106 protein-coding genes and 2 riboswitches (2 of these 108 running past the window's edge) are annotated in these 114345 nt (G+C 72.2%); of the genes, 34 read left to right on the top strand and 72 right to left on the bottom strand.

Features of this window, described 5'->3' with window-relative positions; genetic code table 11:
* Window positions 1-744: the beginning of an anthranilate synthase component I gene (locus IE134_RS26715; protein WP_030719080.1), read on the bottom strand. It extends 750 nt beyond the left edge of the window; 744 of the gene's 1494 nt are visible here — the first part of the coding sequence; it begins with the start codon at window positions 742-744; the stop codon falls past the left edge of the window.
* 9 nt (window positions 745-753) lie between these two features.
* The gene (hisI, locus tag IE134_RS26710) at window positions 754-1128 is read right to left on the bottom strand and encodes a phosphoribosyl-AMP cyclohydrolase (RefSeq protein ID WP_030719077.1); all 375 of its coding nucleotides are present in this window, start codon (window positions 1126-1128) and stop codon (window positions 754-756) included.
* Window positions 1129-1212: 84 nt separating this feature from the next.
* On the opposite strand from hisI, the gene IE134_RS26705 reads away from it, so the two are divergent.
* The gene (locus IE134_RS26705; RefSeq protein WP_030719074.1) at window positions 1213-1845 is read left to right on the top strand and encodes a TIGR03085 family metal-binding protein; all 633 of its coding nucleotides are present in this window, start codon (window positions 1213-1215) and stop codon (window positions 1843-1845) included.
* 77 nt (window positions 1846-1922) lie between these two features.
* Here the strand turns inward: IE134_RS26705 and IE134_RS26700 are convergent, their stop codons facing one another.
* The 13 genes from IE134_RS26700 to hisD all read right to left on the bottom strand — a co-directional run bounded on the left by IE134_RS26700 (window position 1923) and on the right by hisD (window position 15366).
* A complete protein-coding gene (locus IE134_RS26700) occupies window positions 1923-3179 on the bottom strand; it encodes an MFS transporter (protein ID WP_189431961.1) in 1257 nt (418 codons plus the stop codon).
* 32 nt (window positions 3180-3211) lie between these two features.
* Window positions 3212-3799: an ArsR/SmtB family transcription factor gene (locus tag IE134_RS26695; RefSeq protein ID WP_030719068.1), complete on the bottom strand. Its 588-nt coding sequence runs from the start codon at window positions 3797-3799 to the stop codon at window positions 3212-3214.
* A 100-nt stretch (window positions 3800-3899) separates the two neighbouring features.
* Window positions 3900-5252, bottom strand: a complete 1353-nt coding sequence (locus tag IE134_RS26690; protein ID WP_030719067.1) for a PucR family transcriptional regulator — start codon at window positions 5250-5252, stop codon at window positions 3900-3902.
* 192 nt (window positions 5253-5444) lie between these two features.
* On the bottom strand, window positions 5445-8339 hold the full coding sequence (locus IE134_RS26685; RefSeq protein ID WP_229823747.1) for an AAA family ATPase: 2895 nt from the start codon (window positions 8337-8339) through the stop codon (window positions 5445-5447).
* Between the two features lie 134 nt (window positions 8340-8473).
* Complete coding sequence (bdeA, locus tag IE134_RS26680) at window positions 8474-9424, bottom strand: bis(hydroxyethyl) terephthalate hydrolase (protein WP_030719063.1); 951 nt, start codon at window positions 9422-9424, stop codon at window positions 8474-8476.
* Between the two features lie 202 nt (window positions 9425-9626).
* On the bottom strand, window positions 9627-10382 hold the full coding sequence (hisF, locus tag IE134_RS26675; RefSeq protein WP_030719060.1) for an imidazole glycerol phosphate synthase subunit HisF: 756 nt from the start codon (window positions 10380-10382) through the stop codon (window positions 9627-9629).
* Window positions 10379-10786, bottom strand: coding sequence for a RidA family protein (locus IE134_RS26670; RefSeq protein WP_030719057.1), 408 nt, complete (start codon window positions 10784-10786; stop codon window positions 10379-10381). The genes hisF and IE134_RS26670 overlap by 4 nt, the downstream gene beginning before the upstream one ends.
* Window positions 10783-11508 (bottom strand): bifunctional 1-(5-phosphoribosyl)-5-((5-phosphoribosylamino)methylideneamino)imidazole-4-carboxamide isomerase/phosphoribosylanthranilate isomerase PriA, encoded by a 726-nt coding sequence (gene priA, locus IE134_RS26665; RefSeq protein ID WP_010064537.1) that lies wholly within the window; start codon window positions 11506-11508, stop codon window positions 10783-10785. The genes IE134_RS26670 and priA overlap by 4 nt, the downstream gene beginning before the upstream one ends.
* Window positions 11508-12149: an imidazole glycerol phosphate synthase subunit HisH gene (gene hisH / locus IE134_RS26660; protein ID WP_030719053.1), complete on the bottom strand. Its 642-nt coding sequence runs from the start codon at window positions 12147-12149 to the stop codon at window positions 11508-11510. Before hisH ends, priA begins: the two co-directional genes overlap by 1 nt.
* Window positions 12150-12159: 10 nt before the next feature.
* Entirely contained in the window at window positions 12160-12327 is a 168-nt protein-coding gene (locus tag IE134_RS26655) for a CG2302 family histidine operon protein (RefSeq protein ID WP_003969742.1), read from the bottom strand.
* Window positions 12324-12920 carry an imidazoleglycerol-phosphate dehydratase HisB gene (gene hisB, locus IE134_RS26650; protein ID WP_098895635.1) on the bottom strand — a complete coding sequence of 199 codons (597 nt, stop codon included), beginning with the start codon at window positions 12918-12920 and terminating at the stop codon, window positions 12324-12326. The genes IE134_RS26655 and hisB overlap by 4 nt, the downstream gene beginning before the upstream one ends.
* Window positions 12917-14047, bottom strand: coding sequence for a histidinol-phosphate transaminase (locus tag IE134_RS26645; RefSeq protein WP_030719048.1), 1131 nt, complete (start codon window positions 14045-14047; stop codon window positions 12917-12919). Before IE134_RS26645 ends, hisB begins: the two co-directional genes overlap by 4 nt.
* On the bottom strand, window positions 14044-15366 hold the full coding sequence (gene hisD, locus IE134_RS26640) for a histidinol dehydrogenase (RefSeq protein WP_189431944.1): 1323 nt from the start codon (window positions 15364-15366) through the stop codon (window positions 14044-14046). The genes IE134_RS26645 and hisD overlap by 4 nt, the downstream gene beginning before the upstream one ends.
* Before the next feature lie 219 nt (window positions 15367-15585).
* On the opposite strand from hisD, the gene IE134_RS26635 reads away from it, so the two are divergent.
* The 4 genes from IE134_RS26635 (at window position 15586) to ybaK (ending at window position 19783) form a co-directional block, all read left to right on the top strand.
* Window positions 15586-17187, top strand: a complete 1602-nt coding sequence (locus IE134_RS26635; protein WP_030719038.1) for a hypothetical protein — start codon at window positions 15586-15588, stop codon at window positions 17185-17187.
* Between the two features lie 266 nt (window positions 17188-17453).
* On the top strand, window positions 17454-18494 hold the full coding sequence (locus IE134_RS26630; protein ID WP_030719035.1) for a hypothetical protein: 1041 nt from the start codon (window positions 17454-17456) through the stop codon (window positions 18492-18494).
* 5 nt (window positions 18495-18499) lie between these two features.
* Window positions 18500-19264, top strand: a complete 765-nt coding sequence (locus IE134_RS26625) for an LON peptidase substrate-binding domain-containing protein (RefSeq protein ID WP_030719032.1) — start codon at window positions 18500-18502, stop codon at window positions 19262-19264.
* A gap of 15 nt (window positions 19265-19279) precedes the next feature.
* On the top strand, window positions 19280-19783 hold the full coding sequence (gene ybaK / locus IE134_RS26620) for a Cys-tRNA(Pro) deacylase (RefSeq protein WP_030719030.1): 504 nt from the start codon (window positions 19280-19282) through the stop codon (window positions 19781-19783).
* A gap of 129 nt (window positions 19784-19912) precedes the next feature.
* Here ybaK and IE134_RS26615 read toward each other — a convergent pair whose 3' ends face one another.
* The 4 genes from IE134_RS26615 to IE134_RS26600 all read right to left on the bottom strand — a co-directional run bounded on the left by IE134_RS26615 (window position 19913) and on the right by IE134_RS26600 (window position 24050).
* Window positions 19913-20641, bottom strand: coding sequence for a hypothetical protein (locus IE134_RS26615; protein ID WP_030719027.1), 729 nt, complete (start codon window positions 20639-20641; stop codon window positions 19913-19915).
* Between the two features lie 52 nt (window positions 20642-20693).
* A complete protein-coding gene (locus tag IE134_RS26610; RefSeq protein WP_030719024.1) occupies window positions 20694-21536 on the bottom strand; it encodes an ABC transporter permease in 843 nt (280 codons plus the stop codon).
* Between the two features lie 142 nt (window positions 21537-21678).
* Window positions 21679-22662, bottom strand: a complete 984-nt coding sequence (locus tag IE134_RS26605) for an ABC transporter ATP-binding protein (RefSeq protein ID WP_189431957.1) — start codon at window positions 22660-22662, stop codon at window positions 21679-21681.
* Window positions 22663-22790: 128 nt separating this feature from the next.
* Complete coding sequence (locus IE134_RS26600) at window positions 22791-24050, bottom strand: NYN domain-containing protein (RefSeq protein WP_030719018.1); 1260 nt, start codon at window positions 24048-24050, stop codon at window positions 22791-22793.
* Window positions 24051-24341: 291 nt separating this feature from the next.
* Here IE134_RS26600 and IE134_RS26595 point away from each other — a divergent pair, with 291 nt between their 5' ends.
* Window positions 24342-24521 carry a hypothetical protein gene (locus IE134_RS26595; protein ID WP_010057923.1) on the top strand — a complete coding sequence of 60 codons (180 nt, stop codon included), beginning with the start codon at window positions 24342-24344 and terminating at the stop codon, window positions 24519-24521.
* A 95-nt stretch (window positions 24522-24616) separates the two neighbouring features.
* On the opposite strand, the gene dnaE is transcribed toward IE134_RS26595, so the two are convergent.
* Complete coding sequence (gene dnaE / locus IE134_RS26590; RefSeq protein WP_189431943.1) at window positions 24617-28153, bottom strand: DNA polymerase III subunit alpha; 3537 nt, start codon at window positions 28151-28153, stop codon at window positions 24617-24619.
* A gap of 203 nt (window positions 28154-28356) precedes the next feature.
* Between dnaE and IE134_RS26585 the strand changes: the two genes are divergently transcribed.
* The 3 genes from IE134_RS26585 to IE134_RS26575 all read left to right on the top strand — a co-directional run bounded on the left by IE134_RS26585 (window position 28357) and on the right by IE134_RS26575 (window position 31392).
* Window positions 28357-29682: a DUF2252 domain-containing protein gene (locus IE134_RS26585; protein WP_030719012.1), complete on the top strand. Its 1326-nt coding sequence runs from the start codon at window positions 28357-28359 to the stop codon at window positions 29680-29682.
* A 99-nt stretch (window positions 29683-29781) separates the two neighbouring features.
* On the top strand, window positions 29782-30510 hold the full coding sequence (locus IE134_RS26580; RefSeq protein ID WP_030719009.1) for a hypothetical protein: 729 nt from the start codon (window positions 29782-29784) through the stop codon (window positions 30508-30510).
* Between the two features lie 66 nt (window positions 30511-30576).
* Window positions 30577-31392, top strand: a complete 816-nt coding sequence (locus tag IE134_RS26575) for a DsbA family protein (protein ID WP_030719006.1) — start codon at window positions 30577-30579, stop codon at window positions 31390-31392.
* 95 nt (window positions 31393-31487) lie between these two features.
* Here IE134_RS26575 and IE134_RS26570 read toward each other — a convergent pair whose 3' ends face one another.
* On the bottom strand, window positions 31488-32066 hold the full coding sequence (locus tag IE134_RS26570; protein WP_030719002.1) for a dienelactone hydrolase family protein: 579 nt from the start codon (window positions 32064-32066) through the stop codon (window positions 31488-31490).
* Window positions 32067-32118: 52 nt separating this feature from the next.
* Here IE134_RS26570 and IE134_RS26565 point away from each other — a divergent pair, with 52 nt between their 5' ends.
* Window positions 32119-33273: a mechanosensitive ion channel family protein gene (locus IE134_RS26565; RefSeq protein ID WP_030719000.1), complete on the top strand. Its 1155-nt coding sequence runs from the start codon at window positions 32119-32121 to the stop codon at window positions 33271-33273.
* Window positions 33274-33299: 26 nt separating this feature from the next.
* On the opposite strand, the gene IE134_RS26560 is transcribed toward IE134_RS26565, so the two are convergent.
* The 5 genes from IE134_RS26560 to IE134_RS26540 all read right to left on the bottom strand — a co-directional run bounded on the left by IE134_RS26560 (window position 33300) and on the right by IE134_RS26540 (window position 37818).
* Window positions 33300-34886, bottom strand: a complete 1587-nt coding sequence (locus IE134_RS26560) for a Na+/H+ antiporter (protein ID WP_030718998.1) — start codon at window positions 34884-34886, stop codon at window positions 33300-33302.
* A gap of 131 nt (window positions 34887-35017) precedes the next feature.
* The gene (locus IE134_RS26555; RefSeq protein WP_030718996.1) at window positions 35018-35503 is read right to left on the bottom strand and encodes a GNAT family N-acetyltransferase; all 486 of its coding nucleotides are present in this window, start codon (window positions 35501-35503) and stop codon (window positions 35018-35020) included.
* Window positions 35500-36441 (bottom strand): RluA family pseudouridine synthase, encoded by a 942-nt coding sequence (locus tag IE134_RS26550; protein WP_010057911.1) that lies wholly within the window; start codon window positions 36439-36441, stop codon window positions 35500-35502. Before IE134_RS26550 ends, IE134_RS26555 begins: the two co-directional genes overlap by 4 nt.
* A gap of 61 nt (window positions 36442-36502) precedes the next feature.
* A complete protein-coding gene (gene lspA, locus IE134_RS26545) occupies window positions 36503-37093 on the bottom strand; it encodes a signal peptidase II (protein ID WP_098895794.1) in 591 nt (196 codons plus the stop codon).
* Between the two features lie 59 nt (window positions 37094-37152).
* Window positions 37153-37818, bottom strand: a complete 666-nt coding sequence (locus tag IE134_RS26540; protein WP_030718989.1) for a TraR/DksA family transcriptional regulator — start codon at window positions 37816-37818, stop codon at window positions 37153-37155.
* A gap of 564 nt (window positions 37819-38382) precedes the next feature.
* Here IE134_RS26540 and ileS point away from each other — a divergent pair.
* Entirely contained in the window at window positions 38383-41526 is a 3144-nt protein-coding gene (gene ileS / locus IE134_RS26535) for an isoleucine--tRNA ligase (protein WP_098019082.1), read from the top strand.
* A 337-nt stretch (window positions 41527-41863) separates the two neighbouring features.
* On the opposite strand, the gene IE134_RS26530 is transcribed toward ileS, so the two are convergent.
* From IE134_RS26530 to rsmH, 16 genes are all read right to left on the bottom strand, one after another.
* Window positions 41864-43009 carry a DivIVA domain-containing protein gene (locus IE134_RS26530; protein ID WP_098019079.1) on the bottom strand — a complete coding sequence of 382 codons (1146 nt, stop codon included), beginning with the start codon at window positions 43007-43009 and terminating at the stop codon, window positions 41864-41866.
* A 49-nt stretch (window positions 43010-43058) separates the two neighbouring features.
* Window positions 43059-43343 carry a YggT family protein gene (locus IE134_RS26525; protein ID WP_018486626.1) on the bottom strand — a complete coding sequence of 95 codons (285 nt, stop codon included), beginning with the start codon at window positions 43341-43343 and terminating at the stop codon, window positions 43059-43061.
* 91 nt (window positions 43344-43434) lie between these two features.
* Entirely contained in the window at window positions 43435-44076 is a 642-nt protein-coding gene (locus IE134_RS26520) for a cell division protein SepF (RefSeq protein WP_189431940.1), read from the bottom strand.
* 125 nt (window positions 44077-44201) lie between these two features.
* Window positions 44202-44921 (bottom strand): YggS family pyridoxal phosphate-dependent enzyme, encoded by a 720-nt coding sequence (locus tag IE134_RS26515; protein ID WP_030718981.1) that lies wholly within the window; start codon window positions 44919-44921, stop codon window positions 44202-44204.
* A gap of 3 nt (window positions 44922-44924) precedes the next feature.
* A complete protein-coding gene (pgeF, locus tag IE134_RS26510; protein ID WP_030718978.1) occupies window positions 44925-45668 on the bottom strand; it encodes a peptidoglycan editing factor PgeF in 744 nt (247 codons plus the stop codon).
* On the bottom strand, window positions 45665-46888 hold the full coding sequence (gene ftsZ / locus IE134_RS26505; RefSeq protein WP_030718975.1) for a cell division protein FtsZ: 1224 nt from the start codon (window positions 46886-46888) through the stop codon (window positions 45665-45667). The genes pgeF and ftsZ overlap by 4 nt, the downstream gene beginning before the upstream one ends.
* A gap of 276 nt (window positions 46889-47164) precedes the next feature.
* On the bottom strand, window positions 47165-47959 hold the full coding sequence (locus tag IE134_RS26500; RefSeq protein ID WP_030718972.1) for a cell division protein FtsQ/DivIB: 795 nt from the start codon (window positions 47957-47959) through the stop codon (window positions 47165-47167).
* Between the two features lie 62 nt (window positions 47960-48021).
* Window positions 48022-49110: an undecaprenyldiphospho-muramoylpentapeptide beta-N-acetylglucosaminyltransferase gene (gene murG, locus IE134_RS26495; RefSeq protein ID WP_030718970.1), complete on the bottom strand. Its 1089-nt coding sequence runs from the start codon at window positions 49108-49110 to the stop codon at window positions 48022-48024.
* A gap of 6 nt (window positions 49111-49116) precedes the next feature.
* The gene (ftsW, locus tag IE134_RS26490; protein ID WP_179892639.1) at window positions 49117-50562 is read right to left on the bottom strand and encodes a putative lipid II flippase FtsW; all 1446 of its coding nucleotides are present in this window, start codon (window positions 50560-50562) and stop codon (window positions 49117-49119) included.
* Between the two features lie 64 nt (window positions 50563-50626).
* Window positions 50627-52069: a UDP-N-acetylmuramoyl-L-alanine--D-glutamate ligase gene (gene murD / locus IE134_RS26485; RefSeq protein ID WP_189431938.1), complete on the bottom strand. Its 1443-nt coding sequence runs from the start codon at window positions 52067-52069 to the stop codon at window positions 50627-50629.
* Window positions 52051-53121, bottom strand: a complete 1071-nt coding sequence (mraY, locus tag IE134_RS26480; RefSeq protein WP_030718955.1) for a phospho-N-acetylmuramoyl-pentapeptide-transferase — start codon at window positions 53119-53121, stop codon at window positions 52051-52053. The genes murD and mraY overlap by 19 nt, the downstream gene beginning before the upstream one ends.
* Window positions 53118-54539 carry a UDP-N-acetylmuramoyl-tripeptide--D-alanyl-D-alanine ligase gene (locus tag IE134_RS26475; RefSeq protein ID WP_030718952.1) on the bottom strand — a complete coding sequence of 474 codons (1422 nt, stop codon included), beginning with the start codon at window positions 54537-54539 and terminating at the stop codon, window positions 53118-53120. Before IE134_RS26475 ends, mraY begins: the two co-directional genes overlap by 4 nt.
* A gap of 4 nt (window positions 54540-54543) precedes the next feature.
* A complete protein-coding gene (locus IE134_RS26470; RefSeq protein ID WP_030718949.1) occupies window positions 54544-56259 on the bottom strand; it encodes a UDP-N-acetylmuramoyl-L-alanyl-D-glutamate--2,6-diaminopimelate ligase in 1716 nt (571 codons plus the stop codon).
* Between the two features lie 40 nt (window positions 56260-56299).
* On the bottom strand, window positions 56300-58285 hold the full coding sequence (locus tag IE134_RS26465) for a peptidoglycan D,D-transpeptidase FtsI family protein (protein WP_030718946.1): 1986 nt from the start codon (window positions 58283-58285) through the stop codon (window positions 56300-56302).
* 4 nt (window positions 58286-58289) lie between these two features.
* Window positions 58290-58865, bottom strand: a complete 576-nt coding sequence (gene ftsL / locus IE134_RS26460) for a cell division protein FtsL (RefSeq protein ID WP_030718944.1) — start codon at window positions 58863-58865, stop codon at window positions 58290-58292.
* 37 nt (window positions 58866-58902) lie between these two features.
* Window positions 58903-59868, bottom strand: coding sequence for a 16S rRNA (cytosine(1402)-N(4))-methyltransferase RsmH (gene rsmH / locus IE134_RS26455; RefSeq protein ID WP_098019068.1), 966 nt, complete (start codon window positions 59866-59868; stop codon window positions 58903-58905).
* 427 nt (window positions 59869-60295) lie between these two features.
* Between rsmH and IE134_RS26450 the strand changes: the two genes are divergently transcribed.
* The 4 genes from IE134_RS26450 to IE134_RS26435 all read left to right on the top strand — a co-directional run bounded on the left by IE134_RS26450 (window position 60296) and on the right by IE134_RS26435 (window position 65936).
* Window positions 60296-60859 (top strand): beta-class carbonic anhydrase, encoded by a 564-nt coding sequence (locus IE134_RS26450; RefSeq protein ID WP_030583443.1) that lies wholly within the window; start codon window positions 60296-60298, stop codon window positions 60857-60859.
* Window positions 60860-61111: 252 nt separating this feature from the next.
* Window positions 61112-62155: an AAA family ATPase gene (locus IE134_RS26445; protein ID WP_010057880.1), complete on the top strand. Its 1044-nt coding sequence runs from the start codon at window positions 61112-61114 to the stop codon at window positions 62153-62155.
* A complete protein-coding gene (locus IE134_RS26440) occupies window positions 62155-63522 on the top strand; it encodes a DUF58 domain-containing protein (RefSeq protein ID WP_030718936.1) in 1368 nt (455 codons plus the stop codon). The genes IE134_RS26445 and IE134_RS26440 overlap by 1 nt, the downstream gene beginning before the upstream one ends.
* On the top strand, window positions 63519-65936 hold the full coding sequence (locus tag IE134_RS26435; RefSeq protein WP_098895585.1) for a transglutaminase TgpA family protein: 2418 nt from the start codon (window positions 63519-63521) through the stop codon (window positions 65934-65936). Before IE134_RS26440 ends, IE134_RS26435 begins: the two co-directional genes overlap by 4 nt.
* Window positions 65937-66194: 258 nt before the next feature.
* Here IE134_RS26435 and IE134_RS26430 read toward each other — a convergent pair whose 3' ends face one another.
* From IE134_RS26430 to IE134_RS26420, 3 genes are all read right to left on the bottom strand, one after another.
* Window positions 66195-66599 (bottom strand): SCO2097 family morphological protein, encoded by a 405-nt coding sequence (locus IE134_RS26430; RefSeq protein ID WP_006123866.1) that lies wholly within the window; start codon window positions 66597-66599, stop codon window positions 66195-66197.
* Window positions 66600-66846: 247 nt separating this feature from the next.
* The gene (locus tag IE134_RS26425; RefSeq protein ID WP_010057876.1) at window positions 66847-67605 is read right to left on the bottom strand and encodes a methyltransferase; all 759 of its coding nucleotides are present in this window, start codon (window positions 67603-67605) and stop codon (window positions 66847-66849) included.
* 105 nt (window positions 67606-67710) lie between these two features.
* A complete protein-coding gene (locus IE134_RS26420) occupies window positions 67711-68238 on the bottom strand; it encodes an SAV_6107 family HEPN domain-containing protein (RefSeq protein ID WP_089114882.1) in 528 nt (175 codons plus the stop codon).
* A 165-nt stretch (window positions 68239-68403) separates the two neighbouring features.
* On the opposite strand from IE134_RS26420, the gene IE134_RS26415 reads away from it, so the two are divergent.
* The 5 genes from IE134_RS26415 to IE134_RS26395 all read left to right on the top strand — a co-directional run bounded on the left by IE134_RS26415 (window position 68404) and on the right by IE134_RS26395 (window position 74501).
* Window positions 68404-69249 carry an ATP-binding cassette domain-containing protein gene (locus IE134_RS26415; RefSeq protein WP_098895581.1) on the top strand — a complete coding sequence of 282 codons (846 nt, stop codon included), beginning with the start codon at window positions 68404-68406 and terminating at the stop codon, window positions 69247-69249.
* Window positions 69221-71308 (top strand): YhgE/Pip family protein, encoded by a 2088-nt coding sequence (locus IE134_RS26410; protein ID WP_189431936.1) that lies wholly within the window; start codon window positions 69221-69223, stop codon window positions 71306-71308. Before IE134_RS26415 ends, IE134_RS26410 begins: the two co-directional genes overlap by 29 nt.
* Before the next feature lie 53 nt (window positions 71309-71361).
* Entirely contained in the window at window positions 71362-71973 is a 612-nt protein-coding gene (locus IE134_RS26405; RefSeq protein WP_006123872.1) for a TetR/AcrR family transcriptional regulator, read from the top strand.
* Window positions 71974-72337: 364 nt separating this feature from the next.
* A complete protein-coding gene (locus tag IE134_RS26400; RefSeq protein ID WP_189431934.1) occupies window positions 72338-72955 on the top strand; it encodes a DUF4126 domain-containing protein in 618 nt (205 codons plus the stop codon).
* Window positions 72956-72986: 31 nt separating this feature from the next.
* Entirely contained in the window at window positions 72987-74501 is a 1515-nt protein-coding gene (locus IE134_RS26395; protein ID WP_189431932.1) for a phytoene desaturase family protein, read from the top strand.
* 40 nt (window positions 74502-74541) lie between these two features.
* Here IE134_RS26395 and IE134_RS26390 read toward each other — a convergent pair whose 3' ends face one another.
* The 6 genes from IE134_RS26390 to IE134_RS26365 all read right to left on the bottom strand — a co-directional run bounded on the left by IE134_RS26390 (window position 74542) and on the right by IE134_RS26365 (window position 79410).
* The gene (locus IE134_RS26390; protein WP_189431930.1) at window positions 74542-75459 is read right to left on the bottom strand and encodes a chromosomal replication initiator protein DnaA; all 918 of its coding nucleotides are present in this window, start codon (window positions 75457-75459) and stop codon (window positions 74542-74544) included.
* 49 nt (window positions 75460-75508) lie between these two features.
* Entirely contained in the window at window positions 75509-76426 is a 918-nt protein-coding gene (metF, locus tag IE134_RS26385) for a methylenetetrahydrofolate reductase [NAD(P)H] (protein ID WP_030718919.1), read from the bottom strand.
* A 136-nt stretch (window positions 76427-76562) separates the two neighbouring features.
* Window positions 76563-77213: a thiamine phosphate synthase gene (gene thiE, locus IE134_RS26380; RefSeq protein WP_098895583.1), complete on the bottom strand. Its 651-nt coding sequence runs from the start codon at window positions 77211-77213 to the stop codon at window positions 76563-76565.
* 103 nt (window positions 77214-77316) lie between these two features.
* Window positions 77317-77682: an Rv2175c family DNA-binding protein gene (locus tag IE134_RS26375; RefSeq protein WP_006123878.1), complete on the bottom strand. Its 366-nt coding sequence runs from the start codon at window positions 77680-77682 to the stop codon at window positions 77317-77319.
* An 81-nt stretch (window positions 77683-77763) separates the two neighbouring features.
* Complete coding sequence (locus IE134_RS26370; protein WP_229823748.1) at window positions 77764-78939, bottom strand: NAD(P)/FAD-dependent oxidoreductase; 1176 nt, start codon at window positions 78937-78939, stop codon at window positions 77764-77766.
* A 129-nt stretch (window positions 78940-79068) separates the two neighbouring features.
* Complete coding sequence (locus IE134_RS26365) at window positions 79069-79410, bottom strand: avidin-fold protein (protein ID WP_030718910.1); 342 nt, start codon at window positions 79408-79410, stop codon at window positions 79069-79071.
* A 52-nt stretch (window positions 79411-79462) separates the two neighbouring features.
* A riboswitch (TPP riboswitch) is annotated at window positions 79463-79575 on the top strand.
* On the opposite strand from IE134_RS26365, the gene thiO reads away from it, so the two are divergent.
* The 5 genes from thiO (at window position 79573) to IE134_RS26340 (ending at window position 84811) form a co-directional block, all read left to right on the top strand.
* Window positions 79573-80781 (top strand): glycine oxidase ThiO, encoded by a 1209-nt coding sequence (gene thiO, locus IE134_RS26360; RefSeq protein ID WP_098019089.1) that lies wholly within the window; start codon window positions 79573-79575, stop codon window positions 80779-80781. It overlaps the preceding riboswitch by 3 nt.
* Window positions 80778-81056, top strand: coding sequence for a sulfur carrier protein ThiS (gene thiS, locus IE134_RS26355; protein WP_229823746.1), 279 nt, complete (start codon window positions 80778-80780; stop codon window positions 81054-81056). The genes thiO and thiS overlap by 4 nt, the downstream gene beginning before the upstream one ends.
* 2 nt (window positions 81057-81058) lie before the next feature.
* Complete coding sequence (locus IE134_RS26350; protein WP_030718901.1) at window positions 81059-81853, top strand: thiazole synthase; 795 nt, start codon at window positions 81059-81061, stop codon at window positions 81851-81853.
* Window positions 81854-82003: 150 nt separating this feature from the next.
* On the top strand, window positions 82004-83938 hold the full coding sequence (gene pknB / locus IE134_RS26345) for a Stk1 family PASTA domain-containing Ser/Thr kinase (RefSeq protein WP_126931272.1): 1935 nt from the start codon (window positions 82004-82006) through the stop codon (window positions 83936-83938).
* A gap of 6 nt (window positions 83939-83944) precedes the next feature.
* Entirely contained in the window at window positions 83945-84811 is an 867-nt protein-coding gene (locus IE134_RS26340; protein ID WP_030718895.1) for a deoxyribonuclease IV, read from the top strand.
* Between the two features lie 70 nt (window positions 84812-84881).
* On the opposite strand, the gene IE134_RS26335 is transcribed toward IE134_RS26340, so the two are convergent.
* Complete coding sequence (locus IE134_RS26335; protein ID WP_030718893.1) at window positions 84882-85514, bottom strand: sulfite oxidase-like oxidoreductase; 633 nt, start codon at window positions 85512-85514, stop codon at window positions 84882-84884.
* Window positions 85515-85672: 158 nt separating this feature from the next.
* On the opposite strand from IE134_RS26335, the gene bfr reads away from it, so the two are divergent.
* On the top strand, window positions 85673-86152 hold the full coding sequence (bfr, locus tag IE134_RS26330) for a bacterioferritin (RefSeq protein ID WP_007451289.1): 480 nt from the start codon (window positions 85673-85675) through the stop codon (window positions 86150-86152).
* 15 nt (window positions 86153-86167) lie between these two features.
* On the opposite strand, the gene IE134_RS26325 is transcribed toward bfr, so the two are convergent.
* Both IE134_RS26325 and IE134_RS26320 read right to left on the bottom strand, forming a co-directional pair.
* Window positions 86168-86410: a (2Fe-2S)-binding protein gene (locus tag IE134_RS26325; protein ID WP_030718889.1), complete on the bottom strand. Its 243-nt coding sequence runs from the start codon at window positions 86408-86410 to the stop codon at window positions 86168-86170.
* A 163-nt stretch (window positions 86411-86573) separates the two neighbouring features.
* Window positions 86574-87920: a class II 3-deoxy-7-phosphoheptulonate synthase gene (locus IE134_RS26320; RefSeq protein ID WP_029182028.1), complete on the bottom strand. Its 1347-nt coding sequence runs from the start codon at window positions 87918-87920 to the stop codon at window positions 86574-86576.
* A 102-nt stretch (window positions 87921-88022) separates the two neighbouring features.
* Here IE134_RS26320 and IE134_RS34700 point away from each other — a divergent pair, with 102 nt between their 5' ends.
* Entirely contained in the window at window positions 88023-88091 is a 69-nt protein-coding gene (locus tag IE134_RS34700) for a trp operon leader peptide (RefSeq protein ID WP_106969533.1), read from the top strand.
* 136 nt (window positions 88092-88227) lie between these two features.
* Window positions 88228-90126 (top strand): anthranilate synthase family protein, encoded by a 1899-nt coding sequence (locus IE134_RS26310; RefSeq protein WP_030718873.1) that lies wholly within the window; start codon window positions 88228-88230, stop codon window positions 90124-90126.
* 10 nt (window positions 90127-90136) lie between these two features.
* Here IE134_RS26310 and IE134_RS26305 read toward each other — a convergent pair whose 3' ends face one another.
* From IE134_RS26305 to IE134_RS26290, 4 genes are all read right to left on the bottom strand, one after another.
* Window positions 90137-91132, bottom strand: a complete 996-nt coding sequence (locus tag IE134_RS26305; protein ID WP_030718869.1) for a 2-hydroxyacid dehydrogenase — start codon at window positions 91130-91132, stop codon at window positions 90137-90139.
* A gap of 84 nt (window positions 91133-91216) precedes the next feature.
* Window positions 91217-91918 (bottom strand): response regulator, encoded by a 702-nt coding sequence (locus IE134_RS26300; protein WP_032784613.1) that lies wholly within the window; start codon window positions 91916-91918, stop codon window positions 91217-91219.
* A complete protein-coding gene (macS, locus tag IE134_RS26295) occupies window positions 91915-93168 on the bottom strand; it encodes a MacS family sensor histidine kinase (RefSeq protein WP_030718863.1) in 1254 nt (417 codons plus the stop codon). Before macS ends, IE134_RS26300 begins: the two co-directional genes overlap by 4 nt.
* Before the next feature lie 31 nt (window positions 93169-93199).
* Window positions 93200-93970, bottom strand: coding sequence for a lysophospholipid acyltransferase family protein (locus IE134_RS26290; protein ID WP_030718861.1), 771 nt, complete (start codon window positions 93968-93970; stop codon window positions 93200-93202).
* Between the two features lie 222 nt (window positions 93971-94192).
* On the opposite strand from IE134_RS26290, the gene IE134_RS26285 reads away from it, so the two are divergent.
* Window positions 94193-94972, top strand: a complete 780-nt coding sequence (locus IE134_RS26285) for an alpha/beta hydrolase (RefSeq protein WP_030718858.1) — start codon at window positions 94193-94195, stop codon at window positions 94970-94972.
* Window positions 94965-95660: a hypothetical protein gene (locus tag IE134_RS26280; protein ID WP_030718855.1), complete on the top strand. Its 696-nt coding sequence runs from the start codon at window positions 94965-94967 to the stop codon at window positions 95658-95660. Before IE134_RS26285 ends, IE134_RS26280 begins: the two co-directional genes overlap by 8 nt.
* A gap of 1 nt (window position 95661) precedes the next feature.
* On the opposite strand, the gene IE134_RS26275 is transcribed toward IE134_RS26280, so the two are convergent.
* From IE134_RS26275 to IE134_RS26250, 6 genes are all read right to left on the bottom strand, one after another.
* Window positions 95662-96417, bottom strand: coding sequence for an endonuclease/exonuclease/phosphatase family protein (locus tag IE134_RS26275; RefSeq protein ID WP_030718853.1), 756 nt, complete (start codon window positions 96415-96417; stop codon window positions 95662-95664).
* A gap of 79 nt (window positions 96418-96496) precedes the next feature.
* Window positions 96497-97438, bottom strand: coding sequence for an ROK family glucokinase (locus IE134_RS26270; protein WP_006123899.1), 942 nt, complete (start codon window positions 97436-97438; stop codon window positions 96497-96499).
* Between the two features lie 75 nt (window positions 97439-97513).
* Window positions 97514-97981: a DUF5304 domain-containing protein gene (locus IE134_RS26265; RefSeq protein ID WP_010057832.1), complete on the bottom strand. Its 468-nt coding sequence runs from the start codon at window positions 97979-97981 to the stop codon at window positions 97514-97516.
* 82 nt (window positions 97982-98063) lie between these two features.
* The gene (locus IE134_RS26260; RefSeq protein WP_030718849.1) at window positions 98064-99251 is read right to left on the bottom strand and encodes an ArsA family ATPase; all 1188 of its coding nucleotides are present in this window, start codon (window positions 99249-99251) and stop codon (window positions 98064-98066) included.
* A gap of 5 nt (window positions 99252-99256) precedes the next feature.
* Window positions 99257-99706, bottom strand: coding sequence for an SRPBCC family protein (locus IE134_RS26255; RefSeq protein WP_006123902.1), 450 nt, complete (start codon window positions 99704-99706; stop codon window positions 99257-99259).
* Between the two features lie 109 nt (window positions 99707-99815).
* Window positions 99816-100622, bottom strand: coding sequence for a metallophosphoesterase family protein (locus IE134_RS26250; protein ID WP_030718845.1), 807 nt, complete (start codon window positions 100620-100622; stop codon window positions 99816-99818).
* Between the two features lie 278 nt (window positions 100623-100900).
* On the opposite strand from IE134_RS26250, the gene IE134_RS26245 reads away from it, so the two are divergent.
* Window positions 100901-102697: an AMP-dependent synthetase/ligase gene (locus IE134_RS26245; RefSeq protein ID WP_189431928.1), complete on the top strand. Its 1797-nt coding sequence runs from the start codon at window positions 100901-100903 to the stop codon at window positions 102695-102697.
* An 88-nt stretch (window positions 102698-102785) separates the two neighbouring features.
* Here IE134_RS26245 and IE134_RS26240 read toward each other — a convergent pair whose 3' ends face one another.
* Window positions 102786-103928, bottom strand: a complete 1143-nt coding sequence (locus tag IE134_RS26240; protein ID WP_030718837.1) for a glycosyltransferase family 4 protein — start codon at window positions 103926-103928, stop codon at window positions 102786-102788.
* Window positions 103929-104035: 107 nt separating this feature from the next.
* On the opposite strand from IE134_RS26240, the gene IE134_RS26235 reads away from it, so the two are divergent.
* Entirely contained in the window at window positions 104036-105286 is a 1251-nt protein-coding gene (locus IE134_RS26235; protein WP_098019915.1) for a glycosyltransferase 87 family protein, read from the top strand.
* On the opposite strand, the gene IE134_RS26230 is transcribed toward IE134_RS26235, so the two are convergent.
* The 5 genes from IE134_RS26230 to IE134_RS26210 all read right to left on the bottom strand — a co-directional run bounded on the left by IE134_RS26230 (window position 105262) and on the right by IE134_RS26210 (window position 110792).
* Window positions 105262-106518, bottom strand: a complete 1257-nt coding sequence (locus IE134_RS26230; RefSeq protein WP_126931275.1) for a hypothetical protein — start codon at window positions 106516-106518, stop codon at window positions 105262-105264. The genes IE134_RS26235 and IE134_RS26230 overlap by 25 nt on opposite strands.
* Window positions 106519-106534: 16 nt before the next feature.
* Window positions 106535-107563 (bottom strand): C40 family peptidase, encoded by a 1029-nt coding sequence (locus IE134_RS26225; RefSeq protein ID WP_189431926.1) that lies wholly within the window; start codon window positions 107561-107563, stop codon window positions 106535-106537.
* A gap of 265 nt (window positions 107564-107828) precedes the next feature.
* Window positions 107829-108854 (bottom strand): C40 family peptidase, encoded by a 1026-nt coding sequence (locus IE134_RS26220; protein WP_010057822.1) that lies wholly within the window; start codon window positions 108852-108854, stop codon window positions 107829-107831.
* Between the two features lie 294 nt (window positions 108855-109148).
* Window positions 109149-110510, bottom strand: coding sequence for an NYN domain-containing protein (locus IE134_RS26215; protein ID WP_030718819.1), 1362 nt, complete (start codon window positions 110508-110510; stop codon window positions 109149-109151).
* Window positions 110511-110549: 39 nt separating this feature from the next.
* Entirely contained in the window at window positions 110550-110792 is a 243-nt protein-coding gene (locus IE134_RS26210; protein WP_003969643.1) for a hypothetical protein, read from the bottom strand.
* A 194-nt stretch (window positions 110793-110986) separates the two neighbouring features.
* Between IE134_RS26210 and IE134_RS26205 the strand changes: the two genes are divergently transcribed.
* Together IE134_RS26205 and IE134_RS26200 are read left to right on the top strand one after the other, a co-directional pair.
* Window positions 110987-111742, top strand: coding sequence for a rhomboid family intramembrane serine protease (locus IE134_RS26205; protein WP_189431924.1), 756 nt, complete (start codon window positions 110987-110989; stop codon window positions 111740-111742).
* Entirely contained in the window at window positions 111739-112020 is a 282-nt protein-coding gene (locus tag IE134_RS26200) for an Lrp/AsnC family transcriptional regulator (RefSeq protein ID WP_003969641.1), read from the top strand. The genes IE134_RS26205 and IE134_RS26200 overlap by 4 nt, the downstream gene beginning before the upstream one ends.
* Window positions 112021-112084: 64 nt before the next feature.
* Here the strand turns inward: IE134_RS26200 and IE134_RS26195 are convergent, their stop codons facing one another.
* Together IE134_RS26195 and trpD are read right to left on the bottom strand one after the other, a co-directional pair.
* Window positions 112085-113464, bottom strand: a complete 1380-nt coding sequence (locus IE134_RS26195) for an aminotransferase class V-fold PLP-dependent enzyme (RefSeq protein ID WP_030718816.1) — start codon at window positions 113462-113464, stop codon at window positions 112085-112087.
* Window positions 113465-113669: 205 nt separating this feature from the next.
* A riboswitch (SAM riboswitch) is annotated at window positions 113670-113787 on the bottom strand.
* A 96-nt stretch (window positions 113788-113883) separates the two neighbouring features.
* Window positions 113884-114345 carry the final stretch of an anthranilate phosphoribosyltransferase gene (gene trpD, locus IE134_RS26190; RefSeq protein WP_030718814.1) on the bottom strand. It continues 603 nt past the right edge of the window, so the window shows 462 of its 1065 coding nt (coding positions 604-1065); its start codon lies off the right edge, out of view; it ends in the stop codon at window positions 113884-113886.

Here is a 114345-nt window from a genome sequence, read left to right as displayed (position 1 = left end):
CTGGAAGGCCTCGCCTGCCCGGATGCGCTCCTTGATGTCGTCCACGGCGTCCTGGTAGGCCTCGCCGCCCCACAGCGCGGTGTACGGGGGCAGCTCGGAGGGGGGCAGGACGGCGGGGGCGTTCTCGACCGGGCGGCGCAGGTCGCGCTCCATCGCGTCGAGGCGGGCGACGGCGTCCGCGTGGGCCTCGTCGACGCCGGTGGCGAGGTCGTTGTGGTTGATCGCGTTGGCGATCAGCAGGACGGTGCCGTTCTGGTGGTCGAGGACGGCGAGGTCCGAGGTGAGGAGCATGGTCAGCTCGGGCAGCTTCAGGTCGTCGCCGCCGTGCTCGCCGATCTTCTCCAGGCGGCGCACGATGTCGTAGCCGAGGTAGCCGACCATGCCGCCGGTGAACGGCGGGAGGCCCTCGTCCACGACCAGGTCGCGCGGGGTGTGCAGGGTCTCGACGGTGGCCCGGAGCGCGTCCAGCGGGTCGCCGGCCAGGGGCACGCCGACGGGCGGGGTGCCCAGCCAGTGGGCCTCGCCGTCGCGGGCGGTGAGGGTGGCGTCGCTGCGGACGCCGATGAAGGAGTAGCGCGACCAGGTGCGGCCGTTCTCTGCGGACTCCAGCAGGAAGGTGCCGGGGCGTTCGGCGGCGAGCTTGCGGTACAGGCCGACCGGAGTGTCGCCGTCCGCGAGGAGGCGGCGGCTGACGGGGACGACGCGCCGGTCGACGGCCAGTTTGCGGAAGGTGTCGAGATCCATGGCCGGACCTTAGCTGTCGAGGAGGACGTCGGCGTCGAAGCAGGTGCGGTCACCCGTGTGGCAGGCGGCGCCGGTCTGGTCGACCTTGACGAGGACGGTGTCGGCGTCGCAGTCCAGGGCGACGGACTTCACGTGCTGGACGTGGCCCGAGGTGTCGCCCTTGACCCAGTACTCCTGGCGGCTGCGCGACCAGTAGGTGCAGCGGCCCGTGGTGAGGGTGCGGTGCAGCGCCTCGTCGTCCATCCAGCCGAGCATCAGCACCTCACCGGTGTCGTACTGCTGGGCGATGGCCGGGACCAGGCCGTCGGCGCCGCGCTTGAGGCGGGCGGCGATGGCGGGGTCGAGGCTGCCGGTGGGCGGGGTGGGGTCGGGCGTGCTGGTCATGGGGCCATTGTGCCGTGGTGCCGGACGTTTCCCGGCCGGACGTCCACTGGGCGGACCCGGGGTGACGGTCGTACGCTGGCGGGCATGTCGACCCATGCGAAGCGTGAACGTCTTCTGCTCGCCGATCTGTTGGAAGCGGCCGGCCCCGAGGCCCTGACCCTGTGCGACGGCTGGAAGACCCGCGACCTGGCCGCCCATGTGGTGGTCCGCGAACGCCGCGCGGACGCGGCGGGCGGGCTGCTGGTGGGTGTGCTGAAGGCCCGGCTGGAGCGGGTGCAGGCGGAGTTCGCGGCGAAGCCGTACGAGGAACTGATCCAGCTGATCCGTACCGGACCGCCCCGGTTCTCCCCGATGGCCCTGAAGCAGATCGACGAGGCGGCCAACACGGTGGAGTTCTTCGTCCACGCGGAGGATGTGCGGCGGGCCCAGCCCGACTGGTCGCGCCGCGAGCTGAACCCGGTCTTCGCCGATGTGCTCTGGTCGAACGTGGAGAAGACCGCCCGGCTGGTGGGCCGCCGCTCCCCCGTCGGCCTGGTGCTGCGCCGCCCGGACGGCCGCACGGCGGTGGCCCACAAGGGCACCCCGGTGGTGACGGTGACCGGCGAGCCGGCCGAGCTGCTGCTGTTCGCGTACGGACGGCAGAGCGCGGCGGACGTGCAGGTGGAGGGCGACCAGGCAGCGGTGGAGCGGGTACGGAAGGCCGAGCTGGGGATGTGACGCGGGGCGCGTGACGGGGCCGGTGGTCCGGCGGGCGTCCGGCCGGGGGTGGCGGCCCCGGTCGGGCGGTTGACGGGTCAGCGGGGCAGTTCGGCGCGGCGGAGTGCGGTGAGGGCGAGGCCCGCCGCGCCGCCCGTCCCGCACACGGCCGCGCTGACCGCGTACACCGATCCGGTCCCCCAGAGTGCGATGGCCGCCCCGGTGACCGGATAGCTCAGCGGGATCAGCGCGTAGGTGAAGAACGTCGACACGGACGTGACCCGGCCCAGGTACGCCGGGGCGGCGGCGGTCTGGACGAGGGCACCGCACAGCGCGCCGGCCAGACCGGCCGTCAGGCCGACGAACGCGGCGACCGCGGCGGCGAGGGCGACCGTGGGGACCTGGGCCAGGGCGGCGATGCCGACGGCGCCGACGAGCGCCATCAGGCTCATCACGAGTCCGGCGCGGGGCACCCGGCCCCGGACGGCGAGGAGGAGGGCGGACCCGGCCGCCCCGGCGGCGAATCCGGCGACGATCCAGCCCATGCCGGAGGCGCCCCAGCCGCGCTGCTCGGAGAGCAGGATCAGGCCGAGGTTGAGCGGTCCGACGAAGCCCAGCTCGCTGAGGGCGATGACGAGCATGAGCGGGCCGAGCAGGCGGTCGTGGCGGATGTAGCGGAGCCCGCCGACGAGGTCGTGCCAGGCATTGGGGGCCTTCGCGGCGGCCGCTGCCTCACCGGAGGTCTCCGGCTCGGCCAGGGGTCTGATCCGCAGGCTCAGGAGCAGCGGCAGGGACAGGGCGAAGAGCACTCCGGCGGCGGCGAAGGCGAGCGAGGGGCCGCCGGTCGCCACGGCGACCCCGCCCATCGGCGCGCCGATGATCGAGGAGCCGCGCGCGGCCAGTGCGCGCAGGCCCTGGATCCGGGCGAGCTGGCCCGGGGTGCTGATCCGGGGCGGCAGCGCTCCGACGGCGGGCAGGAACAGGGCGTCGACCGCGCCGAAGAGCAGGGCGACGACCAGCAGGACGCCCACGGTGGGCGCGGTGAGGACCAGGACCGCGGCGAGGACGAGGACCAGGACGGCGCGGGCGGTGTCGCTGCCGATGACGACGCGGCGGGGCCCGAGCCGGTCGGCGAGCACTCCCCCGCCGAGCATGAGGAGCGCCCGGGGTATCGATCCCGCGGCGAGGACGAGGCCGGTGCCGGAGGCGCTGCCGGTACGGGCGGCGGCCCAGGCGAGGGCCATGAAGTAGACGCTGTCGCCGATCATCGACGCGGTGTACGCGCCGAGCCAGCGCAGGACGTTCGGGTCACGGTGCGCGGGGCGTTCGGGGGCTTCCACGGCGGTGACGGTCACGGGTGCGGCCTTTCCGGGAGAGTCGGGCGGGCTCATGGGCGGAAGGGGAAGCCGTAGGTGTGCAGGGCGACGCTCTCCCGGCCCGCCGTGTCGCCCGCGTCGTCGCGGGCGCGGCCCGCTTCCTCGTAACGGTCGATCAGCGCGCCCATCTCCTGGCTGAGGGCGGCCAGTTCGGCGGCGGTGAGCCTGAGGAGGTTCTCCGAGCTCCAGGAGGCACTGCGCCACTCCGCGTCCCAGGTGTGCCGTGCGCTCTGGTGGGCGCGGTAGAGCTCGACGTGCTGGTCGAAGGACATGCGGCTGGCGGCGGCGTAGACGGCGGCCCTGTCCGGTGCGTCGTCGAAGTCCGCGTCGTTGTAGGTCAGCCCTCGGGAGGACGGCTGCCACCAGCGTTCCCGGCCGTCGGTGCCCTGCCCCTCGGCCGGTTCGATCAGTCCGTGGTCGGCGAGCTTGCGCAGGTGGTAGCTGACGAGGGAGACCGCCTCGTCGACCTGGTCGGCGAGCTGGGAGGCGGTGGCGGTGCGCTTGATGTGCAGGGCGCGGTAGAGCTTCAGGCGCAGGGGGTGGCCGATCGCCTTGAGGGTGTCGAGGTCGGAGATGCGGCGTCGTTCGTCACTGGGCATGACACGACCGTAGATGCGCAGGAAAAGTTGCGCAAGAATAATTGCGCAATATTTGTTGCGGAGTTTTCGGGCGTCAGGAGGTGCCGGACAAGCAGGGGCTTCAGGTGCCCAGCAGCCGTCGCGCCGCCAGGGCGAGCGAGACCTCGACCGCGTCCCGGGGGCGGGTGAGGCAGCGGCCGGTGAGCTGTTCGAAGCGGCGGAGTCGGTTGAGGACGGTGTTGCGGTGACAGTAGAGCCGGGCGCCCGCCCGCTGCGCCGAGCCGTCCGCGTCCAGCCAGGCCGTGAGGGTCTCCACGATGACGTCGCGGTCGGCGGGGTCCAGCCGGTCCAGCGGGCCCAGCACCCGGTCGGCGAGGGCTCCGGCGAGCGCCGGGGACGACACGACCAGCGCGTCCGGGAGGTGCTCGTCGAGCAGGACGGTCCCGCCGGAGGCCGGGCAGGCGCGCAGCGCGGTCTCCGCCAGCCGCCGGGCGTCGCCGAGGGCGGCCAGTCCCTCGACGGCGGAGCCGATCCCGGCCCGGGTCCCGGCCGGTACGTCCAGTGCGGCGGCCAGTTCGCTCAGCTCGCCGGGCGGGCCCGTCAGCGGCAGGATCGCGAACTCGGCGTCCGGGCCCGGGTGCCAGAGCGCCGCGGCTCCCGGGTGGGCGGCGGGCAGCACCACCGGCGGACGGGCCGCGAGCCCCGGCCCGTGCCGGGCGACCCCCGCGTCGCTCGCGGAGACGAGTCCCCCGCCTGCGGCAACGGCCCCCGGCCCGCGCGGACCGGGGGCCGTTGCCGCGAGCACCGCGTACCGCCCCTGCTCCGGCAGTCCCAGCATCTCCGCCGCCTCGGCCAGGTCCGCGATCCGGGCGGTCCCGTCGAGCAGCGCGGCGACCATCAGCCGCTGGCGGTTCTCGCGCCGCCAGGACAGCCTCCGCTCGGCCTGCCGGTAGGCGTCCGCGACGACCCCGCAGTGTTCGTCGACGAAGTTCCACACGTCGGCGGCGACATGGACGAGCAGCCGGATGTCGTCGGGGTCGCGCCGGGCGGTCTCGTCCACGAGGTCCTGCCAGACCATCGCGCCGCCCATCCGGAAGGCGTGCAGGACGGCGTCGAGCGGGACGCCCTGCTCGGCGCGGATCTCGCCGATCCAGCGGGAGGTGCGGTGGGCCGACTCCCGGAACTCGCGGGGCTGGATCAGGGAACCGACGTTGTGCCGCAGCGAGTGGTGGACCTCCTGCCAGACCTCGGCCCGGTCGGAGTCGATCGCCGCCCGGTAGGCGGGCTCCTGCGCGTACAGGGCCTCGACGAGCCGGTCGGTGAGGGCGGGCAGCGAGGCGACTAGGACCCGGGCGGCCCGGTGCAGCACCTCGACGGCCTCACGGTCGGCCAGGGACCGGAAGCGGTGCGGCAACGGCGGTACCGGGGAGGGGCCGTGCAGCGCCCCGTTCCGCGAACGTACGACCTGTGGCATGGCGGCCTCCACCGGGAATCGGCCGGCCGCGCGAGCGGCGGCCCGGCGCACCGCCCGGGCAGGGCGCGAGCGCGGCGAGACGATCCTGACGCCCGCAGAATGACATACCGCCCAGTCGGTACCTAGGGGTCTGCGCGGAACTCGTCATCACGGTCTCGCAACCTCCCGGCCGTGCAACGGCCATGACGGAGGTCAGGGGCTCAGCAACCGGGCCAGCTCGGTGCGGGAGCGGATGGCGAGGGCGGCGAACACGTTACGGAGGTGATGGTCGACCGTGCGCGGACTGAGCGAGAGCCGCAGCGCCACTTCGCGATTGGTCGCCCCTTCGGCGACGCAGCGGGCGATGCGCTGCTGCTGGGGGGTGAGCATCGCCAACGGGTCGCCCGCCGGGCCGGTCCCGGCTCCGGCCGGCTCCCCCGCCGCCCGCAGCTCCCCGGCCGCCCGGTCCGCCCAGACGCGTGCCGAGCAGCGCTGGAAGCCGACCAGGGCGTCGCGCAGCGGACCGCGGGCCTCGCGGGTACGCCGACGGCGGCGCAGCCACTGCCCGTACAGCAGCCGGGTGCGCGCCTGTTCGAAGTCGCCGCCCGCCCGTTCGTGGTGGGCCAGGGCCTCGGCATACTGGGCGTCGGCCTCGGAGGCGGAGGCCAGGAGGGCGCGGCAGCGGGCCAGTTGGGCGGGGGCTCCCGGATCGGCGGCCCGGGCGGCCCAGGAAGCGAACTCGTCGACCGCGGCGTGGAGTTCACGAGACTCAGCGGGCTCCCGTCCGCTCAGCACGGCGGCCTCGACCCAGCAGGGCACGGCGAGCATCCGGGTGGCGAAGTGGCCCCGGCCCGGCCCGGCCTTGACGAGCGGGGCCAGCCGGGCGGCCGCCTGACCCGGCCGCCCGGCGGCCAGGTCGGCGCGGGCCCGGGCCCAGGTGGCCAGCGTGGCGGCCTGGACCAGTCCGTGCGGGCCCGCCCCGGACAGCGCGGCCTCCTCGTGCGCGGCGCACACCTCGGCAGGCCCTTCAACGGAGGCGGCGAGGGCGAGCACGGCGTGCAGACGGGCGGAACTGTTCGGCTGACCCGTACGCCGGGCCGCATGCAGGCCCTCCAGGGCGTGAGCCCGCGCACCGGCGTGCCGCCCGGCCCGCAGTTCGGCGTAGGCGAGGTGTTCGAGCGCCTGCGGCAGGAGCGCCTCGGGCCCTGCGGTCCGTACGGCGGCGAGCGCGCGGGTGCCCGCGCGGCAGGCTGCGGCGATGTCACCGAGGGCCAGAGCCGCGACTCCGGCCCGGAGCAGCGCGGCCGGGTCGCCGGGGTCCCCCGCGAGCGCGAGGCAACGACGGAGGCGGATGTGTCCTTCGGCGGTCCGGCCTTCGAGCACGGCGCTCATCCCGGCCCGGTAGTGCTCCAGGCCCTCGCCCGCCGGGGTGCGGGCGAGACGCTTCAGGGCGTCGAGGTAGCCGAGAGCGTCCCCAGCCGCCCAGGCCGCCTCGGCCGCGCCGAGAAGAGCGTCGAGCGCCCGGCGGTGATCGTGCGGAGCCAGAAGCGCGGCCGCGGCCAGCAGGATCTCGTGGGCGTCGGCGACGGGCCCGGAACGGAGGGCCAGCATGCCGTGGACGTACGGGGCGAGACCCGGCGCCGGGTCGGTGGCGGGGACGTCCGGGGTGGTCGCAGAATCCACGGGAGCGGGGGCGGTGTCGGCCGTGCGGGGCCCGGTTCTGGCCAGCAGGGACCGGGCCAGGGGCGGGTCGCCCGCCAGCCGTGCCTGCTCGGCCGCCGCGGCGAACCTGGCTGCCCGCAGGGCCGGCCCGCTGGAGAGCAGGGCGGCACGGGCCAGGGCCGCGGAGCGCGCGGCGTGCGCGAAGGGGGCGACGGCCGCCGCTTCGAGCCCGGCGGCCAGCGCCGCGTCCGGCCCGGAAGCGGCGCAGGCCCGCTGGACGAGGGCGGCGAGCGGGAGGGCAGGGGTTGCGGCGGTGATGCGCGCGGTGCGGGCATCCGGGGCGTCCGGGAGGCCCGGCACGTCCCGGGCCGGCACGTCGTCCGGGCCGCTCCGGTCGCCGGACTCCGTCAAGAGGGTGGCCAGCAGTTCGTGGGCGGCGCTGCGGCGCGCCCACGGGGCGTGATGGAGCACCGCACGAGCGGCGAGGCGGTGGCCGAAGTGGACGCGGCTGCCCGCCCGTTGGAGCATGCCACCCGTTCCGGTGCCGTCGGACAGGGCCCGGTCGAGGAAGGCTCGGGGCAGCCCGCCCCGGGTGCCCGCGCGCAGCAGGAGCAGCGCGTCGGCCCCGGCGCCCTCAGGCTCGTGCTCCTGGGCCGCCGCGGCGAGCAGGAGCAGGGTGCGGGTCCGGTCCGGGAGGTCGTCGATGCCTTCGGCGTGGGCGGCCAGCACCGCTTCACCGCCGGTCAGGGGCCAGGGCAGGGGGGTGCGTCCGGCGAGCTGGTCCGGGGTGAGGCGGCCACTGATCCCGGCCAGCAGACCGGGGTTTCCGCCCGCCTCGCGGAGGATTTCGGCGCGCACGACCGGGTCGAGCCCTTCGGTGCCGGCGGTCAGCCGGTCCAGGAGCACCGAGGCCGCGCCTTCGTCCAGGGGCGCGAGATGCAGCGTGGGCAGTCCGGCGAAGGCGGTGCCGTCCGCGACCGAGAGGAGGAAGGCGATCCGGCTGCCCGTGCCCGGCCCGCGGGCGGCAAAGGCGAGGGCGGCCCGCGACGCCGCGTCCCAGGCGTGCGCGTCGTCGACGCAGACCAGCAGCGGCCCGCCATCGGCGAACTCCCGCAGCCGGCGGGCCAGGGCGGCGGGCGTGATGCCGGTGTGCGGAGCGGCCGGCGATGCCCCGGCCGGGCCCACACCGAGCAGGGCGCCCAAGCCGCTGCAGGGCACGGCACGTTCGGCGGGGGCCGCCGTGGCGTACAGCACGGGGCCCCGATCGCGGTGGGCCTCGGCTGCCGCGCGCAGCAGCGCCGTACGGCCGAGACCAGGCGGCGCCGCCAGCACCAGCGCGCCCCCGTCACCTCGCCGTAACAGTGCCAACAGCTTTTCGAGGGTCGCGAGTTCATCGTCCCGGCCGTACAGCCGGAGCGGACTGCGCACGGTCGTGGATGGGGTCACACCGGCACGGTACGTAGCGGCCGGCGACGGCGGAAGCGCCGCGCCCTGAGACCGCCCGGTGCGGGGCGGGCTCCCATCCGAAGCCCTGCCGCGCTGTGCCGGAGCACAGCGCGGCAGAGTCCGGAGCCTCGGCTCTACGCCGTGTGCGGGCAGGTGCCCCGGTACTCCGCGATGGTCAGGCTCGGCCGCGGGAGCGGGCAGAGGAACTGCTCGTAGCGGGTGTCATTGTCGATGAATCGCTTCAGCCAGGAGATGCTGTACTTGGCGATCGTCGTGTCGGAGGTGTTCGGCGTGAAGTGCGAGGCGCCGCGCAGCTCCAGGTACGCCTTGTCGAGGGAGCCGGGCAGCGACTCGTAGAACGGTTCGGAGTGCGTGGCGACCGGGGCGACGGTGTCACCGTCCGCCCCCACCACAAGGGTGGGCGTGCGCAGTTCGGGCCAGGTCTTGTCGGTGTTCCAGCCGGTCAGCGGGATCGCCGCCTTCAGCGATGTGCGGCTCTTGGCGGCCTCCAGGGAGCCACCGCCGCCCATCGAGTGGCCCATCACACCGAGGCGTCCGGCGTCGACCCGGGTCCGTACCGAACTGCGCTGGGTCAGGTAGTCCAGGGCGGCGAGGAGTTGGCGGCCCCGGCTGTCGGGCTGGTCGAGCGTGGTGTTGGTGTCGATGGTGAACACGACGAAGCCCTGGGAGGCCAGGCGTGGTCCCAGCCACGCGATCGAGGACTCGTAAGCGGTGAAGCCTGGCGAGATGACGACCGCGCCGAAGGTGCCGTCCGCGGTGGACGTCGGGTAGTAGATGGTGCCGCCGCCGAATCCGGTCACGGCGAGCGAGGACACCGAGGTCTGGGAAGTGGAGTACGAGCCGCGGCTCGCCTCGATGGAGGCGTTGGTGGGAGCCGGGCCGCGCTCATAGGGATTGTCGGCGGCCTGGGCGCCGGGCGCCAGGCCCGTCAGCAGGAGGCCGGCGGTGGCCGCACCGGCGGTCACCAGACCCGTCAGCGTACGGGAGCGACCCGTGAACGTACCGGAGCGGCTCGGGCGGGAAGGGTGCGGGGGGATGGTGCCGGAGGGGAGGTGCTGCTGCACGGGGGGATCCTCTCGGAGGTGGCGGGGAACCACACCACGCGAGGCTCCTGAGCCCGTCGTCCAGAGGCTCTCGGGGGACACCGCGTGGCCGCCGGCGTCGTTCACCGGCGGTCGCCACTCTCACCCTGCGTCCCGGGGGTACGCATCGGCGGTATCACCGGTCTCGGCAGACCGGTGATACCGCCTCGCACCGCGTACGGGCTCAGCGGACCGGGTGCCCCGCGTCCCGCAGCGCGCCCTTGACCTCGGAGATCCGCAGGTCGCCGAAGTGGAAGACGGACGCGGCGAGCACCGCGTCGGCCCCCGCCCCGATCGCCGGGGCGAAGTCGGCGAGCCGGCCCGCGCCGCCGGAGGCGATGACGGGCACGGTGACGTGCTTGCGCACCGCCTCGATCATCTCCGTGTCGTAGCCGTCCTTGGTGCCGTCGGCGTCCATCGAGTTCAGCAGGATCTCGCCCGCACCCAGGTCGGCGGCCCGGTGGGCCCACTCGACGGCGTCGATGCCGGTGCCCTTGCGGCCGCCGTGCGTGGTGACCTCGAACGTGCCCTCCGGGGTGCGGCGGGCGTCGACCGAGAGCACCAGGACCTGGCGTCCGAAGCGTTCGGCGATCTCGCGGATGAGGTCGGGGCGGGCGATGGCGGCGGTGTTGACGCCGACCTTGTCCGCCCCGGCGCGCAGCAGCTTGTCGACGTCGTCCGGGGTGCGGACGCCGCCGCCGACGGTGAGCGGGATGAAGACCTGCTCGGCGGTGCGGCGGACCACGTCGTACGTCGTCTCGCGGTCGCCGCTGGAGGCGGTGATGTCGAGGAAGGTCAGCTCGTCGGCGCCCTCGGCGTCGTACAGCTTGGCCATCTCGACGGGGTCACCCGCGTCGCGCAGGTTCTGGAAGTTGACGCCCTTGACGACCCGGCCGTTGTCGACGTCGAGGCAGGGGATGACCCGTACGGCGAGCGTCACTTCGCGCCTCCTCGGTAGGCCTCGACCTCGACCTCGACGACCAGGCTCGGGTCCACGAGACCGGACACGATGATCATCGAGGCGGCGGGGCGTACGGCGTCGAACAGCTCCTTGTGGGCGCGGCCGACCTCGTCGACGTCCCGGGCGTGCGTGAGGTACATCCGGGTGCGGACGACGTCCTCGCGTCCCAGGCCCACCTGCTCCAGCGCCGCGAACGCGACGTCGAAGGAGGTGACGGCCTGCTCGTACGGCGAGCCCGCGGAGATCTGACCGTTGACGACCGAGGTGCAGCCGGCGACCAGGACGAGCCCGTTGGGGAGTTCGACCGCGCGGGAGTAGCCGAACTTCTCCTCCCAGGGGGCGCCGGTGGAGATCCGGCGTACAGCGGAAGCGGAATCGGTCACGCGGCGACCGCCTTGAGCGCCTCTTCCAGCGTGAACGCCTTCGCGTACAGCGCCTTGCCGACGATCGCGCCCTCGACGCCTTCGGGGACGAGGAGGGAGATGGCGCGGAGGTCGTCCAGGGACGAGACGCCGCCGGAGGCGACGACGGGGCGGTCGGTGACCGCGCAGACGTCGCGCAGGAGGCCCAGGTTGGGGCCTTCCAGGGTGCCGTCCTTGGCGATGTCGGTGACGACGTAGCGGGCGCAGCCCTCGGCGTCGAGGCGGGCGAGGGTCTCGTAGAGGTCGCCGCCGTCGCGGGTCCAGCCGCGGCCGCGCAGGGTGGTGCCGCGGACGTCGAGGCCGACGGCGATCTTGTCGCCGTGCTCGGCGATGACCTTGGCGACCCACTCGGGGGTCTCCAGGGCGGCGGTGCCGAGGTTGACGCGGCGGCAGCCGGTGGCGAGCGCGGCCTCCAGCGAGGCGTCGTCGCGGATGCCGCCGGACAGCTCGACCTTGATGTCCATGGCCCCGGCGACCTCGGCGATCAGGGCGCGGTTGTCGCCCGTGCCGAAGGCGGCGTCCAGGTCGACGAGGTGCAGCCACTCGGCGCCGGCGGACTGCCAGGCGAGGGCGGCCTCCAGCGGGGAGCCGTAGGAGGTCTCGGAGCCGGACTCGCCGTGGACGAGGCGGACGGCCTGGCCGTCGCGGACGTCGACGGCGGGGAGCAGTTCAAGCTTCGGCATTACAGCGTCTCGATCCAGTTGGTCAGCAGCTGGGCGCCGGCATCGCCGGACTTCTCGGGGTGGAACTGGGTGGCCCACAGCGCGCCGTTCTCCACGGCGGCCACGAACCGTTCGCCGTGCGTGGACCAAGTGACCTTGGGCGCACGGATCTTGGCGTTGGTGACTTCGAGGGTCCAGTCGTGCGCCGCGTAGGAGTGCACGAAGTAGTACCGGGCTTCGGGGTCAAGGCCGGCGAAGAGCCGGGAGTCCTCGGGGGCTTCCACGGTGTTCCAGCCCATGTGCGGGACGACGTCGGCCTTCAGGGGGCCGACCGTGCCGGGCCATTCGTCCAGGCCCTCGGTCTCCACGCCGTGCTCGATGCCGCGCTCGAAGAGGATCTGCATCCCGACGCAGATGCCCATGACGGGGCGGCCGCCGGCCAGCCGGCGGCCGACGATCCAGTCGCCGCGGGCCCGCTTCAGACCGTCCATGCAGGCGGAGAACGCGCCGACGCCGGGGACGAGGAGCCCATCGGCGTTCATCGCGCGGTCGAAGTCGCGGGTGATCTCGACGTCCGCGCCGACGCGGGCGAGGGCCCGCTCGGCGGAGCGGACGTTGCCGAAGCCGTAGTCGAAGACGACGACCTTTTTCGTGTCAGTCACAGGGTGCTCCTCAGTCCCACAGGCCCTGGATCCGCAGGATGCCCGCCACCAGGCACATCACGGAGCCGATCGACAGCAGCACGATGACGCCCTTGGGCATCCCCTGCTTGGCGAAGGAGTAGACGCCGCCGGCCAGGAAGAGGCCCACGACGATCAGGATGGTGTTGAGGCCGGTCACAGGGCGCCCTTCGTGGAGGGCAGGATGCCGGCGGCGCGCGGGTCGTGCTCGGCGGCGTACCGCAGGGCGCGGGCGAGCGCCTTGAACTGGCACTCCACGATGTGGTGGGCGTTGCGGCCGTACGGGACGTGGATGTGCAGGGCGATCTGCGCCTGGGCGACGAAGGACTCGAAGATGTGGCGGGTCATCGTCGTGTCGTAGGTCCCGATCATCGGGGCCATGGTCTCCGGCTCGGTGTGCACCAGGTAGGGACGGCCGGAGAGGTCGACGGTGACCTGGGCGAGCGACTCGTCCAGCGGGACGGTGCAGTTGCCGAAGCGGTAGATGCCGACCTTGTCGCCGAGGGCCTGCTTGAAGGCGGCGCCGAGCGCGAGCGCGGTGTCCTCGATGGTGTGGTGGGTGTCGATGTGCAGGTCGCCCTCGGTCTTGACCGTGAGGTCGAAGAGGCCGTGGCGGCCGAGCTGGTCGAGCATGTGGTCGTAGAAGCCGACCCCGGTGGCGACATCGACCTTTCCGGTGCCGTCGAGGTTGATCTCGACGAGCACGGACGTTTCCTTGGTGGTCCGTTCCACGCGGCCTACGCGGGGGCTCATGCGTCGTGCTCCTTCTTGAGTTCGCGTACCGCATCGAGGAACGCGTCGTTCTCTGCCGGGGTGCCCGCGGTGACCCGCAGCCAGCCCGGTACGCCGTTGTCCCGGACCAGGACGCCCTTGTCGAGGATCCGCTGCCAGACGGCGTGGCTGTCGTCGAAGCGGCCGAACTGGACGAAGTTGGCGTCCGAGTCGGTGACCTCGTAGCCGGTGGCGCGCAGCTCGGCCACCAGCCGGTCGCGCTCGCTCTTGAGCTGCGCGACGTACCCCAGCAGCGTATCGGTGTGCTCCAGGGCGGCGAGCGCGGTGGCCTGGGTGACGGAGGAGAGGTGGTACGGCAGCCGGACCAGCTGGACCGCGTCGACCACGGCCGGGTCGGCGGCGAGGTAGCCGAGGCGGAGCCCGGCCGCGCCGAACGCCTTGGACATGGTCCGGGAGACGATCAGGTTGCGGCGGCCCTCGATCAGCGGGAGCAGCGAGGGCCGGTGGCTGAACTCGCCGTACGCCTCGTCGACGACAACGATCGAGGGTCCGGCGGCCTGGGCGGCGTCGTACAGGGCGAGGACGGTGTCGGCGTCGACGGCGGTGCCGGTGGGGTTGTTGGGCGAGGTGATGAAGACGACCTCGGGCCGGTGCTCGGCGATGGCGGCGCGGGCGGCGTCCACGTCGATGGTGAAGTCGTCGTTGCGCGGCCCGGAGAGCCAGCCGGTGCCGGTGCCCCGGGAGATCAGGGCGTGCATGGAGTACGAGGGCTCGAAGCCGATCGCGGTGCGGCCGGGCCCGCCGAAGGTCTGCAGCAGCTGCTGGAGGACCTCGTTGGAGCCGTTGGCTGCCCAGACGTGGGCCGCGGTCACCTCGTGCCCGGCGGTGCGGGACAGGTAGCGGGCCAGCTCGGTGCGGAGCTCGACGGCGTCCCGGTCGGGGTAGCGGTTGAGGCCGCGGGCGGCCTCGCGGACCCGCTCGGCGATCCGCTCGACCAGGGCCTCGGGGAGCGGGTAGGGGTTCTCGTTGGTGTTGAGGCGTACGGGGACGTCGAGCTGGGGCGCTCCGTACGGGGACTGGCCGCGCAGTTCGTCGCGGATGGGGAGCTCGTCCCAGGGGTTACGGGGGGTGGTGCTGCCGTTCGTCACTGCTGCGGGACCTTCCAGCCGAACCTTGCCTTGAGGGCTGCGCCGTGGGCGGGGAGGTCCTCCGCCTCGGCGAGGGTCACGACATGGTGGGTGACCTCGGCGAGCGCGTCGCGGGTGTAGTCGACGATGTGGATGCCGCGCAGGAAGGACTGCACGGAGAGGCCCGAGGAGTGGCAGGCGCAGCCGCCGGTGGGCAGGACGTGGTTGGAACCGGCGCAGTAGTCGCCGAGCGAGACGGGGGCCCAGGGGCCGACGAAGATCGCTCCGGCGTTGCGGACCCGGTCGGCGTCGGCGGCGGCGTCGGCGGTCTGGATCTCCAGGTGCTCGGCGCCGTACGCGTCGACGACCTTGAGGCCGTCCTCGATCGAGGAGACCAGGACGATCGCGGACTGGCGGCCGGCGAGCGCGGGCTCGATGCGGTCGGTGATGTGCTTGGTGGCGGCGACCTGCGGGACCAGCTCCGCCTCGGTGGCGGCGGCCAGCTCCTCGGAGTCGGTGACCAGGACGGCGGCGGCCATCGGGTCGTGCTCGGCCTGGCTGATCAGGTCGGCGGCCACGTGCACCGGGTCGGCGGTGGCGTCGGCGAGGATCGCGATCTCGGTGGGCCCGGCCTCGGCGTCGATGCCGATACGGCCCTTGAGGAGGCGCTTGGCGGCGGCGACGTAGATGTTGCCGGGGCCGGTGACCAGGTTGACCGGGGAGCACTCCTCGGTGCCGTACGCGAACATCGCGACGGCCTGGGCGCCACCGGCCGCGTACACCTCGTCGACGCCGAGCAGGGCGCAGGCGGCGAGGATCGTCGGGTGCGGGAGGCCGCCGAAGTCCTTCTGCGGCGGGGAGGCGACGGCGACGCCCTCGACGCCCGCCTCCTGGGCCGGGACGACGTTCATCACGACGGAGGAGGGGTAGACCGAGCGGCCGCCGGGGACGTAGAGCCCGACGCGCTCGACGGGGACCCACTTCTCGGTGACGGTGCCGCCGGGGACGACCTGGGTGGTGTGCGTGGTGCGGCGCTGCTCGCGGTGGACGAGGCGGGCGCGGCGGATCGACTCCTCCAGCGCGGCGCGGACGGCCGGGTCCAGCTCCTGGAGAGCCTTCGACAGGGCCTCGGCGGGCACCCGTACCGACTCGATCCGGACACCGTCGAGCTTCTCTCCCCAGTCGATCACTGCCGCGGAGCCACGATGGCGTACGTCCTCGCAGATGGGCCGCACCGTCTCCAGGGCGGCTTCCACGTCGAACTCGGCACGGGGCAGCAGGTCGCGCAGGGCTCCACCCTCGGGGAGGGCGTCGCCGCGCAGGTCGATTCGAGAGATCACACGGCAATTCTCTCAGACCGCTCGGAACGGCCGGTCGCCCGTATCACTGGCTGATACCGGTCGTCCGCACCACTGGCTGATACGTGTCTCGGCCATGTCCGGCTGTCACTGCTGACCGCTGGCTTTCACGGCGTCACACAGGGGCATAACGGCTCTACGGCATGTGCCCACGAGGGCATGGCGGCAGCGCAACAGCAGGTGTGCACGGAGGGAGCGGCCGTGACCGAGCCGCACGAAGGCGATATCCCGGACGGCCTCAGCGCAGCGGAGCTGGGCATGTGGCAGTCCTTCCGCAACGGGACCACCTACGACTTACGTACCTACGACACGACCCGCAACGACCCGTTCGCCCCGCAGACCTGGGGGCCCGAGCGGAGCGTCGGCGCGCGCACGGTGGCGCGGCTGCTGCTGGACGGCCCGCCGGCCCGGCCCGGCCGGGTGGCGGCGCTGAAGCTCCGGGGGGTGCGGATCACGGGGAAGCTGGATCTGGCGGGCGGCCGGGTCTCTCCGTACGTGGAGCTGACCGGCTGCCGTTTCGAGCAGGAGGTGGTGCTCCCCGAGTGCCACTTCACGACGCTGCGGCTCGTGGGCTGCGCGCTGCCCCGGCTGGAGGCGGCGCGGCTGCACACGGAGGGCGATCTGCATCTGCCGCGCTGCCGGATCGACCGGGGGATCCGGCTGACCGACGCCCAGATCGGCACGGATCTGCTGCTCAACCAGCTCAGTGTGGGCCCGGACCGGCACGGGCGGGCCATCGTCGGGGACGGCATGGCGGTCGCGCAGGACCTCCAGGCCGAGATGATCGAGACGCTGGGCGAGCTGAGCCTGCGCGGGACGAAGGTGGGCGGTTCGCTGAGCCTGCGCGGCAGCCGGCTGCGCGCCGCGGAGGACCGGCGCGCGCTGAACGCCCCGCAGCTGACGGTGGAGCGCACGCTCTACATGACCGAGGCGTGGGTCAGCGTCGACACGGGCAACCAGGGCACCACTCCCCCGTACGGCGTGGTCTACGCCCCGACACCGGCGCGCGGCACCCGCTCGCAGATCTTCGAGAGCAAGGGCGGGGTGCGGCTGGACGACGGGCGGTTCGGGGACGCGGTGGACCTGCACAAGGCCCGGTTCACGATGACCCGGCAGGAGGAGCTGTCGCTGCGCCGGATCGTCACGCCGGAGCTGCGGTTCAACGCGGAGCGCCCGGAGGAGGGGCGGGTCGTGCTGAACGGCGCGAAGGTGGTGACCCTGATCGACCTGTCGACGAGCTGGCCGGGCCCCGGGGGTCTGGCGATGGGCGGTTTCGTCTACGAGAACCTCGTCCCCTACGGCCACTTCCCGCTCTCCCGGCGGCTGGAGTGGGTGCAGGCCGCGACCCCGGAGTACGTCCCCGAGCCGTACGAGCGCCTGGCCACGGTGATGCGCAGCTGCGGGGAGGACGCGGACGCGCGCGAGGTGCTGCTCGCCAAGCAGCGCCGCCGCCGCGAGACGCTGCCGCCCGCGGCGAAGGCCTGGGGATACCTCCAGGACTGGACGGTGGCGTACGGCTACCGGCCGGGCCGGGCGGCGGTGTGGATGGCGGTGCTGTGGGCGGCGGGGACGGTGGCGTTCGCGCAGCATGCCCCGCCCTCGATGAAGGGCGAGGAGCATCCGCAGTGGAACCCCGCCCTGTACGCGCTGGATCTGCTGGTCCCGGTGATCAACCTCGGGCAGGACGGCTACTGGCGGATGGAGGGCGCCTGGCAGTGGGCCGCGGCCGGTCTGGTGCTGGTGGGATGGGTTCTGGCCACCACGGTGGCGGCGGGGGCCTCCCGGATGCTGCGCAGGGGCTGACCCCGGCGGGCGGGGCAGAGGGGGCGGATGCCGTACGGGGACTGCTCCGGGAGCCGTAACCGTACGATCGCGGGCGACTGTTCCCCCGCCCCCGGCCGCTCTCGCGCGCGGTGACCACCGGGACGGAAGAGGCCCCCGGGTAGTCGCAATCAAGCCAATGGCGGGCATTTCCTTTGCCCTTTCTTGACCCGGCCAGATACAACCCATTCACTCGGCACAGAAGCTTCACAGCACGCCTCTGGCGCGGCCCTCACCAGCGCTTTTCAATGGTCTGCACCATGGCTTTCCTTCGCGCTCTGCTCAGTACCGCGCGCATGATCCGGCACAGCCCTCCGCTGTCCGCCGGACTGTCCGCGGATGACGCGGTGCTGCTCGACGCCCCCGACGAGCGGCTCTCTCCCGCGCTGGTCGCCGCTGCCCTGGGCGACTACGAACCGGCCGCCAAGCTGCTCGCCACCACCCGGGACGCCGCCGACTGGGAGAACCGGGACCGCCACCTCGGCCGGCTCGTCACGTTCGCCCGCAACCGGGACGGCTGGCTCGTCGACTGGCTGGCCGCCGCCCCCCGCGATCCGGACGCCCTGCTGGTCAAGGCGGAGCTGTCGGTCCGCCGGGCATGGGAGTCGCCCGCCCGCGCGGAACGGCTCCGCGAGGTCGGCCCGCTGATCACCGCGGCCGCCGACGCGGACCCACGCGACCCCGTGCCGTGGCGCCTGGCCCTGGACCACGCACGCGGCACCCACGCCACGCACACCGCCTTCGAGTCGCTGTGGGAGCAGGCCGTACGGCGCTCCGCGCACCACTACGGCTGCCATGTGGCGGCGCTGCGCTATCTCTCGGCCGCCTGGTACGGCTCGCACCGCGAGTGCTTCGACTTCGCCGAGCAGGCCGCGGCGGACGCGCTGCCCGACTCCCTGGTGCAGGCCCTGCCGGTCCGGGCGGCCTTCGCGCTGCTCCTGGACACCCAGGCGGCGGGCCGGACCACCTCCGTACTGGAGGAGCGGATCGACGCGGCGGCCGACCTGGCGATCAAGCTCTCCGCCGCCTACCGGCCCGGCGATCCCTGGCCGGCCGAGGTCCGCAACCTCCTCGCGTACGTCCTGCTCGCCCGGGGCCGCTGGGCGGAAGCGCTGCACCAGTTCAACCTGATCGGGCTGCACGCGACGTCGTTCCCGTGGTCGTCGGTGTCCGAGGACGCGCTCGGCCGGTTCCTGGACGCGCGGGACGGCGCACGCCTCCAGGTGGCCTCCCTGACCCCGCTGCGCGACCGGGCCGGGCACGGCCGCCCCAGGGGCCATTACGCTTGAGCGTTGTGACCACCGCCCGCCTTCCCCTTTTCCCGCTCAACGCGGTGCTGTTCCCCGGCCTGGTGCTGCCGCTCAACGTCTTCGAAGAGCGATATCGCGCCATGATGCGGGAGCTGCTGAAGAGCGACGAGGACGAACCTCGCCGCTTCGTCGTGGTGGCGATCCGCGACGGCCGCGAGATCGCCCCGACGGCCACCGGCATGCCGGACACGGTCGCGGCGGCCCCGCCCGCCGAGCGCGCCCCGGCGGACGGCTTCGGCCCCGATCCGATCCAGACCTTCCACCGGGTCGGCTGTGTCGCCGACGCGGCCACGATCCGCGAGCGCGCCGACGGCAGCTTCGAGGTCCTGGCCACCGGCACCACCCGGGTCAGGCTGCTGTCCGTCGAAGTGGACGGCCCGTATCTGACCGCCGAGGTCGAGGACCTGGCCGAGGAGCCGCCCGCCGGGGACGAGGCCGACGAGGCCGGAGCCCTGGCCGAGGGCGTTCTGCGGGCCTTCCGCTCGTACCAGAAGCGACTGGCCGGGGCGAGCGAACGCTCGCTGGCGACCGGCGCGGACCTCCCGGACGACCCGTCCGTGATCTCCTACCTGGTCGCGGCGGCCACGGTCCTGGACGTCCCCACCAAGCAGCGCCTGCTCCAGGCCCCGGACACCGCGACCCGGCTGCGCGAGGAGCTGACGCTGCTGCGCAAGGAGACGGCGGTCATCCGGCACCTGCCGTCGCTGCCGGCGACGGACCTGACGCGGGCCCCCACCCACCCCAACTGACGAGGACCGGCCCCGGTGGCGAAGAAGTCCAAGAAGCACCAGCCGGGCGGCACCCCCGCCACGGTCGCCCTGACCGCGGCGGGCACCGCGTTCACGGTCCACGCCTACGACCACGACCCGGCGTCCCCGTCCTACGGCGAGGAGGCCGCCGAGGCCCTGGGCGTCTCCCCCGACCGGGTCTTCAAGACCCTGGTCGCGGACGTGGACGGCGCTCTGACGGTCGCGGTGGTCCCGGTGGCCGGCTCCCTGGACCTCAAGGCATTGGCAGCCGCGGTGGGCGGCAAACGCGCCACGATGGCGGACCCGGCGGCGGCGGAACGCACGACGGGCTATGTCCGGGGCGGAATCTCCCCGCTGGGCCAGCGCAAGCGCCTGCGCACGGTGCTGGACGCGTCGGCACGGACGCACGCCACGATCTGCGTCTCGGCGGGGCGCCGGGGCCTGGAGGTCGAGCTGGCGGCCACGGACTTGGCGGAGCTGACGGGGGCGACGTTCGCGGAGATCGCGCGAAGCACCTGAGCGCCCTCCTGGGGTGCTGTCCCCCGGACGGGCTATCTATAGCCCCTCCGGCGATTGAGGAGCGGGGTCCGGGGCGGAGCCCCGGTTTCGGGAAGGGGCGGGGAGGGGAACAAGCCCGCCGCAGGCGACCTAGCCCGGCCCACCCCCACCCGCAGGCGACGACGGCGACGCCCCCGAACCGGACCCCGGCCCCGCCAGGGGCCCCTGCACCGGCCCCTGGTAATACGACCAGTCCGGCTCCACATCCCGCGGCCCGAACGCCGCCGTCAGCAGCAGATGGATCCCCATCGCCGCGAACGGCCACGCCAGCACCGCCACCCACACCGTGTGCAGCTCCAGCGGGGCGTCGAACGTCACGCCCTGCCCCGCCTCCCGGGCCCGCCCCACCACGTCGGACGACGGCCCCAGCCAGATACCGACCCGCCACGCGATCAGCGAGGCCAGCAGCGCGCCCAGCGCCAGACCGACGACCACGAGGACGCCCCCGCGCCGCAGCCGCCAGAAGACGAGGGCCGCCGAGAGCACGCCGAAGCCGATGGCCAGCAGGACGAACGTGCCGTCCGCCCCGATCGCCTCCTCGCCCTCGCTGTTCTTGAGGAAGACCGCCGTGTCGTCGGAGACCAGCGGAACGCGCGGCGCGAGCCACAGCCACAGCAGCCCGAGGGCGATGCCCGAGACCGCGACGAGGGCGGCGACGACAGCGGCCTGACGGAGCTCCGTGGCCGTGTCCGGGTCGTCCGGCGCACCCGGGGAGGGCACGAGGTGGGAGCCCGAGGGCGGGGCCTGCCAGGGATCGTGGGGGCCGGGCTGGTGAGGCGGCGTCAGAGGTGCGGTCACCGTGCCATCGTGCCAGGCCACCCTGTGAGGCGCCTCACCGGATACCGCACCCGTGCCCGCAGGCCCCGCGACGCTACCGTACGGCGGCCCGCCGGTACGCCCACGTCGCCACGGCCAGCGAGAGCACCCCCACCGCCGCGCAGATCGCGAGGAAGAAGGCGATGATCCCCCAGTCCGGGCGGGCGTCGAAGGACCGGGCCAGCGCCTCGACCCCGTACGTCGAGGGCAGCAGGTCGCGTGCCCACCCCACCGGCTGCGGCAGCCGCTCGGCCGGCAGCACTCCGAGGAGCAGGGCGGCGGACATCCCCAGCTGGCCCAGCAGGGTCGCCAGCTCCGGGCGCGGGGCGAGCAGCCCGAGGGCCGCGCCGAGCCCGGCCAGGGCGGCGCCGGAGAGCGGGATGACGGCGACCAGGACCCACAGGTGCGTCATCGGCAGCTGGAACAGCACGCTCCCGGTGATCGCGGTGAAGACCGTGCCGGGCACGGTGAACGAGGCGTACGCGGCGGCCGCCCCGAGCACCACCGCGGCGGGCGGCACGGGCAGCGTGGCGTAGTGGTCGAGCCCGCCGCTCGCCCGCAGCTGCCCGAAGTACTGGGCGAGCAGGTTGAGCGCGACGAACGCGACGACCAGGACGCTGGATCCCGCGACCACGGCACGGGCCTCCGCGCCCCCGTCCACGACGCCCCGCATCAGGATCATGATCCCGACGGACTGGAAGGTCGCCACGAAGAGCAGCGGAATCCGGGCGACGCGCGCCCGGGAGAGCTGGGCGCGGTAGACGGCTGCCAGCGAGGGCAGCAGCCGGGCGCGCGGGGCGAGGGGCGCCGCGACGGTACAGGCGGGGCCGGTGTCGGAGGAGCCGGGCGCGGGCCGGGTACGCGTCGCCGCGGTCCTGGCCGGAATGATGCTCGTCACCTGAGGCCGCTCCCCTTAGACACATCCACCACGTCAAACACATCCAGCACGTTCAGTACGTCCGGTCCGGGGAACTCGCCCCGCCCGTCGAGTACGTCCCCCGCGCCCGGCGCGTTCACGTTCCCGACCACACGTACGCCTCTCACGCCTTCACCAGCCCCTCGGTCGCATCGCCGGCGTCTCCCCCGAGCGCGAGGTAGACATCTTCCAGGCTGGGGGTGGCCAGGGTGAAATCGTCGAGCGCGGCGAAGGCCGCGCCGCCCGTCACCGCGGCGACCGCGGCCCGCGCCTCGTCCGGCCCGAGCCGCAGCACCCAGCGCCGTCCGGACTCCTGGGCGGACGGCCGCAGCGCCGCCACCTCGGGGACGTCCAGCGGGGCGCGTTCGCGCCAGACCAGCTCGACGCGGACCTCCCCGGCGACCCGTTCCTTGAGTCCGGCGGGGGTGTCGCACGCGATGACCCGGCCGCGTTCGAGGACGGCGACCCGGTCGAGGACGGTCTCGGCCTCGATGACGTTGTGGGTGACCAGCAGGACCGTGGCCCCGCGCTCCGCCCGGCGGCGGTCGACGGCGGCCCAGACGGCGCGGCGGGCGACCGGGTCCATGCCGGTGGTCGGTTCGTCGAGGACCAGGACGGGCCGGTCGCCGACCAGGGTGGCGGCGAAGCAGGCGAGCCGGCGCTGACCGCCGGAGAGCTTCTTCAGGGGCCGCCCGGCGATCGCGGTGAGGCCCAGCTCCTCCAGGACGGCGTCGCGCTCGGCTCGGGCCTCCTGGAGGGGGAGGCCGCGCAGCCGGCCGGTGGTCTCGGCGGCGAGGGAGACGGTCAGTTCGTCGAGGGCGGTGGACTCCTGCCCGAGATAGCCGATCAGCCGTGAGGCCCGCTCGGGGTGACGTACGAGGTCGTGGCCCAGCACCTCGACGCTGCCGGAGTCGGGCCGCATCAGCCCGGTGAGCTGGCGGACCAGGGTCGACTTGCCGGCGCCGTTGGGGCCGAGCAGTCCGAAGATCTCGCCGCGCTCGACGTCCAGGCGGATGCCGTCCGTGGCGCGGACCTCGGGGGTCGCGGGTGCGCCCCGGCGAGCCCGGGTCGCAGGGTAGGTCTTGACCAGATCGCGCACCGCGCACACGGTGCCGGTGTCCCGCTGCGCCTGTGCTGTGCCCGTACTCACGAGGTATGAGGGTACGGGGTCACATGCCCCGGTTCGCGCCCGGGGCCACCCCGCGTCGCCGCCCGGGAGGACGGCGGCTCCACCCCCTACTCCCCCGCCGGTACGTGCTCGGCGGCGGCCCGTACGTCGATCTCCCGCCAGAAGCCGGCCCGGATCGCGTAGCGGTCGTGCTCGTCGATCTGGTCGTCCTTGTGGGCGAGGAGTCCGAAGCGGGCCGCGTACCGCAGGAGTTCACCGTCGATCCGGTGCGGGATGCGCGGGTACATGGTGGAGAGCTTCTGCAGGTGGACGCTTTCCGGGAGGCGCTCCATCCAGCGGCGGGCGAAGACCTGGCCCACTTCGAAGGGGTCGCCGCCGACGGTGGTGATGTCCTCCTCGCGGTCGGCCCAGCGCTGTTCGGCGCTGGTGACCTGGGCGAGGGTCGGCAGGGACGCGGTCTCGGCGGGCTCGCCGAGAGGGCCACCGCGCTCCACCCACCCTTTGTCGGAGGACCAGCGCAGTGTGGCGCTCGCGGGCTGGGCCGGCTGCTGGCGGTCCGGGTGGGTGGCGTGGGCGCGCAGTGCGGCCAGGTCCTTGGGGGTCGGCACGCCCTTGTGGCCGGTCGTGGGCGTGCCGGTGGCGGCGGGTGCGTTCTCGGCCGGATCCGGTGTGCCCGAACGGGCGGCGGCGGCCTGGGCCTCGGAGGCGCGTTCGGCGGAGGCGGCGAGGGCGGCCTCGGGCAGCGGTGCGGAGAGGATCGCGGCGATCTCGGGGCGGGTGGCGGGCTGCGGGGCGCAGGCGCCGCCGAGGTCCTTGGCGCGTACGGCCTTGGTGATCCAGGCCCGGTCGAGGACGCGCCGTTCGTCGGCCTCGGCGACCAGGTCCTCGGACTGGTTGTAGTCGCCGTCGGCGGCCTGGACGGCCCAGAGGTGGACGGCGACCCCGTGTTCCTTGGCGGACATCAGGCCGGGCAGCAGATCGCCGTCGCCGGTCACCAGGACCACATCCGAGCAGGCCCGGTTCCTGGCCAGTTCGGTGAGCTCGGCGTGCATGGCGGCGTCGACGCCCTTCTGGGCCCAGCGTCCGTCGCTGCGGGTCAGGGCGCCGAGCCGTACGGTCACCCGGGGCATCACGCGGAGCCTGCGGTGCTCGGGCTGGGGCACCCGGTCGGGGGCGCCGTCGAACCAGTAGATGCGCAGCAGGGGCTGCTGGGTGTCGGCCTCGGCCCGCTCGCGCAGTCCCTGGATGAGGGCGGCGTGGTCGACGGTGATGCGGGAACGGGCGGGCTCTCCGGCCAGCAGACTCGCGGCTGCGCCCAGCAAGTAGCCGGCGTCCACCAGGACGACGCAACGGTCCACGGGTTCCACCCTCTTCCAGAACTCGGGAACGGTTCAGCGGCCCGTTCCTCGATGACCGGGTCCGCTTACCCAGGGTTTCCTTCGAGTCTGCCCGACCGCGCAGGGGTTAACGGCCGGAACTGGATCATCGGCGTGGCGGATCCGGAGAGGAAGCGGAAAAGGAAGGAAGAAGGTGCGCGGAAACGGGGCCACTGCGGAAACCGCTACGCACGGTAATGATCCAACATGCGGTGTTTGCGGCGCTATGTGAGTCTGACAGCGGTCCTGGCCCCCCAGGATTCCCCACAGGAGGCATTCACCATGGCCAAGAACAAGAACCGCAAGCAGGGCAGCCAGCACGACCGCGCGTCCGCGTCGGAGCGTAGCGCGGAGCAGGCCAAGTCGACGGCGTTCGAGTCCCAGAACCAGCCGCAGGCGCAGGCCCAGGGCAGCCCGTCCGACGTGGCGCGCAAGCATCAGCGACGCTTCGGCCACAACTGACCCGTCGGCCGCTTGCGGTAGTGACAGGCGTTGAAGACAGCGAGAGGGGCGTCCCGCGCAGGCGGGGCGCCCCTCTCGTCATGTCGTGCTCGGGCTCAACCGGCCAGGCAGGCCGGGCCGAGCAGCACCTTCAGGTCGCCGAAGAGGGCCGAGTCGGCCTTGACCCGGTGCCGGTCGAGGCGCAGGACGGTGGTCTTGCGGGGGCCCTGGAGCTTGATGCGTACCTCGGTGTCGCCCCGGTGGTGGCTGAGCACCTCGCCGAGGCGGGTGACCATGGGCGGGGTGATCTTCACGGTGGGGATGGTGAGGACGACCGGTGCGTTGGTCCCGGCGTTGGAGATGTCGGGGACCTGCATCTCCATGGCTACCAGCCGGGGCACGTCCTCGCGCTTGTCGAGGCGTCCCTTCACGAAGACGACGGTGTCCTCGACGAGCTGGGTGGAGACCAGCTGGTAGGTGGCGGGGAAGAACATGCACTCGATGGAGCCCGCCAGGTCCTCCACGGTGGCGATGGCCCAGGCGTTGCCCTGCTTGGTCATCTTGCGCTGGAGGCCGGAGATGATGCCGCCGACGGTGACGATGGCGCCGTCCCCGTAGTCCCCGCCGGTGAGCTGGGAGATGGAGGCGTCGGCCTTGTCGGACAGCACGTGCTCCAGTCCGAACAGCGGGTGGTCGGAGACGTACAGGCCGAGCATCTCCCGCTCCTGGGCGAGGAGGTAGGCCTTCTCCCACTCGACGTCGGAGAACTCCACGTCGAGCCCGAAGCCCGGCTCGCCGCTCTCCTCCTCGCCGCCGCCGAAGAGGTCGAACTGCCCCTCGGCCTCCTTGCGCTTGACCTGGACCACGTTGTCGATCATCGGCTCGTGATGGGCGACGAGGCCCTTGCGGGTGTGGCCCATCTCGTCGAAGGCGCCGGCCTTGATGAGCGATTCCACGGTGCGCTTGTTGCAGACGACCGCCTCGACCTTGTCGAGGAAGTCGGGGAAGGAGCTGTACTTGCCCTTCGCCTTGCGGGACCGGATGATCGAGTCGACGACGTTCTGGCCGACGTTGCGGATGGCGGTCAGGCCGAAGAGGATCACGTCGTCGCCCTGGGCGGCGAAGTTGGACAGCGACTCGTTGACGTTCGGCGGCAGCACCTTGATGCGCATGCGGCGGCACTCGTTGAGGTAGACCGCGGACTTGTCCTTGTCGTCCTTGACCGAGGTCAGCAGGGCGGCCATGTACTCGGCGGGGTAGTTCGCCTTGAGGTAGGCGGTCCAGTAGGTGACCAGGCCGTACGCCGAGGAGTGCGCCTTGTTGAACGCGTACCCGGCGAACGGCACCAGGACGTCCCAGAGCGCCTTGATCGCCGCGTCGGAGAAACCCTTCTCCTTGGCGCCCTTCTCGAAGAGGACGAAGTTCTTCGCCAGCTCCTCGGGCTTCTTCTTGCCCATCACGCGGCGCAGGATGTCGGCCTCACCGAGCGAGTACCCGGCGACGATCTGGGCGGCCTTCTGGACCTGCTCCTGGTAGACGATCAGGCCGTAGGTGAGGCCGAGGACCTCCTTGAGGGGCTCCTCCAGCTCCGGGTGGATCGGGGTGATCTCCTGGCGGCCGTTCTTGCGCTCCGCGTAGTTCGTGTGCGAGTTCATGCCCATCGGGCCCGGCCGGTAGAGGGCCGAGACGGCGGAGATGTCCTCGAAGTTGTCGGGCTGCATCTGGCGGAGCAGGGAGCGCATGGGCCCGCCGTCGAACTGGAAGACGCCGAGCGTGTCCCCGCGGCAGAGCAGTTCGTACGTCTTGGGGTCGTCCAGCGGCAGGGAGAGCATCTCCAGATCGATGCCCTTGTTGGACTTCACCATCTTGATGGCGTCGTCCATGATCGTCAGGTTGCGCAGGCCGAGGAAGTCCATCTTCAGCAGGCCGAGCGACTCGCACTGCGGGTAGTCCCACTGCGTGATGGTGACGCCGTCGGTGTGCCGGACCCAGACGGGTGCGTGGTCGACGATCGGCTCGCTGGACATGATGACGCCGGCGGCGTGCACGCCCATCTGCCGCACCAGGCCCTCGACGCCCTTGGCGGTGTCGATGACCTTCTTGACGTCCGGCTCGTTCTCGTACATCCCCCGGATCTCGCCCGCCTCGCTGTAGCGCGGGTGCTTGGGGTCGGTGATGCCGTTGAGGTCGATGCCCTTGCCGAGGACGTCGGCGGGCATGGCCTTGGTGAGCCGGTCGCCCATCGCGTACGGGTAGCCCAACACGCGGGCGGAGTCCTTGATGGCGTTCTTCGCCTTGATCTTGCCGTACGTGCCGATCATGGCGACCTTGTCGGCGCCGTACTTCTCGGTGACGTACCGGATCACCTCGACGCGCCGACGCTCGTCGAAGTCGATGTCGACATCGGGCATGGAGACGCGCTCGGGGTTGAGGAACCGCTCGAAGATCAGCCCGTGCTCGATCGGGTCGAGGTCGGTGATGCCCATGGCGTACGCCACGATCGAACCGGCCGCGGAGCCACGGCCGGGGCCGACCGCGATGCCGTTGTTCTTGGCCCACATGATGAAGTCGGCGACGACCAGGAAGTACCCCGGGAACCCCATCTGGATGATGATGTCCATCTCGTACTCGACCTGCTTCTGCCGGTCGTCGGGGACGCCGTTGGGGAAACGGCGGCCCATGCCGACCCGGACCTCCTCCTGGAACCAGGTGACCTCGGTGAAGCCGTCCGGGATCTCGAACTTCGGCATGAGGTTCTTCGCCTCGAACATGCCGGTGGTGTCGATCTGCTGGGCGACCAGGAGGGTGTTGGCGCACCCCTCCTGCCAGGCGTCGGAGGAGTCGACGGCGTACATCTCGTCCGTCGTCTTCAGGTAGTAGCCGGTGCCGTCGAAGCGGAAGCGGTCGGGGTCCGAGAGGTTCTTGCCGGTCTGGATGCAGAGCAGGGCGTCGTGGGCGGTCGCCTCGTGCGCGTACGTGTAGTGGGAGTCGTTGGTGACGAGCGGCGGGATGTTCAGCTTCTTGCCGATCTCCAGCAGCCCGTCGCGGACCCGGCGCTCGATCTCGATGCCGTGGTCCATCAGCTCCAGGAAGTACTTGCCCTCGCCGAAGATGTCCTTGTAGTCGGAGGCCGCCTGCACCGCCTCGTCGAACTGGCCGAGCCGCAGCCGGGTCTGCACCTCGCCCGAGGGGCAGCCGGTGGAGGCGAGGAGCCCCTCGGACCACTGGGAGATGGTCTCCTTGTCCATCCGGGGCCACTTCTGGAGCCAGCCCTCGGCGTACGCGTCGGAGGAGAGCCGGAAGAGGTTGTGCAGCCCCGTCTTGTTGGACGCCCAGATCGTCTTGTGGGTGTAGCCACCGGATCCGGACACGTCGTCGCGCTTCTGGTGCGGCTGTCCCCACTGCACCTTGCGCTTGTGCTTGCGCGACTCGGGGGCGACGTACGCCTCGATGCCGATGATCGGGGTGACGTCCGCCTTCTTCGCCGAGTGGAAGAAGTCGTAGGCCCCGTGGAGGTTGCCGTGGTCGGTCATCGCGATGTGCGTCATGCCCATCTCGTTGGCCGCCTCGAACATGTCCTTGAGCCGCGCCGCACCGTCCAGCAGCGAGTACTGGGTATGAACGTGCAGGTGCGTGAAGGGCGGCTTGGTCACGGCGTCGGGCCTCCGGGAAGTCGGGCGATGACGGACGGGGGGACAGCGTGGAAGTCTACGACGTGACGGAGTCGAACGACGGGCACTCCCGGCTTCCGCCGAGCGTTGGAGAGGGCGGGACGGGTGTCCGTTTTGTCATGCACTCGGTCACGTCGATCCAGGGTTCGACCCCATACGTCAGCTACCGCAGGAGGCAGTAAGAAATGTCGGAAACGCAGACCGGCGCAGCGCAGCGCGGGGAGCAGATTCTCGCCGTTTTCGACACCGCCTTCGGGGAGCTGCTGGCCGCCGATCCGGCGGCCTTCCGGGTCAAGTTCCGCAAGATGGCGAGCTCGGCCTTCGCCTTCTACCGCGGCACGGCCTGCCTGTTCTACAGCGACCTGGAGCGGGAGCGGCACGGCGGCCCGTTCCTGGACGAGCGCACGGGCCGGGTGTGGATCCACGGCGATCTGCACGCGGAGAACTTCGGCACCTACATGGACGCCAACGGCCGCCTCGTCTTCAACGTCAACGACTTCGACGAGGCGTACGTGGGCCCCTTCACCTGGGACCTGAAGCGGTTCGCCGCCTCCGTGGCGCTGATCGGTTACACGAAGGCGCTCGCCGACGAGCAGATCACCGAGCTGGTCGGGATCTTCGCCACGTCCTACCGCGAGCGGATCCGCGCGCTGGCGACGGGCGCGAAGAACGACGAGGTGCCGCCGTTCACGCTGGACACCGCGGACGGCCCGCTGCTGGGCGCGCTGCGCGCCGCCCGCTCGCGCACCCGGTTCTCGCTGCTGGACTCGATGACGGTGATCCGGGACTTCGAGCGCCGGTTCGCGGACGGCGGCGGGTCGATCGACCTGGACGCCGCGACGCGCTACAAGGTGCTCGCCGCGTTCGACGGCTATCTGGAGACGCTGCCGGAGTCGAGCCTCACCCGCCCCGACTCCTACCGGGTCAAGGACGTGGTGGGCCGCCGGGGCATCGGCATCGGATCGGCCGGGCTGCCCTCGTACAACATCCTTCTGGAGGGCAACAGCGACGCCCTGGAGAACGATGTGGTGATCTACCTCAAGCAGGCGCAGACCCCGGCGGTCTCCCGGCACATCACGGACGCGGCCGTGCGGGAGTACTTCCAGCACGAGGGGCACCGCACGGTGATCTCGCAGCGGGCGCTCCAGGCGCACGCGGACCCGTGGCTGGGCTGGACCGAGCTGGACGGGGCGGGCCAGCTGGTCGCCGAGGTCTCGCCGTACGCGGTCGACCTGGACTGGTCCGACATCGACGAGGTGGACGAGATCGCGGCGGTCGTCGCGGATCTGGGCCGGGCGACGGCCACGATGCACGCGGCGGCGGACGACGAGAGCGGCCACTCGCTGGTGCCGTTCTCCACGGAGCGGGCGATCGACGCGGCCATCGCGGCCGACGAGGAGGGCTTCGCGCCGCTGCTGGTCGACTTCGCCCACAGCTACGGGGCGCGGGCCCGTGCGGACCACCAGATCTTCGTGGACCTCTTCCGCAACGGGAAGATCCCGGGCCTGTAGGGCGAGAGCCCCGGGGCGCCCCCGGAATCTTCGGCGTCCCGGGGACTCTCAGCCTCTTTTAAGGTCCGCTTACCTCCACGCATGACACACTTTCCGGCGATGGACATCTCAGGGACGCAGCTCAGGGTCGCGCGCGCGGCGGTCTTCACCGCGCTCGTCGTCACCCTGTCCACGGCGTCCCACGTGCTGCTCTCCGGAGTGCCGCTGCCGCTGACCGCGGTCGGCCTGCTGGCCGCCGCGGTCTTCGCCGTGGCCTATGCGCTGGCCGGCCGGGAGCGCGGCTTCGGGGCGATCGCGGGGCTGCTGGTCCCGCTGGAGCTGGCCGCCGACACGCTCTTCACCACGGGCCAGAACCTCTGTTACGGGGCGGCCGGCGGCCCGGTCGCCGGCCCGCTGCGCGCGGTGGGCTTCGACGTCCTGTGCGGCGGCGGCGAGGTCGGCACGGGCGGGGCCCGGATCGCGGGCGTCGGCGCGGTGGGCACCCCGCTGGCCGATGTGGCCGGTGCGGGCGACCGCGCCGCGGCCCTCCTCGCCCAGCCCGGCCCCGCGGTGCCGTGGCTGCTGCTCGCCGCGCATGTGGCGGTCGGGCTACTCGCCGCGGCCTGGCTGCGGCGCGGCGAGGCGGCCCTGGCCGGGCTGGTGCGCGCGGCGGCCCTGCTGGCGTTCCGGCCGCTGCTGACCGCGGTCGCCGTGGTCCGCGCGGGGGTCCGGGCCGCGGCCCGCCGCTCCCGGCCCGCCGGGCGTCCGCACCCGCCGCTGACCGCCCGTTTCCTCGTGCACTGTGTGGGACGCAGGGGCCCGCCGCTCGCGCTGTACGCCGCTGCCTGAGGGCACGGCGACGCGACGACGGCACCACCGCCCACTCCCCACACACGTACGGCACGGAGAACTGACATGAGCAACCGCAACAGCCAGGCGAACAAGGCAGCGGCCCGCGAGCGGCTGCGCGCCGAGCGCGAGCGCCAGGCGAAGAAGGACAAGTCCCGCAAGCAGCTCGTCGTCGCGGGCTCGGTCGTCGCGGCCCTCGCCGTGATCGGCGGCATCAGCTACGGCGTGATGCAGCTGAACAAGCCGGACGCCTGGGAGGCGGCCGCCGACGCGAAGAACGTCACCGCGCCGAAGAACACCTCGGGCAAGGACGGCACCACCGTGGTCGTCGGCAAGCCGAGCGCGAAGAAGACCCTGGAGCTGTACGAGGACTCGCGCTGCCCGGTCTGCGCCACGTTCGAGCAGGGCGTCGGCGAGACCGTCTCGAAGGACGTCGAGGCCGGCAAGTACAAGGTCCAGTACGTCGGCGCGACCTTCATCGACAACACCGACAACGGCCAGGGCTCCAAGAACGCCCTGAGCGCGCTCGGTGCGGCGCTGGACGTCAGCCCCGAGGCCTTCCTGGAGTACAAGGCCGCGCTGTACTCGGCGAAGTTCCACCCCGAGGAGAGCGACGACAAGTTCGCCAAGGACAGCTACCTCATCGAGGTCGCCGACTCCGTGGACGCGCTGAAGGGGAACAAGGACTTCCAGAAGAACGTCGAGGACGGCACGTACGACGCCTGGGCGATGAAGATGTCCAAGACCTTCGACAGCAGCGGGGTTCAGGGCACGCCGACGCTGAAGATGGACGACAAGAAGATCACGGCCGAGGGCAGCGAGAACGCCCCGATGACGGCCGCCGAGTTCACGAAGGCCATCGACAAGGCGCTCAAGGCGTAACGCCCCACAGCTCCGTGGAACCCGGCGTTTCCGGGCGGTCGGACCGCCCGGGAACGCCGGGTTCCACGCGTTTCACCGGTGGCCGGGAAGACGGACTACAGCGTGGCCAGGAAGCCGAGCGCGACCTTCCAGGTCTGCTCGGCGGCCGCCTGGTCGTAGTCGTGCAGATCGGGGTCGGTGAACAGGTGCCCGGCCCCGGGGTAGCGGTAGATCTCCACGTCCGCGCCGGTGCGCTGCATCTGGAGATACCAGCTGTTCAGCCAGTCGTGGGACTCGAAGGGGTCCGGGTCCGCGACGTGCAGCTGGACGGGAAGCTCGTCCACCGTGGCGTTCTCGGCGATGTCCGAGGTGCCGTGGAACAGCAGCAGCCCCCGGGCCTTCGCGTCCCCGAGCGCCAGGGTCTGCGCGGTCGCCGCGCCGAGGGAGAAGCCGGCGTAGACGAGCCCCTGGTCGGAGTAGGGCGCGGCGGCCAGCACGGCCCGCTTGAGCAGTTCGTCCTTGCCGACCTCCTCCTTGTACGCCATGCCCTCTTCCACCGAGTCGAAGGTGTGCCCCTCGAAGAGATCGGGCACGCGCACCTCATGGCCGGCGTCCTTGAGGCGCGCGGCCGCGGCGTGCACGGCGGGCGTGAGCCCGTACGTCGAGTGGAAGAGCATGATGTTCATGGGCCCCATGGTGCCAGTTCGCACCCTCTGAGGGCCGCTCAACGGCTGGGAGGACGAGGGAATGGAGAGCGTGCTGCGCCCGCTGATCGTCATCGGCGGATCCGTGGTGATCACCCTGCTGATCGGCTGGCTGGTCGACGTGCTGCTGCGGCGGGCCGACAGCCGGCACCACGAGACCCCGTTGTGGGGGCTGCTGCGGCGCTGCCGGCCTCCCTTGCAGGTGGTGGTCATCACGGCGCTGCTGCGCGGCAGCTACCGCGCGACGAAGATCGACTGGGTGCGGGACCACCGGGCCGGAATCGGCCAGGTCCTCACCCTGGTGCTGATCGGCGCCTCGGCATGGCTCGTGGTGCGGATAGCGGCGACGGTCGTGGAGGCGAGCTACTCGCGCTACGCCACGGGCACCCGCGATCCCGCCCGGGTCCGCCGGGTCCGGACGCAGGTGACGCTGATCCAGCGGGTCGTCATAGCGGTCGTGACGGTGGTGGCGATCGCGGCGATGCTGCTGACGTTCCCCCCGATGCGAGGGGTCGGTACGTCGATGCTGGCCTCGGCCGGTCTGCTCGGCATCGTCGCGGGCGTCGCCGCCCAGTCGACGCTGGGCAATCTCTTCGCCGGGCTCCAGATCGCGTTCGGCGACATGGTGCGGATCGGCGACACCGTGGTGGTGGACGGCGAGTGGGGCACGATCGACGAGATCACCCTGACGTTCCTGGCGGTACGGACCTGGGACGAGCGGCGGATCACGATGCCGGTCTCGTACTTCACCAGCCAGCCGTTCGAGAACTGGTCGCGCGGCGGGGTGCAGATGACCGGCACGGTCTTCTTCCACCTCGACCACTCCGCGCCGGTGGCCGCGATGCGGGAGAAGCTGCGGGAGATCCTCGGTGACATCGCGGCCTGGGACGGCCGCGACTGGTCGCTGGCGGTCACGGACACGACGCCGTCCACGATCCAGGTACGGGCCGTGGTCACGGCGAAGGACGCGGACGACATCTGGACGGTGCGCTGCGCGGTGCGCGAGCAGCTGATCGGCTGGCTGCGCGACCACCATCCGTACGCGCTGCCGCGGATCGCCACCGCGCCCGCCGCGCTGCCGCCGGGCGAGCAGTGGGCGGAGCTGACGGGAGCGAGGGCGGGCCGGGCGGGCCGCAACGGATCGGCGCCGCCCGCCGACCGGGACGACGCCAAGGCCCCGCGCACGGGCCGCGGCTGAGAACGGCGACCCGGCGGCTCACCTGCTCACCGCAGGGAGCGGAAGTCCAGATACCGCAGCACCCGGTCCACTACCTCCGGGTCGGAGCCGGGTTCGCTGCGCGCGGAGAGCACCTCGTGGCGGGCGGCCGACATCATCTCGCGCTGGACCCGGCTGATCGCCTTGAAGCGTTTCGCCCGCTGGGCGTAGGCCTCGCGCCGCTCCTCGTCGATCATGTCGGGGCTGATCCGGGCGCCGATGTCGTACGCGGCGCGCTGGAGCCGCTCCACGACCTCCTCGGGGAACTCCTCGACCTCCTGGATCTCCTTGAGCCGGTACTTGGCGGCCTTGGCGGCCCGGATCGCGAGGTCCCGCTCCAGGGCCTCCTCGGCGGCTGTGTCGGCCCGGACCTTCAGCTTCCGCACCAGCCAGGGGAGGGTGAGTCCCTGGAAGACCAGGGTGGCCATGATCACGGCGAACGCGATGAAGATGATCTCCTCGCGGCCGGGGAAGGGCTGCCCGCCGTCGGTCTCCAGCGGGATCGCCAGCGCCAGGGCGACGGAGGCCACCCCGCGCATCCCGGCCCACCACATCACGACGGTCTCCCGCCAGCTGGTCGGGATCTCCTCGCTGACGTCCCGCCGGGTGTGGAGCCGCTTGGCCAGCCAGGTCGCGGGCAGCAGCCACAGCAGCCGTACGCCGACGACGACGGCGACGATCGCGAGCCCCCAGCCGACCATCTCCAGGGCGTGGCCGTCGGCGGTGCCGAACACGGTGTGAAGTTCCAGCCCGATCAGCCCGAAGGCGACGCCGGTGACGAGGGTGTCGACGATGTCCCAGAAGGTACGTCCGGTGAGGCGGCCCAGCACGTCGTCGGCGTCGGCGGTGTGCTCGGCGAGGAAGAGCGCGACGGTCAGGACGGCCAGCACGCCGGAGCCCTCCAGCTCCTCCGCGAGGACGTAGGCGACGAAGGGCACCAGCAGGGTCAGTCCGACCTGGAGCGTGGCGTCGCCTAGCAGGTTCATCAGCTTGATGGTGAGCCAGCCGAGCGCGAGGCCGACGGCGACCGCGACGACGGCGGAGAGGATCAGCAGCCCGAAGGCCTCGGGGAGCGAGAAGGTGCCGCTGACGGCGGCGGCGATGGCCACGTGGTAGAGCACGATGGCGGTCACGTCGTTGAAGAGCCCCTCGCCCTCCAGGATCGACACCAGCCGGCGCGGCAGCCCCACCGAGCCCGCGACGGCCGTCGCCGCGACCGGGTCGGGCGGGGCGACGAGCGCGCCGAGCGCGACGGCGGCGGCGATCGGCAGCCCCGGCACGATCGAGTTGGCGACCGCGGCGACGGCGGCCGTGGTGACGAAGACGAGGGCCACGGCCAGCAGGAAGATCGGGCGTTTGTTGGCGGCGAACTGCCGCCAGGAGGTGCGCTGGACGGTGGCGTAGAGCAGCGGCGGAAGCAGCGCGGGGAGGATGATCTCCGGCGGGATGTCGACGTTCGGGACGAACGGCGTGAACGCCATCGCGATGCCCGCGAGCGTCATCAGCACCGGCGCGGGCAGCCCCAGCCGGTCGCCGAGCGGCACCGTGACCACGGCTCCGAGCAGCAGCAGGAGCAGCAGGGCCATCTGTTCCACGGAGGGGCCTTCCGGAGCGTGCGGGTCCGGCAGGTCACGAGCGGCCGAACAGGGCTTCCACCCTGCCACGCGGGGTGCGCGTTTCCGCAGATACCCCCCGGGACCCGGCCGATCCCCCCGGTTTCCGGCGCTCAGGCCGGGCGGATCTCCCGCCGCATGGCCCGGTGCGGCATGCCCGCGTCGGGGAACTCGGGGCCGTACGCGACATAGCCGAGCCGCTCGTAGAAGCCGAGGGCGTGGGTCTGGGCGTGCAGGTCGACGGCGGCGAGGCCGAGCGTGCGCGCCTCGTCCTCGATGGCCCGGACGAGGGCGGCGCCGACGCCGAGGCCGCGGGCCTCGCGGCTCACGGCGAGCCGGCCGAGCGAGCCGGCGGTGAGGTCGCCGCCGGTCTTCCCGGCCGCGTCCGCGCCGTACAGCAGCCGTCCGGTGCCGAGCGCGGTGCCGTCCGCCGCGACGGCCAGGACATGCACGGCGGTCGCGTCGTAGGCGTCGTACTCCAGCTCCTCGGGCACGTTCTGCTCGCCGACGAAGACGTCCTTGCGGACCTGGAAGCAGGCCTGGAGGTCGCTCTCCTCAATGGCCCGGCGCGTGCTGTACGGGGTGGGCCCGGCGGTCACTGGCTCTCCGCGGAGATGGTGTCGAGGGCGTGCTGGAGGTCGGCCGGGTAGCCGCTGGAGAACTCCACCCAGCTCCCGTCGGCCGGGTGCTCGAAGCCCAGGCGGACGGCGTGCAGCCACTGCCGGGTCAGCCCCAGGCGCTTGGCCAGCGTCGGGTCGGCGCCGTAGGTGAGGTCGCCGACACAGGGGTGGCGGTGGGCGGACATGTGGACCCGGATCTGGTGGGTGCGGCCGGTCTCCAGCTTGATGTCGAGGAGACTGGCGGCGCGGTAGGCCTCGATCAGGTCGTAGTGGGTCACCGACGGCTTGCCCTCGGCGGTGACCGCCCACTTGTAGTCGTGGTTGGGGTGGCGGCCGATGGGGGCGTCGATGGTGCCGCTCATCGGGTCCGGGTGGCCCTGGACGAGGGCGTGGTACTTCTTGTCGACGACCCGGTCGCGGAACTGGGCCTTGAGCAGGGTGTAGGCCCGCTCGGACTTGGCGACGACCATCAGGCCGGAGGTGCCGACGTCGAGGCGGTGCACGATGCCCTGGCGCTCGGCTGCGCCGGACGTCGAGATCCGGTAGCCGGCGGCGGCGAGGCCGCCGATGACGGTGGTGCCGGTCCAGCCGGGGCTGGGGTGGGCGGCGACGCCGACCGGCTTCATGATGACGACGATGTCGTCGTCATCATGGACGATCTCCATGCCCTCGACGGGCTCGGCGACGATCTGGACGGGAGCGGGCGCCCCCGGCATCTCGACCTCCAGCCAGGCACCGCCGTGGACCCGCTCGGACTTCCCGGCCACCGAACCGTCCACCTGGACCTTCCCGGCGGCGGCCAGCTCGGCGGCCTTGGTGCGGGAGAAACCGAACATCCGGGAGATGGCGGCGTCGACGCGCTCGCCCTCCAGGCCGTCCGGTACGGGCAGGGTGCGGATCTCGGGGTGCGTACTCACCAGTCGAGTATGCCTTGCGCGGCCCGCTCCCCGCGCAGCCCGGTCAGTCCTTGCAGCCCGGTCAGTCCTTGTGGACGGTCCCGTCGGGGTCCAGGCCCTTGAAGGACAGGATCACGATGAGGATGCCGCCGCAGACGATGGCGGAGTCGGCGAGGTTGAAGACGGCGAAGTGCTTGGGGGCGATGAAGTCGACCACCGCGCCCTCGAACACGCCGGGCGCCCGGAAGAGCCGGTCGGTGAGGTTGCCGAGCGCACCGCCCAGGAGAAGACCCAGGGCGATGGCCCACGGCAGGCTGTAGAGCTTGCGGGCCAGCCGGATGATCACCACGATGACGCCGGCGGCGATGATGGTGAAGATCACGGTGAACGCCTCGCCGAACCCGAACGCGGCGCCCGCGTTCCGGATCGCCCGGAACTGCAGCCAGTCGCCGATGATGTCGATCGGCGGCTGGTGCTCCAGCTTGGCGACCACGATCATCTTCGTGACCAGGTCGAGCAGATAGGCCACGACGGCCACGCTCAGGAGAACGAGGACTTTCCGCTTGCCCCGGCCCGCGTTGACGGCGGCGTCGGCGGACGTGCTGCCGCCTTCGTCCGTGCCCTCGGCCTCGGGATTGTCCGGCGTACCGATGATGCGCTCCGCCTCTGCCACGTAAGTCCCTCAACCCTAGGTGCCTGCCTTCGGATGAGGGTACGACACACCTGTGCGGATCAGCCGCGCCGCTCCTGCTTCTGCTTGTCCTCGACGCACAGGGTGGCCCGGGGGAATGCCTGCATGCGCGCCTTGCCGATCGGCTTGCCGCAGATCTCGCAGAGCCCGTACGTCCCCGCCTCCAGCCGGGCGAGGGCCCGCTCGGTCTGCTCCAGCATCTCCTGGGCGTTGGCGGCGAGCGACAGCTCGTGCTCGCGGGTGATGTTCTTGGTGCCGGTGTCGGCCTCGTCGTCGCCCGCGCCGTCGCCGGAGTCCCGCATCAGCCCGGCGAGGGCCGCGCCGGAGGCCTCCAGCTCACTGCGGAGCCGCAGGATCTCGCTGGTCAGCACGGTGCGGGCCTCGGTGACCTCCTCGGGCGTCCAGGGGTCCTCCCCGGGCCGGACGGCCAGCTCGTCCGGGGCGGCGGCACGGGCGGGCGGCACGGGGGCCGTGGCCTGTGCGCCTGCTGCGGGACGACTCGCGCTCTTCTTGGCTACCACCGTGGGGGCTCCCGTCTGCTCGGCGGCCCGGGCCGCCTCCGTGGCCGCCGGTGCGGCCGTTTTCGCGGTCTTCTTGGCGGTGCTCTTCTTGGCGGCGGGCTTGTCGCCGGCCGCCGCCTTCTTGGCCGCGGTCTTCTTGGCGGCGGCCTTCTTCACCGTCTTCTTCGCTGCCTTCTTCGCCACCATGGCCGCGGCCCCTTCACATATTGTGATCTTGCTCGCGAGTCGTGCTGGGACGATAAATCGACTCCAGCCCCGCGGCAACGGGGCACGCCGCCCTCTCCCCTCCCCCGTGTCCGGTCGTGGCGCGCCTGCCTCCGTTGTTCCCAGCTCCCCGCCCGGTAATCCGGCCCCCGCGCCCCGCCGGGAAGTGCTTCTACCCCGTCCCGCCACTCGGGTCACGCCCCCGCGCCCCCGATAAACCGGTCGGCCGTCGCCCGTACGGGCCCGTACACTGGCCCCAGCGAGAGGCATCGACGGGACGAGTAGCGCCGTACGCAGCCAGCAGCGACCCGGGGACGGTGGGAGCCCGGGGGCGAGCGCGATGTGAAGATCACCCCTGAGCCGCCGGAAGAACGCCTTGGACACGTGGGCCACTCCCACGGGCACCCAGGCCACTAGACCCGGCATCGCGACCCCAATGAGGGGGCCACGGGCTGCGCCCGGGGCCAAGGAGGGTGGTACCGCGGGAGCCGAGACGCTCTCGTCCCTCCGACGGAAGTGGAAGACATCCGCCGGAGGAAGCCGCACATGACATCGCCGCAGTACCGCCAGGTACCCGCCCAGGTCGACCTGCCCGCGCTGGAGCACGCCGTGCTCGACTTCTGGCGGGAGAACAAGGTCTTCGCCAAGAGCCTCGACCAGTCCGAGGGCCGCCCCGAGTGGGTCTTCTACGAGGGCCCGCCCACCGCCAACGGCATGCCGGGCGCCCACCACATCGAGGCCCGCGTCTTCAAGGACGTCTTCCCCCGCTTCCGCACCATGCAGGGCTACCACGTCGGCCGGAAGGCCGGCTGGGACTGTCACGGCCTGCCCGTCGAGCTCGCGGTGGAGAAGGAGCTGGGCTTCAACGGCAAGAAGGACATCGAGGCGTTCGGCATCGCCGAGTTCAACGCCAAGTGCCGTGACTCGGTGACCCGGCACACCGACGCGTTCGCCGAGCTGACGACCCGCATGGGCTACTGGGTCGACCTGGACGACGCCTACCGCACGATGGACCCGGAGTACGTGGACTCCGTGTGGTGGTCGCTCAAGGAGATCTTCAACAAGGACCTGCTGGTCCAGGACCACCGGGTCGCCCCCTGGTGCCCCCGCTGCGGCACGGGCCTGTCCGACCACGAGCTGGCCCAGGGCTACGAGACGGTCGTCGACCCGTCGGTCTTCGTCCGCTTCCCCCTGACCTCCGGCCCGCTGGCCGGCGAGGCGGCGCTCCTGGTCTGGACGACCACGCCGTGGACCCTGGTCTCCAACACGGCGGTCGCCGCGCACCCCGAGGTCCGCTACGTCGTCGCGACGGACGGCGAGGAGAAGCTCGTCGTCGCCGAGCCGCTGGTGGAGAAGGCGCTGGGCGAGGGCTGGGAGGTGACGGGCCAGTCGTTCACCGGCGCGGAGATGGAGCGCTGGGCCTACGAGCGCCCCTTCACCCTCGTCGACTTCCCGGCCGAGGCGCACTACGTGGTCAACGCCGAGTACGTCACGACCGAGGACGGTACGGGTCTGGTCCACCAGTCCCCCGCGTTCGGCGCCGACGACCTTCAGGTCTGCCGTGCGTACGGCCTCCCGGTGGTCAACCCGGTCCGCCCGGACGGGACCTTCGAAGAGGATCTCCCCCTCGTCGGCGGCGTCTTCTTCAAGAAGGCCGACGAAGCGCTCACCGCGGACCTGGACGCGCGGGGCAAGCTCTTCCGCCATGTCCCGTACGAGCACAGCTACCCGCACTGCTGGCGCTGCCACACGGCGCTGCTCTACTACGCGCAGCCGTCGTGGTACATCAGGACGACGGCCATCAAGGACCGTCTTCTCGAAGAGAACGAGAAGACCAACTGGTTCCCGGACTCGGTCAAGAACGGCCGCTTCGGCGACTGGCTGAACAACAACGTCGACTGGGCGCTGTCCCGTAACCGCTACTGGGGCACGCCGCTGCCGATCTGGCGCTGCGAGGACGACCACCTGACGTGCGTCGGCTCGCGAGCCGAACTGACGGAGCTGACGGGCCGGGACCAGTCGTCCCTGGACCCCCACCGCCCGTTCATCGACGAGATCACCTTCACCTGCACGCACGAGAACTGCCAGCTGGAGGCGTACCGCGTCCCGGAGGTCATCGACGCCTGGTACGACTCGGGTTCGATGCCGTTCGCGCAGTGGGGCTACCCGTACAAGAACAAGGAGATCTTCGAGAGCCGCTACCCGGCGCAGTTCATCTCGGAGGCCATCGACCAGACCCGCGGCTGGTTCTACACGATGATGGCGGTCGGCACGCTGGTCTTCGACAAGTCGTCGTACGAGAACGTGGTCTGCCTCGGCCACATCCTCGCCGAGGACGGCCGCAAGATGTCCAAGCACCTGGGCAACATCCTCCAGCCGATCCCGCTGATGGACCAGCACGGGGCGGACGCGGTGCGGTGGTTCATGGCCGCGGGCGGCTCCCCCTGGGCGGCACGCCGGGTGGGCCACGGCACGATCCAGGAGGTCGTCCGCAAGACGCTCCTGACGTACTGGAACACGGTGGCTTTCCAGGCCCTGTACGCACGTACCTCGTCCTGGGCCCCGTCGGCGGCCGACCCGGCCCCGGCGGACCGCACGGTCCTGGACCGCTGGCTGCTGAGCGAACTCAACGCGCTGGTCGACCAGATGACCGTCGCGATGGAGAGCTACGACACCCAGCGCGCCGGCAAGCTGCTCTCGGCGTTCGTGGACGACCTCTCCAACTGGTACGTACGCCGCTCGCGCCGCCGCTTCTGGCAGGGCGACAAGGCGGCGCTGCGCACGCTGCACGAGGTCGTCGAGACGGTGACCCGGCTGATGGCCCCGCTGGTCCCGTTCATCACTGAGCGGGTGTGGCAGGACCTGATCACGCCGGTCACGCCGGACGCCCCGGAGTCGGTGCACCTGGCGTCGTGGCCCAAGGCGGAGGTTTCGGCGATCGACCCGACCCTCTCCTCCCAGATGGCGCTGGTGCGCCGCCTGGTGGAGCTGGGCCGCGCGACGCGCGCCGAGTCGGGCGTGAAGACGCGCCAGCCGCTGTCGCGCGCGCTGGTGGCGGCGGCGGGCTTCGACGCCCTCTCCCCCGAGTTGCGCGCCCAGATCACGGAAGAGCTGAACGTCACATCGCTGGCCTCGCTCTCCGAGGTGGGCGGCTCGCTGGTCGACACGACGGCGAAGGCGAACTTCCGGGCGCTGGGCAAGCGGTTCGGCAAGGGCGTGCAGGCGGTGGCCAAGGCGGTCGCGAACGCGGACGCGGCCGCGCTCTCCCTCGCCCTGCGCGAAGGCACGGCGTCGGTGGAGGTGGAGGGCGAGCGGATCACGCTCTCCCCCGACGAGGTGATCATCACGGAGACCCCGCGCGAAGGCTGGTCGGTCGCGTCGGACTCGGGCGCGACGGTGGCCCTGGACCTGGAGATCACTCCCGAGCTGCGCCGGGCGGGCCTGGCCCGTGACGCGATCCGCCTGATCCAGGAGGCCCGCAAGAACAGCGGCCTGGACGTGGCGGACCGCATCGCCGTCCGCTGGACGACGACGTCCCCCGCAACGGCGGAGGCCCTCACGGAGCACGCCCCCCTGATCTCCGAGGAGGTCCTGGCCGTGGACTACGCGGAGGGCGAGGCGGACGAGACGTACGGCACCCCGTTCGAGGACGAGGGCCTGGGGCTGACGTTCCGCCTGCGCAAGCGGTAGGGGTAGCCCGCACCAAGGGGAAGGGCCCGCCGGGAAGAATTCCGGCGGGCCCTTCCGCATCCCCGCGCCTCAATCGCCGGCGGGGCTCAAAGATGTCCTCAATCGCCGGACGGGCTGGATGTACCCTCCCGCACCCGAGAAGCCGAGGCCGGGCATTTTCAGCCCCTCCGGCGTTTGAGGAGCGGGGTCCGGGGCGGAGCCCCGAAACCCAGCCCGCCCGGCGCTTGAGGGCAAAGGGGCCCGGGCCCCCGCCCACGGCAAAGGGCCGGGCCCCGGGAAATCCCGGGGCCCGGCCCTCAGCCTGCCGACGGCTACGCGCTCAACGAGCGCGCACCGATCAGTTGTCGTCCTCGTCGATCAGGAACCCACGCATCGGCGAAGGAGCCTGCTGCATCGGCTGCGGCGCCTGCGGCCGCACCGGCGCCATCGGCTGCGTCATGGCCGGCGACATCTGCTGCTGGCCACCGTAGGACGGTCCGCTGCCCATCGACTGACCGCCACCCATCTGCTGGCCGCCATGGCCACCGTGGGTGGAGCCGCCCATGGAGTGACCCATCGCACCCGCACCGGCCGGAGCCAGCGAGGGGGACGGCGGCAGCGAAGCGGCGGCCGGCGTCCGCGGCGGGGCGAGCGAGTCGTCCGCCTGGGTCTCCAGCTGGCGCAGCTGGCTCTCCAGGTAGGACTTCAGCCGCGTACGGTACTCGCGCTCGAAGCCACGCAGGTCCTCGACCTTGCGCTCCAGCGTCGCGCGGGCCGACTCCAGCGAGCCCATCGCCACGCGGTGCTTCTCCTGCGCGTCCCGCTCCAGGGCGTCGGCCTTGGCGCGCGCGTCGCGCTCCAGGCCCTCGGCACGGCTGCGCGCCTCGCCGACGATCTTGTTGGCCTCGGAACGGGCCTCCGCGATCGCCTGGTCGGCGGTCTGCTGCGCGAGCGAGAGGACACGGGCGGCGCTGTCGCCACCGGGGCCCTGCCCCTGCTGCTGCATCTGCGGCGGCTGCATCTGCTGCATCTGCTGCTGGGGGTGCTGACCCATGGGGCCGCCCATCGGGCCACCCATGGGACCGCCCTGCATCGGGCCGGGGCCGTGCGGGCCCTGCGGACCGGGACCGTGGCCACCCTGGGGGCCGTGGCCACTGGGACCTGCGGGCAGCTGCGGCGCACCACCGGGCAGCTGGGGCGGACCCATCTGCGGGGGCTGCTGCTGCGGCGGTCCAGATATGGCGGCGGGAACGGGCGCACCGGGGCGGTCCTGCTGCTCCGGGGGCTTGCGCATACCCTGCTGCTGTTGCTGCTGCTGGTTCTGCGCGGCGGCGCGCGTCGCAGCGGCCAGTTTGGCGCGCAGGTCCTCGTTCTCACGGAGCAGACGGGTCAGCTCCGATTCGACCTCGTCGAGAAAGGCATCGACCTCGTCCTCGTCATAGCCTTCTCGGAGGCGGACGGTCGTGAACTGCTTGTTCCGCACGTCCTCGGGGGTCAACGGCATCTCTTCTTCACCTCTACGTAGTCGTCGGCAGTCGGCAAGACCGTATCGCTCACAACCTGATCACAACGCTGATCAGGATGTAGACGATGATCATCAGAACGAAGAAGGACAGGTCGAGTGCCACGCCCCCGAGACGCAGCGGCGGAATGAACCGCCGCAGAAGCTTGAGCGGTGGATCGGTGACAGTGTAGGTGGCCTCAAGTACGACCACCATCGCCTTGCCGGGTTGCCATGAACGTGCGAACTGGAAGACATAGTCCATGACCAGCCGGAAGATCAGCACGATGAGGAAACACATCAGCGCGATATAGACCACATCCAGTGCGACGCCCATGTCTCGCGCTTCCCTCTCCCCTGGCTCTCGTCAGCTCCGGCCTCGCGGCCGGCACCGGCCTCTCGGCCGGGTCGTTCCCGGTGTCGTGTTCTCAGCTCTGGTTGAAGAATCCGCCCTCTGCGATGCGGGCCTTGTCCTCCGCCGTGACATCGACGTTAGCAGGCGACAACAGGAACACCTTCTGCGTCACGCGTTCAATGCTGCCATGGAGACCGAAGACGAGTCCCGCGGCAAAGTCGACAAGTCGCTTCGCGTCCGTATCGTCCATCTCCGTGAGATTCATGATCACCGGAGTGCCCTCACGGAAGTGTTCCCCGATGGTACGGGCCTCGTTGTAGGTCCTGGGGTGCAGCGTGGTGATGCGGTACGGCTCCCGCTCGGACACGACCTTGGGCATGATCACCGGTGCGTTCTTCTCCATGTTCGGACGTTCAGGTGTGATGGATGCCACGGGTGCGATCCGGGCGGGTCGCACGCTTTCCGGTGGGAGCTGAACCGGCTCTCGCTGGGCGGGTGGTTGTACCACTCGTACCGGTTCGTCCCTTTCGCGCTCACGCTCTCGGTCGCGCTCCCGTTCCCGCTCCACCTGGTGCGGGGGCTGGTGCCGCCGCCGGTCGCGCTCGGGCTCCGGCTCAGGTTCGAATTCGTCATCGGGGTCGAACCCCGGGCCGTCGTACCCATCGTCCTCCACGAGGCCGAGGTAGACCGCCATCTTGCGCATCGCGCCGGCCATGCTCCGAGTCCTCCGCTCTGTGGTGGATCGGCATTCGTCACCAAGTGCCAGCGATCCACTGTGGCCTGCCCGCTAGAAGTGGGAATGACCATATTTTCTGCTGTGGTCCGACTTGCTTCGCGACGTTACCCGAGCCGGGGTCGGACTCCGAGTACCGCCGTACCGACGCGTACATGTGTCGCTCCGGCCGCCACCGCGTCCTCCAGGTCCCCGCTCATACCTGCGGAGACCATGTTCGCAGCCGGATGACCGGCGCGCAGGCGGGATGAGATTTCCATCAACCGGTCGAACGCGGCCCGTTGCCGGCCGGCGTACTCCCCGGCCAGCGGCGCGACGGTCATCAGCCCGTCGAGCCGGAGTCCGGGAGCCGCGTCGACCGCGGCCGCCAACTCCTCGACCCCGTCAGGCGCGACGCCGCCGCGCTCACCGCGCTCGCCGCTCTCCGCGTCCAGGGCGACCTGGATCAGACAGCCGAGTTCACGATCCCCGCGCACCGCGGCGGCGGAGAGGGCGGTGACCAGCTTGGCGCGGTCCACCGACTGCACCACATCGGCATAACTGGTCACGGAGCGAACCTTGTTCGTCTGCAATTGTCCGACAAAGTGCCATGTCAGCGAAAGATCCGCACAAGCGGTGGCCTTGGGGGCGGCGTCCTGGTCACGATTCTCCGCGACATGGCGCACGCCGAGCTGATGCAGGATCCGCACATCGCTCGCGGGGTAGGTCTTGGTGACCACGACCAGGGTCACTTCCTCCCGCTTGCGCCCCGCGGCGGCACAGGCGGAGACGATCCTTTCCTCCACCTGTGCGAGATTCGCCGCGAGTTCTGCCTTACGGTCCGTCATGCCCTATCCGTCCAACCAGACATATCCGGCGAGCCGCCCGGTGGTGCGGTCGCGGCGGTACGAGAAGTGGTCGCCCGATTCCCGGGTGCAGTACGGCGAGGAGTGCCGGTCCGTCACGCCGAGGGCGGCGAGCTGGGCGTGGACTCCGCCGGTGACGTCCACCGCCGGGGTTCCCCAGCTGGTTTCGGACCAGGTGCCGGGGACGGTCTCGGCGACCTCGGCCCGCATCACCTCCGGCACTTCGTAGCACCGTCCGCAGACGGCCGGTCCGGTGTGCGCGATGATCCGGGAGGGGTGTGCGCCGAGTGCGGCCATGGCCTCGACCGCCGCCGGAACGACTCCGGCGACCAGTCCCGGCCGCCCGGCGTGCGCCGCCCCGACGACTCCGGCGACCGGGTCGGCGAGCAGGACGGGGGTGCAGTCGGCGGTGAGGACCGCGAGCGGCAGCCCGCGCCGGGCGGTCACCACCGCGTCCACGGCCGGAATCTCCACGCCCGCACCCCAGGGTCCGTCCACCACCGCGACGTCCCGGCCGTGCACCTGGTTCATCCAGACGACGAGCGCCGGGTCGATACCGAGATCGCGCGCGGCACGCTCCCGGTTCGCGCCGACGGCGGCGGGGTCGTCTCCGACCGCGCCGCCGAGGTTGAGTTCGCCGTACGGAGCGGCGCTCACTCCGCCCCACCGGTCGGTGAAGGCGAAGTGAGCGCTGCCCGTGACGGTTGCCGCCAGGTGCTGATCTATCACTTCAAGAAGTCCGGTACGTCCAGCTCTTCGGCCTGGGTGTCCTGGTAGGGACGGGCCGGCGGGACGTGCGGCGGAGAGACGGGCGGCAGCGCGCTCTCGCTCGAAGCCGACGCGGGGGCGGGCTCGGCCGGGGCCGGGCTCTCCTCGCGCGGGGGTACGGAACCGAGTCCGCCGGACGGGCGCGCGGCCTCGGGGGCGGACCTGGCCGGGGCGGCCGGCTCCTCGCGCTTGGTGCTGTTCGCACCGAGGACGTTCTCCCGGCGGGCCGGCGGCTGTCCGCCGTCGAAGCCCGCGGCGATCACGGTGACCCGGACCTCGTCGCCCAGGGCGTCGTCGATGACGGCGCCGAAGATGATGTTGGCCTCGGGGTGGGCCGCCTCGCTCACCAGCTGCGCGGCCTCGTTGATCTCGAAGAGACCGAGGTCGCTGCCGCCGGAGATGGAGAGCAGGACCCCGCGGGCGCCGTCGATGGAGGCTTCCAGGAGGGGCGAGGAGATCGCCATCTCCGCCGCCGCCACCGCGCGGTCGTCGCCGCGCGCCGAGCCGATGCCCATGAGCGCCGATCCGGCCTCGGACATGACCGACTTGACGTCGGCGAAGTCGAGGTTGATCAGGCCCGGGGTGGTGATGAGGTCGGTGATGCCCTGGACACCCGAGAGCAGCACCTGGTCGGCCGACTTGAACGCGTCGAGCACGCTGACCTGACGGTCCGAGATGGACAGCAGGCGGTCGTTGGGGATGACGATGAGGGTGTCGACCTCTTCGCGGAGCTCGGCGATGCCGTCCTCCGCCTGGTTCGCGCGCCGCCGGCCCTCGAAGGTGAACGGGCGGGTGACCACGCCGATCGTCAGGGCGCCCAGCGAGCGCGCGATGTTGGCGACGACGGGTGCGCCGCCGGTGCCGGTGCCGCCGCCTTCGCCGGCGGTGACGAAGACCATGTCGGCCCCCTTGAGGACCTCCTCGATCTCCTCACGGTGGTCCTCTGCCGCCTTACGACCGACGGCCGGGTTCGCCCCGGCGCCGAGGCCCCGGGTGAGTTCGCGGCCGACGTCGAGCTTGACGTCGGCGTCGCTCATCAACAGGGCCTGTGCGTCCGTGTTGATCGCGATGAACTCGACGCCCTTGAGGCCGACCTCGATCATTCGGTTGATGGCATTGACACCACCGCCGCCGACACCGATGACCTTGATGACTGCGAGGTAGTTCTGCGGTGCTGCCACGTCGAAGGCCTCTCGCCTCGAGTTACGTGTCGTCGCTCTGCGGTGGCCCCGCGGCGACGACTGATGTCGATGGGGACGGTCCGAACGCCGACCCAAACCCTAACGTTCAAGTTTAGGGTTACCAGTGTGTCTGCTTCCTGGACTCTTCCGAACAGGACACTAAGTCGACAAGTGGCGCACGTTCAACGAACACGCCGAACCTCCCGTTTTTCTTTTCACCCTATGTGATCACCCGTAGCGCTGACCAACCAGGGGGCTGGCCAGCACAAATGCCCGTCAACTGCCCGATACCGCCGGGGCGGTGGGAGCGGTAACGTCGAACTGTCCCGCTTTGGGCTCAGCCTTCATGAGCGCGGAGAGGATGAGTGCCTTCGCCGCGCCGTCCTCGCCGCTGCCCCAGATCACCTCGCGGTCCCGGGTGAGCCGCAGGGAGATCGCGTCGAACGAGGTGACCCGGACGACCTCGGTATCCTTGGCGACCGCCGCCGGAAGGTCGCCGGTGACCCGCACCGCCTCCCGCAACAGACGGTCACCGCCGAAGCGGCGGAGGCTCGCGGACGGTTCGGGCTTCAGCTCCAGCAGGGGCACGCCCTTCGGCGCCCGGTCCACGGTGGCGAAGCGCACGCCCTTGGCGTCCACTTCCACGAACTTCCCGCCCTTTTCGACCAGAAGGACCGGCTTTCGCTCCGTCACCTTAAGGCCGATTCCGTTCGGCCAGGACCGAACGACATCAACTCTGTCGATACGAGGCAACTTCTGGCGCAACCGGCGTTCCATCGCGTCGGTGTCCACGGAGACCAGCGGGGCGCCGACCGGCGTCGCGGCAACCGCTTCCACCTCTTCGCGGGTCAGGACCTCGACGCCGCTCGTGGTGACCTTCTCGACGCGGAACCAGGAGGAGCCGTAGAGCGCCCAGATCGCGAACGCGGTGAGCAGGGCGGCCGCGGCGCCGATCAGGATCAGCAGGGCACGGCGGCTGATCCGGGGCCCCTCGGGGCCGATGTGCGGCGGGCGGGCGGAGGTGTCCGCCCGCCCGAGTGCGCCGCGCTGGGCGGTCGTCGGTCCGGCCACGCTCGCTCCTTCGCCGGACCCGGGACAGCCGCCCCGGGTCCGCACCGCATCGCGCCGTACGCCTAGCGGCGCGCGGCAATCGCTTCGTACACCATGCCGACGAGCAGGTCGTCGGCGTCGCGCCGGCCGAACTCGGCGGCGGCGCGGGACATTTCGTACAGCCGGTGGGGGTCCGACAGCACCGGCAGGACGTTGGACTGCACCCACTCCGGGGTGAGCGCCGCGTCGTCGACCAGCAGGCCGCCGCCGGCGTTGACCACCGGCTGGGCGTTGAGCCGCTGTTCGCCGTTGCCGATGGGCAGCGGGACGTAGGCGGCGGGGAGCCCGACGGCGGAGAGTTCGGCGACGGTCATCGCGCCCGCGCGGCAGAGCATCATGTCGGCCGCGGCGTACGCGAGATCCATCCGGTCCACGTACGGTACCGGGATGTAGGGCGGCATCCCGGGCATGTTGTCGATGCGCGGCAATTCGTTCTTCGGGCCCACCACATGGAGGATCTGGATCCCCGAGCGCTGGAGCAGCGGCGCGACCCGCTGGACCACCTCGTTGAGGTGGCGCGCGCCCTGCGAGCCGCCGGAGACCAGCAGCGTGGGCAGGTTGGGGTCGAGGCCGAAGGCGGCGCGGGCCTCGGGGCGGACCCGGGCGCGGTCCAGGGTGGCGATGGTGCGGCGCAGCGGGATGCCGATGTAGCGGGCGCCGCGCAGCTTGCTGTCCGGGGTGGAGACGGCGACCCCGTGGGCGTACCGCGAGCCGATCTTGTTGGCCAGGCCCGGGCGGGCGTTGGCCTCGTGGACGACGATCGGTACGCCGACGCGCTTGGCGGCCAGGTAGCCGGGCAGGGCCACATAGCCGCCGAAGCCGACCACGCAGTCCGCCTTGGTGCGCTCCAGGATCTGCTCGGCGGCCTTGATGGTGCCGCGCAGCCGGCCCGGGACGGTGATCAGTTCGGGCGTGGGCTTACGCGGCAGCGGGACCGCGGGGATGAGCGCCAGCTCGTACCCCCGCTCGGGCACGAGCCTGGTCTCCAGTCCGCGTTCCGTGCCGAGGGCAGTGATTCCCACGGTCGGGTCCTGCCTGCGCAGGGCGTCTGCGAGGGCAAGCGCGGGCTCGATGTGTCCGGCGGTCCCCCCGCCGGCGAGTACGACATGCACCGAAATTCACCGCTCTCCGGACGAACGCTTCTTGACGCGCCGTCTCATCGTCTTCCATCTCACCCCGGGCTTCCGCATGGCCAGGGCCGCCTTCGCCGCGGGGTCCTCCCGTGCGAAGGCGATCATCAGCCCGACCGCGAACATCGTCGGCAGCAGGGCCGATCCCCCGTAGGAGAACAGCGGGAGCGGAACCCCGGCGATCGGCAACAGGCCGAGCACCGCACCGATGTTGATCACGGCCTGGGCCGTGATCCACGTGGTCACGCCTCCCGCGGCATACCGTACGAAGGGGTCCTCCGTGCGTCCGGCCACGCGGATACCCGCATAGCCTAGAGCCGCGAAGAGGGCGAGCACGGACAGCGTCCCCGCCAGACCCAGTTCCTCACCGGTGATCGCGAAGATGAAGTCGGTGTGGGGTTCCGGGAGTTGGCCCCATTTTTCCACACTCGCACCCAGCCCGGAACCGAACCATCCGCCGGACGCCAGAGCATAGATTCCGTGGGCGGCCTGCCAGCAGCCGCCCTCCGGATCGGGTTCACTGACGCCCATGCAGGCGAGCCGGGACATCCGGTTGGGGCTGGTCCTGATCAGCAGGAACGCGAGGACGGCGGCGAAGCCGAGGACCCCGGCGAAGAGGCGGGTGGGGGCGCCGGCCAACCAGAGCAGACCGAACAGGATCGCCGTGAGAATGATCGCGGTTCCCATGTCGCCGCCGAGCATGATCAGTCCGAGCAGCATGAAGGCGACCGGGACGAGCGGCACGAGCATGTGCTTCCACTGCGTCAGCAACCGCTTGTCCTGTTTGCGGGCCAGCAGGTCCGCCCCCCACAGGATGAGGGCCAGCTTGCCGAACTCACTGGGCTGGAGCTGGAACGGGCCGCCCAGGTAGAGCCAGTTCTGGTTGCCGTTGACCGACATCCCTATCCCCGGCACCTGGACCAGGACCATCAGGAAGACGGTGACCATCAGTATCGGGTAGGCGAGCCCCCGGTGGAGCTTCACCGGCATCCGGGCGGCGATCAGCATCAGCCCGCCCCCGATGACGGCGGCGAGGAACTGCTTGCCGAAGAAGTACGTCGCGGGCTTGCTGATGTCCAGCGCCTTGATCATCGAGGCGGAGTAGACCATCACCAGGCCCAGCACGGTGATCAGGAGGCTGGAGCCGAGAATCACGTAGTAGGCGGTCAGGGGCCGGTCCCAGGCCCGCCGCGCCCGCTCGTAGGCCCGGCGCGGTCCGCCGCCGCGTCCGGTGCGCGGGGTACGGGAGCCGGACCCGCCGCGTCCGGAGCCGCGGGGTGTCTCGGGGCGCCGGGCGCCGGTGGCGAGCCGCCCGCGCAGGGCGAGCCCGGGGGGCAGGGGTACGCCGGCGGGGGCGGGCGCCGCGGTGAGAGGGCGGGGTACCGAGGCCCGTGCGCTCTCCCGCCGTACGGCGAATCTCTCGTCGGCCGGCATTGTCGCTGTCCCCTCCACTGCTCGTGCCCGGGGCCCGTGACCCCGGGCGCGGAGGCCCGGTCGGTCAGGCGCTCTCGTCGGCGCGTGCGCGGACCGCGTCCGCGAACGCCTCGCCCCGCTTGTTGTAGTTGGTGAACATGTCCATCGAGGCACAGGCCGGGGCCAGCAGTACCGTATCGCCCGGCCGGGCGAGCTCGGCGGCCCGCGCGACCGCTTCGGACATCGCCCCAGTGTCGGTCCGTTCGAGGTCGACCACCGGGACCTCCGGGGCGTGTCGCGTCAGGGCTTCGTGGATCAGGGCGCGGTCGGCGCCCATCAGCACGACGCCGCGCAGCCGCTTCGCCGCGCCGGTGACCAGCTCGTCGAAGGTGGCGCCCTTGGCGAGGCCGCCCGCGATCCAGACGATGGAGTCGTAGGCGGCCAGCGAGGCCTCGGTGGCGTGGGTGTTGGTGGCCTTGGAGTCGTCCACGTAGGCGACTTCGCCGATGTCCGCGACGTGTTCGATGCGGTGGGCGTCGGGCCGGAAGGCGCGCAGCCCGTCCCGTACGGCGGCCGGCTCCACACCGAAGGCGCGGGCGAGGGCGGCGGCCGCGAGGGCGTTGGCGATGTTGTGCGGGGCGGGCGGGTTGACGTCGGAGACCTCGGCCAGTTCCTGGGCCTGCTTCTGGCGGTTGGCGACGAACGCCCGGTCGACGAGGATGCCGTCGACCACGCCGAGCTGGGAGGGGCCGGGGGCGCCGAGGGTGAAGCCGATGGCGCGGCAGCCCTCCTCGACGTCGGCCTCGCGGACCAGGTCCTCGGTGGCCGGGTCGGCGACGTTGTAGACGCAGGCCACGGTGTTGCCCTCGTAGACCCGGCCCTTGTCGGCGGCGTACGCCTCCATCGAGCCGTGCCAGTCGAGGTGGTCGGGGGCCAGGTTGAGGACGGCGGCGGAGTGGGCGCGCAGGGAGGGCGCCCAGTGCAGCTGGTAGCTGGAGAGCTCGACGGCGAGGACGTCGTACTCCGTATCGCCGAGCACCGCGTCCAGCAGCGATACGCCGATGTTGCCGACGGCCGCGGTGCGCAGGCCCGCCGCCTCCAGGATGGAGGCCAGCATGCGTACGGTCGTGGTCTTGCCGTTGGTGCCGGTGACCGCGAGCCAGGGGGCGGCCTTCCTGCCGTTGTCGCCGCGCAGGCGCCAGGCCAGTTCGACGTCGCCCCAGACCGGGACGCCCGCCTCGGCGGCAGCCAGGAAGAGCGGCTTGTCCGGCTGCCAGCCGGGGGCGGTGACGATGAGTTCCGTGGACGGCGGCAGGGTGGCGCCGTCGCCGAGGCGCACGGTGATGCCGAGCGCCTCCAGTTCGGCCGCCTGCGCGCGGGCGCGTTCGTCGTCGCCGTCGTTGACGACGGTGACGTGTGCGCCGCGCTCGTGCAGGGCGCGGGCCGCGGGGATTCCGCTGACGCCGAGCCCGGCGACGGTGACGTGCTTGCCCTGCCAGTCCACGGTGCTCACTTCTTGGCTGCCCATCCCGCGTAGAAGAGGCCGAGTCCGACGATCACGCACATGCCCTGGATGATCCAGAAGCGGACCACGACAAGGACTTCGGACCACCCCTTGAGTTCGAAGTGGTGCTGGAGCGGCGCCATGCGGAACACGCGCTTGCCGGTCATCTTGAACGAACCGACCTGGATGACCACGGACATGGTGATCATCACGAAGAGGCCGCCGAGGATGGCGAGCAGGAACTCGGTGCGGGACAGGATCGCGAGGCCCGCGAGCGCGCCGCCGAGGGCGAGCGAGCCGGTGTCACCCATGAAGATCTTGGCGGGCGAGGTGTTCCACCACAGGAAGCCGAAGCAGGCGCCCATCAGGGCCGCTGCGACGACGGCGAGGTCCAGCGGGTCACGTACCTCGAAACAGGCGCTGGGGTTGGTCAGGTTGTCCGCGTTGGCGCAGGACTCCTGGAACTGCCAGAGGCCGATGAAGGTGTAGGCGCCGAAGACCATCACGGAGGCGCCGGTGGCCAGACCGTCGAGGCCGTCGGTGAGGTTCACGCCGTTGGACATGGCGAGGATCATGAACAGCGCCCAGACGCAGAACAGCACCGGGCCGATCGACCAGCCGAAGTCCTCGACGAACGAGAGCCGGGTGGAGGCCGGGGTGTAGTTCATGGAGTTGGGGAACTGGAGCGAGAGCACCGCGAACGCGATGCCGACGATCAGCTGTCCGGCCATCTTCGCCTTGGCCCGCAGACCGAGCGAACGCTGCTTGACGATCTTGATGTAGTCGTCGAGGAAGCCGACGAGGCCCATGCCCGCCATGAGGAAGAGCACGAGGAGGCCGGAGTAGCGGATGTCCTCACCCGTGATGATCTTCGCGAGGAGGTACGCGATGATCGTCGCCAGGATGAAGGCGATGCCGCCCATCGTGGGCGTGCCCTTCTTGCTGCCGTGGGTGCGCGGGCCGTCGTCCCGGATGAACTGCCCGTAGCCCTTGCGGGCCAGCAGCTTGATCAGCAGCGGGGTACCGACCAGGGTCAGGAAGAGCCCGATGGCCCCCGCGAAGAGGATCTGCCTCATCGGCCGGCGACCTCGCCCTCGGTCGAGTTCTCCAGCAGTGCCTGGGCGACCTTCTCCAGGCCGACCGACCGGGACGCCTTCACCAGCACGACGTCTCCCGGGCGCAGTTCACTGCGCAACAGGTCGACGGCCGCCTGCGCGTCGGACACGTGCACCGACTCCTCACCCCACGAACCCTCGTTATATGCGCCCAGTTGCAGCCAGGAGGCTTCTGTCCCCCCGACAGCGACGAGCTTGCTGACGTTGAGCCGGACGGCGAGCCGTCCGACCGCGTCGTGCTCGGCGAGCGACGCGTCACCGAGCTCGGCCATCTGACCGAGCACCGCCCAGGTGCGTCCCCCGTCGGCCCCTCGGGCCTGGCCCATGGCGGCCAGCGCACGCAGTGCGGCTCTCATGGATTCGGGGTTCGCGTTGTAGGCGTCGTTGACAACCGTCACACCGTCCCCGCGCTCGGTGACCTCCATGCGCCAGCGGGAGAGGGTGCCCGCCTCCGAGAGCGCATCGGCGATCTCGGTCACGGACATGCCCAACTCATGGGCGACGGCGGCCGCGGCGAGCGCGTTCGACACGTGGTGCTCACCGTACAGGCGCATGGTCACGTCGCTGCACCCGGTGGGTGTGTGGAGCTCGAACGCGGGCCGCCCGTCGGGGGTCATCCGGACCTTCTCGCCCCGTACGTCCGCTTCGGGGGCTTCTCCGAAGAGCAGGACGCGGGCCTTGGTGCGCGAGGCCATGGCGCGGACGAGCGGGTCGTCGGCGTTGAGCACGGCGCAGCCGTCCTCGGGCAGGCCCTCGACCATCTCGCCCTTGGCCTGGGCGATGGCCTCCCGGCTGCCGAACTCGCCGAGGTGCGCGGAGCCGACGTTGAGGACCAGGCCGACCCGGGGCGGGGTCAGCTCGGTGAGGTAGCGGATGTGGCCGATGCCGCGGGCGCCCATCTCCAGGACCAGGTGCTCGGTCTCGGCGGTGGCGCTCAGGGCGGTGAGCGGCAGCCCGATCTCGTTGTTGAGGGAGCCGGGCGTCCAGACGGTCGGGCCGTGGCGCTGGAGGAGCTGCGCGATCAGATCCTTGGTGGACGTCTTGCCGGCCGAGCCGGTGAGGGCGACGACGCTGGTGCCGAGGCGTTCGACGGCGGCCCGGGCGAGGGCCCCGAGCGCGCCGACGACATCGTCCACGACGATCGCCGGAACGCCGACGGGGCGGGCCGCCAGCACGGCTGCCGCGCCCGCCTCGACGGCGCGCTGGGCGTAGTCGTGGCCGTCGACCCGTTCGCCGGCGAACGCGGCGAACAGGCTGCCGGGCGCGACCTCGCGGGAGTCGATGACGACGGGTCCGGTCACGGTGACTGCCGGGTCCGGTATGTCGTGCGGCTGCCCGCCGACGATTTCGGCGATCTCGGCGAGGGAAAGGGTGATCACTTGGTCATCCCTGACTGTTGTTCTCGTGGTGAGGGGCACGGTCGGCGCCGGGGTGCGCCAGGGACCGCTCGATGGCTGTGTGCAGGACCTTGCGGTCGTCGAAGGCGCGGACCACTCCGTGGACGTCCTGGCCCTGCTCGTGGCCCTTGCCCGCCACCAGGACGGTGTCGCCCGGTTCGGCGCGGGCGACGGCGGCGGCGATGGCGGCGGCCCGGTCGGCGTCGACCAGGACGTCGCCGCGTTCGTGGACGGGTACCTCGGCGGCGCCGGAGAGCATCGCGGCGAGGATCGCGAGGGGGTCCTCGGAGCGGGGGTTGTCGGAGGTCAGGACGGCGGTGTCGGCGAGCCGGGCCGCAGCGGCGCCCATCGGGCCGCGTTTGGTGGTGTCGCGGTCGCCGCCGCAGCCGAGGACGATGTGCACCTTGCCCTCGGTGACCTTGCGCAGGGAGCGCAGGACGGACTCGACGGCGTCGGTCTTGTGCGCGTAGTCGACGACGGCGAGGTAGGGCTGTCCGGCGTCCACCCGCTCCAGCCGGCCCGGGACCCCGGGGACGGCGGCGACCCCGTCGGCGGCGATCTGCGGGTCGACGCCCGCGACGGCCAGCGTGACGATCGCGGCGAGGGTGTTGGCGACGTTGAACGGGCCGGGCAGCGGGGCACGGGCGGTGATCCGCTCGCCCTTGGGGCCGACGGCGGTGAAGGTGCTGTCCTGCGGTCCGACCTCGACGTCCTCGGCGTGCCAGTCGGCGTCCGGGTGGCCCTCGGCGGAGAAGGTGGTGACGGGGACGCCGGACTCGGTGATGAGCCTGCGGCCGTACTCGTCGTCGAAGTTGACCACGCCGCGGTGGCTGCGCTCGGGGGTGAAGAGCTGGGCCTTGGCCTGGAAGTAGTCCTCCATGCCGGAGTGGAACTCCATGTGCTCCGGGCTGAGGTTGTTGAAGACGGCGACGTCGAAGACGCAGCCGTCGACCCGGCCGAGCACGAGGGCGTGGCTGGAGACCTCCATCGCGACGGCCTCGACGCCGCGTTCGCGCATGACGGCGAACAGGGCCTGGAGGTCGGTGGCTTCGGGGGTGGTGCGCTCGGACTTGATGCGCTCGTCGCCGATCCGCATCTCGACCGTGCCGATCAGCCCGGTGGGGCGTCCGGCGGCGCGCAGCCCGCCCTCGACGAGGTACGCGGTGGTGGTCTTGCCGGAGGTTCCGGTGATGCCGATCTGGAGCAGGCCGATGCCGGGCCGCCCGTAGATGTCGGCGGCCAGCTCGCCCATCACGGCCCGCGGGTTCTCGGTGACCAGGACCGGGAGGCCGGTGGCGGCGGCGCGTTCGGCGCCGCTGGGGTCGGTGAGGACGGCGACGGCACCCAGGCCCGCGGCCTGGGCCGCGAAGTCGGCGCCGTGCATACGGGCGCCGGGCAGGGCCGCGTACACGTCGCCGGGCCGCACGGCACGCGAGTCGTGCGTGATGCCGGTGACGTCACCGCTCCCGGCGGTCTCGACGCCGAGCCGGTCGGCCAGCTCGCCGAGAGGGGTGGGCCGGAGCCGGTCCGGTCGGGGCGCTCCCGGGTAGGTCACAGGCGCGTCCTTCTGAGAGGTTTGGGACTGATCAGCGTGGGGCACGGCGGTGAGCGTACCGGGCCGGTGCGGGCTCTCGCGAAGCGAGGGACCCTGGTTCCGGCGGTTCTCGTTCCGGTTCCCGGGGTCGGGGGTGATCGTTGTCACTGAGGGTTCCCTTGGAGGAGATGCTCGCGCATCCCCGTGTTCACTCGCCGGGTTTGAAGGACACCGGCAGCCGGGGCGGCTTGCTGCCGGACGGTGGGGTCTGGAGCGTCTTGAGCGCGAACTCCATGACCTGCTTGTAGATCGGGCCGCAGATCTGGCCTCCGAAGTAGCTGCCCTTGGTGGGGTTCTGGATCGCGCAGTAGACGGTGACCTGCGGGTTGTCGGCGGGGGCGAAGCCGGCGAAGGAGGCGGTGTAGCCCTTGTAGACGCCGCGGACGGGGTCGACCCGGTTGGCGGTTCCGGTCTTGCCCGCGACCCGGTAGCCGGGGATGGCGGCCTTGGTTCCGGTCCCCTCGGTGTCGTCGACGACGGACTCCAGCATGGTCGCCAGGGTCTTGGCGGTCTTCTCGCTGACCACCCGGTTCTCCTCGGGGGCTTCGGCCGGGGTGAAGCGGTCGTCGGACCCCTTGGTTCCGCGTACGAGGGTGGGGGCGACCCGTACGCCTCCGTTGGCGACCGTGGAGTAGACCGAGGCGGCCTGGACGGCGTTGATGGAGAGGCCCTGGCCGAAGGGGATCGTGTACTGCTGCGAGGTCGACCAGTCCTTCGGGTGGGCCAGCAGGCCGGGCGATTCGCCGGGGTAGCCGAGCCCGGTCTTCTTGCCGAGGCCGAACTTCCGCAGGTAGTCGTAGAGCACCTTGTTCGACTCGGCCTGGCTCTTGCCGAGCTGACCGGTCGCCAGGATGGTCCCGATGTTGCTGGACTTGGCGAGGACCCCGTTGAGCGTGAGGTACCAGGTGGGGTGGTCGACGTCGTCCTTGAAGAGGCGGTCGCCCCGGTGCAGCCGGTTGGGGACGGTGACATGGGTGCCGGGCGTGGCGGCCCCCTCCTCCAGCACGGCCGCGATCGACATGACCTTGCTGGTGGAGCCGGGCTCGTACACGTCCTGGAGGGCCGCGTTGCCGAGCTGGGCCGAGGTGGCCTCGGAGAGGTCGTTGGGGTCGTAGCCGGGTGAGTTGGCCATGGCCAGCAGCTCGCCGGTCTTCGTGTTCTGCACGATGACGTAGCCCCGGTCGGCCTTGGACTTCTCGACCTGGTCGCTGATGGCCTTCTGCGCGGCCCACTGGATGTCGCGGTCGATGGTCAGCTCGATGTCGGAGCCGGGCACGGCCGGGATCTCGCTGCTGCCCGCGGTGGGGACCCGCCGGCCGCCCGCCTGGGCGTAGCGGATCTTGCCGTCCTCGCCCGCCAGCTCCTTGTTCAGCTGGGACTCCAGGCCGCCGCCGCCCTTGCCGTCGGCGCTGACGAAGCCCAGTATCCCGGCGGCGAGATCCCCGTTGGGGTAGACGCGCTTGGTGGTGGGCTCCTGGAGGACACCGCCCAGGACGTTGGCTCCGGGGCCGCCCTTCAGCTTGTCCTCGGACGCCTTCTCGGCGAAGACGGCCTTGAGGTCCTTGATCTGCTTCCAGACCTGGGGGGTCTGCCGGAAGGCGAGGACGGTGTAGCGGAGCTTGGGCTTCGAGAGCTTCTCGACCAGCTCGTCGACGTCCTTGCCGAGGATGGGGGCGAGCAGCGCCGCGGCCTGCTGCGGGGCGTCGGGGGCGTTGCTCTCCTCGGGTGTGAAGAGCTTGGGGTCGGCCGTGATGTTGTGCGCGTCGACGCTGGTGGCGAGCGCGACGCCGTTGCGGTCGGTGATCTCGCCGCGCTCGGCGGCGACGGTGTACTCCTGGTAGCGGTTCTTCTCGGCCTTGGCCGCGTACGCGCTGGCGTCGACGGCCTGGACCTGGAGCAGCCGGGCCACGAAGGCCAGCATGACCAGCGTCAGCCCGAGGCTGACGAGCCGGAGCCGGGGGCGCGGGCTGCCGAGGCGCAGGGAGCGGGGTGCGGTGCCGCGCCGGGTGCGCCCCGGGGCGGGGCGGGGGCGGCGGGCCGGTGGGCGCGCGCCGGAGCGGCCGGATCCGGATGCCCCGTTGCGGGGGCGGGCCGGTCCGGGTACGCGGCGGCGCGGCGGTTCCTTGGGCGGCACTGCGTCACCTGCCGGGGCTCGTCGGGGGCGGGCTGTTCTCCGCCGCGGGGGCGGCTGCGGGGTCGGGCGTGGTCGCGGATACGGAGGGCGACGGGGAGCCGGAGGCGCCGGCCGACGCGCCGAAGGCCGAGGGCCCGGCCGCCGGGGCATCGGGGTCCGGTGAGGCGCTGGGGCTCGGGGTGGGGCTGGGGCTCGGGCTGGGCGGCGGGGCGGTCGCCTCCGTGGGCTTGCCGCGGACCGTGCCGTCGGGGTTCAGGAAGGCGGGGCTGCCGCCGGGGACCATGCCCAGCTCCCGGGCGCGCTTCTCCAGGGCGTCGGGCTGGGACCGGCTGTCGACGTCGCGCTGGAGGGCCTGCTGCTCGTCGGTGAGCTCGGTGGTGTCCCGCTTCAGCTCGCTGAGCCGGAACGATCCCTCGTTGAGCGCGGAGTTCAGCAGGAGCAGGGTGATGAGTCCGCCGCCCAGGAGCAGGACGACCAGCAGGACGAAGGGGGTGCGGGCCGCGGTGCTGGGCCCGCTGGACGGCATCAGCCGGGCGAGCCGGGCGGCCCGCCCCTTCAGCGGTGCGGCCGGTTTGCTCACCCCGCGACTCCCCCGCTGCGGTGTCCGGCCCCGGTGCTCATCGCTCCTCCTCGCGGATGCGCTGGGCGCCGCGCAGCCGGGCGGGGGCGGCGCGCCGGTTCTCGGCGACCTCCTCCTCGGTGGGCAGCTCGGCGCCCCGGGTGAGCTGCTTCAGCCGGGGCTGGTAGCGCTCGGGGACGACGGGCAGTCCGGGGGGCGCGGTGTTGGCGGCGCCGGCCGCGAAGACCTGCTTGACCAGCCGGTCCTCCAGCGAGTGGTACGAGAGCACCGCGATGCGGCCGCCGACGGCGAGGCTGTCGACGGCGGCCGGAATGGCCCGCTCCAGGACGCTCAGCTCGCCGTTGACCTCGATGCGCAGGGCCTGGAAGGTCCGCTTGGCGGGGTTGCCGCCGGTGCGCTTGGCGGCCTGGGGCAGCGCGTCGCGGATCAGCTCGACGAGCCGGGCGCTGTTGCTGAACGGCTCCTTCTCGCGCTCGCGCACGACCGCGGAGACGATTCGCTTGGCCTGCTTCTCCTCGCCGTACGCGCGCAGGATCCGCACGAGCTCGCCGGGCGGGTAGGTGTTGAGCACCTCGGCGGCGCCCATCCCGGTGGACTGGTCCATGCGCATGTCGAGCGGGGCGTCCTGGGCGTAGGCGAAGCCGCGGTCGGCCTCGTCCAGCTGCATGGAGGAGACACCGAGGTCGAACAGGACGCCCTGGACCTTCGGGATTCCGAGCCGCGCGAGGACCTCGGGGAGTTCGTCGTAGACCGCGTGGACGAGGGTGGCCCGGTCGCCGAAGGGGGCGAGCCGTTCGCCGGAGAGGCGGAGCGCCTCCTTGTCGCGGTCCAGGGCGACCAGCCGGGCGGTGGGGAACGCGGCGAGCAGGGCCTCGCTGTGCCCGCCGAGGCCGAGGGTGCAGTCGACGACCACGGGCTGCGGGTGGGCCGGGTCCTGGAGAGCCGGGGCCAGCAGGTCCAGACACCTCTGGAGCATCACCGGGACGTGTCGGGTCTGGCTCAATGCGCCCTCTCAGGCTCTGTCCCGCGGCCGGCACGTACGTCCTGGTCCCCGCCCGCTCTGAAGGGGAGGCCCGCCGGCGCCGGGGAAGGGGCGTCGGCCGACCGAGAGCGGGAGAGGGCCGGGTCGCACGTACGCCGCACATCACGGGGGAAATACGGAATATGCAGGAGGTGCGGGGGGGTGCGATGGGGCAGTGGAGCGGGATTGCGGGTGTTGACTTCGCGTTACTTTAGTCCACCCTGCCATTCGATCGATTCGCGATCAACGAACCGCGCAGCGCGTCGCGCCACCCGACCGGATGCGGCGAACTCACCCGAACGGGTGCGTCCACGGGGGCCTGTGGGTTAGCTCACAACAAGCCGTGTTGACGTTCTTTGTCCGCTCTCACAGCCCGCCCGGGCCAGGTGGGAAGGCTAACGTCGTAGCCATGTCGACTTCTGCTCACTCCCCCGCCGAGTCCGTGACGTCCACCGCTGCGGCGGTCCGCGAGGGGGGCCAGGTCACCGACCGCCTCGTCGCGCTGAACTCCGAGTACGCGAAGGACTTCCGCGACCCGGGCATGGACGCGCGCCCCGTCCTCCAGGTCGCCGTGGTCGCCTGCATGGACGCCCGTCTCGACCTGCACGCCGCGCTCGGCCTGGAGCTCGGTGACTGTCACACCATCCGCAACGCGGGCGGTGTGGTCACCGAGGACGTGATCCGCTCGCTCACCATCAGCCAGCGGGCGCTCGGCACCCGCAGCGTGGTCCTCATCCACCACACCAACTGCGGTCTGGAGTCCCTCACCGAGGACTTCCGGCAGGACCTGGAGCGCGAGGTGGGCCAGCGTCCGGCCTGGGCCGTGGAGGCCTACACGGACGCCGACCAGGACGTGCGCCAGTCGATGCAGCGGGTGCGGACCTCGCCGTTCCTGCTGCACACCGACGACGTGCGCGGCTTCGTCTTCGACGTGACCACCGGTCTGCTGCGGGAGATCGACTCCGTTTCCTGAACGGATCCCCCGTCGCCTCCCGGCCCTCTGCTGCACCTCACGCACGCATCGCCGTGTCCCGCGGCGCCGGAATCGTGACAGACACTGCCTTTTCACACCCACTTATCCACAGGCGAGTGACACGAAGCGGTAACGGCAACAAGAATGCGGGTGTGACCTCCCCCGGGTCTTCCGGAGGGGTGTCCGATTTTCCGGGGTGGGCCGCGCGGGTACGCGCGACGGCCCCTGCGCAAAAGGGCCGAGGAGGGCCGGGTGACGACCTATGACGATCGAGCGAGCCTCACTGATCTGACCACCACCGCAGAGCGGGTGCGCAGGTCGGTGGAGGGTGTGATCGAGGGCAAGCCCGAGGTCGTACGGCTATCGCTGACCGTGCTGCTCGCCGAGGGGCATCTCCTCATCGAGGACGTCCCCGGGGTCGGCAAGACCATGCTGGCCAAGGCGCTGGCGCGGTCCATCGACTGTTCGGTGCGGCGGATCCAGTTCACGCCGGACCTGCTGCCCTCGGACATCACCGGCGTGTCGATCTTCGACCAGCAGCGACGGGACTTCGAGTTCAAGCCGGGCGCGATCTTCGCCCAGATCGTGATCGGCGACGAGATCAACCGCGCCTCGCCGAAGACCCAGTCGGCGCTGCTGGAGTCGATGGAGGAGCGCCAGGTCACCATCGACGGGCACACCTACGAGCTGCCCGACCCGTTCATGGTGGTGGCCACGCAGAACCCGGTCGAGATGGAGGGCACCTACCCGCTGCCCGAGGCCCAGCGCGACCGCTTCATGGCCCGGGTCTCCATCGGCTACCCGAGCCCGGAGGCCGAGCTCCAGATGCTCGATGTGCACGGGGGCCTCTCCCCGCTGGACGACCTCCAGCCGGTGGCCCACGCCCACGACATCGTGAAGCTGATCGACGCCGTCCGTACGGTGCATGTCGCCGACGCCGTGCGGCGTTACGCCGTGGAGCTCGTCGCGGCCACCCGCACCCACCCCGACCTCCGGCTCGGCGCCTCCCCGCGCGCGACGCTGCATCTGCTGCGCGCCGCGAAGGCGTCCGCCGCGCTCAGCGGGCGCGACTACGCCCTGCCGGACGACGTCCAGGCTCTGGCCACCCCGGTGCTCGCGCACCGGCTGCTGCCGACCGCCCAGGCCCAGCTGAACCGCCGCACGGCGGAGCAGGTGGTCGGGGAGATCATCCAGCGCATCCCCGTACCGACCTCGGCCGGCGGCACCGCGCCGCCCGCGCAGGAGCCGGGCCGCCCGCTGTACCACCAGCAGCAGCCCGGGTCACGGCGGCTGTGATGGCGGCCGGCGAGCCCGGCGCCGTGGAGGACGGCGGGCGGAAGGGCGGTCTCCGGACGGCCCTGGGCGGACTGACCACCCGGGGGCGCTCGTTCCTGGCCGCCGGTCTTGCCGCCGCCGTCTGCGCGTACGTCCTGGGCCAGGACGACCTGCTGCGGGTCGGGCTGCTGCTCGCCGTGCTGCCGCTGGTCTGTGTGACCGTGCTCTACCGCACCCGCTACCGGGTCACGGGCACCCGGCGCCTCTCACCGTCCCGAGTACCGGCGGGCGCGGAGGCCCGGGTGCATCTGCGGATGGAGAACGTCTCCCGGCTGCCCACCGGTCTGCTGATGCTCCAGGACCGCGTGCCGTACGTGCTGGGCCCGCGCCCCCGCTTCGTCCTGGACCGGGTGGAGTCGGGCGGCCGGCGCGAGGTGTCCTACCGGGTCCGCTCCGACCTGCGCGGCCGCTATCCGCTGGGCCCGTTGCAGCTGCGGCTCAGCGACCCCTTCGGGATGTGCGAGCTGACGCGTTCCTTCAGTGCGTACGACACCCTCGTCGTCATCCCGCGCACGGTGCCGCTGCCCGCGCTGCGGCTGGCGGGCGAGGCCTCCGGGTACGGCGACGGGCGGCAGCGCTCGCTGGCGCTCGCCGGTGAGGACGACATCATTCCGCGCGGCTACCGGCACGGCGACGATCTGCGCCGGGTCCACTGGCGCTCCACCGCGCGCCACGGCGAGCTGATGGTGCGCCGCGAGGAACAGCCGCAGCGGGCCAGATGCACGGTCCTGCTGGACACCCGGCAGATCGGTTACCAGGGCGCCGGCCCCGACTCGGCGTTCGAATGGGCGGTCTCGGGGGCGGCCTCCGCCCTCGTGCACATGCTGGAGCGCGGCTTCGCCGTCCGGCTCCTCACCGACGACGGGAACGCGGTGCCCGGCGAGGGGACCGACGGCTACGCGGGCTCGACCCAGGAGTCCGCGGACTCGGCGGGACTGATGCTCGACACGCTCGCCGTCGTCGGCCACTCCGACGGCGGGGGCCTCAGCCGCGCCCATGACGTGCTGCGCGGTGGCAACGAGGGGCTGCTCATCGCCTTCTTCGGCGATCTGGACGAGGAGCAGACCGCGGTCGCGGCCCGGATGCGGCAGCGCGCGGGCGCCGGGGTCGCGTTCGTCCTGGACAGCGCTGCCTGGGCAGGCGACGAGAGCGCGGCGGACGCGGCCGACGACCGGCTGCGACGGTTGCGCGAATCCGGCTGGACGGCGGTGCCGGTGGAGCCGGGTGACGAGCTGCCCGAGCTGTGGCAGCTGGCCGGCGGGATGCGTACGGACACACCATCCGCCCCGAGCGGCGGCCCGAACGGTTTCCCGGGGGGATGGTCATGAGCGGACGGGCCAGGCTGGCGCTGAGCGCCTATGCGGCGACACTGCTCGCCGCGGGGGCGCTGATCCCGCTGGTGGAGGGGGTCGGCTGGCTGGTGCAGGCGGCGGTGCTGCTCGGCGTGCAGAGCGGGGTGGGCGCCCTGGCGCGCCGGGTGCCGCTGGCCCGGACGCTGACCGTCGCCGCCCAGGCGCTGGTCACCCTGGTGCTGCTGACGCTGGTGTTCGCGCGGGACCACGCCCTGCTGGGGGTCCTGCCGGGACCGCAGGCCGTCATGCGGCTCGGTGAGCTGCTGGTGGCGGGCGGCGAGGACGTCGGTACGTACTCCACCCCGGCCCCGCTGACCGACGGCATCAAGCTGATGGTGGTCGGCGGGGTGATCCTGATCGGTCTCGTCGTGGACGCCATGGCGGTGACCTTCCGCAGCGCGGCCCCGGCCGGGCTGCCGCTCCTCGCCCTGTATTCGGTCGCGGCCGGCCTCTCCGACGGCGGGGCGGGCTGGGTGTGGTTCCTGCTGGCCGCCTCCGGCTATCTGCTGCTCCTGCTGGCCGAGGGCCGGGACCGGTTCTCCCAGTGGGGCCGTGTCTTCGGCGGGGCCTCGCGGACCAAGGGCGGTCTGACCGACGGACTGTCCGGGGTGAGCGGCGGGTCCTCCCCCGTCCGCACCGGGCGGCGGATCGGCGTGCTGGCGCTCGGTATCGCCCTGGTGGCCCCCCTCGCCCTGCCCGCGCTGGACAGCGGCCTGCTCGGCGGCAACGGCCCGGGGAACGGCAAGGGCAGCGGCGGCGGCACCATCTCCGCGGTGAATCCGCTGGTCTCGCTCCAGAACAACCTCAACCAGCCGGAGAACCGGGAGGTGATGACGTACCGCAGCAACATCGAGAACCCGCAGAACCTCTATCTCCGGATCCTGGCCCTGGACGAGTTCAACGGCAGCGAGTGGCGCTCCTCCACCCGGCGGCTGACGGACGTGCCCGACCGCCTTCCCCAGCCCACCGGGCTCGGCGCGGACGTCTCGGTCACGGAGGTCCGGACGAACATCTCCGCCTCGCGCTCCTACCAGCAGACGTATCTGCCGCTCCCCTACCCGGCGAGCGAGGTCCGCGTCGGCGGCCGCTGGCGGTACGAACCCGAGGGCCGCACCCTGGTCGGCGACGACGGGCAGACCACGCGCGGCGCGCAGTACGAGGTCGGCAGTCTGGTCGTCGAGCCCACGGCGGAGCAGCTCGCGGCCTCGGGTCCGCCGCCCGAGGAGCTGCGCCGCGAGTACACCCAGCTCCCCGGCTCGCTTCCGGAGGTGGTCGCCGAGACCGCCGCGCAGGTGACGGAGGGCTCGGCCAACGCCTACGAGCGGGCCGTGAAGCTCCAGGACTGGTTCGCCTCCGAGGGCGGCTTCACCTACGACACGACGGTCACCTCGGGCACGGGGTCGTCCGCCATCGCCCGGTTCCTCCGTGACAAGGAGGGCTTCTGCGTCCACTTCTCGTTCTCGATGGCCGCGATGGCCCGGACGCTGGGCATCCCGGCCCGGGTCGCGGTGGGCTTCACCCCGGGCACCATGAAGTCGGACGGGGCGATCTCGGTCGGGCTGCGCGACGCGCACGCCTGGCCCGAGCTGTATTTCGAGGGCGTCGGGTGGACCCGGTTCGAGCCCACCCCGAGCCGGGGCAGCACCCCCTCGTGGACCCGGCCCGAGGTCCCCACGGACACCGCGAGCGACGCGGCCGAGCCCTCCGCGGACACCTCCACCGAACCGTCCGCCCTCCCCTCCGCCGACGACAGCTGCCCGCCGCAGCTGCGCCAGGAAGGCGGGTGCGGACCCTCGCAGGCGGCGGGGGCGGCGGCGCCGACCGACCGGGGCACCCCGCTCGGGACGGTGCTGCTGGTGGTTCTCGCGGCGGTCCTGGTCCTGGTGCTGCCGTTGTCACCGCTGTTGTGGCGGAGCCGGACGAGAAACCGCCGGCTGGGCTCCGGGGGCCGGACGCCCGCCGACGCCGCGGCGCGGACGCTGGCCGCCTGGCGGGAGATCACCGACACGGCGTGGGACCACGGCATCGCTCCGGACGACTCGCTGACGCCCCGGAAGGCGGCGGCCCGGATCGTGCGGCTGGGCCGGCTCGACACCACCGCCGCCGAGGCGGTGCACCGGATCGCGGGCTCGGTGGAGCAGGTGCTGTACGCCCCCGAGCCGCGCCCGGCGGCCGGCCTGGCCGAGGACGCGTCGGCGGTGCGGGCGGGTCTGCGGGGATCGGCGGGCCGTGGCACCCGGCTGCGGGCAACGCTTCTGCCCCGCTCGTCCGTCCGGGTGGTGTGGGCCGTCGCCGACCGCCGGACGGCGCTCGCTGAGCGGTGGGCGGGCCGGGCGGGAGCCGGTCGCTGGACGGCCCGGCTGCGCCGCCTCACACGCCAGCACGGCTGAGGCGGGCAGGGGCCTCGCCCGGTAGAGCCTTTGGTCCGGACACCGTCAACGGGTTTCCGGGCCGGGGGCTCTCTGCTCCACCGGAGGCCCGTCGGGTCCAGCTCGGCTCTGCCGCGCGGGCGTGGGCCGTCTACCGCCCGGGGCGCCGTCCGGCAACGGCTGAGGGGCGGCCGCGAAAATGCGGCCGCCCCTCACCCATCGGTGTCCTGCGTCGTACCATCGCCCGGCCCTGCGCGGGAAGAACAGGGCCGATGCGTACTACTGGCCCTGTTCGTCGCGGCGGCGCTGCCACCGCTGCTCGATGCGGTTCATCATCGACCGGCGTTGTCTCGGTCGGCGGCGTGCGCCGCTGTCCCCGCCACCTGCGGCGGCCGGCTGCTGTTCACCGGGCTTGGGCGCCTTGCGCCAACCGGTGACCGCGAGCACGGCGCAGCCGAGCATGACGAGGAACCCCACCACGCTGATCCAGATCTGCTGGGCGACCATTCCGGCCATGAGGAGCGCGATACCCACCAGGAAGCCTGCGACCGCCTGATAGACCCTTTTACGGGTGTACGTACGCAGCCCGCTTCCCTCGAGCGCTGTCGCGAACTTGGGATCTTCGGCGTACAGCGCTCGCTCCATCTGCTCGAGCATGCGCTGCTCGTGCTCCGAGAGCGGCACGGGATCCTCCTCGTCGTCGGCCGCGGGGGCGACCGGTATGCGGCCCTTCCAGGATAGGCAGGGATTCGCCCCCGTGAAACCCGCCCTCTAGCGTTCAGCCAGTCCGGACCGCTATGTCGGCTCGGCTGCTGAGGCGTAGATTCCCCGACGACCGATCCGCCATGCCGGATGGTGTCACCCGATCATACGGGGCTTACGCCCTGTACGGGGGTCCTGAGTCCCAGTCCGTGCGCAGCTTCGTTGCTGATCAGTGGCGCTTCTCGCCCAGAACGTGCAGCTGGGTGGCGACCGAGTGAAACGCGGGCTGCTCGGCGGCGGCCGCTTCGAGCTTGAGGAGCGCTTCCACGGCGCCGGGCTCGGTGTCCACCAGGACGCCCGGCACGAGGTCGGCGAAGACCCGGACGCCGTGCACCGCGGTGATCTCCATCCCGGCATCGGAGACCAGGTCGGAGAGCTGCTCGGCGGTGAACCTGCGCGGCACCGGGTCGCCCTCGCCCCAGCGGCCGGCCGGGTCGGTGAGCGCCTGCCGGGCCTCGGTGAAGTGTCCGGCGAGCGCGCGGGCCAGAACGGCTCCGCCGAGGCCGGCGGCGAGCAGGCTGAGCGCGCCGGAGGGCCGCAGCGCCTCGACCGCGTTGCGTACGCCCTCGGCGGGCTCGTCGACGTACTCCAGGACGCCGTGGCAGAGCACCGCGTCGAAACCGTCGCGCTCCACGACGTCGAACAGGCCGAGGATGTCGCCCTGGACTCCCCGGACCCGGTCGGCGACCCCGGCCTCGGCCGCGCGGCGCTCCAGCGCGAAGAGGGCGTTGGGGCTGGGGTCGACGACGGTGACCCGGTGGCCGAGCTTGGCCGCGGGCACGGCGAAGTTGCCGGTGCCGCCGCCGGTGTCCAGAACATCCAGGGCATCCCTGCCGGTCGCCTTGACCTGACGGTCCAGGGCCTCCTTGAGGACCTCCCAGACCACGGCGGTACGGAGAGAGGCGCGGGGGCGCGGCTGGTCCGACACGGCAGATGTCTCCTCGGCACGATGCCGCCGGGGACGGCGGAGCGTGAACAGTGCGGGTGGCGATGTGAGTGGTCACCACCCTATTGCCTCGCCCCGCCGTCGAGGTCACCCGCCGCCCGGCGACTCCTGCCGGGGTTGCGGGAGGACCGGCTGGAGCACGAGGAGCCGTTCCACCAGGCGCAGGAACATGGCCGCGTCGCGCAGCAGGTCGTCGGCGTCGCGTCCGCTCGCTGCTCCCGGCATGCCCGCCTCGGCACGGGCCCGGCGCTCGGCGCCGGAGGCGAAGAGGTCGCTCCACTCGGTCAGTTCGGGAGCTATCTCCGGGAGGACTTCCCAGGCGCTGCGGATGCGGTCGCGGTGGCGCTTGTTCGTCTCGGGGCGGCCGCGGGCGGCCAGCACGGCCGCCGCGGTGCGCAGGGCGGCGAGGTGGGCGGTGGCGTACCGCTCGTTGGGCTCGGGGAGCCCGGCGGCCTCGTCGAGGCCGGAACGGGCCTTGGCGAGCAGGTCGAGTGCGGCCGGCGGCGCCGAGGCCCGGCGCAGCACGGGATGGACATCGCTGGAGGCGCCGGTCAGTGAGGGGGCAGGGCTGACTGCGCGGCGCCGCGGTGCGGCTGCTGCGGACGAGCTGGCCATGACGAACCTCCTGTCGTCGTGTGACGGCTCCGTGGCCGTCTGTGTCCATGGTGGCGGCCACCACTGACAATCGGCCGTGTACCCGCTTTGAGCAGCGACTTTGCTTTCGGGCGCATGCTCGGGCTACCTTTTGAACTGACTGGTCAGTTCAAAAGGGGAGGGTCTGTGGAGAGCCCGCACGGCGCGGCTGTGAGCGCCGAGGACTTCGGACTGGAAGGACCGCGCGGCAGGGTCTTCCGGAACGTGACGTTCAGTGCCGAGCCGGGGGAACTGGTGGCCATCGAGGGCCCGTCGGGGTCGGGCCGCACCTGCCTGCTGCTCGCCCTGACCGGCCGGATGCGCACCACGGAGGGCCGTGCGGAGACCGGCGGGCTGCACCTGCCGAAGCAGGCCGCCGCGGTCCGCAGGATCGCCGCCCTGGGTCCGGTGCCGGGCGTCAGTGAGCTGGACCCCGCCTTCACCGTCGCCGAGCACCTGGGCGAACGCGCCCTGCTCCAGGGCCGCTACGGCTCCCCCCTGCGCGCCCTGCTGCGCCCGCGCACCGAGCGCCGGGCCGCCGCCGAGGCCCGGGTGGACGAGGCCCTGGAGGCCGCGGGGTTCGACCCCGCCACCCTGCCGAAGTCGGGGCGCACCTCCGTACGCGACCTGGAGCGTCTTGAGGCGCTGCGGCTGTCCGTCGCGCTGGCGCTGATCGGCAGGCCCCGGCTGCTGGCCGTCGACGACACCGACCTCAAGCTCTCGGACGCCGAACGCGAGCAGGCCTGGGCGCTGCTGCGCTCCGTGGCCGACGCCGGGACGACGGTGCTCGCCGTGTGCAGCGAGGCCCCCGGGAACACCCAGGTCGTGCGCACCGCACCGGCCGGCGGAGAGGCCGGCGCCGAAGAACCGGCCACCGCACCGGCCGACGACGAAGCCGGCGTCCGAGAACCGGCCACCGAAGAGCCCGCCGCCGAGGGACCCACCACCGAAGAGGAGACGGCCGATGCGTTCGCCGAAGCTCGCCGCGCTTGAGCTGAAGCGGTTCGGCCGGGGCAAGCTGCCGGCCGCCGCGCTCGTCGCCCTGCTGCTCCTGCCGCTGCTCTACGGCGCCCTGTACCTGTGCTCGTTCTGGGACCCGTACGGCAAGCTCGACAAGCTGCCCGTCGCCCTCGTCAACAACGACAAGGGGGCCTCCAGCGGCGGCAAGCGGATCACCGCCGGGGACGAGATCAGTGAGAAGCTGCTCGACTCCAAGGTCTTCGCCTGGCACGAGGTCGGCTCCGCCGAGGCCGAGAAGGGCGTCGAGGAGGGCACGTACTACCTCTCGCTGACGATGCCGTCGGACTTCAGCGAGAAGATCGCGTCCAGCGGCGGGGACTCCCCCGAGACCGGCGCGCTCCAGGTGCGGACGAACGACGCCAACAACTACATCGTCGGGCAGATCTCGAAGACGGTCTTCGGCGAGGTGCGCAACGCCGCCTCCACGAACGCCTCCCGGGGTTTCCTGGACCGCATCTTCATCAACTTCTCCGATCTGCACGACAAGACCGCCGAGGCGGCCAAGGGCGCCGACGACCTCAAGGGCGGCATCTCGAAGGCCAAGCAGGGCTCCAAGGACCTCGCGGACGGCCTCAAGGACTCCAAGGCGGGCAGCAAGAAGCTCTCCGACGGGATCGTGAAGCTGAACCAGGGCTCGCGCGACCTCGCGACCGGGTCCCAGCAGGTCGCCGGAGGCACCCAGGTCCTGGCCGACAAGGTCAACGGGATCGCCGGTGACGTACGCCCGTTCTTCAAGGACAACGGGAAGTCCATCCAGGACACCGCCCGGCTGGTCGCCGACACCTCGGGCGCCGTACGGCACAACCTCGACGTGCTGGTGAAGTCCGCGCCCGCCGCGGCGTCCGGCGCCAGGAAGGCCGCCGACGAGCTGGCCGAGATCCACCGGACCCAGTGCGAGGAGGCCGAGGAGCCCGACGCCACGGCCTGCCCGCCGCTGGAGCGCGCCGAGGCCGCGGCCGAGGACGCCGCGAAGATCGCCGCCGATGTGAACACCCTGGTCGCCAATCAGAACGGCGATCTGAAGAAGCTGAGCAACCAGCTGGCCACCTTCCAGAAGCAGGCCGAGGCGCTCGCCAAGCGCGCCCCGACGCTCGACGACGACCTGGCGACGGCCGTGGGCAAGGTCAACGAGCTCAACTCCGGGGCCAAGAAGGTCGCCAAGGGCGCGCAGGCGCTGCACACGGGCCTCGGCACCGCGCAGACCGGCTCCAGCAACCTGGACACCGGCGTCGGCAAGCTGAAGACCGGCGCGGAGAACCTGGACGGCGGGCTCTTCCGGCTCGGCGACGGCTCGGCCGAGCTGGCGCAGGGCCTCAACGACGGCGTGGAGAAGATCCCGGACTACGACAAGAAGGACCGCGACGCGCGGACCGACGTCATGGCCGACCCCGTCCAGCTGGCCTCCAAGTCGCTGCACGAGGCCCCCAACTACGGCACCGGCTTCGCCCCGTACTTCATCCCGCTGTCCCTGTGGGTCGGCGCGATGGTGGCGTACATGCTGATCCAGCCGATGAACCGGCGGGCGCTCGCCGCCGGGGCCTCCTCGTGGCGGATCGCGTTCGCCGGCTGGCTCCCGGTCGCCGCCATCGGTACGGCCCAGGTCGGCGCCCTGATGGCCGTCCTCCACTGGGGCCTCGGTCTCCAGATGGCCCACGCGGCCGGAACGATCGGCTTCCTGGCCCTGGTGACCTGCTGCTTCGCCGCGATCGTGCAGTGGCTGAACGCCTGCTTCGGGGCGGCCGGGCGGATCCTGGTGCTGGTGGTGCTGATGCTCCAGCTGACCTCGGCCGGGGGCACCTACCCCGTCCAGACGAGCCCCGGATTCTTCGGCGCGATCCACCCTTACCTCCCCATGACGTACGTCGTCGAGGGGCTGCGCAGGCTGATCACGGGCGGTCCGCTCACCCCGGTCTGGCTGGGCTGCGCGGTGCTGGCTGCCTTCACGGTCGGCGCGCTCGCCCTGACCGCGTTCACCGCCCGCCGCAAGCAGGTGTGGAGCCTGAGCCGGCTGCACCCGGAGCTGAGCCTGTGAGCGCGCCCGCGGTCGCGTCCCCGGGTTCGCCCGGGCCTGGAAGAATCGGCCCCATGGAAAGCAGTGGCACCACGCGCCGCCAGGCCACCCGGCAGAGGCTCTACGAGGCGGCGGTGACGCTCATCGCCGAGAAGGGCTTCTCGGCGACCACGGTCGACGAGATCGCCGAGCGGGCCGGGGTCGCCAAGGGCACGGTCTATTACAACTTCAAGAGCAAGACCGAGCTGTTCGAGGAGCTGCTCCGGCACGGCGTGGGACTGCTCACCGCCTCGCTGCGGGCCGCCGCCGAGGAGTCCGAGGAGCGGGGCGGCACCCGGGTCGAGGCGCTGGACGCGATGATCCGGGCCGGGCTCGCCTTCATCGACCGCTACCCGGCCTTCACCCAGCTGTACGTGGCCGAGCTCTGGCGCACCAACCGCGCCTGGCAGTCCACGCTGCTGGTGGTGCGTCAGGAGGCCGTGGCGGTCGTCGAGGGCGTCCTGCGCGACGCGGTGCGCAGCGGTGAGCTGAGCGAGGAGATCGACATCCCGCTGACGGCGGCCGCGCTGGTCGGGATGGTGCTGGTGGCGGCGCTGGACTGGCAGGCGTTCCAGCCGGAGCGCTCGATCGACGAGGTCCACTCGGCGCTGTCCCTGCTGCTGCACGGGCGGGTCAGCGGGCACTGAGGCCGCAACTCCCGCGAAGGCGCCGGGAAAGCCGAAGACGCCGGCCGATGAGGTTCGCATCCCCCGCGAACATCATCGGACCGGCGTCTTCCGTGCATCCGGAAACCCGTTCCCCGTGACCCCGTATGTCCCCCGTGGCCCCCGGGCTCCGTCGCGCACCCCCGTTGCGTCGGGGGAACCGCACCGTTCCGCCGCCCCGTGCCGGCGGTCCTGGCGCAGCGCCCCTTCCGTGGTCATCACTCTGCCGTCCCCGCAGGTCGGGGCCTATCCGCGCAGGTACTCATCTGTGCGCCTAGGTACGGATACTCAGGGCTGCGCCCGCGACCTCACCCGGCTCCGGCAGGGGGTCGTTACGATCGCCTGCGTGTCTGTCATCCCTCTCGTGTTCACCAGCGGCTGGGCGAGCGGGGTCAACGCGTACGCGGTGGTCCTGCTGCTCGGCCTGTTCGGCGCGACCGGCGTCTCCGACGAGGTGCCCGCCGCACTCCAGCGCACCGACGTCCTGATCGTGGCCGGTGTGCTGTTCCTCTGCGAGGCGATCGCGGACAAGATCCCCTACGTGGACTCGGTCTGGGACACCGCGCACACCGTGATCCGGCCGGTCGCCGGGGCGGTGGTGGCCGCGCTGCTGGCCGGGGAGAGCGGATCGCTGCCGGAGCTGGCGGCCGGGGCGATCGGCGGGTCCACGGCGCTGATGAGCCATCTGGTGAAGGCCGGTACGCGGATGGCCGTCAACACCTCCCCGGAGCCCTTCAGCAACGTCGGGATGAGCATCGCCGAGGACCTCGGGGTCGCGGGGGTCATCACCTTCGCGATATTCAATCCGATCGCCGCCGCTGTGATCGCGGCCGTGCTGCTGGTGCTCGGGATCGTCACCGTGTTCTTCCTGGCCTCCCGGATCCGCCGCTTCCTGCGCCGCCGGGCCCAGCGGCGCGAGGAGAAACGGCTGGCCGGGACGGGTGGGCACTGGCCTCCCGGCTGAGCTGTCGGCGCCGGTCGATAAAGTCACCGGCATGGCACGCATTGCGGTGATCGGCGCCGGGACGGGCGCGATGGCGGCGGCCGCCCGGCTGGCCGTCGCGGGCGAGAAGGTGACGGTCTACGAGCGGTCCGCGAGCTACGGCGGCTCGCTCGGCCGCCATGAGCACGAGGGCTTCGTCTTCGACACCGGGCCGGGGCTGCTGCACCTGCCCGCCGTCCAGCGGGACCTCTTCGTGAAGACCGGCAAGGAGTCGCTGGAGCAGTCCGTGACGCTGGCCCAGGTCGATCCGGCGAGCCGCCATCTCTTCGCGGACGGCACCGCGGTGTCCCTGCCCAACGCCTCCCGGGCCGGGGTGGCCGCCGCTCTGGACGGGGCGCTGGGCGCGGGTTCCGGGGCGCGCTGGAGCGACTTCATGGACCGGGCCCGGGACGCCTGGGACCGCTCCCGGCGGCCGCTGCTGGAGGAGCCGCTGCGCGCGGACCACCAGGTGCTGGGGCGCGATCCGTATCCGGCGGTGCGGCAGCGGCGGCTGCTGCGCCCGGCCCGGCAGGCGGCCACGGTCGCGGAGATCGGCGCGTGGGAGCTGGCGGACCCGCGCCTGGCGGCCCTGCTCGACGGGTATGCGCTCGCCCACGGCCTCGACCCGCGCACCGCCCCCGCGAGCGCCGCGCTGCTGCCGTACATGGAGCAGACCTTCGGCAGCTGGTACGTGATGGGCGGGATGCGGGAGCTGGCCCGCGCGGTGTACGAGCGGTGCGTGGCCCGCCGGGTGGAGTTCGTCTTCGGGGCCGAGGTGGTCCGGGTCGTCGAGAAGGACGGCCGGGCGGCGGGCGTGGAGCTGGCGGGCGGCGAGGTGGCCGAGGCCGACCGGGTGGTGCTCGGGGTCCGGCCGCGTCCGGGTCTGGTGCCGGGTCAGCAGGTGGGGGGCGCGGGCGATGTGCCGGTCCGGGCGAGCTCGGGTGCGGGCGCGGCGGGCCGGTTCACGGTGCTGCTGTCGCTGCGCGGGGCCCGGGAGGCGGACGCGGTGCACCGGACCGTGGTGCACAGCGCGCAGGGGGCGGCGGAGCAGGAGGCGGTGTTCGCGGGCCGGGTCGCCGGCCACCCCACGGTGACGGTGCTGCGCCCCGACGATCCGGCGACCCGCCCGGACGCGGAGCACGAGGCGGTGACGCTCACCGCGACGGTGGCTCCGCAGGGTCCGGTCGACTGGCGGGACGCGGAGGTGCGGCAGCGGTTCGCGGACGTCCTGGTGGAGCGGGCGGGCGCGGCCGTTCCCGGGCTGCGGGAGCGGATCCTGCACACGGAGATCCGTACGCCGGCGGAGACCGAGGCGGAGACGGGGGCCGAGGGCGGTGCGGTGCCGCCGCCCGCGCTGGCCGGGGCGGACGGCGGGTATCTGCACCCGGGCAACCTGACCCGGCTGCCGGGGCTGTATCTCGCGGGCGGCTGGGCGCATCCGGGCGGCGGTCTCCCGCACGCCGGGATGTCGGGGACGCTGGTGGCCGGGCTCGTGGTGGAGGGCGACGGCTTCCGCGGCTCCCGCTGAGCGGCCCGGCAGCCGGGGCGCGGCCCCGGCAGGGGCGCGCTCAGTAGCGGTACTGCTCGTTCTGGCCGGTGTCGTAGCCGTTGCCGTACGCGGTGGGCTGCTCCGGTGGCATCGGGGGGTACTGCTCGGCGTCGCGCTGCTGGGGGACCCAGACGCCGCCGGGCGGGGTGTCCGTGGCGTACGCCCCCGTGCCGTACGTGTCCTGGCCGTAGCTCTGGGCGTAGGGGTCGGCGTAGCTCTGCTGCCCGCCCTGGCTGTCGTAGCCGTCGCCGTTGCCGTAGGCGTCGTAGCCGTAGGAGGGGGCCTGGTTGGTGGTGCCGATGTACGGGTCGGAGTAGGCGGCGTAGCTCTGTTCGCCGGTGCCGTAGTCGTAGGTTCCGGCGTAGGGGTCCTGGGCCTGCGGCTGGCCGTAGCCGGTGTACGGGTCGTACGCGGCGTACTGCGGCTGGGCCGAGGGGTCGGCGTCGTGGCCCTGGTCCTGGTGGGCGTGGCCGTTCGTGTCGTAGCCGGTGTCCCCGTACACGCCGTACTGGCCGGTGTCGTCGGGGAGCGGCTCCGTCGCGTAGACGGACGGTGCGGGCGGGGGCCGGTCGTATCCGGCGGGGGCGTCCGGCTCCGCGACCTCCAGGTCCGAGACCTGCAGCGTCGGTTCCTTCACCGCCGCGCCCTCGCCGCCGCTCTTGCGCCGACGGCTCTCCCCCGGGCTGCCGCCTATGGCCCAGCCGGTGGAGAAGCCCCGCCGGAAGGACAGCGTCACAAAGGTCTGGCCGGTGGCGAAGGCGAGCGTCCCGACGATGATGACCGGGACGGAGGCCAGCAGCACCCCGACCACCACGCCGAGAAAGCCGCCGAAGGCGAGCAGCCGCCAGCGCAGTCGTGCCTTGTACTGCAGCAGCACCTCGCCGAGCAGCCACAGTGCCACCAGACCGAATGCGATGTAGAGGACCGTCCAGCCCACGCCCGCCCCCTCCTTCGGCCGTCACCGCTTCGGGGGCGGGTACGACCGGTCACGACTGCTTGTGCAGTCCGAGTTTCTCGTAGATTTCGAGCGTAGCCGTCGAGTTGTTGAGCGTGATGAAGTGCAGCCCGGGCACACCCTCGGACAGCAGCTCCGCGCAGAACTCCGTTGCGAACTCGATGCCAATGGAGCGTACAGCGGCTGGATCGTCCTTGGCTGCGAGGATGCGCTCTTTCAACGACTCGGGCACGGTCGCGTTGCTGAGCTGGGAGAACTTTTCCAGTTGCTTCACGCTGGTGAGGGGCATCACTTCGGGGATCACCGGTGTTTCACAACCCGCAGCGACCACGCGGTCACGCATCCGGAGATAGTCCTCCGGGCGGAAGAACATCTGGGTGATCGCGTAATCCGCGCCCGCCCGGCACTTGTCCACGAAATGACCGATGTCCGTCTCCCAGTCGGTGGACCGGGGGTGCATTTCGGGAAATGCCGCGACGCCGACGCAGAAGTCGCCCGATTCCTTGATGAGGCGGACGAGGTCGGCGGCGTACTGCACCCCCTGCGGGTGCTCCACCCACTCGCCCATCGGGTCGCCCGGCGGGTCGCCGCGGACGGCGAGGATGTTCCTGATGCCCGCGTCGGCGTATTGCCCGACCATGTTGCGCAGCTCGGCGATCGAGTGGTTGACCGCGGTGAGGTGGGCGACCGGGGTGAGCGTGGAGTCCGCCGCGATCTCCTGGGTGGCCTTGACCGTCCCGGCGCGGGTGGAGCCTCCGGCGCCGTACGTCACGGAGACGAAGCTCGGCCGGACCGCCTCGACCCGGCGCAGCGCGTTCCAGAGGTTGCGCTCACCTTTCTCCGTCTTGGGAGCCCAGAACTCGAAGGAGTACGACGTTTTGCCGGTCGCCAGCAGGTCACGCACCGTGCGCGCGTGATCCGTCCTGGTGGAAGCTGTTCCAAGGGCCATAAGGGGAGGTTAACCAGGGGGTGGACACTCACCCAACCAGAGCGGGAAAGTTTGTCTCGAATTGCCGGACTGTTGTCCACTCCTCGGACATTCCCCGGCTCGGGCCCGGGATGTCCGCCGCCCGTACGCGCGGAGTTCAGCTCGTGTGTGCCCGGACGCGGCGGGCCAGCTCGGCGGTGGCGGCGGCCGGGTCGTCGGCCTCGGTGACGGCCCGGACGACGACGACGCGGCGGGCCCCGGCGTCCAGCACCTGGTCCAGATTGCCCGCGTCGATCCCGCCGATCGCGAACCAGGGGCGCTGCCCGCCGAGCGAGGCGGCGTAGCGCACGAGGTCGAGGCCGGGGGCGTGGCGGCCGGGCTTGGTGGGGGTGGGCCAGCAGGGGCCGGTGCAGAAGTAGTCCACGCCGTCCTGGGCGACGGCGGCGTCGACCTCGGCCTCGGCGTGCGTGGAGCGGCCGATCAGCCGGTCGGCGCCGATGATCGCGCGGGCGGCGGGGACGGGCAGGTCGCCCTGGCCGAGGTGCAGGACGTCGGCGCCGATGGCGTGGGCGACGTCGGCGCGGTCGTTCACGGCGAGAAGCTTGCCGTGCCGGCGGCAGGCGTCGGCGAACACCGCGAGGTGTTCCAGCTCCTCGGCGGCTTCCATGCCCTTGTCCCGGAGCTGGACGATGTCGACGCCGGAGGTGAGCACGGCGTCGAGGAAGGCGGGGAGGTCACCCTGCCGCTTGCGGGCGTCCGTGCACAGGTAGAGCCGGGCGTCGGACAGCTGCTCGCGAGGTGTGGACATGGTGGAAACCCCCGTGGTCGTCACGGCGGAGTGGATTCCCCCGTGGTCGTGCGGGTGCACGGGCCGTGTCGGACGGCCCGTGCACCGCTTCCTGGCGTATCGGTCAGACGGCGAGCGCCTGGGCGCGGCGCTTCACCTCCGTCCCGCGATTCTCGCTCAGCGCCTGCGCGGGGGTGCCGGGCAGGGTCGGGTCGGGAGTGAAGAGCCACTCCAGCATCTCTTCCTCGGAGAAGCCGTCGTCCTTCAGGAGGGTCAGGGTGCCGGAGAGGCCCTTGACCACCTTGTCGCCGTCGATGAAGGCGGCGGGCACCTGGAGCGTCCGGTTCTCACCACGGCGTACGGCGATGAGCTGGCCCTCCTTGACCAACTGCCGTACGCGCGTCACCTGGACATCGAGCATTTCCGCGATGTCGGGAAGGTGAAGCCAGGCGGGGACGAGAGCATCGGTCTTTGCGTCAATCTCGGTCACGGGGACAAGCCTGCCACCTGGGACTGACAGTCGGTAGCCGGGCCGACCGTACGGGGGGTGTCAGCGGCGGTCCCGGGGCGGTCAGAGGGCGGTGGACTTCAGGGGTACGGCGGGGTCGGCGACCTTCTCCGGGTCGAGGGCGGCCCCCGACTCGATGAGCCTGCGCCCCTGGGCGAGATCGCGCGGGCGGCCCACGGCGAGCACGGCGGCCAGCGCCCCGTCGCGCAGCCAGCACACCGACCAGGTGGCGTCCGCCCCGTCGCCGCGCCACAGCAGGGTGTCGGCGTCGGCGTGGTGGCCGGCGTACTGCACGAAGCGGCCGAACTGCTCGGACCAGAAGTACGGGACGGGGTCGTAGACCGGGAGCGGTGCGCCGCTCTCCGCCGCCATGATCGCGGCCGCGGCGGTGCGCGGACCCTGGAGGGCGTTGTCCCAGTGGTGGACCAGCAGCCGGGTTCCGTAGCGGGCCGAGGGGAAGGAGGCGCAGTCGCCGACCGCGTACACATCGGGCAGCGAGGTGCGCAGGGCGCTGTCGGCGGTGACCGAACCGTCCGGGCCGAGGGCGATCCCGGAGCCCGCGAGCCAGCCGGTGGCGGGGCGCGCGCCGACGCCGACGACCACGGCTCCGGCGGGCAGGGTGCGGCCGTCCGCGAGGATCACGGCCCCCTCCTCGACGCGCTCGACCCGGGCCCCGGTGAGGAGTTCGGCGCCGCTCCCGGCGTACCAGGCGGCCATCGGGGAGGCCACCTCGGCGGGCAGGGTGCCCGCGAGCGGGCGGGCCGCGGCCTCGACCACGGTGACGGCGCAGCCCGCGGCGCGGGCTGCGGTGGCGAACTCCGCGCCGATCCAGCCCGCCCCGACGACGACCACGTCGTGCTGCCGGTCCAGGACGGGCCGCAGCCGGGCGGCGTCGTCGAGGGTGCGCAGCAGATGGACGCCGGGCACGCCCTCGGTGCCGGGCAGGGTCAGGGGTTCGGCGCCGGTCGCGAGGATCAGGGCGTCGTAGCGGACGGGCCCGTCGGCGGTGTCCAGCACATGGTCGGCGGCGCGCAGGGCGGTGACGTCCAGACCGAGGCGCAGGGTGATGTCCAGCGCCTCGAAGTCGACGTCGAAGGCGGAGTCCTCGGCCTTGCCCAGCAGCACGGCCTTGGACAGCGGCGGGCGGTCGTAGGGCTGGTGGGGCTCGGCGCCGATCAGGGTGACGGGGCCGGTGAAGCCCGCCTCGCGCAGGGCGACGGCGCTCTGCACGCCCGCCATGCCCGCGCCGACGACCACGACGTTCCGGGCCGGACTCTTCTCCGTCTGCTGCTCGCTCACCTGTCCACCTTAATCATCTGACGAAGCGTCAGGAAGACGGCTGCCGGACACCGGCCCTCAGGACGGCCCTCAGGAGGCCACTTCCTCCACCACGCTGGTCCCGCTGCCTTCCTGGGACTCCCACTCCCAGCGCTCCTCCAGACGGACCCGGCCATCGGTGAGCTCGGTGACAGTGGAGAGGCAGTGCCCGGAGGATGTCGTTCCGTCCTGCTTGAGCTGGACATAGCGGAAGTCCAGCGCGTCCCCGTCCCGGGTGCCGACGAGATGGCCGTGGACGACGTCGCCGCCCGTGTACTCGGCCCAGATCCGGCCGCCTTGCTCGTGGTACGTGAAGCGGGTGCGGGTGCCGACCTGGCCCGGGGCCTGGTCGGCGACGGGCGCGAGGACGAGTCCGTCGAGCGAACGGGCCATGATGACGGCTCCCCTACTGGGCGGTGGACGGCGGGGTTTAGGGTGGCCAAGGTAGAACACTCGCGGGAGCCCGGACGCACCGGGCTGAGAGGGAGGCTGGACGGCTTCCGACCGTACGAACCTGATCCGGGTCATGCCGGCGAAGGGAGGGGCTGGACACTCATGCGCGTCTCGGGGAAGACCTCCGGAGCCTTGGGGGGAACGGGAACCTCAGGATCCGACGTCCTCGTCATCGGGGGCGGCATCATCGGCCTGGTCACCGCGTGGCGGGCCGCACAGCGCGGGCTGGCGGTCACCGTGGCCGATCCCGCACCGGGCGGCGGAGCCGCCCAGGTCGCGGCGGGCATGCTGGCCGCCGTCACCGAACTGCACTACGGCGAGCAGATGCTGCTCGGCCTCAACCTCACCTCCGCCGCCCGCTATCCGGCGTTCGTCGGGGAGCTGGAGGAGGCGAGCGGCCGGGACACCGGCTTCCGGAGCTGCGGCACGCTCGCCGTCGCGCTGGACTCCGACGACCGGGCGCATCTGCGCGAACTGCACGCCCTCCAGGAGCGTTCGGGTCTGGAGTCGGTCTGGCTGAGCGGCCGTGAGTGCCGCCGGCTCGAACCGATGCTGGCCCCGGGAGTCCGGGGCGGGCTCCGGGTCGACGGCGACCACCAGGTGGATCCGCGCCGCCTCGCCTCGGCGCTGCTGACCGCGTGCGAGCGGGCCGGGGTCGCGTTTCGCCGGACGACCGCCGAGCGGCTCACCGTCGAGAGGGGCCGGGCCACCGGGGCCTCGCTCGGCGACGGTAAGGAGTTCGCGGCCGACCAGGTCGTGCTCGCCGCGGGCAGTCTCAGCGGGCGGCTCGCGGGGCTCCCGCCGGAGCTCGTGCCACCGGTACGCCCGGTCAAGGGCCAGGTCCTCCGGCTCACCGTGCCCCCGGCGTACGCCCCCTTCCTCAGCCGCACCGTGCGCGCCGTGGTGCGGGGCGGCCACCTCTACCTCGTACCGCGCGAGAACGGCGAGCTGGTCGTCGGCGCCACCAGCGAGGAGATGGGCTGGGACACCACGGTCACGGCCGGCGGGGTGTACGAGCTGCTGCGCGACGCCCATGAGCTGGTGCCGGGCATCACCGAGCTGCCGCTGACCGAGACCCGGGCCGGTCTGCGTCCCGCGTCGCCCGACAACGCCCCGCTGCTCGGCCCGACCGTCCTGCCCGGTCTCCTGCTCGCCACCGGCCACCACCGCAACGGGGTCCTGCTGACGCCCGTCACCGGGGACGCGATGGCCGACGCCCTGACCACCGGCGAGCTGCCCGAGGAGGCCCGCCCCTTCTCGCCCGGCCGTTTCGAGCCCGCCGCCCCCGCACTCCAGGAGCAGCCCGTATGACCCAGCAGCCCGCCGCGCCGGAAGGCATCTCCGTACCGCGAGCAGCAGCACCGGAAGGCACCGCGCCCGCCACCGTTTCCGTCTCGGTGAACGGGGAAGCCCGTGCCGTTCCCGCCGGGACCGACCTGGGCGCCCTGGTCGGCGCCCTGACCCAGGCCCGCTCCGGGGTCGCCGCAGCCGTCAACGAGAGCGTCGTCCCGCGCGGCCAGTGGGCCACCACCACGCTCGGCGAGGGCGACCGCGTCGAGGTCCTGACGGCCGTACAGGGAGGCTGACCATGTCGGACGACGTCTTCACGCTGGGACCCGCCACGTTCGGATCCCGGCTGATCATGGGCACCGGCGGGGCCCCGAGCCTGGAGGTGCTGGAGCGCTCGCTGATCGCTTCGGGCACCGAGCTGACCACGGTCGCGATGCGCCGTCTTGACCCGACCGTGCAGGGTTCGGTGCTCTCCGTGCTGGAGCGGCTCTCCATCCAGGTCCTGCCGAACACCGCGGGCTGCTTCACCGCGGGTGAGGCGGTGCTGACCGCCCGGCTGGCCCGGGAGGCGCTCGGCACGGACTGGGTGAAGCTGGAGGTGGTGGCCGACGAGCGGACCCTGCTGCCCGACCCGATCGAGCTGCTGGACGCGGCGGAGATCCTGGTCGACGACGGGTTCGTGGTCCTGCCCTACACCAACGACGACCCGGTGCTCGCCCGGAAACTGGAGGACGTGGGGTGCGCGGCGATCATGCCGCTGGGCTCCCCCATCGGCTCCGGGCTCGGCATCCGCAACCCGCACAACTTCGAGCTGATCGTGGAGCGGGCCGGGGTGCCGGTGATCCTCGACGCGGGGGCCGGGACCGCATCGGACGCGGCGCAGGCGATGGAACTGGGGTGCGCGGCTGTGATGCTCGCCTCGGCGGTGACACGGGCCCAGGAGCCGGAGCTGATGGCGGGTGCGATGCGTCACGCGGTGGAGGCGGGCCGGCTGGCCCGCCGTGCCGGCCGGATTCCGCGTCGCCACTTCGCCGAGGCGTCGTCGCCGGTGGCGGGGCGGGCGGCGTTCGATCCGGAGCGGCCCGCGTTCTGAGCCGGTGACCGTCGGGGGCGCTGCCCCCGAACCCCCGCTCCTCAATCGCCGGAGGGGCTGAAAACCTCCTTGTCACAGGTCGGTAAGGGAACGGCCCCGGGAGTGCCCCGGCCCGTCCGGGGTGTCCGTGGCGGCTCGTAGACTCTCGGGGTGGACACGACCCTCCAGGACCCTCTCGTCGGGCAGCTGCTCGACGGCCGGTATCGCATTGAGGCGCGCATCGCCGTCGGCGGGATGGCCACGGTCTACCGGGCCGTGGACACCCGCCTGGACCGGGTGCTCGCCCTCAAGGTGATGCACCCGGCGCTCGCCACCGACGTCTCGTTCGTCGAGCGCTTCATCCGGGAGGCCAAGTCGGTGGCCCGCCTGGCGCACCCCAATGTCGTCGCGGTCTTCGACCAGGGCGCTCAGGGCGCGTACGTCTATCTCGCGATGGAGTACGTGGCGGGCTGCACCCTGCGCGACGTGCTGCGCGAGCGCGGGGCCCTCCAGCCCCGGGCCGCGCTGGACATCCTGGAGCCGGTCCTCGCCGCGCTCGGCGCCGCGCACCGGGCCGGGTTCGTGCACCGCGACATGAAGCCGGAGAACGTCCTGATAGGGGACGACGGCCGGGTGAAGGTCGCCGACTTCGGCCTGGTCAGGGCGGTCGGCACGGCCACCGACACCACCGGCTCGCTGCTGGGCACGGTGTCGTATCTGGCCCCCGAGCAGATCGAGCACGGCACCGCCGACACCCGCAGCGATGTGTACGCCTGCGGGGTCGTGCTGTACGAGATGCTCACCGGCGCCAAACCGCACACCGGCGAGAACGCCGCCCAGGTCATCTACCAGCACCTCAACTCCGACGTCCCGGCCCCGTCCGCCGTCGTGCCCGGGCTCCCCGTCGCGCTGGACTCCCTGGTGGCGAGCGCGACCGCCCGCAACCCCGAGGTGCGCCCGCACGACGCGGTGCTGCTGCTGGCCGAGACCCGTGAGGCCCGCGCCGGGCTGACCGAGGCCGAGCTGGACGCCGTACCGCCGCAGGCGCTGGCGGACTCCCATGACGGCGCGGACGACCGTACGAGCGTGATCCCCCGGGCTCTTCCGGAGGACGGTGGCGGGGACGGCGTGCACCGCACCAGCCGTCTGGCGATGCCGCCCGCGGGGCCCGCCGCTCCGGCCCGGCGCCGGGGCGGCCGGCGCGGTCCGTTCGGCGGGCCGCACCGCAAGCTGATCATCGCGCTCACCGCCGTCCTGCTGACCCTGGGGATCGGCACGGGCGTCTGGTACATCAACTCCGGCCAGTTCACCCAGGTCCCCTCGGTGCTCGGGCAGACCCAGCAGACCGCCGAGAAGCGGATCGCGGACGCCGGGCTCGGGCTGAAGGGTGTGGACCGGGTCTTCAGCGACACGGTCGAGCGGGGCGAGGTCGTCAGCAGCGACCCCGCCTCCGGCGACCGGATCCGGGGCAACGGCTCGGTGCGGCTCGTCGTCTCGCGGGGCCCGGAGATCGTGCGGGTGCCCGATGTGGTGGGCAGCTCCCTCGGGGACGCCCGGCGCTCCCTGAAGAAGGTGGGCCTGGTCCCGGGGATGGTGACCAGGGAGTTCAGCGAGGACGTGGCCCGGGGCGAGGTGATCCGCACGGATCCCCGCGCCGGCACCGACCGCAATCCGGACACGGCCGTGGCGCTCGTCGTCAGCAAGGGCGCCCCGGTCGACGTCCCGGACGTCACCGGGCTCTCCGCCGAGGAAGCCACCGCCGAGCTGGAGGCCGAGGGGCTGAAGGCCGAGGTGCTGCCCGGCCGGGTGCACTCCCCCGAGGACGAGGGAGCCGTCGCCGAGCAGTCCCCCAAGGAGGGCGCCGAGGCGGCCGAGGGCGACACGATCCAGCTGACCGTCTCCAAGGGCCCCCGGATGCTGGACGTCCCCGACGTCACCGGTCGGGACGTCGACGAGGCGCGGAGCACCCTGGAGGAGGCGGGCTTCGAGGTGGAGGTCGACCGGCCGTTCCTCTCCTTCAGCGACACCATCGCCAGCCAGTCCGTGGACGGCGGCGAGCAGGCCCCCGAAGGCTCCACGATCACCATCAAGACCAAGGGGCTCTAGAACCGGATGGACTCTCTGCGCAACCCGGTGGGCGGGCATGTCCCGGTGGCCGGCGGCCTCGCCAAGGTCGGCCTGGAGTACGCGCGCGAGCTGGCGGCGGAGACCGTGCAGGTCTTCGTGGCGAACCCGCGCGGCTGGGCGACGCCCGTCGGGAACCCGGCGCAGGACGAGCTGTTCCGCGCCGAGTGCGCGGCGGCCTCGATCCCGGCGTACGTCCACGCCCCGTATCTGATCAACTTCGGCTCGCACACCGAGGCGACGGTGGAGAAGTCCGTGGAGTCCCTGCGCCACTCGCTGCGGCGGGCCCGGGAGATCGGCGCGCTGGGCGTGGTGGTGCACACCGGTTCGGCTACCGGCGGGCGGCCGCGCGCCGAGGCGCTGGCCCAGGTGCGGGAGCACATGCGGCCGTTGCTGGACGAGCTGACCCATGACGACGATCCGGATCTGCTGCTGGAGTCGACGGCCGGCCAGGGCTTCTCGCTCTGCTCCCGGACCTGGGACTTCGGCCCGTACTTCGAGGCGCTGGACTCCCACCCGAAGCTCGGCATCTGCCTGGACACCTGCCACATCTACGCCGCCGGGCACGACCTGACGGGTCCGACGGGGATGCGGCAGACGCTGGACCTGCTGGTGGGGACGGTAGGCGAGGGGCGGCTGAAGCTGATCCACGCCAACGACTCCAAGGACGTCGTGGGCGCCCACAAGGACCGGCACGAGAACATCGGCGCAGGGCACATCGGGGCGGAGCCGTTCGCCGAGCTGTTCGCCCATCCGGCGACCGAGGGCGTACCGCTGATCATCGAGACGCCCGGCGGCAAGGAGGGGCACACGGCGGACGTGGCCCGGCTGAAGGAGCTGCGCGGCACCCGCTAGAGCGCTAGGGCCTGTCGTCAAACTGCCGTCGTCGCCCGGAGCGCGGCAGGCGGCAGTTTGACGACAGGCCCTACAGCTCCGGGCCGTCGCCCGGCTCCTCCTGGTAGGAGTAGCGCTGCTCGGACCAGGGGTCGCCGATGTTGTGGTAGCCCCGCTCCTCCCAGAATCCGCGGCGGTCCGCCGTCATGTACTCGATGCCCCGGACCCATTTCGGGCCCTTCCAGGCATACAGGTGGGGGACGACGAGGCGGAGCGGGAAGCCGTGCTCGGCGGTGAGGAGTTCGCCGTCCTTGTGGGTGGCGAAGAGGGTGCGCTCGGAGGCGAAGTCGGCCAGGCGCAGGTTCGAGGAGAAGCCGTACTCGGCCCAGACCATCACATGGGTGGCGTCGGGGGCCGGCGGTGCCAGTTCGAGGATCGCGCGGGCGGGGACCCCGCCCCATTCGGCGCCGATCATGCTGAACTTCGTCACGCAGTGCAGATCGGCGACGACCGAGGAGAACGGCAGGGCCGAGAAGTCCTGGTGGTTCCAGCAGTGCTTGTCGCCGTCGGCGGTGGCTCCGAAGACCCGGAACTCCCAGCGGTCGGGCTTGAACTTGGGAACGGGCCCGTAATGGGTGACCGGCCATCCGCGCTGCAGTCGCTGTCCTGGTGGAAGCTCCGACTGCTCTGCTCCGCGATTCTCCCGGTTTTCCGGCTGACCCATGTCTCCATGGTGACAGACAGGCAGGGGTGGTCATGACCAGGGAGGACCTCCATGGGGGCAACTCGTACTAAGCGTGCACTTACTGGACGGCCGCTGAGCGCGGTGCGAGGATCTGGCCTACTTGCCAGATCGATCACCGGTTGGAAGGAACCTTTGCCATGCAGGGCGACCCCGAGGTCCTTGAGTTTCTCAATGAGCAGCTGACCGCCGAATTGACTGCGATCAACCAGTACTTCCTGCACGCGAAGATGCAGGACAACTTCGGGTGGACCAAGCTCGCCAAGTACACCCGGGCCGAGTCCTTCGACGAGATGAAGCACGCCGAGATCCTCACCGACCGGATCCTGTTCCTGGACGGACTGCCGAACTACCAGCGGCTGTTCCACGTCCGGGTGGGTCAGACGGTGACCGAGATGTTCCAGGCGGACCGCCAGGTCGAGGTGGAGGCGATCGACCGCCTCAAGCGCGGTATCGAGGTGATGCGCGGCAAGGGAGACATCACTTCCGCGAACATCTTCGAGTCGATCCTGGAGGACGAGGAGCACCACATCGACTACCTCGACACCCAGCTGGAGCTGGTGGAGAAGCTCGGTGAGCCGCTCTACATCGCGCAGCTGATCGAGCAGCCGGAGAGCTGACCGCCGGACGGCCGCTCAGGCGGCGTCGGAGAGGGCCGGGCGGGCGACGGAGGCGGCCACGGGTTCCGGCCGCTGGTCGAGCAGCTCGCGGCGCGGGCAGTCGCCGCGGCCCAGCAGAGCCTGGATGCGGCGCACACAGCCACCGCAGTCCGTGCCGGCCTTGCAGGCCGACGCGATCTGCCGGGGTGTGCAGGCACCGGCGTCCGCATGCTTCTTGACCTGTGCCTCGGTGACGCCGAAGCAGGAGCAGACGTACATGCGGTTCACCTCCCTGCGGGTCGGTCGCTGATGCCGTCCCGGTCTTCGTCGGTGAGGCTAACCTAACCTTACCCGCCCCCCGGGTGGCGCAAAAGTCCTGGGTACGACTGTGGGGCACGGATCACATGGATCCGTGCCCCACAGGTGCGTCCGGCGAGGACTTCTACTGGTCGCGGTACATCTCGGCGACGAGGAAGGCCAGGTCGAGCGACTGGCTGCGGTTGAGCCGGGGGTCGCAGGCCGTCTCGTAGCGCTGGTGCAGGTCGTCCACGAAGATCTCGTGGCCGCCGCCCACGCACTCGGTGACGTCGTCGCCGGTCAGCTCCACGTGGATGCCGCCCGGGTGGGTGCCGAGGCCCTTGTGGACCTCGAAGAAGCCCTTGACCTCGTCCAGGACGTCGTCGAACCGGCGCGTCTTGTGACCGGAGGCGGCCTCGAAGGTGTTGCCGTGCATCGGGTCGGTCACCCAGGCGACGGTCGCGCCGGAGGCGGTGACCTTCTCGACCAGCTCGGGGAGCTTGTCGCGGACCTTGTCGGCGCCCATGCGGACGATGAAGGTCAGCCGGCCCGGCTCGCGCTCGGGGTCGAGGCGGTCGACGTAGCCGAGCGCCTCGTCGACGGTGGTCGTCGGGCCGAGCTTGATGCCGATGGGGTTGCGGACCTTCGAGGCGAACTCGATGTGCGCGCCGTCCATCTGGCGGGTGCGCTCACCGATCCAGACCATGTGGCCGGAGGTGTCGTACAGCTGGCCGGTGCGCGAGTCGGTGCGGGTCAGCGCCGTCTCGTAGTCCAGCAGCAGCGCCTCGTGCGAGGCGTAGAACTCGACCGCCTTGAACTCGGCCGGGTCGGTGCCGCACGCCTTCATGAAGTTGAGCGCGTTGTCGATCTCGCGGGCCAGGGCCTCGTAGCGCTGGCCTGCGGGGGACGACTTCACGAAGTCCTGGTTCCAGGCGTGGACCTGGCGCAGGTCGGCGTAACCGCCGGTGGTGAAGGCGCGCACCAGGTTCAGCGTGGAGGAGGACGCGTGGTACATCTGCTTCAGCCGCTGCGGGTCCGGGACCCGGGCCTCCTCGGTGAAGGCGAAGCCGTTCACCGAGTCGCCGCGGTAGGTCGGCAGGGTCACGCCGTCGCGGGTCTCGGTCCCCTTGGAGCGCGGCTTGGAGTACTGGCCCGCGATCCGGCCGACCTTGACGACCGGCACGGAGGCGGCGTAGGTCAGGACGGCGCTCATCTGGAGCAGCGTCTTCAGCTTGGCCCGGATGTGCTCGGCGGACACGGCGTCGAAGGCCTCGGCACAGTCGCCGCCCTGCAGCAGGAACGCCTCGCCCTTGGCGACGGCTCCCAGACGGGCGCGCAGCTGGTCGCACTCGCCCGCGAAGACGAGCGGCGGATACGACGCGAGGTCCGCGAGTACATCGCGCAGCGCCTCGGAGTCGGGGTACTCGGGCTGCTGCGCCGCGGGAAGGTCTCGCCAGGTGTTGCCACCGGCGACGGAGGTATTGGCGTTCACGGTCACGTGGACAACATTACGGGGTCCTGGAGGGCGTCCATTCGAACGCTCAATGGGTGAGACACCCGCTCAGGCGCCCGGATCGTCCGCTAAGGTCGGGGCATGTCGACGCAGAAGATCCAGATCTCGATCCAGAACTGGTGGTGGACCGCTCATCCGGCGGCCCGCTGATTCATCGCGCTGACACTTCGCGAAGGCCGCCCGAGGGGCGGCCTTTTCTGTGTTCAGGAGCCGTTCCTCTCCCTGTGAACCCGTGCGGATCCCCTGCGGATCCCCGTGCGGACCGTCCGGAAGGAACCTGCTCCCCATGTCCCAGATCCCGTCCCGATCCGCCTCCGACCTCATCCGCCGGCTGCTCGCCGAGGACGCCCCGCCGTTCGCGCTGCTGCGCCGCCGTACGCCCGGCCGTGACCACGATCACGTCGAACTGCTGATCGGCGGGGTGCGGGAGGCGGACCGGCTGGCCGATCTGCCGGTGGGCGCGTCGCCCGCGCTGGCCCTGGTGCCGTTCCGGCAGATCGCCGAGCGCGGCTTCGACGTCCGCGACGACGGCACCCCGCTGAGCGTGCTGGTCGCCGACGAGTCGCACGAGCTGGAGCTCGCGGAGGTGCTGGCGGCGCTGCCCGCGCATGAGGTGACCGTGGCGGACCGCGGCTTCGACGTGCCGGACGAGGAGTACGCGGACATCGTGCGGCGGGTGATCCGGGACGAGATCGGGCAGGGCGAGGGCGCGAACTTCGTGATCCGGCGGACGTTCCGGGGCGAGATCCCCGGGTTCGGGCGGGCGGACGCGCTGGCGCTGTTCCGGCGGCTGCTGGCGGGCGAGCGGGGCGCGTACTGGACGTTCGTGGTGCACACCGGGGACAGGGCCCTGGTGGGCGCCAGCCCTGAAGTGCATGTGCGGATGTCAGGCGGGACGGTCGTGATGAACCCGATCAGCGGGACGTACCGCTACCCGGCCGAGGGGCCCACCGCGGAGAGCCTGCTGGCGTTCCTCGGGGACCGCAAGGAGAGCGAGGAGCTGTCCATGGTGGTCGACGAGGAGCTGAAGATGATGTGCACGGTGGGCGACATGGGCGGGGTGGTGGTCGGCCCCCGGCTCAAGGAGATGGCCCACCTCGCGCACACCGAGTACGAGCTGCGCGGGAAGTCCTCGCTGGACGTCCGGGACGTGCTGCGCGAGACGATGTTCGCGGCGACCGTGACCGGCTCCCCGGTGCAGAACGCGTGCCGGGTGATCGAGCGGTACGAGTCCGGGGGCCGCGGCTACTACGCGGGGGCGCTGGCCCTGCTGGGCCGGGACGCGAACGGGGCGCAGACGCTGGACTCGCCGATCCTGATCCGTACCGCCGACATCGATCCCGACGGTTCGCTGAGGGTGCCGGTCGGGGCCACGCTCGTACGCCACTCGGATCCGGAGAGCGAGGTGGCCGAGACGCACGCCAAGGCGGCCGGGGTGCTGGCCGCGCTCGGGGTGCGGCCGGGCCGCCCGGCGGCGGAGGCGGACCGTCCGCACCTCGCCTCCGACCCCCGGGTGCAGGCGGCGCTGGACGACCGGCGCGGGGGGCTCGCCCCGTTCTGGCTGCGGATGCAGGAGCGCGTCCGGGACCTGTCCGGGCACGCCCTGGTGGTGGACGGCGAGGACACGTTCACCGCGATGCTGGCCCATCTGCTGCGGGCGTCCGGGCTCGACGTCTCGGTGCGCCGCTACGACGAGCCGGGGCTGCGCGAGGTGGTCCGGGCGCACGAGGGGCCCGTGGTGCTGGGCCCCGGCCCGGGGAACCCGGGAGACCTCACCGACCCGAAGATGCGGCTGCTGCGGGAGATCGCCGCCGAGCTGGTGCGGGACCACCGGCACGGGCTGCTGGGGGTCTGCCTCGGGCATGAGCTGATCGCGGCGGAGCTGGGTCTGGAGATCGTCCGCAAGGCGGTGCCGTACCAGGGGGCGCAGACCAGGATCGAGCTGTTCGGGCGGCCGGAGACGGTGGGCTTCTACAACAGCTTCACCGCCCGGTGCGACGGCCCGGCCGCCGCCGAGCTGGCCGCGCACGGGATCGAGGTGAGCCGGGACGAGGAGAGCGGGGAGCTGCACGCGCTGCGGGGGCCGGGCTTCGCCTCGGTGCAGTTCCACCCGGAGTCGGTGCTGACCGTACGGGGCTCGGCGATCGTGACGGAGCTGCTGGCGGGGCTGCCCGTGGCGGGCTGAGCGGCCGGTCTCACGTCCTCGGCACGAGGACGTTCTCGCCGGTGCGGCGGGCCAGGTAGTCGGTGACGTTCTGAACGGTCGCGTCGATGATCTGGCCCACCGCGTCCTCGGTGTAGTACGCCTGGTGGGAGGTGACGATGACGTTGGGGAAGGTCACCAGCCGGGCGAGGGTGTCGTCGTCGATGCCCTCCAGGGACTTGTCGAGGAAGAACAGCCCGGCCTCCGCCTCGTACACGTCGAGTCCGACGCCGAGGAAGCGGCCCGCGCGGAGTTCGGTGACCAGGGCGGCGGTGTCGATGAGGCCGCCGCGGCTGGAGTTGACGAGGATCGCGTCGTCCTTCATCGCCTTGAGGGCGCCCTCGTCGATGATGTGCTGGGTGCTGGGCAGCAGCGGCACGTGCAGGCTGATCAGGTCGGCCTCGGCGAACAGCCGCTCCTTCGCCACGTACTCCATGCCCAGCTCGACGCAGGCCGGGTTCTCGGCGACGTCCCAGCCGAGCAGTTTCATGCCGAAGCCGTGGGCGATCCGGGTGAACGCCTCGCCGATCTTGCCGGTGCCGAGCACGCCGACGGTCCGGCCGCGCATGTCCCGGCCGAGCAGCCCGTCGAGGCGGAAGTCGAAGTCCCGGGTGCGGCTCGCGGCCCGGATGATGCGCCGGTTGACGGCCATGGCGAGCGTCCAGGCGAATTCGGCGACCGAGTACGGCGAGTAGTAGGAGACCCGGGCGACGCGCAGGGCGAGGCGCTCGGCGACCTCCAGGTCGATGTTGTTGAAGCCGGTGGAGCGCTGGGCGATCATCTGCGTGCCGCCGGCGGCGAGCGTCTGGAGCACCGGGGCGCTCAGGTCGGCGTTGACACTCGTGGAGATGATCTCGTGGCCGGCCGCGATGGGGGCGGTGTCCCGGTTGAGGAAGACGTCCAGGCAGCGGACCTCGTGCAGCCCTTCGAAGGCCTTCTCGATCAGGGGCTTCTCGTCGGACTGCACGCCGAAGGCCAGGATTTCCACGAGTTCTCCCGAGCTGTGTCTGGGGTCGGAACAGGGCAGGGCCGGTCAGCGCGAATATACGGCCACGGCCCCGCCCCCGCCGGATCAGACGTCGTCGAGGCCGCGCTCGATGGCGTACCGCACGAGCTCCACCCGGTTGTGCAGCTGGAGCTTGCCGAGGGTGTTCTGCACATGGTTCTGGACCGTGCGGTGGGAGATCACCAGGCGTTCGGCGATCTGCTTGTACGAGAGTCCCTTGGCGACGAGTCGCAGCACCTCGGTCTCCCGGTCGGTGAGCTGCGGGGCCTTGGGCTCGTCCGACGCCACGGGTGCGGGGTCGGAGGCGAGCCGGCGGTACTCGCCGAGGACCAGGCCCGCCAGGCCCGGGGTGAAGACCGGGTCGCCGGCCGCGGTGGAGCGGACGGCGTCGGTCAGTTCCTGGGTGGAGGCGGACTTCAGCAGATAGCCGGTAGCTCCGGACTTCACCGCCTCCAGGACGTCGGCGTGCTCGCCGCTCGCGGAGAGGACCAGGACCCGCAGGCCGGGGTGGGAGCCGACGAGCTCCTTGCAGACCTGGACGCCGGGCATGCCGGGAAGGTTCAGGTCGAGGACGAGGACGTCCGGGCTCACCGCCTTGGCCCGGCGCACCGCCTGCGCGCCGTCCCCGGCGGTCGCGACGACGTCGAAGCCGGACTCGGTCAGGTCGCGGGCGACCGCGTCGCGCCACATGGGGTGGTCGTCGACGACCATGACCCTGATGGGCCGGTCCGCCGCCCCCTGCTCGTCCTGTGGTGTGTTCGTGCTCATCGGGCCGTTCCTGCCTTCCCCCGGGAAACCTTCGCTGCTTTGGGAACCTTCAACTCGACCTCACAGCCCTGTCCGGGCACCGAGATCAGCTCTGCCGTGCCGCCCAGGTCGCGCAGTCGGCCGCGGATGGAGAGCGCCACCCCGAGCCGCCCCTCCCCCTCCGCCTGGGCGAGCCGCCCTTCGGGGATGCCGGGGCCGTCGTCCCGGACGGTGACGATCACCTCGTCCGGCTCGTCCTCGACCAGGATCCACGCCTGGGCGTCCGGGCCCGCGTGCACCCGGACGTTGTCCAGGGCGGCGCTGACGGCGGCGGCCAGCTCCCGGGCGGAGGCGGCGGGGAGCAGGACCGGGGCGCCCGGCTCGGCGAAGCTCGTCCGGGATCCGGCGTGCGGGGCGAGCAGGGCGCGCAGGTCCACGGCGCCCCCGTCGCCGGGGCTGTCCTCCTCGTCGACCTCGACCGTGCGGACCACGGCGCCCTCGGCGGCGTCCTCGGAGACCCGGGTGGGAGGTACGAGGCCGCTGGAGACCAGGGTGCGCAGGGCGACCTCCTGCTCCCCGGCCATCCGGCCCAGGTCGGCCGCCTCGCCGCCGATGGCGGTGCCGCGGCGCTGGACCATGGCGAGGACCTGGAGCACGCTGTCGTGGATGTCGCGGGCGAGCCGTTCGCGTTCGCGGGTGGCGGCCTCGATCTCCAGGGCGCGGGCGAGGGTGCGCTCACTGGCGCGGGCGACCTCGACGACGTACCCGATGGCGATGGAGGCGACCCAGACCAGCAGGACGTTGTGGTAGGTGTCCCGGCTGGGCTCGCCGCGCTGGATGATGTTGGCGGCGGCGACGAACGTGGAGGCGAAGGCCGCCCACCGCCAGCCGCCCTTGATGGCGAAGGCGAGGACCGCGCCGGCCGTCCAGATCGACGGCAGCGTCGGCCCGTCGAAGGACTGGGAGTCGACGTCGGCGAGCGGGGTGAGCAGGATGCCGGTCAGCGCGACGACGAGGTCGGCGCCGAGGAAGCGTTTGGTGCAGTTCGCCGCCGAGCGGACCTTGGGCAGGGTGGCGAGCGTCCAGACGCAGAGGAACGCCAGATAGGCGACGGCGACCCAGGGCCGCTCGAACCGCTCCCGGCCGAGGTTGTCCTTGCCGAAGATCGCGAGCAGCACCGCGTAGATCATCGTCAGAACGCGGTAGCCCGTCAGCGCACGCCACAGCGGCAGCTCGACCGACATCCGTACGACCCGCTCACGCTTGGCCATGGCCACACCCCCCGGACGGTCAACGACGCGGCTACGCGCCGGACCGTTCCGTTCCGTTTCCGTTGCCCGCGGCGGTCTGCTTCCGCTCCCGCTTGGCCTCCTCGGCCTTGGCCTTCGCCTCGTCGGCGAGCTGGCGCTTGGCCGCGGTGGCGTAGATGTCCACGTACTCCTGGCCGGAGAGCTTCATGATCTCGTACATGACCTCGTCGGTCACCGAGCGCAGGATGAAGCGGTCGCCGTCCATGCCCTGGTAGCGGCTGAAGTCCAGCGGCTTGCCGATCCTGATGCCGGGGCGCATGAGCTTGGGCATCACCTGGCCGGGCGGCTGGATCTTCTCGGTGTCGATCATGGCGACCGGGATGACGGGGGCGCCGGTGGCCAGGGCCACCCGGGCGAGGCCACCGGGCTTGCCGCGGTAGAGGCGGCCGTCGGGCGAGCGGGTGCCTTCGGGGTAGATGCCGAAGAGGCCGCCGCTCTCCACGACCTGTATGCCCGCCTTGATCGCCGCCTCACCGGCGCCGCGGGCTCCGGAGCGGTCGACGGGGAGCTGGCCGACGCCCTTGAAGAAGGCGGCGGTGAGCTTGCCCTTCACACCGGGCGAGGTGAAGTACTCGGCCTTGGCGATGAACGTGACCTTGCGGTCCAGCACGGCCGGCAGGAAGAACGAGTCGGAGAACGAGAGGTGGTTGCTGGCGAGGATCGCGGGCCCGCGCTCGGGGATGTTCTCCAGGCCCTCCACCCAGGGCCGGAAGGCGAGCTTCAGGGACCCGCCGATGGAGAACTTCATGGCGCCGTAGATCAACTCTGGTTCCTCCTGTGTGCTGTCGCTAGAGATTAGCCTGTGCCGCCGTCGCGGCCTCTGCCCGGCAGGGGGCCTGCCTTCCCGGCCGGGCGGTGCGGGGCGCTTCGTGGGGGGCGTGAAGGACCTGGTCGGTGTCGGTCCGGTCGCGTACGGTGAAGTCATCCGTCAAGCACTCCCCCAGGTGCGCCCTCCCCCGCCCCGTCCCACGAACAGGAGACCCTGGTGCCGGTCCTCCCTGGAGCCGAGCCGTTCCGCCACGAGGGCGGAGAGGTCGGCGTCCTCCTCTGCCATGGCTTCACCGGATCCCCGCAGTCGCTGCGCCCCTGGGCCGACTATCTCGCCGAGCGCGGACTGACGGTCTCGCTGCCGCTGCTGCCGGGCCACGGCACCCGCTGGGAGGACATGGCGGCCACCGGCTGGCAGGACTGGTACGCGGAGGTGGACCGGGAGCTGCGGGTCCTCACCGAGAGGTGCGAGCAGGTCTTCGTCTTCGGGCTCTCCATGGGCGGCGCGCTGTCCCTGCGGCTCGCGGCCAAGCACGGGGACGCGATCAGCGGTCTGGTGCTGGTCAACCCGGCCAACAAGGTGCACGGCCTCTCGGCGTACGCGCTGCCGGTCGCCCGCCATCTGGTGCGGACGACGAAGGGCGTGGCCGACGACATCGCGCTGCCGGGCTCGCACGAGGTGGGGTACTCCAAGGTGCCGCTGCACGCCGCGCACTCGCTGCGGAAGTTCTTCCGCCTGGTCGACGGCGAGCTGCCCCAGGTGACCCAGCCGGTGGTGCTGCTGCACAGCCCGCAGGACCATGTCGTGCCGCCCGCCGACAGCGCGCGGATCCTCAGCCGGATCTCCTCCACGGATGTTTCCGAGATCCTGCTGGAACAGAGCTACCACGTGGCGACGTTGGACCATGATGCGGAGCGGATCTTCGATGAGAGCTACCGGTTCATCGGCCGTCTCGCACCGAACGTCGGGATGAAGGGGAGCACGTCCGGTGGCTGAGCACGACGCGGAACGCACAGGCAGCGACGAGGAGCGCGAACCGCGCCCCACGGAGCCGGCGGCCGTCCCCGAGGGGTCGAAGCCGGCGGGAGACGGGGGAGCGGAGCAGGAGCGGGCGATCGACGAGGACGCGGCGTGGGCCGCGATCGTCGCGGGGTACGGGGAGGAGCCGCCGGACCCACCGGGCGCCAAGCCGTTCAAGTCCATCGAGGACCTGGCCCTGCTGGAGGACGACCAGCGCAATGTGACGGGATCAGGCGACGGCTCCGCCGGGGACCCGGCGGACAAGGGGCCCGACAAGAGCCCCCCGAAGCCGCCGGAGAAGAAGGCGCTGGGCAGCTCGGTGGTCTTCGCGCCCGGCGTCACGGGCCCCCGTGACTACGAACTGCCCGAGTCCAAGGACGCCGGCATCGACGAGCCGGACGACGGGGACGAGGGTCACTTCGTGCCCCCGGAGCCGCCGCCGCTGCCGGAGGCCGACGTCACGGCGAAGTTCGCCTGGCTCGCGGTGATCGGCGGTCCGGTGCTGATGCTGGTCGCGGTGCTGTTCCAGTGGGAGATGACGTGGTGGCTCACCACGCTCTGCATCGGCGGCTTCCTCGGCGGCTTCGCCACGCTGGTGGCCCGGATGCCCCACGACGACGATGACGACACCTACGGCGACCCGGGGCGCGGCGCGGTCGTGTAGCTCATCGCGCGGCAGGCACTCTGAGGGCGGCCAGGACCGGCAGGTGGTCCGTGGCCGCCCTCAGGTCTGTGTCACTGACCCCGGGGAGCCCGGCCGGCACCCCGCAGCCGAGCACCTCGATGCCCGGGGTCGCGAAGACGGCGTCGATGCGCTTACGGGGCTCGTCGGGCGGGAACGTCAGCTCGTCGCCCCACGGGGCGACGGCCCGGCAGTCCTGGAGCGGCCCGGCCAGATGCCGGAACGCCTTCCCCGTCGGTACGTCGTTGAGATCGCCGCCCGCCACCGCGTGCTCCACGCCCATCGAGGCCAGTTGCTCCAGCAGCCGGTCCGCCTGGGCGAGGCGTTCGTCGCGCTGGAGGCTCAGATGGCAGCTCAGCACCCCGAGCCGGGCCCCGGCGATCCGCACGACGGCGGTGGCGAAGCCCCGGCGGTGCAGGCCGGGGGTGAGGGGCAGCAGGACGTCCTCGGTGCGCTCGACCCTCGCGCGCAGCGAGCACAGGAGCAGGGGCCCGGCGGCGGTGGCCCCGCCGCTCAGCACCACCAGGTCGCTGCTCTTCGCGAGCCGGGCCGCGGCCTTGCGCCAGCGGAAGAAGCGCGGGGCCTCCTGGACGAGGACGAGATCGGGCGCGCAGGCGCGGATGACGCGGGCCAGGGCCGCGGTGTCGTCGTGCAGGGAACGGACGTTGTAGCTCAGCACTCTGATGACGGCTGAACCGTCCGGCTCGGTACGGGAGTCGGGCAGGGGCGTCAGGACCATGCGGGCCACGATACGGCGGACGCCCGCCGCTGCCCCGGAGGGCGGCGGCGGGCGTCCGCTGCGTCGTGCCGTGCGGGGCTCAGCCCTGGCGGGCCAGGTCGGCCGCGCCCACGAGCCCTGCCTTGCCGCCGAGTTGGGCGGCGAGCACCTGGGCGTGCGGGCGCCATTCGCCGCCGATCAGCCAGCGCCGGAACGACTTGCGGATCGGGTCGAGGACGAGCTCGCCCTCGTCCGACACTCCGCCGCCGACGATGAACGCGGACGGGTCGAACAGCGAGGCGAGGTCGGCCAGTCCGGCGCCGGCCCAGCGGGCCAGCTCGCGGAACGAGTCGATGGCCACCGGGTCGCCCTGGCGGGCGGCCGCGCTGATGTGCTTGCCCTCGATGCCGTCCACCGAGCCGTCGCCGAGGCCGAGCAGTACGGCGGCGTTCTCGGGGGTGGCGTTGGCGCGCTGCTTGGCGTACCGGACGAGGGCGCGGCCGGAGGCGTACTGCTCCCAGCAGCCCTGGCTGCCGCAGCCGCAGAGCAGACCGTCCGGGACGACCCGGATGTGGCCGAACTCGGCGGCGACGCCGAAGCGTCCGCGGCGCAGCTTGTTGCCGATGATGATGCCGCCGCCCAGGCCGGTGCCGAGCGTGATGCAGATGACGTCGTCGTGGCCCTGGCCGGCCCCGAAGCGGTATTCGCCCCAGGCCGCGGCGTTGGCGTCGTTCTCGACGACGACGGGCAGGCCGACGCGCTGCTCGACCTTGTCCTTGAGCGGCTCGTGACGCCAGTTGATGTTCGGTGCGAAGAGGACGGTGGCGCGCTTGTCGTCGACGTAACCGGCGGCGCCGATGCCGACGGCCTCCACGTCGTGGCCCTCGCTCGCCCCGGCGACCGCCGCGCAGATCGCGTCGACGATGCCTTCGGCCGTCGGCGGGGTCGCCACCTTGAACGTCGAGAGGATCCGGCCCTCTTCGTCGACCACTCCAGCCGCGATCTTCGTGCCGCCGATATCGACGCCGATGGTGAGTCCCATGAATCCCTCAGTTTCGGTCGAGCCCCGCTAAGGGCAACCGTACCCGAGGCCGCGCCCGGTACCGGCCGGAGCCGGTCAGTCCAGGTCGATGCGTTCGGTGCCGGAAGGGCCCTCGTCCCGGGGGTCGGACGGGTCGTCGGCGGCCTTCTTCGAGGGGCCCGCGGTGCCCGAGGCGCCCTCGGTGGTGCGGGTCCAGCGGCTCTCCTGGCCCTCCACCGCGGAGCGGTAGGCGGCCAGTAGTTCGTTGCCCGCGGCGGCGAGGTGGTCGAAGACCTGGGGGTTGCGCTCGATGACCGGTTCGACGGCGGACTTCGCCTGCCGGATGGCCTGCTGGACCGCGGGGGCGGCGACGCCGAACAGCGGGGTCTGGAGCGAGGAGACCTTGTCGGCGACGGCGTCGACCAGCTTGCGCAGTTCCTCGGCGGCGGATCCGGGCGGCGGGCCGTACTCCGCGCGGCGGCGGGCCTTCTCGGCCGCGAGGTCCTCGGCGCAGGCGTCGGCCCACGCGTCGCCGTCGACGGGACGATCGGTGGCTTCACTCATGGCGGACTCCTGCGACGCGGGCGGCCGACGGTCGGCCTGCGGTTCACGTACTACCGACGTTACCCGAATGGCCGCACGGCGTTCAGGAGGTGCGCGGCCACAGGGCCGGGTCCGGCGTGAACCGCACCCGCAGCACCCCGTCGGCCAGGGCCGCGCCGGAGACGGTGCAGCGGCGCAGCGCGGAGGCGATCCGCACGATCCGGTGGAAGGGGCCGACGGTCAGGAGCAGTTCGTCGCCCCGGCGGACCAGGCGCAGGTCCTCCTTGGCGGCTCCGGGCAGCGGCAGGCACCAGGCGATGGTCGTGGACCCGTCGTCCGCGTCCTGCTCCTCCTCGGTCCACCAGGGGTCGCCGGCCCGGCCGGGCGTCCGGTCGTCGGGGGCGGGGATCTGCAGAGCGGCCAGGTCGTCCGCGCCCTCGGGGTCCCGGCCCAGGTGGGCGGCCTCGTGCACGGGGAGGCCGGGGGCCACGTCCTGGTGCCAGTGGTCCAGGCACTTCTCCTGCTGGGCGGCGAGCGCGGCGAACCACGGGTCCGAGGAGTGCCGGGGCAGCACACGGGAGGCGACCAGCAGATCGGCGCTCAGCCCGTACAGGGCGAGGCCGGTCCGGGCGGTGCGCAGGGCGTCCTCGGCGGCCGGGCCAGGCTCCGCGACCAGCCGGAGCGTGGTGGCCCCGTCCTCGATCAGGGCCTGGACGGCAGCCAGCTCCTCGTCCTTGCGGGCGGCGGCCTCGTACAGCCACTGCGCGGGCATCGGGACCCCGGCGAGCTGGGCGAGGACGGGGCGCAGGGCGCGGGCGGCCTGGCGTTCGGCGGGGAGCAGCCGGCGCAGGTAGCGGCGCAGCTGTTCCGGGAGGGCGAGCAGGGCCAGGGCCTCGGTGAGCGGCGGGAGGTCGACGACGAGGGTGTCGTAGCCGGACAGGTCGCCCTCGGCGGCGCGGCGCAGCGTGTGCAGCAGGGCGAGCTGCGGGGAGCCGGGGAGTTCGGTGAGCTCCTCGCCGTCGAGCCGGCCCGCGCCGAGGAGGTCGAGGACGCCGGAGGCACGGTTCTGCAGCTCGGTGAGTTCGGCGCGGAAGTGCTCGCCGGAGTCGATGCGGACGTGGTCGAGGCGGCCCGTGACCGGGGTGGGTCCGGTGGCGGCCGGGAAGCCGGGTATGGCCTCGGCGGAGAGCAGCAGGGTGCGGCCGCCGCGGTCGGCGGCGGCCAGTGCGGTGGCCGCCGCGACGGTGGTACGGCCCGCGCCGCCGGGGCCGGTGACCAGGACCGTACGCATGTCGCTCAGGCCTTGGGGGCGGACTCGACGCGCTTCTTCAGACCGGCGAGGGCGCGGTCGATGATGACCTTCTCGGCCTTGCGCTTGATCATGCCGAGCAGCGGGATCTTGACGTCGACGGCGAGCCGGTAGGTGACCTCGGTGCGCTCGCCGCCGGCGAGGGGGGTGAGGGCGTAGGTGCCGTCCAGGGAGCGCAGCATCTGGGACTTGACGAGGCTCCAGCTGACCTCGTTCTCGCCGGTCCAGGTGTAGGCGAGGACGTGGTCGTCCTTGATCGCCCCGGCGTCCAGGACGAGGCGGACCTGCTCGGCGCGGCCCTGGTCGTCGGTGGAGAGGACCTCGGCCTCCTTGACCTCGCCGGTCCACTCCGGGTAGCGGGCGAAGTCGGCGATCACGCCCATGACGTCGGCCGGTGCCGCCTCGATCGTGATGCTCGAGCTGGTGTGTTCAGCCATCGCCGTGGCCCTCCAGTGCGGTGTAACCGGTCGCTGTCGGCAGGAGCCTGCCGCTGTGCAGGCTATCGCGTGCCCGGGGCGCTCCGGTCCACGGCCCGGCCGCTCGCGCTCACCAGGTCAGCGCCCAGGGCGTCCCGGTCGAGGCGAAGTGGCCGACGTTGACGCACTCGGTGGTACCGATGCGCATCCGGCGGACCAACGGCTGGTGAACATGGCCGAAAAGCGCGTATCGGGGGCGGGTGGTGCGGATCGCCTCCAGCAGGGCGGTGCTGCCGCGTTCGAAGCGGCGGGCGACGGTGTCGTAGGTCAGCTCGGGCACCTCGGGCGGGATGTGCGAGCAGAGGACGTCGACCGGGCCGAGCGCCTCGACCTTGGCGGCGTACTCCTCGTCGCTGATCTCGTACGGGGTGTTCATCGGGGTCTTGAGGCCGCCGCCGACGAAGCCGAAGACCCGGCCGCCGATCTCCACGCGTTCGCCGTCGAGCACGGTGGTGCCGGGGCGGGCGTACTCGGGCCAGAGGGCGGGGACGTCGACGTTGCCGTAGGTGGCGTACGTCGGAGTGGGGAAGGCCGCGAAGAGTTCGGCGTACTGCTTGCGTACCGCGCCGAGGATCTCGGTGTTGCGGTCGCGGCCGGCCCACAGCTCGCGGCCGAAGGCGCGGGCCTCGTCGTAGCGGCGGGCGGTGCGCAGGGCGACGATGCGGTCGGCGTTCTCCTTGCCGAACAGGTCGGGGAAGATGCCGCGCGAGTGGTCGGCGTAGTCGAGGAAGAGCACCAGGTCACCGAGGCAGATCAGCGCGTCGGCACCGTCCCCCGCGCGGGCCAGGGCCTCGGTGTTGCCGTGCACGTCGCTGACCACATGGATCCGGGTCGGCCTGGTGGCCGGGTCCCGGCTGTCCGGTTCGCTGCCTCGCATGCGATCACCCTAGAGTGCCCCTTCGGTCCGGGGTAGACCGTCCGGACCTGCGGTTACTTCCACGTCGGGACGCCGGTGGACTACTGTGCGCGAAAGGGCCATTTATATGTGTGATGCATAAGACATCTGGCCGGAACCCCCTATCCGGAACCGAGTACCGGTGGGTAACGTCCGGGCAGTCCAGTCGTGCTCACCCCACTGAGCACCCGCCAATCTTGGACCGCAGCCGGTGCGTCACACAGAGCCGTGGCACCGGAGCCCGATGAGGAGCAGCAGTCTTGCGCGAGTTCAGCCTTCCGGCCCTGTACGAGGTCCCGACGGACGGCAACCTGACGGATCTCATCCGCCGCAATGCCGCTCAGCATCCCGAAGTAGCGGTGATGAGCCGCAAGGTGGCCGGCGTCTGGACGGACGTCAGCGCCACCCAGTTCCTGGCCGAGGTGAGAGCAGCCGCCAAAGGGCTGATCGCCTCGGGTGTGCAGCCCGGCGACCGGGTCGCCCTGATGTCGCGCACCCGTTTCGAGTGGGTGCTGCTGGACTTCGCGATCTGGAGCGCGGGCGCGGTGACCGTGCCGGTGTACGAGACCAGCTCCGCCGAGCAGGTGCAGTGGATCCTCGGTGACTCCGGGGCGGTCGCGGTGCTCGTGGAGAGCGACGCGCACGCCGCGGCCGTGGCCTCCGTACGGGACTCCCTGCCGGAGCTGGCGCACGTCTGGCAGATCGACGCGGGCGCCGTGGAGGCGCTCGGCAAGGCGGGTGCCGAGGTCTCCGACGAGACCATGGACCTGCGGATGGTCAGCGCCAAGGCGGACGACCCGGCGACGATCGTCTACACCTCGGGCACCACGGGCCGCCCGAAGGGCTGTGTGCTCACCCACCGCAGCTTCTTCGCGGAGTGCGGCAACGTGGTGGAGCGGCTGAAGCCGCTGTTCCGTACGGGCGAGTGCTCGGTGCTGCTGTTCCTGCCCGCCGCGCACGTCTTCGGCCGGCTGGTCGAGGTGGCCTCGGTGATGGCCCCGATCAAGCTCGGCTGCGTCCCGGACATCAAGAACCTGACCGACGAGCTGGCCTCGTTCCGGCCGACACTGATCCTGGGCGTACCCCGGGTCTTCGAGAAGGTCTACAACGCGGCCCGCGCCAAGGCGCAGGCGGACGGCAAGGGCAAGATCTTCGACCGGGCCGCCGACACGGCGATCGCCTACAGCCGGGCGCTGTCCACCCCGCAGGGCCCCGCGCTGGGTCTGAAGCTCAAGCACAAGCTCTTCGACAAGCTGGTCTTCGGCAAGCTCCGCGCGGTCCTCGGCGGCCGGGGCGAGTACGCGATCTCCGGCGGCGCCCCGCTGGGCGAGCGGCTCGGCCACTTCTACCGGGGCATCGGCTTCACGGTCCTGGAGGGCTACGGCCTGACCGAGTCGTGCGCGGCCACCGCGTTCAACCCGTGGGACCGGCCGAAGATCGGTACGGTCGGCCAGCCGCTGCCCGGTTCGGTCGTGCGGATCGCGGACGACGGCGAGGTGCTGCTGCACGGCGAGCACCTGTTCACGGGTTACTGGAACAACGAGTCGGCCTCCGCCGAGGCGCTGGCCGACGGCTGGTTCCACACCGGGGACATCGGCACGCTGGACGAGGACGGCTACCTCGCGATCACCGGCCGCAAGAAGGAGATCATCGTGACGGCGGGCGGCAAGAACGTCGCCCCGGCCGTCATCGAGGACCGGATCCGCGCGCACGCCCTGGTCGCCGAGTGCATGGTGGTCGGCGACGGCCGCCCGTTCGTCGGCGCGCTGGTCACCCTGGACGAGGAGTTCCTGAGCCGCTGGGCCGAGGAGAACGGCAAGGCGGCCGGTTCGACGGCCCTGTCGCTGCGGGATGACGCGGAGCTGCTGGCCGAGGTGCAGCGGGCGGTGGACGACGGCAACGCGGCGGTCTCCAAGGCGGAGTCGGTGCGCAAGTTCCGTATCCTGCCGACCCAGTTCACCGAGGAGGCGGGCCACATCACCCCGTCGCTGAAGCTGAAGCGGAACGTGGTGGCGAAGGACTTCGCGGACGAGGTGGAGTCGATCTACCGCGCCTGAGAGTGCCTGAGGATTACGCCGAAGGGGCCCGCGCTTGTCGACAGGCGCGGGCCCCTTCGGCGTACGGTCCTCTGCGTCGTCCGTACGGTCACAGCAACGTCTTGAGCTTCTCCGCGAGCAGGTCCCAGCGCCACTTCTCCTCGACCCAGGCCCGGCCGCGCTCCCCCATCCGCTGCCGCAGCTCCGCATCGCCGAGCAGCGTGACGATCCGGTCCGCCGACTCCTCGGCACTGCCGCCGCGCACCACCCAGCCGGTCTCGCCGTCCAGCACCGCGTCCGGGGCGCCGCCGGAGTCTCCGGCCACCACGGGCAGCCCGGTCGCGGACGCCTCCAGGTAGACGATTCCGAGGCCCTCCACGTCAAGCCCGCCGCGCCGGGTCCGGCAGGGCATCGCGAAGACGTCCCCGGCCCCGTAGTGCGCGGGCAGCTCCGCCCAGGGCACCGGGCCGGTGAAGCGCACCGAGTCCTGCACCCCGGTCTGCTCCGCGAGCCGCTTCAGGTCCTTGGCGTACGGTCCGCCGCCGACGATCAGCAGCACCGCGTCCGGGATCCGCGCCAGGATCGCGGGCATGGCCAGGATCAGCGTGTCCTGGCCCTTGCGCGGTACCAGGCGCGAGACGCAGACGACCACCGGGCGGTCGGAGAGCCCGAGGCGGGCCCGGACCCGGTCACCGCCGGAGCCCGGGTGGAAGGTCTTCTCGTCGACGCCGGGCGGCAGTTGGACCATGCGTCCGGCCGCGTCGGGGGTGAGCGCGGCGGCGATCCGGGAGCGGGTGTACTCACCGAGATAGGTGATCGTGTCCGTGCCATCGCCGATCCGGCGCAGCAGTTGCCGGGAGGCGGGCAGTTGCGCCCAGCCCGCCTCGTGGCCGTGGGTGGTGGCCACCAGACGGCGGGCGCCCGCGCGGCGCAGCGCCGGGGCCATCAGGCCGAGCGGGGCGGCGGCGCCGAACCAGACAGAGGTGCAGCCGTGTTCGCGCAGCAGCTCGGTGGCACGGCGGGTGACGCGCGGTGTCGGCAGCAGCATCGTCGTCCGGTCGCGGACCACGGGGTACGGCTGCTCGGCGTCGAAGGCGGCGGTGGCCGCCGCGCCCTCCTCGCCGCGCTTCCAGGTGGAGGCGTAGACGACGACCCTCTCGGGATCCAGGCGCAGCGCCATGTTGTGCAGGAACGCCTGGATGCCACCGGGGCGGGGCGGGAAGTCGTTGGTCACGATCAAGGTCTTGTCCATCGCCGCCGACAGTACCGAACGGCCGCGCTTCACCGCTGAGGCACTCTCCCGACGGCATCATGAGCCGCCGGGGGGCCGGCCGGGGACGAGCGACGACGAGGACGGCGATGACGACGGGACGAGCACCCACCGGCACCGGACCGTGGCCGTACGCGGTGTGGGCGCTGACCCGCCTGTGGCTGCTGGCCTGCGTGTTCAAGGTGGTCACGGTGCCCGGTCCGGACGTCACGGTGGACGTGTCGGTGATCTACCGGGGCTGGTACGAGGTCCTGCTGGCCGGCACGTACCCGCTGGACGACGTCACCTGGCAGTACCCGCCCGGGGCGGCCCTGGCGGTCCTCTCCCCCGCCCTGCTGCCGTTCTGGGAGTACGCGACCGCGTTCTTCGTGCTGGTGCTGGTCTGCGACGCGCTGGTGCTGGGGCTGCTGCTGTACGCGGCGCGGCGGCCGGGCATACGGGCGGCGGGCGCCTGGGTGTGGGTCGTGGGGGTGCCGCTGCTGGGCCCGACGGTCTACGCCCGCTACGACCTGATGGTGACGGCGGTCGCGGTGGCGGCGCTGCTGGCGGGCGTGCGCCGGCCCCGGGCGCTGGGGGCGCTGGCCGCGTTCGGGGCGCTGCTCAAGGGGTGGCCCGCGCTGCTGCTGGTGGGGGTGCGCAAGGGGCGTCCGACCCGGGCGGCCTGGACCTCGGCGGCGCTGAGTGCGGCGGGTCTGGCGGCGGCGTTCGCGCTGTGGATGCCCGGGGCGTTCGCGTTCCTGGCCTTCCAGCGGGACCGGGGCACCGAGATCGAGTCGCTGGGGGCGCTGGTCTTCCACATCGCGCGGCAGCTCGGCTGGGAGGGGCGGGTGGAGCTGCGCTACGGCTCGATGGAGTTCGTCGGGCCGCAGGTGGAGCTGGTGTCGACGCTGGCGCTGGGGCTCGCGGTCCTGGCGCTGGGCTGGCTGCTGCTGTGGCGGCTGCGGGCCCGGTCGTTCGCGGTGCGCACCCCGGCCGAGGCGGCGTTCACCGCGGTGCTGCTGTTCACGGTGACCAGCCGGGTGATCAGCCCGCAGTACGTGGTGTGGCTGGTCGGTCTGGCCGCGGTGTGCCTGGTGTTCCGGGGGACGGCGATGACCCTGCCGGCGGTCCTGGTGCTGGTGGCGGCGGGGGTGACGCTGCTGGAGTTCCCGGTCGGCTTCGTCCATGTGGTGGCGAGCGACGCGCGCGGGGTGACGCTCCTGGTCGTACGGAACGGGCTGCTGGTGGCGGCCTCGCTGGTCGCGGCGCGGCGGCTGTGGCGGTCGACGGTGCCGGGGGGACCGGGCGCGGAGGCCGTCCCGGGCGCGGTGGAGGGTCAGCCGAGCCGGGTGGCGAGGTAGTCGCGCCAGTCGGCGGTGAACTGCTCGGGGGTGGTGTCGAGCACCGCCTTCAGGGCCTTCTCCACCGACCCCTTCCGCCCGTCGTGCGCGCCGACGGCCTCGTAGAAGGCGATCAGCTTCTCCTTGCCCCAGCGCTCCGCGATCAGCTCGCAGGCCAGCCAGCCGCCCTCGTACGCCCCCGCGAGCTTCGCCGGGTCGCCGTCGAAGCCGAAGTCCGGGTCGGCGGGGAGTCCGGCGGGGGTCCGGCCGCTGCGGACGGCCTCGGCCAGTTCGGGGGCGATGGTGTCGGCGGCGCGGTCCTCGCCCCGGTAGGCGGTCCAGTCGGCGAAGCCCTCGGAGAGCCAGACGGGGGTGGCGGTGGAGGTGCTGGTCCGGGTGGCGACATGGGTCGTCTCATGGGTCAGGACGATCCGCTGCCCGAAGCTGCCGAGGGTGGCGTACGCCTGCGGGTTGACGATGACCCGGTCGGCGATGGCGGGGCTCTCGCCGGTGCCGCCGACCTCGCCGGTGGTGACGGCGGCGATGCCCCGGTAGCTGGCCTCCGGCGAGCCGAGCAGCCCCGCCATGGACTCGACGGAGTCCGGGACCAGAACGACCACCCGCTGGTTCCACGGGCGCGGCCAGGCGTCCGAGACGGCCGGTACGGCGAGGTCCACGGTGTCGGCGATCTGCCGCAGCTCCTCCTCGCCCCGTCCGACGCCCAGGACGATGCTGTGGGCGCCCTGGACGACCTCCACGTCCCCCTGCTGCCACAGCTGCCCCGAGGCGCCCTTGGCGGGCCGGTCCTCGGTGATGTACCAGCGGTCGCCGTCGCGCATCAGCTCCAGGACGCGGCGGGTGGCGACCGGGGCGGCGTCGTAGCCGTCGATCCGGTAGCGCAGCTCCACCTCGGCGGTGGCCCACTGCCCGTCCTGCTCGGTGATGTCCTTGACGTCGTACGTCCACGACTTCAGCGGTACGTCGGCGAGCCGGTCCAGCTCGGTGCGCTGGGTGGCCCGCAGCTTCGCGGCGTCCGGGGCGAGGCCGTCGAGGTAGCCCGCCGGGTCGTGGGCTAGGACGGCCGCCGCGCGGCGCTCCAGGGTGGCGTCGAGGGCCCCGGTGGTGAGGACGGTGTCCGGGTCGGCGGAGGCCGTGCAGGCGGAGGCGGTCAGGAGCGCGGCGAGCAGCAGGCCCGCCGCACGCCGCCGTCCCCGGGGGCCTCCCCCACGCGCGTCTCGTCCTCGTCCGGCCACCCTGCCGATCGTACGGTCAGATCCGGGTGACCGAGGAGACGGGCATCATGCCGACCGGATCGTAGCGGACCGGGGCGCCCGGGTAGGGGGCGTGGATGACCTGGCCGTTGCCGACGTACATGCCGATGTGGCTGGCGTCCGCCCGGTAGGCGACCAGGTCACCGGGCTGGGCCTGGGAGAGGGGCACCATGCGGCCCGCGTAGCGCTGGGCCTGGGAGGTGCGGGGCAGGCTCACCCCGGCCTGGGCGTAGGCCCACTGCATCAGGCCGGAACAGTCGAATCCGGAGGGCCCGTTGGCGCCCCAGACGTAGGGTCTCCCGAGCGCCTGGTGGACGGCGGCCACGGCGGACATCGCGCGGGCCGAGCCGGGGGCGACGCCGGAGAGGTCGGGCGCACCGTCGCGGCCGGAGCGGGAGGCCCGGTCGAAGGAGGCGCGTTCCTCGGGCGGCAGCGAGTCCAGCAGCCTGCGGGCCTCGCGGAGCTTGGACTCGACGGCGCGCTTGTGCCGGGAGACGGCGGCCCGGTTGCGCTCCAGGTCGGTCAGGGCGCGGGTGGTCTCGGCCCGGGTCTGGGCGAGCCCCCGCTGCGCGTGCCGCAGCTTGTCCAGGGTCCTGGCCTGGCGGGCGCCGGCCCGGTCGAGGGCGGCGGCCTGCTCCAGGTAGGTGTCCGGGTCGGCGGAGAGCAGCAGGGCGACCGACGGGTCGATGGAGCCGGTGCGGTACTGGGCGCCCGCCATCGCGCCGAGCGCGTTGCGCATCTCGTTGACGCGTTCCTGGCCCCGGGCCGTGGCGTCCTGGGCGCGGTCCGCCTCGCCGCGCAGCCGCTTCACGCGCTCCCCGGCCGCGTTGGAACGCTCGGTGGCCTGCTCGGCCTCCTCGTAGAGGCGGTCGACGGCGGCCTTGGCGCTCTCCCGGGTCTCCTTCGGGTCGGCGCTCGCCGGGGCCCCGGTCAGGGTGGCGGCCGCGGTGGCGGCGGCCGCCGAGACGACCGTGACCCGGACGCCTCTGGTGAAGCCGGACTGTGTGCAACGGCGATGGGACACCACTGGTAGCCGCACTCCCTTCCGCTGACGCGGTGGTGCGCAGCCCCTGCCGCCCGGGGCGGGCGGACGGAGTCCGGGAGCTGCACAGCAGCCAGACAGTAATCGGACGACTACGCACAGGCCAAAGACCGTGCCGCGGGCGCGAGAGGGGCCGAAAAGCCCCCGCCCCGCCGGTGACCTTGGTCTCCGGCGGGGCGGGGGCGTCAGCGTGGTGCGCGGCGATTCCCTCGTTCGGGCGTGCCGCGGCGTGCCGCCCAGCGCAGCCCGGTCAGACGCGGACGCCGAACTGGAAGGTGCCCATGTAGTCCATCGACTCGTAGCGGACGACGGTGCCCGGCTTCGGGGCGTGCAGGATCTGGTTGTTGCCGGCGTAGAAGCCGACGTGCGACAGGCCGTTGAAGAAGACCAGGTCGCCCGGCTTGAGCTGGCTGCGGCCGATCCGCTGGCCGTCGTGCTGCTGGGTGTAGGTGGTCCGGGTGATGGAGACGCCGGCCTGGGCGAAGGCCCACTGCGTCAGTCCGGAGCAGTCGTAGGAGTTGGGGCCGGAGCCGCCGGAGACGTACGGCTTGCCGATCTGGGTGGCGGCGGCGCTCAGGGCGGCGGCGCCACGGCCGGACGCGGGGGCCTCGTTGCCGAGTTCGACCCGGTCGCTGGCGGCACGGCTGGCGCGCTGCTCGTCCTGCTGCATCTTGGCCCGCTCGGCCTGCGTCAGCGTGTTGAGGAGCTGCTGGGCGTCGGCCAGCTTGCCCTGGTACTTCTTCTTGTTCTCGCCGAGCGCCTTGCGGACGTCGGCGAGGTCGCCGAGCTTGTCCTGGGCCTCCTTGCGCTGCTGGGCGAGGGTGCGCTGCTTGGACTGGATCTTCTGCAGCGCTTCCGTCTGCTTGACCGTCAGCTGGTCGAGCGCGGAGGCCTGGTCGAGGAAGCTGTCCGGGTCCGAGGCGAGGAAGAGGGCGACCGACGGGTCGATGCCGCCGGAGCGGTACTGCGCGGTGGCGATCGAACCCAGCTCGGTGCGGAGCGTGTTGAGCTCGGCCTGGCCGCGGGCGACCTTGTCCTGGAGCGCGTCGACTTCCTTCTTCAGGTTGTCCTGCTGCTCCTTGGCCCCGTTGTACTTCTCGGTGGCGGCCTCGGCCTCGTGGTAGAGCTTGTCGACCTTCGCCTTGACTTCGCTCTTGCTCGGCTTGGGGTCGGCGTGGGCGGCCTGGGAGGTCAGGGCCACGGCCGCGGCGGCGGTCGCGGTGAGCACGGTCACGCGGGTGCGGCTCGGCTGCTTGGGACGACGGTGGGACGCCACGAAGGACGAGCTCCTTCTTCCTCAGAGCCGCCTACCGGGCAAGTGGGGGAAAGAATCCCCGGCTCCGTGCACATGACGGACTCGGCGGTTCCTTCGCCGCCACCCCCAATGGGTGATCAACCGTGCGAAGGTTCGAGGCCTGACCCTAGTGACCATCTTGTGATCAGTTCAAATCCTCACAGGATTTTTCTCGTCACACCAGGCAACTCTTTACTCTCACCCCACCGCGTGTAGCGGCGACTTGACGGTACGTTCCCAGAAATCCGGCATGTCACACATGCCACCCAAAAACCTTTAGACGCGTGAAAGGCGCTTGAGGAGCAAGACGGACGCGACCGGCCGCGCCCCGGCCTTCGCCACACCGTCCGCGACCTCACGGTCGGTGGAGACGACCACCACGGGCCGCCCGGGCGGTTCCGCGCGGGCGAGTTGACGGATCACCTCGTCCGCCGTGACGCCGGGCTTGCTGAACAGCACCCGGACGCCGCGCGGCGGGGCGAGCAGCACCGGGGCGGCCAGTTCGGCCCCGTCGAAGACACAGGTCATCTCGGCGCCGGTCTGCGCCGCGAGCACGGAGAGCCCGCCCAGCAGCCGCAACCGCTGCTTCTCCAGCGGCATCTGGGGATAGCCGGTCTTGGTGACGTTGTAGCCGTCCACGATGAGGTGCGCCTGCGGCAGGGCGAGGAGCTGGTCCAGCAGCGCCGGATCGGTCTCCGAAAGAGCGCGCGCGGCGATGTCCTTGGGCGACATCCGGCCCGGCTCCAGCGCGTCCACGGTGTCGGCGGGATGCGTGGTCGCCGGAGGGAGCGCCAGCTCCCGGCGCAGCCCCGAGGCCGCGTCCAGCACGGTGTCCAGGAGCAGCCGCAGCCGCATGTCCTCCACCGAGCGGCCCTCGCGGGCGGCGCGCCGGCTGGCCTCCAGGGCCGCCTCGGCCTCCCCCAGCCGCCCCTTGAGCCGGCGCGACTCGCTCTCCACGGCGGAGAGCTGGGCGGCCGACTCGGCCCGTACGGTGTCGGTCTCGGCGGCACTGCGGCGCAGGGCGGCCTCGCCGCGCTTCACCTCGCTGAGCGCGCTGCGCAGCTTGCGGTGCAGCGACTCGGCCTCCTTGCGGGCCGCCTCCAGCTCGGTGCGCAGCCGCTCGGTCTCGGTACGGGTGTGGGCGCGGGCCCGCTCCAGCTCCTCGCGCAGCTGGTCCAGTTCCCGCCGGGTCTCCTCGTCCGCCCGTTCCGCGTCGGCGCGCTGGACCTCCTCGCCGGCCGATTCGACCAGCTTGACCCAGCCGACCGGGCGCAGCACATAGGCGGCCGCGGCCACATCGAGGGGATCGGCGGCGGCGGGCGGCGCGCCCGCCTCCAGCGCACCGGTCAGCTCGGGCTGGGACTGGCCGAGCCGCTCGCCGATCCGCTGCCGGAAGACGGCGTCGCTCTCCAGCGCGGCGGCCATCGCGTTCCCCGCGAACTTCGCCCGCCGGGTCGGGGTGAACCGGGCGTACTGCCGTAGCTGGGCGGGCAGTTCGGCGACGGTCAGGGCGCCGAAGGCGTCCGAGACCAGCGCGATCACCCGCCGTCGCACACCCTCGGGCAGCGGACGGCCGAGCGCCTCTGCACCGCCGTCGGCCTCATCGGCCGGTCCGGCGCCGCTGGTCGGCTGATCCACCGTCCGTCACCCCATAGATATGTCGAAGGGTGCGCTCCCTCAGGAAGCGGCACCCGGCCTGTCCACCAGTTCGATCTGGTCCACCGCGTTGCACCAACGACAGCGGACCGACTCGATGGTCTCACTGACGACCTCCCGCTCCTCGACACTCGACTCACCGGCCAGGTCGAGGTGCACGTACTCCACGACCTTGGAGGAGCGGGTCACGTCGAAGCGCGTGAGGTTGCCGCACAGGGTGCAGCGCCAGCGGGTCGAGTCCGTCGGCAGGGGAACCGTCGTCATCGTGTGCGTCCTCTTTCGTCGTCTCCAGGAGCCCGCGCCGGGCGCGCCGCCGCGACTCCACCTGTCTACGTCAAGGATCTCGCGGTGCGCCGTCGAACTGCGGAAGTCCTGGCGTAACCCTACGGCCTCGCGTATAGGCATCGGCACGGCGAGGCGCTCCATCCCGTTCTCGACCGGTACGTCATGCTCTGTACATGATCGAGTGGCGGCAGGCCGAGTGGCGGACCACGGCCGGCAGGATCCGGGACGCGGCGGTGTCGAGCGGCGCCCCGGTCACGTACGGGCTGATCGGTGTCTGCGGGGTGGTCTTCCTGATCAGCCCGCTCTCCGGGTTCGGCGGCGCCGCCCACCGGAGCGAGGAGGCGCTGCTCGCCGCGCAGGTCGCGTACTTCGAGCGGTGGGGGGTGATCCCCGCCGAACTGTGGGAGGGCTCCGCGCACGCCCTGATCACCCCGTTCACGGCGCTGTTCGTGCACGGCAGCTGGCTGCACCTGCTGGGGAACCTGCTGTTCCTGTACGTGTTCGGCGCGATGGCCGAGGAGCGCATGGGGCGGACGCAGTTCGCGCTGTTCTACGTGGGCTGCGGCTATGTGGCGCTGGTCTGTTACGCGGCGGCGCACGCGGACTCCGAGCAGACGCTGGTCGGGGCGTCGGGGGCGATCTCCGCGGTGCTCGGCGCGTTCCTGTACCTCTTCCCCAAGGCCCGGGTGACCAGCCTGTTCCCGTTCCTCTTCTTCCTGCCGCTGCGTTTTCCCGCCTGGATCGTGCTGATCTTCTGGTTCGGGCTCCAGTGGGCGGCGGCGCAGGGCGCGGACGCCGGGCCGGGGGTGGCGTATCTGGCGCATGTGGCCGGGTTCGCGGCGGGGTTCCTCTACGCCTGGGTGCGGTATCGGGGTGGGGCTAAGGTGAAGGTTCCAGCCACGGCCACCGAGGGAGACAGCCAGCCGTGATCACCGCGATCGTGCTCATCAAGACCAGTGTCGACCGGATTCCGGAGATCGCCGAGGCCATCGCCGCGCTGGACAGCGTCAGCGAGGTCTTCTCCGTCACCGGCACCTACGACCTGATCGCCATGGTCCGGGTCGCCCGGCACGACGACCTCGCCGATGTCATCCCCGGCCGGATCAGCAAGATCCCGGGCGTCGAAGGCACGGACACCCATGTGGCGTTCCGTACGTACTCCCAGCACGACCTGGAAGCGGCGTTCGCCATCGGCCTGGACGCGTAACTCCGGCACACTTCGGCCGGGGACGGGCAGCGCGCCCGTCCCCGGCCGAAGTGGTTTCCAGGCCTCAGACCTGCGGGGCCTCGCCCCGGTCCGGGACGCAGCGGCCGTCCTCGGTGCGGTACTTCCACTGGGCGCCCTCGCGGACCAGCTCGGTCACCGCGCGCAGGAAGCGGTCGATGTGCTCGTCGGGCGTACCGGCCCCGAAGCTGACGCGGATCGCGTTGAGCGAGCGCTCGCCCGGCTCGGCCTCGGGGGCGCCGCACTCCCCCGGGTCCTGCGGGTCGCTGCCGAGGAGGGTGCGCACGAGCGGGTGGGCGCAGAAGAGGCCGTCGCGGACGCCGATGCCGTACTCCGCGGAGAGGGCGGCGGCGAAGTGCGAGCTGTTCCAGCCGCGCACCACGAAGGAGATGACGCCGACCCGGGGCGCGTCGTCGCCGAACAGCGAGAGCACCTGCACCTCGGGCACCTCGGCGAGCCCTTCGCGGACCCGGGACACCAACTCCTGCTCCCGGGCGACCAGGTTGTCGAAGCCCGCCTCGGTGAGGGCCTTGCAGGCGGAGGCGATGGAGTAGACGCCGATGACGTTGGGCGAACCGGCCTCGTGGCGGGCGGCCGTGGTGTGCCAGTCGACGTCCACGCCGCCGTCGGCGCGCCGGGCGACCTTCCGGGAGGCGCCGCCGCCGGCGAGGTACGGCTCGGCGGCCTGGAGCCAGTCGGCGCGGCCGGCCAGGACCCCGGAGCCGAAGGGCGCGTACAGCTTGTGCCCGGAGAACGCGACCCAGTCGACGTCCAGTTCGGCGATGTCGACGGGGTGGTGCGGGGCGAGCTGGGCGGCGTCCAGGACGATGCGGGCGCCGTGCGCGTGGGCGGCGGCGGCCAGTTCCCGCACCGGCCACAGCTCACCGGTCACGTTGGAGGCGCCGGTGACGCAGACGAGGGCCGGGCCGTAGGGGTCGCGGTCGGCGAGCGCGCGCTCCAGGGTCTCGACGGCCTGGCCCGGGGTGCGGGGTGCGTTGAGGTAGGTGACCTGGGCGTCGCGCCAGGGCAGCAGGGACGCGTGGTGCTCGGTCTCGTACACGAAGACCTGGCAGTTCGCGGGGATCGCGGCGGCCAGCAGGTTGAGGGAGTCGGTCGTGGAGCGGGTGAAGACCACCTGGTCCTCCGGGCGGCAGCCGAGGAACTCGGCGACCGTGCGGCGGCTGTTCTCGAAGAGGTCGGTGGAGAGCTGCGAGAGGTAGCCGGCGCCGCGGTGGACGCTGCCGTAGTACGGGGCGTACGCGGCGACGTCGTCCCAGACCCGCTGGAGGGCCGGGGCGCTGGCGGCGTAGTCGAGCGCGGCGTAGGTGACTTCACCGCCGGTGACGAGGGGAACGGTGACGTCCTGGCCCAGAACGGGCAGCGGGGCACAAACCGACGGGTCGAGGGCAGCGGTGGAGACAGACATGGCGAACTCCCGTAACAGGCAGGCGAAATCTGCGCGCCTGCGGGTACGCGGCGGCGCGGAGAAGGAAGGAAGAAGGTGCGCTGAAGAAGGGCGGTCAGCTCAGGGCGTGAAAAAGCCCTGGGACGAGCCCTAACGCATTCGCTTGCTCACAGAAGGCTCCCTAGGGACCAGGACCCCGGGGGCTGGCATCCGCTGGATGCCGAGGGGCCCGCGCTTGCCGCAGACCTCGCTGCCTACGGCCTGGTCTTCACCCGGGGCACCCCGCCACGGACGGAGGGTTGCCGGACAGCGGGCCGGGGCCGTAGTCGCTGTCACTCATGACCTGCGCAGCATCTTGCCATACGTATGCACACGCGCAAGGGCGCAGTCCGGCATCCGGACTGCGCCCTGTGTCACACCGTGTGCGCCGGAGGTGTCTATCAGGCGTTGCTCGCCGCCACCCAGCGCTCCAGGGCCCGCTTGGCCGCCCCGGAGTCGATGGACTCGGCCGCCACCGCGATCTTCGCCGCGAGCTGCTCGGTCAGCGTGCCGGGGCCCGGGTCCAGGGCGACCAGGGCCGCCGCCGAGTTGAGCAGCACCGCCTCCCGGACCGCGCCGCTCTCGCCGTCCAGCAGGCGGCGGGCCACATCGGCGTTGTACGAGGCGTCGGCGCCGCGCAGCGCCTCGACCGGGACGATCGGCAGCCCCACGTCGCGCGGGTCGAACGCCTCCTCGCGGACCGCGCCGTCGCGCACCACCCAGACCCGGGAGGTGGCGGTGGTGGTCAGCTCGTCGAGCCCGTCGTCGCCGCGGAAGACAAGGGCGGAGTTGCCCCGGTCGGCCAGCACGCCCGCGACGATGGGCGCCATCCGGGCGTCGGCGACCCCGACGGCCTGGGAGCG

It is taken from the genome of Streptomyces rubiginosohelvolus, assembly GCF_014649875.1.
Classification (GTDB): Bacteria; Actinomycetota; Actinomycetes; order Streptomycetales; family Streptomycetaceae; genus Streptomyces; species Streptomyces rubiginosohelvolus.
The sequence above is the reverse complement of the archived record's forward strand: the minus strand, read 5'-3'. Positions and strand labels throughout refer to the sequence as shown.

Coding starts and splice junctions, on each gene's coding strand:
- IE134_RS26435 (WP_098895585.1), top strand. CDS start 63,519: ATGAGCGGACGGGCCAGGCTGGCGCTGAGCGCCTATGCGGCGACACTG.
- IE134_RS26340 (WP_030718895.1), top strand. CDS start 83,945: ATGGACTCTCTGCGCAACCCGGTGGGCGGGCATGTCCCGGTGGCCGGC.
- IE134_RS26630 (WP_030719035.1), top strand. CDS start 17,454: ATGGTCTGCACCATGGCTTTCCTTCGCGCTCTGCTCAGTACCGCGCGC.
- ileS (WP_098019082.1), top strand. CDS start 38,383: ATGACATCGCCGCAGTACCGCCAGGTACCCGCCCAGGTCGACCTGCCC.
- IE134_RS26395 (WP_189431932.1), top strand. CDS start 72,987: ATGGCACGCATTGCGGTGATCGGCGCCGGGACGGGCGCGATGGCGGCG.
- IE134_RS26210 (WP_003969643.1), bottom strand. CDS start 110,792: ATGACGACGGTTCCCCTGCCGACGGACTCGACCCGCTGGCGCTGCACC.
- IE134_RS26420 (WP_089114882.1), bottom strand. CDS start 68,238: ATGGCCAGCTCGTCCGCAGCAGCCGCACCGCGGCGCCGCGCAGTCAGC.
- hisI (WP_030719077.1), bottom strand. CDS start 1,128: ATGACCAGCACGCCCGACCCCACCCCGCCCACCGGCAGCCTCGACCCC.
- IE134_RS26235 (WP_098019915.1), top strand. CDS start 104,036: ATGACGACGGGACGAGCACCCACCGGCACCGGACCGTGGCCGTACGCG.
- mraY (WP_030718955.1), bottom strand. CDS start 53,121: ATGAGGCAGATCCTCTTCGCGGGGGCCATCGGGCTCTTCCTGACCCTG.
- IE134_RS26705 (WP_030719074.1), top strand. CDS start 1,213: ATGTCGACCCATGCGAAGCGTGAACGTCTTCTGCTCGCCGATCTGTTG.
- IE134_RS26585 (WP_030719012.1), top strand. CDS start 28,357: ATGTCGGAAACGCAGACCGGCGCAGCGCAGCGCGGGGAGCAGATTCTC.
- IE134_RS26690 (WP_030719067.1), bottom strand. CDS start 5,252: ATGCCACAGGTCGTACGTTCGCGGAACGGGGCGCTGCACGGCCCCTCC.
- IE134_RS26570 (WP_030719002.1), bottom strand. CDS start 32,066: ATGGGGCCCATGAACATCATGCTCTTCCACTCGACGTACGGGCTCACG.
- IE134_RS26580 (WP_030719009.1), top strand. CDS start 29,782: ATGGACATCTCAGGGACGCAGCTCAGGGTCGCGCGCGCGGCGGTCTTC.
- IE134_RS26525 (WP_018486626.1), bottom strand. CDS start 43,343: ATGGGCGTCGCACTGGATGTGGTCTATATCGCGCTGATGTGTTTCCTC.
- IE134_RS26530 (WP_098019079.1), bottom strand. CDS start 43,009: ATGCCGTTGACCCCCGAGGACGTGCGGAACAAGCAGTTCACGACCGTC.
- IE134_RS26365 (WP_030718910.1), bottom strand. CDS start 79,410: ATGGCCCGTTCGCTCGACGGACTCGTCCTCGCGCCCGTCGCCGACCAG.
- IE134_RS26240 (WP_030718837.1), bottom strand. CDS start 103,928: ATGGACAAGACCTTGATCGTGACCAACGACTTCCCGCCCCGCCCCGGT.
- priA (WP_010064537.1), bottom strand. CDS start 11,508: ATGCCGAAGCTTGAACTGCTCCCCGCCGTCGACGTCCGCGACGGCCAG.
- IE134_RS26520 (WP_189431940.1), bottom strand. CDS start 44,076: ATGGCCGGCGCGATGCGCAAGATGGCGGTCTACCTCGGCCTCGTGGAG.
- IE134_RS26450 (WP_030583443.1), top strand. CDS start 60,296: ATGTCGACTTCTGCTCACTCCCCCGCCGAGTCCGTGACGTCCACCGCT.
- IE134_RS26565 (WP_030719000.1), top strand. CDS start 32,119: ATGGAGAGCGTGCTGCGCCCGCTGATCGTCATCGGCGGATCCGTGGTG.
- IE134_RS26440 (WP_030718936.1), top strand. CDS start 62,155: ATGGCGGCCGGCGAGCCCGGCGCCGTGGAGGACGGCGGGCGGAAGGGC.
- IE134_RS26350 (WP_030718901.1), top strand. CDS start 81,059: ATGTCGGACGACGTCTTCACGCTGGGACCCGCCACGTTCGGATCCCGG.
- murD (WP_189431938.1), bottom strand. CDS start 52,069: ATGGGCAGCCAAGAAGTGAGCACCGTGGACTGGCAGGGCAAGCACGTC.
- IE134_RS26575 (WP_030719006.1), top strand. CDS start 30,577: ATGAGCAACCGCAACAGCCAGGCGAACAAGGCAGCGGCCCGCGAGCGG.
- IE134_RS26695 (WP_030719068.1), bottom strand. CDS start 3,799: ATGCCCAGTGACGAACGACGCCGCATCTCCGACCTCGACACCCTCAAG.
- IE134_RS26370 (WP_229823748.1), bottom strand. CDS start 78,939: ATGGCGGGCGTGCAGAGCGCCGTCGCCCTGCGCGAGGCGGGCTTCACC.
- IE134_RS26325 (WP_030718889.1), bottom strand. CDS start 86,410: ATGTACGTCTGCTCCTGCTTCGGCGTCACCGAGGCACAGGTCAAGAAG.
- bfr (WP_007451289.1), top strand. CDS start 85,673: ATGCAGGGCGACCCCGAGGTCCTTGAGTTTCTCAATGAGCAGCTGACC.
- IE134_RS26595 (WP_010057923.1), top strand. CDS start 24,342: ATGGCCAAGAACAAGAACCGCAAGCAGGGCAGCCAGCACGACCGCGCG.
- ftsW (WP_179892639.1), bottom strand. CDS start 50,562: ATGCCGGCCGACGAGAGATTCGCCGTACGGCGGGAGAGCGCACGGGCC.
- metF (WP_030718919.1), bottom strand. CDS start 76,426: ATGGCCCTTGGAACAGCTTCCACCAGGACGGATCACGCGCGCACGGTG.
- IE134_RS26540 (WP_030718989.1), bottom strand. CDS start 37,818: ATGGTGGCGAAGAAGGCAGCGAAGAAGACGGTGAAGAAGGCCGCCGCC.
- IE134_RS26335 (WP_030718893.1), bottom strand. CDS start 85,514: ATGGGTCAGCCGGAAAACCGGGAGAATCGCGGAGCAGAGCAGTCGGAG.
- IE134_RS26260 (WP_030718849.1), bottom strand. CDS start 99,251: ATGCGTACGGTCCTGGTCACCGGCCCCGGCGGCGCGGGCCGTACCACC.
- IE134_RS26270 (WP_006123899.1), bottom strand. CDS start 97,438: ATGGGACTCACCATCGGCGTCGATATCGGCGGCACGAAGATCGCGGCT.
- hisB (WP_098895635.1), bottom strand. CDS start 12,920: ATGAGCCCCCGCGTAGGCCGCGTGGAACGGACCACCAAGGAAACGTCC.
- IE134_RS26310 (WP_030718873.1), top strand. CDS start 88,228: ATGTCCCAGATCCCGTCCCGATCCGCCTCCGACCTCATCCGCCGGCTG.
- IE134_RS26515 (WP_030718981.1), bottom strand. CDS start 44,921: ATGACGGACCGTAAGGCAGAACTCGCGGCGAATCTCGCACAGGTGGAG.
- thiS (WP_229823746.1), top strand. CDS start 80,778: ATGACCCAGCAGCCCGCCGCGCCGGAAGGCATCTCCGTACCGCGAGCA.
- IE134_RS26300 (WP_032784613.1), bottom strand. CDS start 91,918: ATGAGCACGAACACACCACAGGACGAGCAGGGGGCGGCGGACCGGCCC.
- IE134_RS26265 (WP_010057832.1), bottom strand. CDS start 97,981: ATGAGTGAAGCCACCGATCGTCCCGTCGACGGCGACGCGTGGGCCGAC.
- macS (WP_030718863.1), bottom strand. CDS start 93,168: ATGGCCAAGCGTGAGCGGGTCGTACGGATGTCGGTCGAGCTGCCGCTG.
- thiE (WP_098895583.1), bottom strand. CDS start 77,213: ATGTCCACACCTCGCGAGCAGCTGTCCGACGCCCGGCTCTACCTGTGC.
- IE134_RS26255 (WP_006123902.1), bottom strand. CDS start 99,706: ATGGCTGAACACACCAGCTCGAGCATCACGATCGAGGCGGCACCGGCC.
- IE134_RS26275 (WP_030718853.1), bottom strand. CDS start 96,417: ATGGTCCTGACGCCCCTGCCCGACTCCCGTACCGAGCCGGACGGTTCA.
- IE134_RS26205 (WP_189431924.1), top strand. CDS start 110,987: ATGATCGAGTGGCGGCAGGCCGAGTGGCGGACCACGGCCGGCAGGATC.
- IE134_RS26195 (WP_030718816.1), bottom strand. CDS start 113,464: ATGTCTGTCTCCACCGCTGCCCTCGACCCGTCGGTTTGTGCCCCGCTG.
- IE134_RS26405 (WP_006123872.1), top strand. CDS start 71,362: ATGGAAAGCAGTGGCACCACGCGCCGCCAGGCCACCCGGCAGAGGCTC.
- thiO (WP_098019089.1), top strand. CDS start 79,573: ATGCGCGTCTCGGGGAAGACCTCCGGAGCCTTGGGGGGAACGGGAACC.
- IE134_RS26250 (WP_030718845.1), bottom strand. CDS start 100,622: ATGCGAGGCAGCGAACCGGACAGCCGGGACCCGGCCACCAGGCCGACC.
- IE134_RS26410 (WP_189431936.1), top strand. CDS start 69,221: ATGCGTTCGCCGAAGCTCGCCGCGCTTGAGCTGAAGCGGTTCGGCCGG.